This is a genomic window from Rhodocytophaga aerolata, assembly GCF_030503435.1.
Classification (GTDB): domain Bacteria; phylum Bacteroidota; class Bacteroidia; order Cytophagales; family 172606-1; genus Rhodocytophaga; species Rhodocytophaga aerolata.
The window spans coordinates 1-91,850 of record NZ_JAUKPO010000029.1 but is presented as its reverse complement, the minus strand read 5'-3'; the positions used below and the strand labels follow the sequence as shown (position 1 = coordinate 91,850).

Below are 91,850 nucleotides of genomic sequence, written 5' to 3'. Positions count from 1 at the left end.
CAAGCACGATGATCAGATTGTACTTAAATACATTCAACTTTTGACATGTACTTAGGTCGAATCTACTAAAACTCAAAGGAAAATACCGGATCAACTGAAGAAGAAATTTATACAAAACTTGTCTTATACATCCTCACTATACGTAAATAGCTGTAGATTACCTATATTATTTATTACGCAACGTATCACTATAGCTGTGATATTAGCTAATTGCTAATAAAAAAAATAGTACGCGTATGTGTGATATGACCTTGTATCAGCATATTAACACAGGTTAAAATTAATATCTTATTCCATGTGGTACTTTACAATAAAACAACAAGACCTGACTACCAAACAATACCAGTCTATGCAAAGGCTGGCTGAACTAACTGAGGTAATAGCCTTTAATGAACCTTACTACAATTTCTGCCTGTTTGACGTGAAAAAAGAAAGATACCAGCGGGTAATGGATTTTCTGGATATGGAAGGTATCAGTTATAGCCTGTCGCCTCATAAGCCATCCAGGGACGAGCTTCTGGAAAGTATGCAAACATAGCCATTCGTAGGCGCTATTTAATGAGCAGATTCAGTCGTGATACTGACAGAAGTCATCCCGGATAGGAGAAGTTATTTGTAGATTCAAGTAGATAAATGCTGCAACAGATCTGTACCTAAACAATTACTCCTATGAAAACTATTTTGGTTCCTACCGATTTTTCCAGTCATGCCACCAATGCCGTAATGTATGCAGCCTCCTTGGCTGGTTTATTAAATGCCAAAGTAATTTTATTTCATTCGTACCATGTTCCGGTAGCCATTTCAGAGTATTCGGTCATTCTTATGGCTGAACCCGCCATCGACCAGAATACGCTGGATGAATTGCAGCTGCTGGAGAAACGGGTAAAAGAAATAGCCGGAAACATACCTGTGGAAACAATAATCCGGGAAGATTTGCTGCTGGATGGAATTCGGGCGGTGGTTAAGGAGAAAGAAGTAGATTTACTGGTGTTAGGAACGTTAGGGGCTAAGGGTTTGGAGGAAGTACTAATCGGTAGTCACTCGGCCTATATTCTGGAAAATGTAGACTGCCCCGTACTCATCATCCCAGCTTGTGCATCGCAAAAGAAACTTGAAAAAATCATTTATGCTACCGATTTTCAGTTCAATGATTTTAGGTATATCAATCAATTAATTGACCTAGCCAGACCCAGCCAGGCTCAGATAATTATCACCCACATCTCTACACATAAAAAACAAGATGAAGAACTGATGGCCTGGTTCAAAGAAATTGCAGAGCCGAACATAGCTTATCCTTTTATATCATTTAAATCTTTTACCGGCGATCAGGTACTCGATGAATTATGTCATGCCATCAAATTTCTCGAAGCTGATATGGTATGTATGGCTACTGCCCGCAGAAGTTTTTTTGAAAAAATCCTTCATGGAAGCTTAACCAAAAAAATGGCATACCACTGTGAAGTTCCTTTGCTGGCTTTTCACCTGGAAGAATCCAAAAAATTATACCCCGTATAGCCTGCCATTAGCACAAAAAAGCAGGCACATATCCTACTAGTGTGCCTGCGGAAGATAAAGTAGTACTTACAACTGTAGTATAATTATCCCTATTTAGCTTCAACCGCTTCCGGTGTTTCCTCATGACTCAGGATACGGCCGAGGCATTTAAGGGTGATCAGGTAGGTTGGTTTTACGCCAACCGTACCCAGGCTTCCAGATGCCAGGGTAGCACCGGTAATGAGTGGATTATCAGAAGCATAATAGGCATAACGTACTTTAACATCTTTGCGGATACTGCCCCGGATCATTGCCTGCGATTGTATAGCTTTCTGGTAATGTGCCCCTTCCATTTCTAGCCCTACCGCTTTCCAGGAGGAATTTCTGAAATACGATAGAATATCCCGGTTTTGCAGCGAGGTACCCAATACTGTTATCATGGCTCCCTCATATACGTTTACGCCTTCCCGGGCAAACTCTTCCACGGTGAATTCATTATTTAGTGGATAGTTATCAGCCGTGCCTTCAAAAATATGGGAGGTAGGAATCATTAAATCGCCTTTTTCCCCGGTAAGAATACCTGCTTTGCCCATTACCGAAATAGAAGCCACATTCATATCAAAGCCCCTGGTAAGGTGGTCGTATGGCTTTAGTAACTCATCCATCGTTTCAAAGGCTTGCTCGCCAAAGGCATAATCCATAACCAGAATTACTGGTTTGTGTTTCTTCACATAGTCTTTATCGTATTTCAGTTGAGGATGCACTTTCTTAATATCCACTTTTGCTGTATCTACCAGTTGTACCAGGATGTTGGTCCCTGAAACATCTTCCAGCTGATGCAGCCCGTTATCTAAAGCATACTTCATCACTTTTTTCCGTAATCCATCATTTTCAGGCCGGCTTAGTTTTAACGCCATCTCATAAATATCTTCTTCTACCTGGTTTTCAGAAAGGGCAGCCGGGGCATATAAGCAATTAATTACACTATGAGGATTAGCACTGATGATATGAATGGGCCGTTCGTGGAGTTGTTTTTCTACCAGGTAATGCTTGATATGATTTGCCCACCGTTCGCCATAAAAATGATGGCCGATATGTTCACGCAAGGTAGGTGTAAAGCTTATCTCACGGTCCAGCTGCTGATCTTTTTCCAACATGGATACCTTGCCTAATTTATATACGATCTCAAACAAGCCGCTATTAGACGCGGCATTTTCGCGGAAGCGGTGGAAAGCTTTTTCCGTTTCGCCAAAAGTGCGGCCTAAGATGGTGCTTACATAGGTTATAGCCAGTTCCCGTTCATCGTCTTCTACGGTACCTCCGGAAAGGATTATTTCTTCCAGTTTCTCCCATTCCCGCGTTACCCCACCACGTTCATGAAAGGCATGCTGGCGAATCTTATCTGCTTCCATAAACATAAATGTGAGGTGTGTCATGATATCATAAATTTCTGAACGCCCGTTGGTTACTTCTATCACCATTTGCTCCTCGTCTATCAGGTAGCAATTACGGCGGCGTTTAGCAGGCACCAATACCTGAAATTTAGAATTCTCATACCCTTCCCTGGACGACAGTGTTATAAAGCGGCAGCCCTCTATTCCCTTCGGCAGGCGGTCCATCACATATACCAGGCCATCGAGTTCCACTTTTTGCGGATCGTTTACCGAACCATATATTTCCGGCCGCAAAATAAGCATGGCCCGGCGCATTTCTTCTCCGGAAACCCGGGAAGGCTTATAATAGCCTCTGTTGAATAAATGGCGCATGGTAATATAAATCCGCTCAATGGCTGCCCTGGATTCCTGAGCTCTGGTGAGAACGAGTGGCGAATGACTTTTCATAGATTTCTATTGATAATTCCGGTTACTGATGAAAGTATGAACTTCTAGGTTGCATTGTATTTCTCAACCCTACGTTCCCTACACCTGGTATGTGCCAGATAGAAAGCATATAGCTACATACTTCTAAAATTTTACAAAAATAAGGGTTAGAAGTTAGCAAACTGTTAATTCCTGGAATTACTTTTCTTATCCGTGGACTGATAATTCATAAAAGTCCTTTTATACCCGAAGCTTCACAAGGCTAAACATTTGTGGATAGGTTAACTTAGGTAAACTAAATTGACCTATACTCTTCACTTCGTTTTTGCCATTTTGGGCGCATACAACTATAGCTGCATTAGTTTGCCTTTTATACATTGTTTTTATAGCTGTATAGCCACCATTTCATCCTATCCATAGCTGATTTTTTCTAAAATTTATACAGAAATCAATATTTATGATAAAATACAGTCAGAATCGGATTAAATACAGAAAGATTTTTGGAAAATAAATTCTGATAATTGTACTACTAAAACATGGTTCATTTATATAAAACATAAAATTCAAGGCGAATTTTACTATTGAATGAAATCATCTTTAAAAGCAAGTTGATAGTTTCTATCATCGTGTAAAAGTATTGCTTCTACCTAAGAAGTTTGGGCGCATCGGGGTGTATCTTCCATAAAGTTAGTACAGTTTCTAACAACCATTCAGTAACAAAATAGCTACCTATTTGTAAGCAAAAATAGCTAGCGGGTATACTATTGCTTCTTTTTTCCTGCCTGTGAATGCCGGGCTATTCTTTTACGATTTTTAACTAGTGAACTATTACTTGAAGAGTACATTTGCATCCTTTTAAAAATATAATTTTTCTAATAAAAAATAGACCTTACAAATACAATTAAATGCTTAAATCAATCCATAAAACCAACAAACTATGAGAGGCAGTCTACGTAAACTAGGAGTCAGCATCACCAAATTGCTTGTATTTGGTATGCTGGTGCAGTGTAGCAGTGGTATGTTGTTTATTGCCCACGCAGGCAATAAATATTCATTCTCCAGGATAGCGGATTTTCAGGTATCCGGTACGGTTACAGATGATGCCGGGCAATCTCTGCCCGGTGTGAACGTGGTGCTGAAAGGCACTACCAACGGTGCCACTACAGATGTGGATGGGAAATATTCCATTACTGTTCCGGACGGAAATGGCATACTCATTTTTTCTTACATTGGCTACGTTTCACAGGAAGTGCCCATCAGTAACCGCAGCTCATTGAATGTCAGCATGGCTCCGGATATCAAATCTCTGGAAGAAGTGGTGGTAGTGGGCTACGGTACACAATCCAGAGGAACAGTAACAGGGGCGATTAGTACTATTCAATCCGAAGACTTAACCCGCACACCAGCCGTGACGACGTCTGGCGCATTGGTTGGGAAGATACAAGGTATTACCGCCCGCCAGCCAGATGCCAGGCCAGGGGGAGCTACCAATATACAAGTGCGGAATATGGGCGAACCTTTGTTTGTGATTGATGGCATTCCTTCAGATGCCAATCAATTTAATAACCTGGGTCAGAACGACATAGAGAATATTTCCATTCTAAAAGATGCGTCTGCTGCCATTTATGGGTTACGTGCTTCTAATGGCGTAATTCTAGTAACTACCAAAAAAGGAAAGAATAAGCAAAAAACAGCCATTAACATCAACGGGTATTATGGGTTACAGAATTTTACCCGGTATCCTAAACCGGCCAATGCCTATCAGCATGTGCGTGGCCTGGCCGAGTCAGACCAGAACCGGGGTATACCAACCAATATTACCCCAGATGAGTTAGCCAAGTGGCAGGCAGGCACCGAAAGAAACTTCCGTAGCTTCGACTATTACGATATGGTGATGCGTCCTAATGTGCCTCAATATTCGCTCAATGCTAATGCTTCGGGAGGCTCTGAAAACATTAATTATTTTGTATCAGTAGGTCATTTAAACCAGGATGCCTTAATCCGGGATTATAACTTTAACCGGACCAACATTCAGGCAAATATTGATGCCAAACTACTCAAAGGCTTAAGTGTAGGATCTCAGATCAGTGGCCGGATTGAAGACCGCCATCAGGTGGGCGTACCCGGGCTAGACGACTATTTCAATCCTTTCCTGAGTATTTTCACTATGTGGCCGACAGAGCGCCCCTATGCGAATGATAATCCGAACTATATTAACCAGACACACAATGTTAATGTAAATCCGGCTACGTATAAGGAAAATGTAACCGGCTATATTGATGAAATCTGGCGCACAGTTAAAGGAAATTTCACTGCCCAGTATGATTTTAACTTTGGCTTGTCGGCAAAAGGTACCTATTCGTATGGGTTCTCCAACTTCGATTTTGATGGTTTTGAATATACCTATGATGCCTATACGTATGACGAAGCTACAGACAGCTATAATGTAGTTCCGGGAGGCGGAAACCAGAACCCCTGGCGGGAAAGGCGGAAACGGAATATTATCGACCGGTTTGCACAATTTCAGCTAACCTATAATAAACAGATAGGCAACCATGGCCTATCGGCGGTGGCAGCCTATGAGCGGTCAGACCAGAATAGTAATTATATGATCGTACACACAGTACCGCCTAATAATTATATTCCTATTCAGCTATTTGCTAATCAGGACTTCTTACTGGACGAAATCCGGGTACAAGCCAGGGCAGGGTATATTGGAAGAATCAACTATAATTACCGGGAGAAATATTTAGTAGAAGTACTTGGCCGCTACGATGGTTCGTTCCTGTTTGCTCCTGGCAAACGGTATGGATTTTTCCCTGGTGCCTCCATTGGCTGGCGTATCTCCGAAGAGCCATTCCTGAAAGACAATGTAGGTTTCTTAAGTGATTTAAAGCTTAGAGCTTCTTATGGCCGTACAGGGAGTGATATAATCCGGAATGATGGATTTTTCCCGGATAACCCTACCTTTATCATTAATCCGTTCAGTTATTTACCTGGCTATACCTATCCGAGCGGAAACGCCGTATTTGATGGAAATTTAGTTACTGGCGTACAGCCCAGAGGTTTGCCCATCACGACCCTTTCCTGGATTACCAACCAGACAGCTAACGTAGGTATTGATTTTGGTTTCTTCAACAATGCCTTAACAGGTCAGTTTGATATTTTCGAAAGAAAACGCACTGGTTTGCCGGCTCCCCGCTACGATGTGTTGTTGCCAACAGAAGTAGGCTATAGCTTACCCAATGAAAACCTTAATTCTGATGCAAACCGGGGTCTGGAAGGTGCCTTAATTTACCGGGGAAAACAGGGAGATGTTAATTATTCGCTGGGCATTAATGCCACTATTTCCAGGCTCAGAAATTTAGAAACCTATAAACCCAGATTTGGAAATTCCTGGGAAGAATACCGCAACTCCATTGAAAACCGGTGGGCAAACATTAACTGGGGATATCAGGTTGTGGGCCGCTTCCAGTCGCAGCAGGAGATAGATGAGTACACCATCAATAATGATGAACAAGGCAACAAAACTCAACTTCCGGGAGATTTTAAGTTTAAAGATGTAAACGGCGATGGCCTGATCAACTTCCTGGACGAGCGGCCAATTGGCTATGCCCTGGGGGCGAATCCGTATATGAGCTTTGGTATTAACGGAAGTGTGGCCTGGAAAGGATTTACCTTACTCGTAGATTTTGCCGGTGCCAATATGCAAAGCTTCCTTCGTGACTGGGAATTGAAAATTCCTTACCAGAACAATGGTACCTCCCCTGCCTATATGCTGGAAGACCGCTGGCACCGCGAAGATCCATTTAATGCAGATAGCCCCTGGGTGGGCGGCACCTATCCGGCCATCCGCAAAGACAATGCTTCGCATGTGAACCTGAGCCGCCGTAGTGATTTCTGGATTACCAATGTCCGGTATGTACGGCTGAGGAACCTGGAACTGGGCTATGCCATCCCACAAAAACTGATTGGCAAAATTGGCTTGGAAGCCATGCGTGTCTATGTAAATGGTACCAACCTCTTTTCCATCGACAATGTGAAGAAATTTGAAATTGACCCTGAAATTTCTTCTGGAAATGGCCTGGTGTATCCCCAGCAACGGTTACTCAATGCAGGTTTCAGTGTAACTCTTTAATCCCGATCTCTATGAAAAGCTTATATAAATATTTAATCCTCAGTATTTCTTTACTCTCGCTGGGTGCTTGTGAAAAAGAATGGTTAGAACGGCAGCCACCTAATATTATTCTGGAAGAACAGGTATGGAATGACTCCAAGATGATTACTAGCTTATTGGCCAATTATTACAACCGCCTACCTTCCCACACACAATTGAATGCCGGCTGGCAGGAGTTTGCTGCGTATGACGAAGCTATGTGGTCTGGCAATGGAGACGCTTGGAACAACATTATTTCCTATCCCTTCGACCGCTGGCGGTTATGGGATTATGGCCTGATCCGCGATATAAACCTGGCTTTGGAAAATATGGAAAAATACGGCACCAAGCTTACCCCTGACCAGAAAACACAGTTTGCGGCCGAGTTCCGGTTTTTAAGAGCCTATCAGTATTTTGAACTGGTAAAACGCATGGGCGGTGTACCCTTAGTTACCAGTCAGTTGATTTATGATTTCAGCGGCGACCCAACCTCTCTGCAACTTCCACGCAACAAAGAAGAAGAAGTGTACGATTTTATTGCCAGTGAGCTGGATGCAATAAAAGATGTCTTGGGTAACAATGGCAGCAACACCAGAGCCAATAAATTTACAGCCCTTGCCTTAAAAAGCCGTGCTATGTTGTATGCCGGATCTATTGCTAAGTACAATAATCAGATGGGAGCTCCCATTACCACACAAGGTGGAGAAGTAGGAATTCCGGCAGGCAGAGCTGTAGACTACTACACCAAATCACTGGAGGCTTCTCAGGAGATTATTAACAGTGGTGAGTATTCGTTGTATCAGGGTAATCCAAACCTGGGGGAGAATTTCTTTGAGGCCGTTACTAAAAAAGCCAACAACCCAGAAGTAATTATGGCTATGGATTTTCTGGTAAGCAAAGATAAGCGGCATGGTTTCTCCTACGATAACATTGCCCGCAACATCCGGGAAGACAACCTGGCTTCCTCTGCTATTACTCCTTCGCTGAACCTGGTAGAAGATTTTGAATACCTGGATGGAACTTCGGGTGAGTTGAAAACCCGTACTGCAGACAACAGCGACTATATTTATTACGACAACCTGCAGGACATTTTCGCTAATAAAGATGCCCGCCTCTATGGAACTGTTATTTATCCTGGAACTACTTTTAAAGGGTTGGAAGTGCAGATACAAGCAGGGGTAATGGTTTGGGAAGGGGGCAGTTACCGGGCTGTAGAGTCTGATCAACTGGGCTCTACCTATACCGATGGCAAATTGCTTACCGGCGGTTCAGGGCCTCAGCGTTCACAAACCGAAGTATCCAACACTGGTTTTTATTTACGTAAATACATAGATCCGGCTCCCATGTCCAGCACCCGGGGTGTACGAAGTGATATGTGGTGGGTACGCTTCCGTTTGAGTGAAATTTTACTGAATGCTAGTGAAGCAGCCCTGGAACTTGGCCAGACAGCAGACGCTTTAACCTATATCAATCAGGTAAGAGCACGGGCAGGATTTGGTCCAAACAGCCTTACTGAGCTGACACTTCAAAAATTACAAAATGAACGCCGGGTAGAATTAGCCTTTGAAGATCACCGGGTATGGGATTTAAAACGCTGGCGCATTGCTCATGAAGTATGGAATGGCAGCACCACTAATCCCGATGCTATGATCTATGCTTTGTATCCTTACCGCATCGTACGCCCTGGTGACGCCCGCAACGACAAATATGTATTTGTAAAGATGGTAGCCCCCCGATTCCGGGCTCCACGCCTGTTCCAGTTAGGAAATTATTACTCGTCTATTGATCAGACGGTAATCAACAACAACCCAAAAATTATAAGAAACCCCTTCCATTAATCTACTGCTATGAAACTACATCAGTTATCCTATATTTTTCTAATCCTGGCAGGCATTTTATCTGCTTGTGAGAAAGACAATTTTGATCCACCCAAATCTACCTTAACCGGACGGGTAATCTACCAGAATCAAGCCCTAGGTGTACGGTCGAATGGCGTACAACTGGAATTGTGGCAGCCTGGATTTCAGTTATATTCCAAAATTCCTGTCTTTCTTAACCAGGATGGCACTTTTTCAGCTTCCTTGTTTGATGGCGACTATAAACTGGTTTTGTTAAGAGGAAACGGCCCATGGGTAGATAATTCAGATACAGTAAATGTACAAGTGCGTGGCTCCGCTGTAGTAGATGTGCCTGTTCAACCTTACTACCTGATAGCCAACGAAACATTTGGCAATAATGGCACTGAAATTACGGCCAGCTGCAGAGTAGATAAGATTTCCGGCGATAGAGCTGTTGAACGGGTAATATTATATATAGGCGCTACCCAATTTGTAGACTCCAATAACAACGTAGGCAGAGTAGAAAAGGAAGGTGCCGACCTGGTTGATCTTAGCCAGAATCTATCATTTAGTACGGCTGTTCCGGCAGCTGTGCTTGCTAAAGGATACTGCTTTGGAAGACTAGCCGTAAAAACGGTAGGCGTAGCCGAAATGTTATACACGCCAGTGCAAAAAATTCAGTTCAGATAACAGAAGAAGTTTTTTCAATACGTGATCATAGATAGTTCGACAAGGTTAACTAAGTAAAGTGGAATTGAAGAAGTATCCATACTTTTTCGGTTCCACCTTCTTTTTAAGACTAGCGGTCAATTGTGGATTTGAAGTATTCTTCTTTATACTTTAACGGATTTTTGCCGGTTATCTCTTTGAATTGTTTATTGAAGTTAGAAAGCGTATTGAAGCCACATTCATAACTAATCTGGGCAATATTCATTTCTTGTTCGTGAATGAGTTTACAGGCATTTCCTACCCGTATTTCGCTTACAAAATTAGAAAATGATTTGTTTGCCCTGGCCTTGAAATACCGGCTAAACGAAGAAGGAGTCATATTAGCTAAGGCAGCTACTTCATCCAGACTTATTTTTTGCCTGAAATTTTGCATCACATATTCATATACTTTGGTCATCCGTACGGTTTCATCTTCTTTGTACTGATTAATATACCCAGAATGCGCAATGGTGTAACACTCTGTAGAATTGGTGAGAATATCGAGTATTTTCAGTAGCTGAATGAGGCTCGGAATGCCTTGCAAATGAACCAGTTCTTTCATCATCTGGGTAATCAGCCGGTTAGTTTCACCTTTAATTTCCAGACCATACACTGACTTTTGCAGAAGAATACGGATTTTTTCCATTTCCTCCTTTTTCATCAATGATTCCCCCAAAAAATTTTCCTTGAAATAAATCACAATGCCATGAGTCCGCAAATGGTTGGCTTTATTAAAATAAGCGTCCTCGCTTCTCCACAAATGAGGAAGATTAGGGCCGGTAAATACCATATCTCCCTCTTTAAAGGGTTTAATACTGTCGCCGACAAAACGGGTACCGGTGCCTTCCAATACAACAAACAGCTGGTGCTCGGAATGGAAATGCCAGTTTGGGTCGAATGCCGGAGCCGAAAGCTCTTTTACTACAAAAAGTTTGGTGTCTGGAATAGCCGACTTATGGACCATTGCTTTCATACAACTTCCTTATTTTTATCTGATGGGATTTTCATATCTGTCATATATGACAAGATACTGTCAATAATAGACAAATTATACTAGGATTTTATATACGAAAATACTGATAATTGCATTATAAAGAGAATATAGTAGTGACTCAAAATTTTGTGCCACCTATATTTCCGGGCAGAGAGGTAGGGTCTGCTGGAGCATAACGTACTTCAAAACAATAGATGATTACTTGGAAGAAAATCCAAAAAATTCAACAAAGTAAAGCATAGAATTACATATACTTTTTAGATATTTAACCTTTACACAGCCTAGTATCTTTTAAAACTACCCATGAGTCTACAAGTAAAATTCGGAGTAAGCACCTGGCTATGGACTTCTCCCTTCAGTACGGAAACGGTATCGTTATTCCCAAAAATTAAAGAGATGGGCTATGATATGGTAGAAATTCCTGTGGAAGATCCTTCCTTACTAGATACCAAAGTGGTAAAAGCTGCTTTGATTGAAAATGGCCTGAAACCCATTATCTGTGGTGCTTTCGGTACCAGCCGCGATCTCACCCACGACGATCCCTCCTATCATAAAAACAGTTTTGACTATATACAGGCATGCTTTGAAATTTGCGAGCAATTAAATGCCGGTTTTCTGGCTGGGCCTATGTATTCGGCCGTAGGGAAAGCCAGGCTTGTTTCGCCGGAGCAGAAAAAAATTGAATGGGAACGGGCAGTTAAAAACTTACGGAAAGTTTGTACAATGGCTCAGGAAAAGGGTTTAAAAATAGCCTTGGAACCCCTAAACCGGTTTGAAACAGATTTGATTAACACAGCAGAGGATGTAATGCAACTGATCCGGGATATTGATCATCCGGCGGCAAATGTGATATTAGATGGTTTTCACATGAATATTGAAGAGCCGGACATTGAACGGGCCATCCGCCTGGCAGGTGATAAATTAATTCATGTACAGGTATCGGAAAACTACCGCGGCACACCCGGAACCGGACAAACCCGCTGGGATGCCTATAAAAGAGGCCTAGAAGCAATAAACTATACTGGTGCTGTTTCAATAGAAAGTTTTACGCCGGCAATAAAAGAATTGGCTGGCGCCGTATGTATCTGGCGGCCATTGGTGCCTAGTCAGGATGGATTTGCTAAAGAAGGGCTACAGTTTTTGAAGAAGTGGGCAGCAGAATAAGCTGTTTTACTAATTTTATAAAAAACAGGCTGAAGAAAGTGGCAGCCTGTTTTTTTATGTCCATCAATCATAAAATTCTATTAAGGAAGCAAAGTAGGTATTGTCCCATCCATCGGTTATATCCTCATAATCATTATCCGGAATATTTGTATGGCGTAGTTCGGCAGAAGTACCACTCTTGTGCGGATGCAGTTTAATAGTAACAATTGAATCTTCCGGCTGGTCGCCAAAATACCATTGCTGCACTATTTTTTTACTCTCTTCAAATTCCAGGTTCTTCCCGACAATACTTCCATCCCACAATGAAAATTCAGATCCCGGTTCGGTAGACATCTCAGCCTTTTCACCAGTCCAGAGCTGTAGGGTGAATGGATTGGTAAGTGCAATGTATACTTCTTCTGGCGTGGCAGGAATGATATAGTATTTTTTGTAATCTTTCATAAAAAGTTTGATAGGTAGTGAGAATCGGAATTAACTTCAATATTAGTAAATTAATTAGGTAGTGAAATTATATTTTACAAGCGGTAAGCTAAATACAAGCAGGAGAACTTAAATTTATAAGGTTCATTCAAGGGAACCGTAGGTTTTTATAAACATACAACACTCAGAAAAATAAAAGGTTGTGCCTTGTTTTCTTTTCTAAAGCTATGTTAGAAGTATATGTCAGCAAAACATTCTGAATTACCAACTTATACCTTATTTGCTTTAAGCGAACAAGCGATTGTAATTGAATTTGGACAGGCAATTAATGACGAAATACACAACTGTATAATGGCATTTGCGGCAACACTTCAACAGCAGCCTTTCCAGGGGTTTGTTGAATATATACCCGCCTTCACCACCCTTACCGTGTACTATGACCCCTGGATTGTTAGCGATGGAGGAAACAAAGATGCCTCTGAGTTGGTAAAAGAATATATTGATCAACTGAGTTCAACTGTTCAAGTATCTTCAAAACTAAATCCGCGCAAACTAACTATTCCGGTATGTTATGGCGGAGCCTATGGTCCAGACATTCAGTTTGTTGCCGATCAGGCAGGCTTATCACTTCAAGCGGTGATAGATATACATGCTTCAACAGATTATAAAGTATACATGATTGGTTTTGCTCCAGGTTTTCCCTATTTAGGTGGTATGGATTCCCGGATTGCCTCTCCCAGAAAAAATATACCCCGTCCGGTAATACCTGCCGGATCAGTAGGCATAGCTGGCACACAAACAGGTATTTACCCCATTGAAACGCCTGGTGGATGGCAACTGATAGGACGTACACCGCTTGCACTTTTCAATCCGGAAAAAGAGCCATATTCTTACCTACAGGCTGGTGATAGTATTAGATTTATTCCCATTTTAGAGAAGGAATTTTTGGCGTTAAAGAAAGGAACTAGCGTTGAGTAGCAAAATTTTACAACCAGGATTGCTTACCACTATGCAGGATGGAGGCAGATACGGCTTCCAGAAAGATGGCATTATCGTAAGCGGTGCAATGGACAGGCTGTCTTTACGGATGGGCAATTTACTGGTAGGAAACCAAGAAAACCAGGCAAGCATAGAAGTAATCCAGGTAGGTCCAACAATCCTGTTTCAGGAAAACTGTGTACTAGCCATTACTGGCGCTAACCTCTCCCCTGCTATTAATAGCCAACCCGTCCCTATGTGGCGGCCAGTATCCGTAGAAAAGAATAGTATTTTGTCTTTCGGCAAGTCCATTCAAGGTTGCATCGCCTATATTTCCGTTGCAGGAGGCCTGGCTATACCTACTGTTTTGGGCAGTTACTCCACTTACCTACGTGCCAAACTGGGGGGCTGGCATGGCCGGGCCTTACAAAAAAACGATTGCATCCCCTTCAATCAAACAAATGGTTTTCTTTTAAAGAGAACAAAAACAGTAAAAATGGCCGAGGGGTTTTCCTATCCTGGGTGGAGCCTGGAACCTTCATTTTATCACTTGTACCAATCCAATCCAGTGATCCGTGTGATGCCAGGTCCGGAATACGCATGGTTTACCCAGGAAAGTAAAAATACTTTCTGGCAAAATCCGTTCAGGATAACCTACTCGTCGGACAGAATGGGATACCGGTTAGAGGGGCAGCCGCTGATATTAAAGCACAAGCGGGAATTACTTTCTACGGCAGTTACCTTCGGCACCATTCAGGTTCCTCCAAAAGGAAACCCTATTTTATTAATGGCCGATCACCAAACCACAGGCGGCTATCCCCGGATTGCCCAGGTAGCCAGTGTAGACCTTCCATTAATAGCTCAAGCTTCTCCAGGAGTATGCTTGTACTTCCAGGAAATTTCTCTGAAAATGGCTCAACACTTATACTTCCTTCAGGAGCGAAAAGTAAAAGCCATAAAAAATACGCTTAATAGATATTACTTAAAAGATTTGTTACAATAATTATACTTATGTTAAGTATAATTATTTAGATGTATTCTTATTCCAGTAAATTTTCAGGTTGTTAGTAGCTCTGCCGGCTGCAATAATATCCAGTTTACCATCGCCATCTAAATCAGCCACTTGCAGGTCCTCACAAGCCATTCCATTATTGTCTATCCAAAAGTCTTTCCAGGAAGTACCCTGGGCATCGGAAGGCACAAATAGCTTAAGGCCTACTTTGTTATTTTTATCGGGATTACGCCATCCTACAAGAATTTGTCCATAGCCTAGTTGTAACAGATCTGCAAACGCCAGTCCGTGCCCCTGATTCATTTCCTCATACAAAACTTTTCTAGCCTCCGGATTATTCACCGGGTACACAGCCAGCAGATTTCCATGCATCGGTTCAATACCTGCGATGAATGGCTGTTTATTTTGCAGGTATCCGGTACGCACTTCGCCGAGTGAATAATTCTGCACGGCCCATGGTTTTTGGGCAGCAGTCCACTTCCCTTTTTCAAAAACGATTCTTTTAATTCCTTCTTTCCCACCGATAAGCAAGGTTGCAGGCGTAGTTCCCTGCGCATCCCATACATCGAAATTATGTGTCATGTGCATAGATTGATCAATCACCTGATACTTCCATGCGGCAGATTTATTTTTTGGTACATCAAACGCCAGCACTTTTACTCCTTCTCCCTGCCCGTCTTTGTTGCCTCTGCCATGCAAAGGAAGCACAATTAGTTGATAGGTGTTACTTCCGGTCCGTATCCACCGCATCCGGTGAATGGTAGGTTCATGATGAAGTTTTACCGGCTTCCAAGGTTGGGTAATATCGCCTGGCCGAACCAGATAATGTACAGAACCAGACTTTGTTGTATCAGATGTTTCGCCAGGGTTCCATTGCGCGCCTACGGCTATTTCTACTTTGCCATCCCCATCAATATCACGTGCGGCAATACATACATTATCCTGTTCGGTAAGATTTTCAGCAAGTACAAACCTTTTCCAATCGCCGTTTCGGTACCAAACAAACTGTTTTTTGTCTGCTAAAAGTATATCAGGTTTTTTGTCGCCATCTACATCTCCGATGGCTAATCCATACCCGATTTGTACATTACTATCTAGTAGTTGAGCTTCAAATTGTGGACTTTGCTGCCCCCAAGCAGGAGAACTTAGCAGCAGTATGAACAAATATTTTTTCAGAAACATAGGATATTCAGTTTTAGGGTAAGTGTTGTTTGTCCAAATATCATCATAAGCTATAGGCTTTTCTACAGATGATCTACTAAACTAAAGTAAGACTAAATATTTAATAAAATCTATAGTATTTTGAATTTTCGATCAATCAACATGACAAATAGTTCACATACAGAAATACAGGTCCTTCAGTTGAAAACACAAAAATACCGCCCTAACCCAGTGGCTTAAAGTTATTAGCATCCTTTCGCCTTATCGTAGCTGGCAGTAAGCTGAATATAAGGTGGACTACTTTCAGCAGTCTCATTGATCCAGAAAGAATATACCTTGGCAGTCAGCTGAACTTTCGTACGGTTAGTAAGTATGCATGCCCCTGTAGCTAATCTGTGCCTGGCGCGTCTCAGGGTATTTAGAGAAACAAGCAGCTTAGGAGTCAGAACTCTGTCCAACTTCATACGATGATTTAGCGCATGAAACCGGAATTTATCAGTACAGGAAATAGTCATTTTCACTATCATTTAGCAGTGTTTGTTGTCCAAATTTCAAAGTCTGGCAAAGAATACAACGATCTGAGAATTTATCTTACATCCGGCTATGGCTGCCTGTAGGCCTCAGGTTGTTACTATTATTTGGAGCTTATTAAATTGACGGAGCAATAACTAACACACGCATACATACCTGAATATTCATGAAAGTCAAAGAGAAAACAGCTGAGTCCGGCAGGATATTATTGATGCTGACTATTGGCTTCTTTACAGGTATTTTTGTAGCTACCCTGGACGTTGGTGCCAGTACGCTATTTCTGGATCGTTTCGACGAGCAGGCTTATTTGCCAAAAGCCATTGTTACCTCCGGGCTATTAGGTATTGTTTTCACCTATCTGTTTGCATATCTACAGACCAAGGTAAATTTTACCTCACTCTCTGTTTTTTTTATTCTGCTCATCATTGTTCTAACTACCGGTATCCGGCTTGGTGTGGATTATGAAGAGAGTCACGATTTGGTAATTTTTTGTGCCTTTGCCTGTATCGGCCCCTTTACAACAGTATCCTTCTTAATCTTCTGGGGACTTTTTGGGCGTATATTCAGTTTACGGGAATCAAAGAAAATGATCAGCCGCATTGACAGCGGCCAACTGCTTGCCTCCATTGTGGCATTGTTTACTATTCCCGTTGTACTGACCTTCCTACCACACACCGTAGATTTGCTTTGGATAAGTGCCACCAGCGTTACCTTAATTTTAATAACCTTACTAATTCTGAAGTGGAAGTACAAATTAAATGATACGCATATAGACCTCCCTGACGATAACCAGCCGGAAGAGTCAGTAAGTGTTAAAAATCTGATAAAAAACAGGTATGTAATTCAAATGGCCATTTTGGTAATTATTTCCACCATTGCTATCTATCTGTTAAACTATTCCTTTCTATCCGTTACTGCCGAACAATTTCCCAATACCAGGCACCTGGCCAACTTCATCAGTATTTTCACAGGAACTGTAGTTATTTTCAATTTTATCATACAAAATTTTGTAACAGATAGAATCGTTAATATGTATGGGTTGAAAGTAGCACTGCTGATTAACCCTGTCTTATTTTGTTTCTTTACCATCCTCTCCAGCATCATTGGCTCGTATATTGGCCATACACGTATTTCGGAGTCATTTATTCTATTCTTTCTGTCTGTAGCGTTGAGCAAGCTGTTTGCCGTTTCCCTGAAAGATGCCCTCGATAATCCCACCTTTAAGCTTTACCTGCTTCCGCTAGATACCTCTGCCCGTTTTAATGTACAGGCAAGAATAGAAGGAGTAGTGACCATGCTGGCGGTATGTATTGCAGGGTGCTTACTTTGGTTGTTGAAATACTTTGCTTTTTTGGATCTGATATGGTTTACCTATGCGCTAGTGCCTATTGTTATTTGCTGGTTGCTGGCCGTAACAAGGCTCTACAGCCATTACCGGTCTACACTGGAACGAAGTCTGGAGAAATCTAAAAAAGAAATTTATTCGAAAAACAAAAAAACATACTTACTGGATATACTCTTCAAAAACACAGAGTACCTCTCCCATCCATTATACCCGATTGTTTGTTTGAAACTTATTGAACGAGTGGAACCTAGTTTGCTTACTCAGGCACTTGCAACCATACAAGAAGTTGATTCAGCACCGTTGCAGGCATATATTCAAAAGAGGCAGAGAAATCTTTCGGTAGGCGTTAATATTTTCTCAAACAAGAAGTCTGATCAGGAAGGGGCGTATATGGAAATTACCAGTGCTGGCAGTAAGGTAAAATTCAATTCTTTTGGGTTATCGTCCGTACAAAAACTTGCTCGTTCAGAAAACCCATCCGAACGAATAATTAGTTTACAACTGCTCAGCAAAATTGTTAATGCTGATAATGTTTTCCTTTTAACAGAACTCCTCCGCGATACAGATACTGGTGTAAAAAAAGAAGCTATTGCAGTAGCTATGCAAGTGAAGCGGCCTGAAACATGGCCAATTCTGATAGAACTGCTTTCTGTCTCTTCCTGCACACACGCAGCAGCCAGAGCCCTCATTGAATCGGGAAACTTGGTGTTACCGGTATTAGAAATTGCTTTTCATAAAACTGGCCAGAGTACCCCTCTTCTTCAGAAAATAATTAATATCTATGGACAAATAGGCACACCTGAAGCTGCAGAATTACTCTGGGAAAAAATTGAATATCCGGATGCAAAAGTAGCTACAGAAGTTCTGTTAGCATTGAATGAATGCCATTTGCAAAGCGGAAGCAAGGTTGCTTTTGTACAATTACTGGTAGAGCAGGAAATAGGAAAAGCAGCCTGGAACCAAGCGGCTTTGCTTGAAATAGCAGAGGCCTCCTACAACCGCCACCTGCAACGGGCGCTGGAAGAGGAAATGCAATATAATTTTGAAAGAATATTCCTGCTCCTTTCACTGATTTACGACCCCAGATCTATCCAGCTGGTAAAAGAAAATATAGAAAGCGGATCAAGCGAAAGTAAAGTATATGCCCTGGAGTTGCTGGATGTCTTTATAGATAAACACTTAAAAACCATTTTATTCCCACTGCTAGATGATATACCTGCAGCTGAAGAGGTAAGTATTTATCAGGCCTATTTCCCCAGGGAAACCTTAAATTCCACAGAGGTTTTGCTGCATATTTTAAACCGGGAATTTAATGCAATTAACCGATGGACAAAAGCCTGTGCTATCTATTCGCTTGCCCATACACCGCAGGCTCCCCTAAGTAATGAACTCATTGCCCATATTTTTAATCCTGATCCCTTGCTCCGTGAAACCGCTGCTTGGGCAATTTATTGCCGTGACCAATCGCTGTATACCGCCTTGGGAATGCGCATTAAAGCCTCCTCTAAGATTGAGCTAGATATGGTATTGCTCAACAAGCCTGTACTTTCAGGTAAACTGGAAATAAGTGGAATGCTGATGCACAGAGTGCTTTTTCTCAAAAAAAATCCTTTGCTAGCTCATATGCCAAACCATATTTTGGCAGATATCGCTGAAAATATACGGATTTTTTACTTCCGCAAAGGTGAAGTCATAATTAATGCCGGACAGAAGACCAACACCCCTTTATATATTATTTTCAGCGGTACGGCCAGAAGCATAAATGAAGAATCTTATCAGGAGACGGTTTTCAAGGTACATGATTTAATTGGAGAGATAATGATCCTGGAAAACGACATCAACTCATTTGATATTATCGCATCGGAAGAGGTATATGCCTATGCCATTGAAAAAGAAATATTTTACCGGCTGATTTCATATTATCCGGAAACAGGAAACAGCTATGCCTTACTAGCCAGCAGACTAACCGCTTCCGAGCAACTCCCTATTGAAGATAGCTCACTTGTATTTTCCTAAAAAACCTATAGCCCATGAAATATAATTACCACAAAGCATCCAAAATATATCTCTACCGGAATGAATATTGAAAACCAGCCAGTTGCTACCGGACAGAAGATATATAATCCTTTTCCAGGGTTAAGACCTTTTGGTATCCACGAAAGTCATTTGTTCTTTGGGCGGGAAGAACAGACCAGAGAAGTATTGCTTAAACTGCTGCAAAGCCGTTTTGTGGCAATTGTGGGTCCATCTGGTAGTGGTAAATCTTCATTTATTTATTCTGGGTTATTACCTGGCTTACAAAACAGCCATTATAACGACCTGGACTCTCCCTGGGAATTTATTATCGCACGTCCTGGAAATGCACCTCTAGAAAATCTGGCTGCTGCTCTGCTTAAAGCAGAAGCAGGCCTGTCAGATTCAGAAAATCCTGCCTTGCGTTTTCAGTCCATTCTTACTTCTTTACAAACACAGCCTTCGGCTCTGGGAGATTTTTTTTCCCGCCAAGCCTATGCAGGAAAAAATATATTAGTACTTCTCGATCAGTTTGAGGAGTTGTTCCGTCATCAGTTTCATCTTCTGCCCTCAGAAGCAGAAAATTCTGACCTGGTTTTACCTTCAGAAATACTTATTGCGCTGCTGATACAGGCGTTAAAATCTACTCCCTCTATTTATGTAGTACTATCAATGCGGTCAGATTTTATTGGAGAATGCGCCCATTTTCCTGATTTGACCAGAAAGATCAATGAAAGCCATTACCTGATTCCTCAGATGACGCTGGAGCAAAAGCGTAAAGCCATTTTGGGTCCTGTTTCCGTAGGTGGCGGACAAATGGCTCCGCGGCTGGTAGAGCGGCTGCTGAACGATCTGGGAAACAATCCTGACCAGCTACCAATTTTGCAGCATGCGTTAATGCGTACCTGGAACTATTGGATAGCAAGCCGGGAAAACGGTGAACCTCTGGATTTTAAGCATTATGAAGCAATTGGGCGGATGGATGAAGCTTTATCCCAGCATGCGGATGAAGCTTTTGATGAGTTAACCGATGGACAGAAAAAAATATGTGAGAACTTATTTAAAGCACTTACAGATAAAGGCGGAGACATCAGTGGAATTAGGCGCCCAACTAAACTTGCAGAAATTGCTACTATTACAGATTCTACAGAAGCGGAAATCTTTGCTGTCATAGATAAATTCCGGCAGCCTGGAAGGGCACTACTTACACCACTGGCCGGCACCCCATTAGTAAGTGATACCATTGTAGATATTTCGCATGAAAGTTTGATGCGTATCTGGCTCAGATTGAAGAAATGGGTAGAAGAGGAAGAAGAAGCGGTACAGATGTATTTACGCTTAGCTGAAGCGTCTGCCAAATACCAGATTGGCCAGGCTGCTTTACTTCGCCCACCAGACCTTCAGCTGGCTCTCAATTGGCAACAGAAACAAAAACCAACCCTGGCCTGGGCGCAGCGGTATAATCCGGCTTTTGAACGGGTAATTGCTTACCTGGATTACAGTAAGGTCGCTTATGAAACAGAGCAACGGACCAAAGAAATTCTGCAGAAGAAAGCGTTACGCAGAGCCCGCCTGGTTGCGTTAATTCTGGGCCTTTTCGCCGTTATTACCGTTGGCTTTTTGATATTTGCTGTAACCCAGCAGATAAAAGCCCGGGAACAGGCAGAAATTGCCCGCTTCAATGAAAAACAAGCAAAGGAAAAGACTGCTCTGGCACTCTCCAGTGAGCGGAATGCCCGGGAACAGAAAGAAATAGCAGAACAACAAAGAGCAGAAGCCCATAGACAGGAAGCCATAGCCAAAGAAAATGAGAAACTGGCTCAACAAGAAAGATTAAAAGCGGAAGCCAGCGAAAAGGAAGCCCGCAAACAGCAGATGATCGCCTATGAGCAGCAATTTAGAGCTGAAGCAAACGAAAAGTTAGCTAAGGAGCAAAGTAACATTGCAATCAGAGAAAAAAATAATGCCTATAATGCCAGATTGCTTTCAATTGCGCAAGCTATGTCTGTTAAATCTTTACAGGTACTAGATAAGGATTTAAAATTGCTGACTGCAGGACAAGCCTATCAGTTTAACCAGACATATGGTGGAAAGGAAGATGATCCATATATATATGAGGGTTTGTATTTTGCCCTGAAAAAATCGCGGGAAGAATCATATAATAATTTGAAAGGCCACAGCGACAATGTGCGGGCGCTTGCCTCAACCAAATCAGATAAAGCTGTCTATTCTGCCGGAAGTGACGGAAAAATTATCCGCTGGAACACGTTAGAAAAAGAAAAAAGCCATGTTGTACTTGCAGATCAGAAAGGATTAATTCATCATACGCTTGCGCTAAGTAGTACCAACCAGACCCTGGCAGCAGGCGGCGATTATCCGTTCATTCATCTGTTTGACCTTCAGAAAAACGGATATCCTGTTCAAAAAGTAAAAGTGCCTGTGCAGGCTGTCTGGTTTTTGTCGTACATCAATAACAACCAGGGAATCGTCTTTGCTGACTCAGCCAATGTTTACTTTTATAATCTTCAGTCATTTTCTAAAGTATATACCACCACTTCCAAAATCAATGCGATAGCGGTTAATCCACTGGATAATCAGCTGGCCATTGGAAATGAAGCAGGCGAAATTAGATTACTAAATTTAAGTAATACAGCTTCCCAGGTTTTGCAAATAAAAGATCCGGTAACGGCTCTTAGTTTCAGCAATAAGGGCTCTCTGTTAGCAGTAGGTGATGCCAAAGGTATGATGCGGATATGGAATTTAAAAACCAAGGATTTTGAAGTTGTATTAACCGGCCACAGTGCCCGTATTATAAATATCAAGTTCAGCTGGGACGACAAGAAAATTGCCTCAGGCAGCTGGGATAAAACTGTCCGGCTCTGGAATACAGCAGCCTGGAATAATCTTCCTATTGTGCTAAAAGATCATACAGACTGGGTATGGTCTATCTCTTTCAGATCAGATGGGGAAGCAATTCTGGCTGGATGCCGTGATAGTTTTGTCAGGGTGTGGCCTACCAATGCCAAAACCATGGCTGATATCTTGTGCGACAAAACGAAAAGAAATATGTCTAAACAAGAATGGGAGCAGTTTGTGGCACCTGTAGATGACATTTCTTATGAAAAAACCTGTCCGGAGTTGTCTTCAGGAGAGGGCATGCAGAGTAAGTAACCTTCCTTCACACGCATTACCGCTATGAACGTATTTCGTATCTTTTTTCAATATCCGTTATGGATGCTTATTACCCTCGTATTGTTCTCATTAAAGGTGAAGGCACAAAACACTTGCAGCCAGACGCTGGTAAAAGCTCAATTTGCTTATTATGAAGGTCGGGCAGAAGAGGTATCCCCTATGCTGGAAGAATGCCTGAAAGATGGCTTTACAACGGAGGAAAAACTTCAGGCTTATCGATTGCTTACACTCAGCTATTTATATTTGAATGAGTTGGGAAACGCCGAACGGGTAATGCTTTCCTTTCTTCATCTGAATCCAACCTACTCCATTAACGAAGCAGTAGACCCAGCTGAGTTTATCAATTTATATAAACAATTCAGAACCTGGCCAATATATTTGACTGGGGTAAAAGCAGGGGTTAATTCAAGTTCTGTTAATATCTTACAACCGTACAGTTTAGATAACATCCATACAACGCAGGCACTCTATACCTCAGCTTTTAGCTATCAAACCGGAGCAAGCCTGGAAGTACCTATTAAAAAAGGATTTTCTGCCATGGCAGAATTATACTTGTCTGGCAGGAAATACACCTACACGAATGATTTTTTCGGGTATCTGAAGCTGCAACTGGCAGAATCACAGAATAGATTAGACATTCCTCTCTTGGTAAACTACACCATCCAGGGAAAAAAAATAACTCCCTACCTGGGAGCCGGAATTACCAATAGTATGCTCATAAAATCGCAGGCACAGGTAAGAAGAGTAGATAATATGCCTGTCAATGATGTGCAGCGGGAAACTACCGGTCCGAACATTACGCTTAGCTCTCAGCGCAGATTATTTACTTTTTCTGGAACAATTAACTTGGGAGTTAAATATACACGTGCCCGCAACATTTTTATTGTGGAAGGCCGGTATAACATGGGTTTGACTAATCTGGTAAGGAAAGATAAACGGTACACAAACAGCGAGTTATTGTACACCTATGGGTTTATTGATAATGACATTGCCCTTAACAGTTTTGCACTATCAGTAGGATACCTGATTCCAGTATACAAGCCCCGGAAGTTAATAACAAAAAAAGACAAAGAATCCGGAGCATTTATTCAGTAGTTACTATATGTACACCAGGGTACTCATACAATCAGTCTCCTTTTTACTGGGGCTTAGTTTGTTGGCATGCCAACAGGATAGGTCTGTGAGCCCATCCCAGAGTACTACATTCATCAAACTTTTTGGAGGATTTAATACGGAGAAAGCCTATGCCGTGGAGCAAACTGCTGATGGTGGGTATGTGGGGATCGGATCTACTAACTCCTCCGGAAAGGGAGGTATGGACATGTACCTTATTAAAACAGACAAAGGTGGAAACATTGAATGGGAAAAAACCATTGGTGAAACATTGGATGATGAAGGAAAAGCTATACATATACTAGCCGACGGAAGTATTTTATGCCTGGGAGATTTCACCCACGAAGGCGGCTTTACTGATCTGTATCTGGTAAAACTAAGCAGTGCTGGTGAAATAGTATGGACAAAAACATTTGGGCAGCCCGGCCGGAATGAAAAAGCCTTTGACTTAAAAATAACTGCTACCGGAGATCTATTATTAATAGGAAATACGTTGGCCACTGCTGGAACTACCGATATGTATCTGGTAAAAACAGATGCTAACGGAACGTTGCTCTGGCAGAAAGACTATGGCCTTACCGGCCTTCAGGATGAGATTGCTGCTGTGAGAGAAACGTCAGAAGGAAATCTGCTGTGGTGCGGCACTGAGTTTAGGGAACGAACCGGAAAGATTTCTTCCGATATGCGGATGATCCTGACAAATGCTACCGGCGATGTAATCTGGGATAAAAATGTGGGCAGGGAAAATCTAGATAAAGGAGCAGATGTACTACTAAAAGATACAGGCTTTATTGGTTTAGGTACCACTTTTCATGCACAGGAGGCCGATGCAGATATTTTTCTAATCAGTTTATTTGAAAGCGGCAATACCAGATGGGAAAAGGCTGTGCTCAAACCTAAAACCAATGAAGAAGCCAGGTCAATTGCCCCAACAAAGGATGGTGGATATATTATTACCGGAAGTACTTCCCTTCCCGGCACAGGTAACGAAGACATTCTTTTACTGAAAGTAGATGGGCGGGGAAACGAACTATGGTCAAAAAGTTTTGGCGGTTTGCTGCCAGATACTGGCAATCAGGTGAAACAAACCGCTGATGGTGGCTATATCATTTTTGGAACCATCTATTTTGAAACCAACGCTATGCTTTGCCTCATTAAAACTACTGCTCAAGGAGAGCTGGATAGAAAGTAAATGATTGTCCCTCACTTCTTTTACAAGTTTCGTTTTTTATGGAAAGCAACTGTTGGAGTCGTCTTTCTTCTGAATGCGATTATACATTCTGCCTTTGCCGATACTATCGTAATTCCTGCTACAGGAGGTAATAATTTGTGTGTAGGAAGTGGATATGTTTTGCTAGGGGATATAACCGTAAAGGAGCAAGTCCATGATGATTTTAATGAACAGACATTTAAGAATTTCAAGTTAGTTGTACCTTCAGCAAACTTTGAGTTTCTTCCGGGCACAGGCAGTGTGCAACTAATTTCAGGTAGCGGATCTATTTTATCTCTACTCAATCCTATTGTAGTCACTTCTTCGTCTATCACTATTAATTTTGATCTGGTAGGCGTTAAAAATGTTTTTGATGGTTTCATTATCTCTGGTATTCAGGTTAGAGCTGTGGGTACTGCCGCTTCAGGGCAAATTCTTGTTCAAAATCCGGCACAAACCAATGATACAGATCTTAGAAAAAACCGGGCGGGCGATGCAGTAAACCACGGATGGCTGATTAGTGTTTCTCCTACTTCAAGCGTAACAACAATAACTAGTAGCGATCCGGATAATAAAATTTGCACAGGAGAATTAGTAACTTTTACAGCAAGCCCTATTCCAGGGGTTAGTTATTATGAATTTTTTATCAATGGAGTTTCTGCTTCTTTAAGTACATCTAATACCTTTTCAACATACAATCTAATCAGTGGGCAAACTGTTACTGCTAAGGGAATAACTTCTAGTGGATGTACTTCCGCTTTAAGTAATGCTATTACAACTACGGTGGTGCCCTTGCCTATTGCAAATATCTCCAGTAGTGATTTAGACAATGCTATTTGCTCTGGAGAATCTGTTATCTTCACTGCTACACCCGATGTAAGTATAAGTAATTATGAATTCTTTATTAATGGAATTTCCAAGCAAAGTGGCCCATCAAATACATTTTCTACCTCTTCTCTAACAAATGGACAAACGGTAACTGTTAAAACCACTTCGTTGAACAACTGTGTAGCAACCAGTACAGGAATTATCACCCAAGTTTACAGCAAACCGTCTGTAACACTTACCAGTAACGATGCCGATAACACCATCTGTGCTGGCCAATCAGTAACGTTTACCGCCGAATCTGTGACCGCTACAAGCTTTGAATTTTTTGTCAATACTGTTTCTAAGCAGCATAGTACCTTACCTACTTACACTAGCACTTCTCTTGCTGATGGAGATATAGTTTCAGTAGTGGCAAGAAATAATCTGGGCTGTTCGGCTACACAAACTCTTTCTCCTTTTACTGTTTATCCGGTTCCGTCCGTAACAGTATCTAGTTCAGACATTGATAATAGCATTTGTACAGGACAGAGTGTTACATTTACAGCTCTTGCTACCGGAGCCACTACATTTGAATTTTTCGTTAACGGCATTTCTGTACAAAATTTGGCATCGAGCACCTATACTACTTCCTTGCTAACGAATGGTGCAACGGTATTTGTTAAAGCAGGCAATGCGTCCAGCTGTTCTACTTCGAGCAATGTAATTACAACTGCTGTACAAAAACTGCCTGCTGTTACCTTAAGCAGTTCAGATACAGACAACACTATTTGTGCAGGAGAACCGGTAACTTTTACAGCAGCCTCAGATATTGGGATAAACTACGAGTTTATACTAGCGGGTGTTAGCGTTCAGAACGGAAACTTAAATACATATGCCACCACTTCATTAACCGATGGCCAGACTATTTTTGTAAAGGTAACCAGTGCTGAGGGATGTACAGTAAGTAGTACAGCTATAAAAACAACTGTGTTTTCTGTGCCTACCATTACACTTACCAGTTCTGACACAGATAATCAGATTTGCTTAGGGGAATCTGTTTCCTTTACGGCCACCGAAATTACATCGGCAACCTATGAGTTTATACGCAATGGCTCAGTTGTGCTTGCTGGACCTCAACGCGTATATACCACGAATCTGCTTACGGATGGAGATGAAATTACTGTGCGGGTCACTTCAGCAAATAATTGTACAGGTGTTAGCAACACTATTCGTACTAGGGTAAATTCAATACCTTCACTTACACTAAGCAGCTCTGATGCGGATAATACTATTTGCGAGGGAGAATCTGTTACTTTCACCGCCATTTCAGATATAGCTACCCGGTATGAGTTTTTGATTAATGGGACAGTGGTACAGAATTCTGCTTCCAATAGTTATTCTACCTCTACCCTTATTCATGGCCAAAGTATAGCAGTCAGGGTAGCTACACCAAGCGGTTGTACAGATTTAAGCTCAGCCATTACTTTTACAGTGAATCCTTTGCCAGTCAAACCAACGGTAAGTGTAACTGCCGGCACAGCTGTATTTTGTCAGCAAGGTACGAACCATGTTACTTTACAGTCTTCAGAATCATCCGGAAACCAATGGTTAAAAGATGGGATACTTTTGCCAGGTGAAACCAATCAGACGATCACCTTAATTGAAGTAGCACATAGTGGAAAATATGCAGTTCAGGTTACCAATTCTAATTATTGTAAAAGTCTCTTATCCAATCCGCTAACGGTCACTGTTCACTCATTGCCTGTAGCCAATTTGCCTGTCTCTGTCAATGCCGGAGTTTGTGAAGGAACATCTGCAAATGTATCTGTCTCTGGTTCTCAGACTGGTATAAATTATGAACTATATCATAATACTACGTTGATCTCCGGCCCGGTAGGAGGCACAGGAAATACCATTACTTTATCTACCGGCGTACTTTCTCCGGGTGCATATACCCTAATCGTTAAAGCAACAAATCCGGTAACAGGGTGTAGTATTGAACTTGCTAACACTGCTTCAGTGACTATCAATACAGCTCCATCAGTTTCTTTATCCAGTTCAAATGGAGGTAATTCAATATGTCCTGGTGAATCAGTAACTTTTACAGCTAATTCTGCCACAGCAGTCAATTATGAGTTCTTTGTGGATGGCCTTTCTAAGCAGAATGGGCCTTCACATCAGTTTACAACGTCTATTCTAACAAACAATCAGACGGTTAATGTAGAGGTAACTTCGGCGGAAAACTGCAAAAAACAAAGCAATAGCCTTTTAATAGATGTCAATCCGTTACTTGTTACTGTAAGCAGTTCAGATCCCAACAATAATATCTGTGCAGGAGAACCGGTAACCTTTACAGCCAGTGCCAGCATAGCCACAGTCAGCAATTATGAGTTCTTCGTTAATGGTCTTTCTCAGCAGAATGGCCCGGCTAATACTTTCACCACTTCATTGCTGACCAACGGCCAGACCGTAACGGTGAAAGCCACTACAACCACCGGCTGCTCAGCCACCAGCTCAGGGGTGACAACATTTGTAAACATACTTACTGCCACATTAAGCAGCACAGATAGTGATAACAAGATCTGTCAGGGAGAAAGCATCACCTTTACAGCTAATGCCCCAACGGCTACCACCTATGAGTTTTTTGTCAATGGACTATCGGTACAAAACTCTGCCACTAACCTGTATACCACTTCATTGCTGACTAACGGCCAAACCGTAACAGTGAAAGCTACGACGGCTACCGGCTGTTCAGCGACCAGCTCAGGCATTACTACAACGGTCAATCCGCTGCCTGCTGTCAGCCTGTCAAGCTCAGATGCGGATAACACCATTTGTCAGGGAGAACAGGTGACCTTTACAGCTAATTCGGCCACAGCGGTTAATTATGAGTTTTTTGTGGATGGTATCTCTAAGCAGAATGGCACCTCTCATCAGTTTATTACCAATTCCTTAACTTCCGGACAGGTTATTTCCGTTACAGTGAAGGATAATAATGGCTGTTCTTCAACCAGCAATTTGATCCCTTTTACCGTATCTCCTATTCCGGTAATCATACTTACTAGCCTAGATGCCGATAACACTATTTGTCCGGGAGAAGCGGTAACCTTTACAGCCAGTGCCAGTGTAGCTACAGTCAGCAGTTATGAGTTCTTCGTTAATGGTCTTTCTCAGCAGAATGGCCCGGCTAATACTTTCACCACTTCATTGCTGACCAACGGCCAGACCGTAACGGTGAAAGCCACTACAACCACCGGCTGCTCAGCCACCAGCTCAGGGGTGACAACATTTGTAAACATACTTACTGCCACATTAAGCAGCACAGATAGTGATAACAAGATCTGTCAGGGAGAAAGCATCACCTTTACAGCTAATGCCCCAACGGCTACCACCTATGAGTTTTTTGTCAATGGACTATCGGTACAAAACTCTGCCACTAACCTGTATACCACTTCATTGCTGACTAACGGCCAAACCGTAACAGTGAAAGCTACGACGGCTACCGGCTGTTCAGCGACCAGCTCAGGCATTACTACAACGGTCAATCCGCTGCCTGCTGTCAGCCTGTCAAGCTCAGATGCGGATAACACCATTTGTCAGGGAGAACAGGTGACCTTTACAGCTAATTCGGCCACAGCGGTTAATTATGAGTTTTTTGTGGATGGTATCTCTAAGCAGAATGGCACCTCTCATCAGTTTATTACCAATTCCTTAACTTCCGGACAATCTATCGCTGTGCTGGTAACTACAGCACAGGGTTGCTCAACCATGAGCAGTGCCATAAGTACAGTAGTAAAAAACTTACCGTTAATTGTTTTATCCAGCAGTGATCTAGACAACACCATTTGCCCAGGTGAGACAGTAACTTTTTCAGCTTATTCTCCAACAGGAACAAACTATATATTTTTTGTAGACGGCGTGTCTGTACAAAACTCACCTAGCAATGTTTACACTACTTCTACTCTTTCGGATGGGCAAACTTTAAAAGTTCTGGTAACTTCAGCTGACGGATGTTCTTCCACCAGTACAGGCATTACAACCACAGTTATAGACTTTACCCTGACTTTGACAAGTTCCGATGCGGATAACACTATTTGCCCGGGAGAAGCAGTTACATTTACAGCTGTTTCTTCAGCTGCCACCAGTTTTGAGTTTTTTGTCAATGGATTATCTGTACAATCTGGTACCTCTAATACTTTTACAACGAGCTCGTTAACTGATGGGCAGCTGGTATATGTAAAAGCAAACACTAGTGCTTGTTCTCTAAATAGCCAAACAATCAAAACCACTATTGAATCATTGACGGTTTCTTTAGCTAGCAGTGATAGTGATAATAAAATATGTTTGAACCAAGCTGTAGTATTTACGGCAACAGCACCCTCCACTGCTACCTATTTTGAGTTTTTCCTGGATGGTGTTACTGTTCAAGCCGGGACAGCTAAGACTTATACAACTTCAGCCTTAACGAATGGGGAAAATATTTGGGTTGTTGCGAGAACAATCAGCGGATGTACAGCTACCAGTAATTCTATAAATACAGCAATTGATGAAATAGCTATTAGTCTTACCAGCTCAGCTAGTGACAATAAGATTTGCCAGGGAGAAATGGTAACATTTACCGCCAACTCAGCCACCGCTGTCAATTATGAATTCTTCGTCAATGGGGTATCGGTGCAAAACTCTGCCACTAACCTTTATACTACCTCATCGCTTACCAACGGCCAGGTACTAACGGTGAAGGCGACTACTGCCTATGGATGTACTATCGTAAGCTCAGGCATCACGACTGCTGTCAATGCGGTCCCGGTGCTTACTCTGACAAGCTCGGATGCCGACAACATCATTTGTCAGGGCGAAACCGTAACTTTTACAGCCAGTTCAACAGTAGCCGCCAGCTTTGATTTTCTCATCAATGGCAGTGTGGTGCAAAGTGGGGCGGCGAACACCTTTACCACTACCGGCTTAACCAACGGCCAAACTGTTACGGTCAGAGCTACCACTACCAACAGTTGTGCTGCACTTAGCTCTGGTATTACCATTACGGTGAATCCTATGCCCGTTGTTAGCTTGGTTAGTTCAGATGCCGACAATGCTATTTGTCAGGGCGAAACCGTAACATTTACAGCTAACTCAGCTAGCGCTAGCAATTATAAATTCTATGTCAACGGCACACTGGTACAGGAAGGAGCTTTTCCAACGTATCTGACCTCTGGCTTAACCAACGGCCAAACCGTTACGGTCAGAGCTACCACAGCCAGTGGCTGTAGCACCCTTAGCTCTGGCATCACCACTACGGTCAATCCCCTTCCTACCGTCGTACTCACTAGTTCGGATGTAGACAACATTATTTGTCAGGGAGAGACTGTAACCTTCAAAGCTAATTCAGCTACTGCAACCACCTATGAGTTTTTTGTGGATGGATTATCGGTGCAAAACTCTGCCACCAACTTATACATCAGCTCTAGTTTAACCAATGGCCAAACAGTAACTGTGCGGGTTTCTACAGCTAATGATTGTTCTGTGCTTAGTACAGGTATTACCACTACCGTCAATGCGGTCCCGGTGCTTACTCTCACCAGTTCGGATGCTGATAACATTATTTGTCAGGGCGAAACCGTAACTTTTACAGCCAGTTCAACAGTAGCCGCCAGCTTTGATTTTCTCATCAATGGCAGTGTGGTGCAAAGTGGGGCGGCGAACACCTTTACCACTACCGGCTTAACCAACGGCCAAACCGTTATGGTCAGAGCTACCACTACCAACAGTTGTGCCGCACTTAGCTCGGGTATTACCATTACGGTGAATTCTATGCCCGTTGTTACCTTGGTTAGTTCGGATGCCGACAATGCCATTTGCCAGGGCGAAACCGTAACTTTTACAGCCAGTTCAACAGTAGCCGCCAGCTTTGATTTTCTCATCAATGGCAGTGTGGTGCAAAGTGGAACGGCGAATACCTTTACCACTACCGGCTTAACCAACGGCCAAACCGTCACGGTCAGAGCTACCACCGCTAGTGGCTGTAGCACCCTTAGCTCTGGCATCACCACTACCGTCAATGCGGTCCCGGTGCTTACTCTCACCAGTTCGGATGCGGATAACATCATTTGTCAGGGCGAAACCGTGACCTTTACAGCCAGTTCTTCGATACCAGTAAGCAACTATAAATTCTATGTAAACGGCACTCTGGTGCAGGACGGAGCTTTTCCTACGTATCTGACCTCTGGCTTAACCAACGGCCAAACCGTTACGGTCAGAGCTACCACAGCCAGTGGCTGTAGCACCCTTAGCTCTGGCATCACCACTACGGTCAATCCCCTTCCTACCGTCGTACTCACTAGTTCGGATGTAGACAACATTATTTGTCAGGGAGAGACTGTAACCTTCAAAGCTAATTCAGCTACTGCAACCACCTATGAGTTTTTTGTGGATGGATTATCGGTGCAAAACTCTGCCACCAACTTATACATCAGCTCTGCTTTAACCAATGGCCAAACAGTGACTGTGCGGGTTTCTACAGCTAATGCTTGTTCTATCCTGAGTGCTGGCATTACCACTGCTGTTAACGACTTGCCATCAGTAACTTTAACCAGTTCGGATGCGGATAACATTATCTGTCAGGGAGAAACGGTAACCTTCAAAGCTAATTCAGCCACTGCCACCACCTATGAGTTTTTTGTGGATGGGGTATCGGTGCAAAACTCTGCCACCAACTTATACATCAGCTCTGCTTTAACCAATGGCCAAACTGTTAAGGTCAGAGCCACTACAGCAAGTGGGTGCTTCATTCTTAGCTCTGGCATCACGACTACCGTCAATCCGTTACCAGTAATCACCCTGACAAGCTCGGATGCGGATAACATCATTTGTCAGGAAGAAACGGTAACTTTTACAGCTAACTCGGCTAGTGCCAGCAACTATAAATTCTATATAAACGGCACACTGGTACAGGAAGGAGCTTTTCCAACGTATCTGACCTCTGGCTTAACCAACGGCCAAACCGTTACGGTCAGAGCTACCACAGCCAGTGGCTGTAGCACCCTTAGCTCTGGCATCACCACTACGGTCAATCCCCTTCCTACCGTCGTACTCACTAGTTCAGATGCAGATAACATCATCTGTCAGGGAGAGACCGTGACGTTTACGGCAAATTCGTCTACTGCTGTAAGGTATGAGTTTTTTGTAGATGGTGCACCCGTGCAAAATTCACCTTCTAACAAGTATACAACTTCTTCTCTCGTCAATGGCCAAAGTATTCGGGTGCTAGTAACCACAGCTGCTTCCTGCCAGGCAACTAGTAATCCGATTAATTTTCAGGTTAATCCGGTGGTTACTGTAAATGCCGGTGCAGATATGGTTGTTTGTGAAGGGGAACCAATAGTGTTAACAGGTACTTCTTCTTTAGAAGGAAATCCAGTTACTGTAACTTGGAGTGGAGGCTTAGGTATTTTTAATGATATCCATTTGCCAAGTGCAACCTATACACCAGCTCCAAGCGAAATAGGCAAAACGGTGGTACTCACCTTGACAACAGTAGACCCAGATGGAGCTGGTCCTTGTTCAGAAGTAGCCGATCAGGTGAGGGTTCAGATTAATGCCTTACCAACTGTGATTTTTACTGGATTAGGTACAGCCTATTGTATAGACGCTGCTTCAAGTGAATTGACCGGATTCCCTGCTGGCGGTGTTTTTTCCGGAAAGGGCATAGATAACAGTATTGCCGGAAAGAATTTTTTCATACCTTCTTTGGCAGGTGTTGGAACTCATATCATCCGGTATACTTATACAGATGCTAATGCATGTACAAATTATTTCGAACGTTCTGTAGTCGTACATCCATTACCTTCAGTAAGTTTTACCGGTTTCAATTCTACCGGACCCGGAGGTACTGCACAATATCCCCAGGATGCGCCATCCATTGTCTTAACAGGCTCACCTGCAGGAGGCTTTTTCACCGGAAAAGGGTTATCTGCTAATGTATTCAATGCTGGAGCTGCAGGCCCGGGCACGCATGTTATCAGGTATACCTACAATGATGAAAATGGCTGTGTAAATTTTCAGGACCAAACCGTTACGGTGCTTCCGCTGCCTGAAGTTGGCATTGGAACCATGCCAGATCAGTTTTGTTCAAAAGATCCTGACTATCTGATGACAGGTACTCCTGCCGGAGGAACATTCTCAGGACCGGGTGTAATTGGTGGCACCACTGTATTCCGTCCATCAAATGCATTTATTGGCGCTAACACCATAAGATATACCTATAAAGATCCTGTTAGCGGGGGAACAAATTTTATTGAGAAAACAATCATCTTGTATAAGGTCCCAGATGTTACCTTTAGTGGACTGAATGCTTCCTATTGTGTCGATGGAGCGCATGCGGAGTTGAATGGATTCCCGGCAGATAATGATGGCCCAGGTGGTGTGCTTGGTGTTTTCAAAGGTCCGGGCGTGTATCCAGGTGCAGTTGAAGGAAGTTATCTTTTTAATCCAAGGGCAGCAGGCACTGGAACACATCGGATTACCTATGTATTTACTAATGAAAATGGTTGTACGGACTCAACTTCTAAGCAGGTAATCGTATATGATCTACCCTTGGTTACATTTAGCGGCCTGGAAAGTTTGTATTGTGTAGAAGCTCCATCTGCTAAGCTGGTAGGTTTTCCATCGGGTGGTAATTTCAGCGGCACAGGTATTAGCGGCAACAGTTTTATTCCTTCTCTTGCAGGCCCTGGTATTCATACCATAACGTACACATATACGAATTCAAATGGCTGCACTAGCACTCAACAACAGCAAGTAACCATCTATCCGATGCCTGTTGCCAACTTCCGTTTTGAAAAAGTTTGCGATAACGATGAAGTATCTTTTTCAGATTTGACTCCTACTACCGGATCGGGAGCTATTACTGCCTGGGAGTGGAATTTTGGTGACCCAGTTTCCGGGAGTTTGAATACCTCCAATGAGCAGAATCCCTTCCACCTTTTCACGGGGCCCGGAACATATTCGGTGACTTTAAAAGTAGTATCTGCGTACGGATGCGAAAATACCAAAACAATGGCTGTAACAATCGGTAGTATTCCGAAACCAGATTTTTCATGGTCCGGCATCTGTCTTGGTGAATCCGTGCAATTTACTCATCAGTCTACTGTATCGTTCAGCACTATTACCGAATGGGATTGGAATTTTGGTGATGGTACAAGCAATAAGGTATTCAGTAGTACAGAGCAAGTAGCACATCCTTACGCTAGCCCGGGAAGATACATAGTTACCCTTACTGTAAAAACAAACCTGGGTTGCACCAATTCAATAGCAAAAGAAATCTACGTTTTACCTTCAGTCAACACGTACCCCTATTTTGAAAATTTTGAAACAACAAATGGTGGATGGATTCAGGATGGTATTCAATCCAGTTGGGAACATGGCAAACCAGCCGGCAGTACCATCGCCTATGCAGCATCAGGTACAAATGCCTGGATCACTGGCTTAGCTACCTCGTACAATATCAATGAGAAATCATATGTCTACTCGCCTTGTTTCGATTTCAGCAAGTTAACAAAGCCTATGATCTCCTTAAATATTTGGAATCATACTCAGCAAGGTTTTGACGGAGCTGTACTTCAGTCATCTGTAGATGGTGGATTAACCTGGTTCAATGTAGGAACTATTGGTGAAGGCATCAATTGGTATAATCAATCGGCCATTATTGGTAACCCTGGCAACCAGGTGATCGGGCAGAATGGATGGTCTGGTATGGACGACCAGTGGCAAAGCGCCAAATTTGCTCTAGATAACTTAAAAGGATACACCTCTGTACGTTTCCGGATTGCCTTTGGCAGTAACAACGATAACCCGCCAAATCAGATTCTGGATGGCTTTGCCTTTGACGATGTATACATTGGTGAAAGGGACCGTACGGTGCTTCTGGAACATTTCACGAATTCATCCAGCACGGAAGCTCTTGAAGAAAATGCATTTATTAACCGGTTGTCAGTTGATACAGATGAAGTGGTAAGTATTCAATACCATACCAATTTTCCTGGTGCCGATCCGTTAAATGAAGTAAATCCGGCTGATCCAAGTGCCAGAGCCTTATTTTATGGTATTCCGCAAAGTCCTAGAACTGCCATTGATGGGTATACTGTAAATCAAAAGTTTTCCGGCTGGGGTTTACCCATACTTTCCAGAAGAAAACTCACTGAAACAGCTTTCAAAATTGATGTAGCGTTTCCAGTTACTGCAGACCAGTACTTAACTATTAAAACTGACCTGACTGCTTTACTTAATGTTTCCGATACGCTTACTGTACACGTAGCTGTGGTTGAAAAGCAATTAACGAATTTATATGATGGCGCCCCTGTCTTTCATAATGTTTTAAGAAAAATGCTTCCTAATGCTGCCGGAACTAAGTTTACCAGAACATGGCAACCAGGCGACACGCATTCCATGGAAGTTTCGTGGCAGCCGGTAAATATTAAAGATGCCTCTCAGTTGGCAGTAGTAGTATTTATTCAGAATGATCGGACCAAAGAAATTTACCAGGCTATATTTAAACAGCCATCTGTTATTCCTACCATTATTACTGGTATGGAACCTGCAATGGCTGAAACCAATACATTTACCCTCTATCCAAATCCGGCAACGCAGAAAACATCTATTTCATTTAACCAACCTGTTACCCAGGAATATACATGGACTATCTACGATGTTGTTGGTAGAAAAATAGCGCAAGGCGTATTGGCCAAAGGACAGAAGGAAGTTCTGATAGACGTTGCATCCTATGCTGAAGGCAGCTATGTGGTACACCTTTCCAGCCGGAACAAAAGCTCCTGGTATAAGAAATTACTCATTCTTCACAATAAATAGTCACATAAAGCTGATTTAGTAAACCAAAGCCCTCCGTTCAAAATTATATGAACGGAGGGCTTTGGGTATAAGCCAATTGAAACACTTCAAGATCTACTTTTCGCCTTTTTGCCAGGTATTTCCCACACGTAGGGCGGTTTTGCCCTCTATTTGGTTATCAAGTAACCATCCTTCCATTTCTCAAGGCACTTTATCGGCTATGATATAAGTAATATTTACTCACAAAAGTGTATTTTTTACACTATAAATAAGCATACAATTTATTTCTACATGGTAAAACCTGCCAAAGAATATATTTTCCTATATTTTTTTCTCTATCTGCTTAATAATCAAAAAATACAAGAAAACATTCTTTGAAATAGACAAAACACCAAAAAAGTATAAAAACAGTCAGGGACTAAAAATATTCTGCAAATAATTAATTAACAGAAATTTTATTCAGCACTTTTCCATGTAATAAAAATAAATTATGTTTGAAGTTTAGAATAAATTTATTTTATTAAACAAAACCAAAAACCATGATGAAAAGGATTCTACTGATTAGTTTCATCTTGTTAGCCTGCTTAACCAACCACCTAAAGGCGCAAGATCGAACAGTTACAGGGAAAGTAACATCCACGGAGGATGGATCAGCTTTACCTGGTGTAAACGTTTTAGTAAAAGGCTCCACCTCGGGTACTACAACCGGTGCTGATGGAGGCTACAGTATCAGCGTACCGACCAATGCTACGCTGATTTTTAGTTTTATTGGTCTACAAACACAGGAAGTACCTGTTGGCACCCGTTCCGTGGTGGATGTTCAATTGGCTTCTGATGTGCAAGCACTCAGTGAAGTAGTCGTAACTGCGCAGGGTATCGAAAGAACCAAAAACGAATTACCTTATGCTGCCCAGCAAGTAAGTGGCGAATCTATTGCTAAAGTCCGGGAAAACAACTTTGTGAATGCTTTATCAGGCAAAGTAGCTGGTCTGCAGATTACCAGAAACAATAACATGGGTGGATCTACCAACGTGGTTATCCGTGGTAACAAATCACTGACTGGTAATAACCAGGCACTGTTTATTGTAGATGGCGTGCCAATAGATAACTCTAACGTAAACAGTAATAATGCTGTTTCTCAGAGAGGTAGCCAGGTAACGGGCCGCGGCGGGTACGATTATGGTAACGCAGCAGCAGATATCAATCCGGACGACATTGCATCTATCAACGTGTTGAAAGGTGCTGCAGCTACTGCGTTGTACGGTTCACGGGCCGCCAATGGTGTGATTTTGATTACCACCAAAAAAGGTAGAAAAGGCTTGGGTGTAACTGTTAATTCAGGTATGACCGTAGGTATGCTTAACAAAAATACTTTTCCTACCTTCCAGAGACAATATGGAGGCGGCTACGGTGCTTACTACGGACCAAATGAAGATGCCTACTTTAATGAAGCAGACGTAAATGGAGATGGAATCACAGATTTAATTGTACCTACCACTGAAGATGCTTCTTATGGTGGTCCTTTCGATCCAAACTTGTCAGTATACCAGTGGAATGCCTTTGATCCTACTTCTCCTTTCTACAGAACCCCTACTCCTTGGGTTGCTCCTGCGAATGATCCTATCAAATTCTTTAAAAACTCTATAACCTCTTCTCACAGCATTATGGTTGATGGTGGTAGCGACAAAGGATATTTCAAATTAGGTTATGGCAGAAATACCGAACAAGGCATTTTACCAAACAGTGAACTAAAGAAAAACTTTATCAACTTCGGCGCTGGCTACAATGTAACGGATAAATTAACCGCTTCCGCCTCCATCAACTTCACCCTGACTGAGGGTCTGGGTAGATATGGTACTGGCTATGATGATAAAAACATTGCTACCAATATGCGTCAGTGGTGGCAAACAAACGTAGACATTCTAGAGCAGAAAGATGCGTATTTCCGGTCAGGCAAAAACGTAACCTGGAACTGGGCAAATCCACTGTCTGATAATCCAGTGCCGATATACTGGGATAACCCTTACTGGACTCGTTATGAAAATTATCAGAATGACGTACGTTCCAGATATTTTGGTAATGTGAGTTTAACCTACAAAATTGCCGACTGGATTGATGTATTGGGACGTATATCTTTGGACAGAAACGATTTTATGGCTGAAGAAAGATATGCTGTGGGTAGCCTCTCTCCTTCTGAGTATTCCAGATTCAACCGTACCTTCAGCGAATACAACTACGATCTGTTAGTGAACATGAATAAAGACCTTTCTGAAAGCTTTAATTTGAAAGGTGTAATTGGTACCAACATCCGGAGAACAACGATTGAATCTATTTACGCAGAAACCAATGGTGGTCTGGTTGTACCTAATTTATATTCTTTATCAAACTCGTTGAATCCAATTGAAGCGCCTGAAGAAGTTTATTCCGACCTTCAGGTAAATGGTATTTTTGCCAGTGCTACCATAGGTTTCAGAGATTTCATATTCCTGGATCTGGCAGCCAGAAGAGATGAAGCATCTTCTTTACCTGCTGGCGCAAATGTATATTATTACCCTTCTATATCTACCAGCTTCGTTTTCTCTGAATTGATGAAAAACACGCCATGGTTAACTGCCGGAAAGGTACGTTTGAACTATGCTGAAGTGGGTAATACGGCTCCTGTTCAAAGTATTCTGGATGTTTTTGATAAACCAACAGGTTTTGGCTCTACACCTCTTTTCTCCGTACCTAACATAAAAAATAACCCTGAGTTAAAGCCCGAACGTACTAAAAGTTATGAGGCTGGTGTAGAAATGGCTTTCCTGGATAACCGTTTAGGATTTGACGTTACTTATTATAAGCAAAATACAGTTGACCAGATCATCCCTGTAGGTATTTCAAGAGCTACCGGGTATACGTCCAGATATATCAATGCTGGTGATGTTGAAAACAGAGGCTGGGAGGTTACTGCTTTTGTATCCCCTATCAAAACACCATCTTTCACCTGGACTGTAAATGTGAACTGGACCCGCAACAGAAACGAAGTAAAAGCATTATATCCAGGTATTACTAACCTTCCATTGGGTAACTTCCAGGGTGGTGTATCTATCAATGCTGCTTTAGGCGAACCTTATGGAACAATCAGAGGACAGAACTTTGTCTATCATGAGAACGGGGAGAAAATAGTGTTACCAACCGGATACTATGCCCGCTCTGCTACTTCCAATGAAATCATCGGAAATATCAACCCTGACTGGATTGGCGGTATTCAAAATACGTTGAGATACAAAAATGTATCGTTGAGTTTCTTAATTGACACCAGACAAGGCGGCGATGTTTTCTCACTGGATATGTATTATGGCCTGGCTACCGGTGGTTATCCTGAAACAGCCGGCTTAAACGACCTGGGCAATCCCTTAAGAAATAGCATTGCCAACGGTGGCGGATATATTGTACCTGGCGTACTAGAAGATGGCACACCAAACGAGAGAAGAGTAAGTGCTACCAACTATGGCCTTTTCGGATATGCCAGAAATCCTGCAGCCGGATTTGTGTATGATGCCAGCTACATTAAACTGAGAGAAGCTAACTTAACCTTCTCTGTACCACAAGCTTGGGTAGACAGAATTCAGCCTTTCCGTGGTATTGATGTATCAGTTATCGGAAGAAACCTGTTCATCTTCCATAAAAAACTGCCTTATGCTGATCCTGAAGATGGCTTAAGCTCTGGTAACCTGCAAGGCTATCAGGTAGGTAGCTATCCTACTACCCGCAACCTTGGATTTAATGTTCAATTAAGATTCTAATTATTTGCCATGAAAAAACTTAGTATAGTATTTATATTTTTATTTTCTACGTTAGCCTGCCAGGATGATCTGACAGAGCTCAACACAGATCCTAAAAGTGCCACGGAAGTTCCGGCAGTTACACTGTTTTCTAATGCACAGAAAAACCTGACGGATATTATGACCAGCACTAGTGTAAACGATAATGTGTTTCGTTTACTTGCTCAACACTGGACAACTACTACTTACACCGATGAACCCAGATATGACCTGAATACCCGGAATATTCCGCAGACATTCTGGAATACATTGTATGTATCAGTCCTGAGAGACCTGAAAGAGGCCCGCACTATTTTGGAAGCAGACGAATCTGTTGTAGACGAAGCTTTGAAACAAAACCAGTTGGCTCAGATCGAAATTATGGAAGTGTATGCCTGGCAAGTGCTGGTAAATACATTTGGTGATATCCCCTATACAGAGGCCCTAGACTACACCATTCCATCACCAAAGTACGATGATGCTTCTACTGTATACAATGATTTGTTAACCAGACTGGATGCAGCTATTGCCTTATTGGATGAGTCTGCCAACAGTTTTGGCACCGGCGATTTGATTTATGGTGGCGATATAGCTAGCTGGGTAAAATTTGCCAATTCTTTAAAACTAAAGATGGCCATGGTGATTGCCGATGTAGATGCTGCGAAAGCACAAACGTTAGCTGAACAAGCCGCACCCAATGTATTTACTTCTAATGATGACAATGCCATTTTCCAATATCTTCCTGCACCACCCAATACAAACCCAATCTGGGTTGACTTGGTACAGAGCGGACGTCAGGATTTTATAGTGGCTAATACACTGGTAAATAGAATGAATGCTCTTGGCGACCCACGTTTACCTTTCTACTTTACACCAATCAATGGTGCTTATGTAGGAGGTACATATGGTACAAGTAACAACTATACGCTGTTCTCTAAACCTGCCGAAGAAATCATTGATCCTGAGTTCAGAGGCGTATTGTTAGACTATGCAGAAGTTGAATTTTTGTTAGCAGAAGCAACAGAAAGAGGTTTCAATGTAGGTGGTACAGCTATTGAACATTATAATGCAGCTGTAACAGCTTCTATCTTAGATTGGGGGGGAACAGCAATTGATGCGGCTACCTATCTATTAAAACCTGAAGTAAACTACCTGACATCTGGCGCTACTTTCCGGGAGAAAATTGGCCAACAGAAATGGATTGCCCTCTATAACCGGGGTTGGGATGCTTGGACAGAGTGGAGAAGATTAGACTCTCCGCAATTACAAGCCCCGGCCGACGCATTTGTAGCATCGGTACCTGTTCGGTTTACCTATCCAGTATTAGAACAAACGCTGAACCCAACCAACTATGCACAAGCTGTTTCAGCTATTGGCCAAGACGTGCTTACTAATAAACTTTGGTGGGATGTAAGGTAATACATCGGCCACATTTATAAGAAAAAGGCTGCTTAACTAAGCAGCCTTTTTGTATATGTTTAAGCATCATTCATAGATACTTACTCAAACGCAAACCTTTTATATTCCAGTAAATGTATTTATGAGAATAATAAGTATGATGATGGTAATTCAATTAAACAATGATTAATAAATATAAAGCCGAGGATAAATGGCTCGTTAACTCTTATATTCGCCGTTTTATTTAGGAGGATGCTGCACGGTAATTGTAAAGGTTGAATGCCCTATCTTACCATCCGGCGTTATACCTTCCAATACACCAGTATACTCCCCTTCCATATCAGATGTGTAAAACGCCAGTTGAGTCTTACCATCTTTATTGGTTTTTACTGTAGGCGACCAGAACAATAAATGTCTAAAGTCGGGCAAGCGGTTTTCCTGCTGCTGGGGAGTATCATACAAGGGTGCGTAAAATTCCCGTTGTTGTTGTAAGCCCTCAAAATCTAGAATAACTGCTCCTGGGTCTAAAGGCAAACCGGCCACTTCTCCTGTAAACGTAGCAAAACCCAACACGCCACTAAACGATTCTGGCCCCAGGTAATACTTCCTGGTAACAACATCCAGCCGCTTTACTTTAAAGGGATTGTATGACATAAGCCGGTTCATATCAAATACAGGTACTCCATCTACTACAACCAGGGGATTATCCGTAAAATTAATTTTATGAGGCAAGTCTAACACTTCCAGATAATAGTTGCCTCTCCGCTTTCTGGCTTGCACACCTGGCACATATTCTTTCAATACATCTTCAATCAGCGGAAACCGGGTGTACTCATCCAGATGGTATCTGGCATCTGGTGACCCGTAAAAAGTGGCTGTATCCGGACGAAAAGCAGTAAAATGATTTCTTTTCCCAGCAAAATATGTATTCTGGGTCTGCATGCTCAAGCTTCGGGTAAGCAAGGCATCTGTTGTCTGCGCTGCTAATGAAAAATAAGGTAGTTGCCACGAAGAACTTGTTTCAAAATAAGGTAACTTCAATTCTATCCGGTATAGACTATCCCGTTGGGAGTTTGTCTGGGCAATAAGCTGCCGTGCACCATATACCTCTTTGACAGCAAACAATAATTCCCCTGCCGAATCACTTTGAGCTATATATAATTGAGGATATCTTCCCGGAACAGACAAATATGCAGATATATTGGCGGCAGGTGTATTTTGGGTTGTATGAATTATACGGCCTTGAACCAGATGGCCTTCATATTCAGGAATATATTTTAAAGACAGGCGATCTCCTTTCATCATTTGTTGCCAGCTAAATCTCCGCCAGCCATGTGTCAGCATCAGGTTATCTAATTCCTGCTGAACGTGTGGACCATTTTCGGTAAAATAGTAGTCAGGCGACTCAACCTTTCCTGCTAAATCAGAGCTGAGCCAGAGATAACTCGGCAATGTTAGATTATCCCCGGTCAGCAGAGTATCTGTTTTGTATACGGCTACCGATAATTGGGCAGCAAGCGGATTGCCAGATGTATGCTGGGTAGAAATATCCAACACCACTTTTTTACGGGAGCTATGTATTTCCTGATCAGCTTTAGCACTAATTACCAGTTTTTGTTCCGGCCTTTTGAAATACAAACGTTCACAAACAGGCTGGTTGCTTGCATTGAAAATAGTGATGTGTGAAATACCGTCTCCCAATACTTGTTTTGAAAAAGTGAAGGTTGCAGTGTTTTGTTGTAATGCTTGCTTCTGTGCGATCTTTATTTGCTGCCTGGTATGTGCAAGTAAATAGACATGCGGCAACGGAGTGGTGGATGCAACCTGCACAGTTACGTTTATCTCTCCTGCAGCTGATTCTTCCAGTTGCATAGTATAACCCAGAGAATGTATCTCAGGCAGTTTTTGGATAAGCTCTTTTCCGTTGGCAAGCCGGAGTATAGCTTTGTATTGATTGCCAGGTAGTGGAGTAAATAAAAAATGACCTATGCCGAATTTTTGTGGCTGAAACCTGGCAACCGTGTCGTTTTCGGCAGTAAGCACTACACCTTTAAAGCCCACTCCTTTTCCATAATGATCAGTTACCCGGAAGGCCACTTTGCTGGCTATATTTTCAACAAGGTTCCCTCCTTCCGGAAAGAATTGCACCTCATAATGCAACGTATCTTTTACTGGCAAGGCACCTATCTGCCGGAAAGTATTAATAATAGTTACTGGTTTTTCAAAGAAATATGCCTTGTCAAAGTTTTTCATCCAGTTGGTATATCCCCGGATCAGATAATTCCCGGAGTTTAGGGAAGCAGGCAGAAAAAAAGAACCATTCCCACTCCCGTCAGATAAAGCCACTTTGGCTTGCAATACTGGCCGCTGATCCTGGTCAAGTACTTCCAGATAAGCTACTTTGCTTAGGTCTAGCGGTTGATGTAGGGTGCCATCTACATAGTAAACTTTAAACCAGAGCAATTCGCCGGTGAGGTAAACCGATTGATCTGTATGAATATATAATTTCTCTTGTAAAGCTTGCCGGCTATAGTTATTAAATTTCTGAACTACCTCCTCTGATGCATCCGTCTGGCTAAACAGGTTTGCAGCGCAGCTGACCATGAGAAAGAAGATTAAATGTATGCGGGTAAGGATGGTCTGGTTCATATACTTTATTAAAGGCAACTTACTGCCAGAAATCAGGTTTTATATTCGTGCCCCTGGTGCGGCAGTCTACACAACTAATGGGTGAAATAACGGCTCCTTCTGTATAGACAAACAAAGGTGCTGAAGGATCTCTTACTGGTCCTGTAATGGGTTTATAAAACCACTGCTTCTCAATAAACATATAGCCAGATGGCAAAGGAGGTATGTCCATAACATCTACGGTATCATTTCGGCAGGCTTCATAGCCGGTAGTAACCGCCCAGGCAGGCAGTTGTTCTTTGCCAATGAAGATGCGCTGCTGCTGCTCAGCTAACACATCAAAGTAGCCGATGACTATCTCGGCAGGATCACTCACACAACGCAGGTTGCCTGTCAGCTGGGAAGGCTGCGGGTCAAATAAGGTACCTAAGTTCTCTGTGTTCTTCTCTAACTTCTGCAAATACTCATAGGACTCTTTGCTCAACGCATATTGCCGGACCAAGATGCTGTAGCGGATGCCTAGCTTTTCTGAATCGGAAGGCAGAAACTGCAAAGGAAACTCTTGGATCACATCCCGGGTGAGGCGGGTAGATGACCCAATGATAATGTTGGTGGAAGGTTCTGTGCGCCAGCACCGGTAGATGTCTTCACTTCTGGGCACTAGTTGCCGGTTGACAAAGTCCATGGTAGATTCAAAAGCTGAAGTATATTGCCAGGTTTCCTCAAAGCGCCAGCGGTAGTACCAGGTGTTGTTTTGCTCATCATGGGTATTGGCATACAGCTGTAAACCGCCATTCTCTACTTTCCAGCTGATCGAATCGATGGCAGGCGTAGCTTTCACTGCTACATACTCCGATTCATACTCCTGGCCAGAGGCAGTTAGTATCTGAAGCCGGTATTTTTGTCCGCTAACTACATTTATAGCCGGCAGTGTATACACCCCATTGCCGGTTTCCATAAACTGGTATGACTCCTGTTGTTCACTTTGTACAATAACCCTGGCTCCTGTTTCAGCTATGGGATTAACAGTATCTGCCAGATTCTGCGTACGGGAAAGAACAATTGTACTGGCTTCCTGCCCGCTGTTCAGGTAACCATCTATCACCAATAACCCTTCAGGCGCTTCAATGGGTGGTGGCAGATACTCCTCTACACAGCTGCTAATAAAGAGCAGCAGTATGTATAGCCAAACATAATTTTTAGGTAGCATCCTAATATATTTAAATAGTGTATTTTCCCGAATTTCTATTGCCAGAAATCGGGTTTTATATTCGTGCCTCTGGTGCGGCAGTCTACACAGTTAGTTGTAGAAATAACGGCACCAATGGTTGGCCGGTTAATAATGTTGCCCATATCATCAAATACTTTTATATACAATCTTCTTTCTATAAACATATACCCATTTGGTATTTGAGCTTCTCCAGGACGGGGAGGACTTTCAATATCTACCGTATCATTTCGGCAGGCTTCATAGCCGGTAGTAACCGCCCAGGCAGGCAGTTGTTCTTTGCCAATGAAGATGCGCTGCTGCTGCTCAGCTAACACATCAAAGTAGCCGATGACTATCTCGGCAGGATCACTCACACAACGCAGGTTGCCTGTCAGCTGGGAAGGCTGCGGGTCAAATAAGGTACCTAAGTTCTCTGTGTTCTTCTCTAACTTCTGCAAATACTCATAGGACTCTTTGCTCAACGCATATTGCCGGACCAAGATGCTGTAGCGGATGCCTAGCTTTTCTGAATCGGAAGGCAGAAACTGCAAAGGAAACTCTTGGATCACATCCCGGGTGAGGCGGGTAGATGACCCAATGATAATGTTGGTGGAAGGTTCTGTGCGCCAGCACCGGTAGATGTCTTCACTTCTGGGCACTAGTTGCCGGTTGACAAAGTCCATGGTAGATTCAAAAGCTGAAGTATATTGCCAGGTTTCCTCAAAGCGCCAGCGGTAGTACCAGGTGTTGTTTTGCTCATCATGGGTATTGGCATACAGCTGTAAACCGCCATTCTCTACTTTCCAGCTGACCGAATCTATTGGTGGGGTAGCTTTGACTGCTACATACTCCGATTCATATTCCTGACCATTACTCGTGTTAATTTTCAGTCTGTATTTTTCACTATTCTCTAGTTGTATACTTTCGAGGGTATATAGTCCGTTCCCTTTCTCCGTCAGTGGATATTTACTTCCTTTATCTCCCTCAAAAAAGACACTTGCTGATACTTCTGCCTTTACAACGCTGGTATCTGCCAGGTTCTGGGTACGGCTCAGCCGGATCTGGCTTTCACCTATTCCACTGTTCAGGTAACCATCTATCACCAATAATCCTTCAGGCGCTTCAATAGGTGGCGGCAGATACGGCTCTACACAACTTCCCGTAAGCCAGACTAGTACTAATCCACATATATAGCTGAATAGCGGTTTTTGCATGTGCTAACTAAAATCTAAAGTTGTAGGTAACTGTTGGAATAGGCATGCCGAAAATCGAAAGCTTGTATCCTTTAATAGATCCCCTTTCTGAGGTAAAGTATACAGAGTAGGCATTTCTGCGACCAGTTACATTATAGATTGAGATTGTCCAGGAACTGTGAGCCAGTTTTTTTATTTTGTGACTTCCTTCAATATTCATAGCTACATCTGCCCGGTAATAATCCGGTATGCGATACTGGTTCCGATCAGAGTAATAAATACGTTGTGCACCTCCCTGACTATATTTGGCAAGAGGCAATGTAATAGGCCTTCCGGTGCTATAGGTAAAATTCAGGGATACATTGATGCGCCTGTTGAATTTATAATTGCCAATGAAGGTAAAATCGTGGGGCTTGTCGAAATTGCTAGGGTAATATTCGCCCTGGTTAATTACCTCTGCATTTACTGGATCATTTGCCCGCAACAAAGACCGTGAGTATGTATAGCTCATCCACCCATTCAGTTTTCCAGCCGGCTTTTTAACCATTACTTCCACTCCATAGGCTTTGCCTTCCGCATTGATAATATCCGTTTCTATATGATGATTTAATATCAGGAGTGCCCCACTTTTATAATCCAGGAAATTAGCCATGGTTTTATAGTACGTTTCTACAGATGTTTCAATGGCTCCAGAGAAAAAGTTCTTATATAAGCCTACTGACACTTGGTCGCCAATCTGAGGCTTGACATGTACATCACTCAATTTCCATATATCGGTGGGTGAAATAGCCGTCGTATTGGAGAGCATATGCATATACTGGCGCATTTTATTATAGCTGGCTTTAAGCGAAGTACTCTGGTTTAATGCATACCTGGCAGAAAGCCGGTATTCTGGCCCATGATAGGTTTTAATGAAATCTCCGCGGGTATAGGCAATGGTATCTATGCTGTTTCCTTCTTCCTTAGGTATACCTATGGGATAATACGCCACATTTTTCGGACCCAGGTAATTAAACAACGAATACCGCAAACCAATATTTACCGAGAGTTTAGGAGAAACTTCAAATTCATCGCTAACATAGAGGGCACTTTCCAGGGCTTGTTCCGGCTCTACGATATTTGGGGAAATAAACGATTCACTGCCTTTGGGTAAATAACTTCCTGGGAACAGTTTGTAATACAGGGTACTTACGCCAAAATCAATATTATGCCTTTCGGCCAGGAAATAACTAAAATCAGCTTTCAGACTGGATTGATTTACTTCAAAAGAGAGATCGTACGCATTTACAGGATTTTTGTCACTCGATACATCATACTGATACCGGCTGAATCCACCTGTAAATTCACTGCTTAATCGGTTATTGAAAATATGCGCCCATCGAAGAGTAGCATTCTGATTCCGGTACCCATATAAGGTATCATTGCCAAGCTGAAACCGGTCGCGGCTCAAATACCCGGTAAAATGCAAGTTATTATTCTTATTTACTTCATGACTGATGTGCAGGTTTACATCATAAAAAGAAGCTGACCCTCTGTTGAAACTGGCATTTTGCAGCTGTTTTAGCAACCAGTCAGAATACGTTGAGCGTGCCCCAACTATAAAAGAAGTTTTATCTTTAATAATAGGCCCTTCTAAAGTTAGCCGGCCCGTAATCAATCCAATACCTCCTGAACCGGCAAATTTTTTCTTGTCTCCATCCCGGCTGTTTATTTCTAAAACAGACGATAAGCGGCCTCCATACTTTGCCGGAATGCCACTTTTATATAATTCTACATTTTTAATAATATCGGGGTTGAAGGCAGAAAAAAAGCCAAATAGATGAGAGGGGTTATAAATGGTAGCTTCATTAAACAAAATCAAATTCTGGTCGGTAGCCCCACCACGTACATTGAATCCATTGCTGCCCTCTCCCACTGTTTTTACGCCAGGTAATGTAAGAACCACCTTCAAAACATCGGCTTCCCCAAAAACGGTGGGTACTTGTTTAATCGTTTTAATATCCAGCCGTTCTACGCCCATCTGTACGCTCGTTACATTTCTATCTTTCTCTGCCTGCACCACAACTTCATTCAGGGCAACCACCTCATTTTGTAGTTCAATATCCAGTTTTCCGTCAGCATAGAGCATTATTTGCCGGCGGGTATCTTTCATTCCCACATTCTTTATTTTCAGTTCATGGCGTCCTTTAGGCAAAGTAATAGAATAATTTCCCAGTTGATCAGTAGCCACACCAATACGTGGCTGCTCAATAAAAAGCAAAGCCCCAATAACTGGCTCTCCGGATTCTGCACTCCGTATCTGCCCTGAAATAGTAGCTCTCCCTTCCTGAATGGAGGCTGTTTTTTTACCAATTTCATATAACTTGTTTGCCAGAGAAGCCTGTACCTTTGATTTTTCTTTATCTTCCAGGTAATCCAGGGCTGCTACATCATAGGTAGTCGAAGCTGGTTCCGTATTTTCAAAAAAGCCAATGGGTAATTCTGTCCGGATAACATTGCCTTTGCTAATGTATACCCGGTTTTGAGCATCTATCGCAAAATACAGCTCTTTTCCGTTAAATAACTGCCTGAGTACGGTATTCAGCGGTTTTTCCTGCACGCGGATAGTTACGCGCAAGGTGTCGGTATGTGCAGAGTCGTAATAAAAAAAGTAAGGTGTTTTGGATTCTACTTCGTCTACAAATTGCCTGAAGGATACATCAACAAAATCGCCGCTGATGAGCGGAGTATTGGTAGTTTGACACAAGGCAGCGTTACAGAAAAGAAATAAACTAACCAGCAACAGAACTAGGCGGTTGAAATAATTCATAAAGGTTTTACTAATTGGCTATACTGTTCGGCAAGCTTGGCCATGGCATACTCCGGATCTTGCTTGAACTTCATGTGGGTTTCTCTTAAATATTGTTGCAGGGCTTTTTTTTGATCGTTGAACACCCGCAGTACGGATGACTTATTCTTTACCGGATAAAACTGGTTGTCTTTTTCTATGAAATAACTGTTTTTTTGAAGATATTCTTTGCTTACGCCCCTGGTGGCCTGCTGCGCTATCTTCACTCGCCTGGCATACAAGGTAACGTGGCCTGCGTAAAGTCTGTCGTAAAAACCGGGCCGGATAGTGGAAGTTGCTGTGTTGTTAGGTTGAATCCGGACAAAGGTATGGCCACCCAATGAGAAATGCTGTATTTTCTGGCTATGCAGTTTAATTTTATGCCCGTTATCCATGTGTTCCACCACTACTTCATCTTTGAAAATATCGTACTGGAGGGGCACCTGAGCATATACAATGTTGTCGTAAGAAATAGTGCCTTCTTCTGCTACATCTGAGTTAAAATAGGGGTGCCCTTTTACATAGCCTTCAGTGCCTGTAATATATTCCACCCCGTTGTATAAATGCAGTTGGTTTTGAGTTTTTTGTAGATAAAACTGCTTGGCGCTAGATATTGCCTGTGGTAAACTGGTACTATCTGCTTGACTTGGTTGAGCCACTGTTCGGATTACAGCAATGAGGCAAAACCATGCGCTGACTAAACAAAATTTATACATATTCCGGATCTTAACTTAGACAGCAGGCCTATCCGCTTCTGTCTCTTGATTGGTGCAAAAAGCTGCAAGTTGAACATAAAACCATGCAGCATGGAACCCAAACTGCTATAAAATATAAGCAATAATATCAAATCTATGAAATTGTCTGATCTTTGTTTCATGGCTATGAAAGAAAAATACCCCGCACCAGAATATGCTTACCTTAGAGAATTTATCTGACTTCAAAATTTCTCCACCCTTGCTGAAAAAAATTTGGCAAAATTGTATTTTATAAAAATAAAATTGCTTAATTTTTATATATTTAAAGCAAATATGTGGTTACTGTGCTTTTATGCTCGTCTGGAGCAATCATTCATATAGGTAAATACAAGACTTAGTAGAATCCTTATATCACTAAATGGGCTGCAAACTTTGCAGCTCTTTTGTTTAATACACCTTCCTGCTATGTACTTAGACAGGCATTACTTTCTGCATGTTTTACAAAATCCGGTAATTTGTAATATTCAGCCATCTTTTGTTAAACTATATCTACAAATAGCTAATATTTTGCATAATAAGGAAGCATCACAAAATAGCTTGATAAATTCTTTAGAAGTAGGATTTAGATAGCTAGCTATAGATTGCATTACCTTAAAGCCAGCTTACAGGAGTTTATACACAATTGATAGTTAGACCACTACTCATAAACTCTGATTGATTCAAACAAGACTACGACTATTCAGCCATGAAAAAATGGAGGCTAACCAGCCTTTCCTGAAGCCTATTTCCACTATTCTAATCTATTTTCATGAAAGGCAAAATTTTCCTTGTGAGTTTCCTTCTTGTTTTGTCCTTCGGTGGTCTGCTGGCAATCTTCTGGTATCAGGAAAGCCAGTACTTGCTTCCTACACCCGTTCCAAACGATTACCATGCAGTAAATACAGGACAAGCAGTGGAGTTAATTTCATTGCCAGGTATGATACCAGGGAAACCCATTCTTCTGCATTTCTTCAATCCTGACTGTCCATGCTCCAGATTCAACATGGAACATGTCCGGAGGTTAATTAGCCAGTACCAAGATCAGCTTCAAGTTTATGCGGTTATTCATACCGAGGATGAGGATATCACCACTGCTGCTAGTTCTTTTCAGGATCACTATGACTTGCCAGTACCTGTAATTGTAGACAGAGATCATACCCTGGCTAATGCCTGCGGAGTTTATTCTACGCCTCAGGCAGCCCTGATTGATACAAAAGGAAAGCTATACTACCGTGGAAACTATAATAGATCGCGGTATTGCACAGCTGCCAATTCCAACTTTGCCCAAATGGCTATCGACTCCTTACTAGCCCGAAAACCCTCTCCGGTGTTTATGGAACTAGCTACCAGATCTTATGGCTGTGAGTTGCCGGCTAAACTTGTTTTACAGAAATAATTTTTGAGAAAAATCTACTTTATAGACTCATACAAATCTCATGAACAACACTCGTACAAATAAAACAACTTCTATCAACTCGTTTATTCAGGAAATTGACATTAACGCAGACCGGACCATCCAGTACTTTATGGCAGGTTATTATGTTTTTGGTTTTATCCTTGCTTTCTTTTACGATACCTGGCTCATAGCTGCGGCTTCCGGCAGCATCTGCCTATTCATCTATCTGGCAACAAAAACACTCTTACCAGACTCCTATTTACATAGATATGTTGCCAGTGCCGTGCTGGCCGTATTTATGGCACAATTCATATACCAGATGCATGGCCTGTTTGAAATGCACTTTTTTGCTTTTCTGGGTGCCATTCTGTTGGTCGTGTATCAGAACTGGAAGCTACAACTCCCGCTCATTCTATTAGTAATACTGCATCATAGTAGTTTTGCCTACTTGCAATACCTGGGATACAAAGAGATCTATTTTACACAAATGGATTATATGAGTATGCAAGCTTTTATTTTTCATGCTCTGTTAGCTTCGGCCATTGTCTTTGTATGCGGACTTTGGGCTTACCAGTTACGCATACAAACGGTAAACAATGCAAAGAATATGTTATTGCTTCAGGAACAGGTGGAAAATACGCATCGAAGCATTGCTTTTGCCGAAACCATAAGCTTAGGCAATCTGGATACAGAGTATCATTTTTCCACATCCGATGAACTGGGCACTTCTTTGCAGAAAATGAGAAACAGTTTACTGGCTGCCCGGGTAAAAGAGGAAGAAGACAAATTTATTAATATAGGAATGGCTGAAATCGGCCAGCTGCTCCGGATAGCTAACCAACCGCTGGAAGAACTTTCCATACAACTGATCAAGAATATTGTAAAATACTTGCAGGTAAACCAAGGTGGGTTGTTTGTAGTAGAAGGGGATGAAGATCCTCAATTGGTACTAAAAGGCTGCTATGCCTTCGACCGGATTAAGCATCAGCAAAAATCATTCAAAATAGGGGAAGGACTCCTTGGGCAAGTATTGCTGGAGAAAGATAGTTTATACCTTACCGATTTACCACAGAACTATATTCAGATTACCTCCGGCCTGGGTAAAGCAAATCCTACCTGTCTGCTGATTGTTGCTTTAAAGAATAATGAACAGTTGATTGGAGCCATAGAACTGGCCTCGTTTGAAGACATACCTGCTTATAAAAGAAACTTTATGGAAAAGATTGGGGAAACCATAGCAGCTGCCTTATCTACTGCCAGGAACAATCAGCAAACAGCTTCATTGCTGGTAGAAGTTCAGTTAATTAATGAGCAAATGAGATCCCAGGAAGAGGAGATGCGTCAGAATATGGAAGAACTGCAATCCACGCAAGAAGAACTGGAACGTAAAGTATCCGCCTACGAAAATAAACTTCAGGATAAAGATGAACTCATCCGGAATCTGGAATCCAGGCTAACGCAGTTTCCTGGTCAGGAGAACAGATAGACGCTGTTTTGATACAAGTGTAAGAAATATTAAAGGTATGTTTCCTTACCCGCTTCCTGTTTCCGGCACTGATTGCTTCTGCCCTGTCTGGTTGACGTTTACTACCTCAAAAACCATCAATTCTGGTAAGTAGGCCGTATTCTAACCAGTTAAGTTTACTTGATTTATAGAGCAAGCGGATATGGCTAAGGAAAGTTTTTAGGTGGTACAATGTCAGTTTTCAATCCGATTTATGTGTTTACGGTTGAAATACTAAAAGATTAAAACAGGCTTTGAACCCACTGACTCAGGTGGCGGATGGTGTTCTAGGAAGAACTAGTATATTGAAGCGTATTTCCTGTAAAGGAGTTTTTTTACCTGATTTTATACCCTGTCAACTTTACATTTTACAGAAAAAATATGCGTATTACGAATTATCAATTCCGTATCAGTCAAAAAATAATGGGAGGTTTTCTGGCTCTTATCTTTATTTTTATGATAAATGCCACTCTAGGTTTACTCACGTTAAATAAAAGTGCAAATATCATCCGCGAAACCTCCGATATTGTAGACCCATCCAAAGACGCGTTGAATGAGTTTAACCTGTTGGTTTCCAAGTCCAGAATGTATATAACTAACTGGGTATATCTGCGTGCCAACACTGAAGACAAAGAAGCCTTAACGAAACTACACAAAACGGACTATCCGGAATTGAAAGAAAAGATTCAGGAGTTAAAACCCCACTGGACCGCCGAACAACAAAGACAGATAGATTCTGTATTCGCAAACTTTGATCTGCTACTTAACATAGAAAGTGGCATTATGGCTGATCTGAATTCTTTCGACGATTACGAAGATGAAGCAAAAAAATTCAGCAACCAAATGATGATCGACGATGATATTTTACCCAGAACCAGGCAAATATCATCTATGCTGAACAAAATTATTGTAAGTAAGAATGAAGAAAAAAGCCAGACAAAAATAGCTTTATTAAGCTCATTCTCAAACTTGCGTATGGTAAGCTTAACTGCCGGTATTTTATCTGTGGTCATTGGCTTAATTGCCGCCTTTGTCCTGACAAAAACGATTGTGTCGCCGATCAATTATATCCGCAACATCATTCAGAAGCTTAGTAACGGAGAACTTCCGGAAAGCACGAATAAAAGTTTTGCTACCGATGAAATTGGCGATATGGCACAAGCCGTGGACAAGTTAGTGGTAGGTTTGCGTTCTACTTCATTATTTGCCGAAAATATCGGAAACGGGAATTACCAGGCATCCTTTACTCCCTTAAGTGAACATGATGTGTTAGGAAATGCACTGATCAATATGCGGAATAACCTGGAGAAAGTAGCTGAAGACGATAAACGCAGAAACTGGGCTACTGAAGGAGTAGCTAAATTCAGCGAAATCCTCAGACGGAACAATGATAACATTAATAAACTAGGCGACGAGCTTATTTCCAATCTGGTAAAATACATGAAGGCCAATCAGGGAGGCTTCTTTATTGTGAATGATACGGAAAGTGAGCCCTACCTGGAGTTAACCTCATGTTATGCCTGGGACAAAAAGAAATACATAGAGCAGCATATTTATGAAGGCGAAGGGCTCACTGGCCAGGTATGGCAGGAAAAAGAAACCATTTACCTCACAGAAGTACCCCAGAACTATATTACTATTACATCCGGACTAGGAGAAGCCAATCCAAAGAGCATTCTGATTGTACCTTTAAAAGTGAATGATGAAATATACGGGGTTATTGAAATGGCTTCTTTCAATGAGTTTGCTACGTATGAAATAGAATTTATCGAAAAAATTGCCGAAAGCATTGCCTCCACCGTTTCCTCAGTGAAGATCAATGAACGTACCCAGAGGTTGTTAGAAGATTCTACAATACTTACCGAGCAAATGCGGGCTCAGGAGGAAGAAATGCGTCAGAATATGGAGGAACTGCAGGCCACACAAGAGGAGATGCAACGGGCACAAAAAGATGCAAAAGCCAGGGAAAACATTTTTGACCGCACACAATTTATCATTGAATTTGATAACCGGTATAAAATTACCTATGCAAATCATATGGTGCAGTCCTATCTTCAATTTGATACAAAAGAAGTGATAGGCAACTCCATAGAAAATGTATTCAAGCTGCATAACAAGATGGATCAAATAAAGACCAAGCTGAACTTAAATAATCTCTGGTCTGATGTAATAACTGTTAAAAACAGAAAAGGAGAGCATTTGCAGGTGAAAGCGTCAGCAGGGGTAGTAGCCTCCGATAATATCACCGATGGACGTTACCTGATGATTCTGGATGGAATGGAAATAGCGAGCTAACAACAATAGGCTATATCCCCTATTTTCTGCATAAAACTTTTTCAATGGCTGCTCATAAAGAGCAGCCATTTGTATTATATACCTTTTCGGGTAGGTAAGCAATACAACTGTATATTTGAGAAACCCGTACAATAGAATAACACCCTAAAAACCTGTAAAATTATGTCAAATCAACAAAACCCTAATAGGCAATATAAATCCATCAGCGGCGATTTTTATGATGAACTTGAGGCTGCAGCTACGCTCGGTCAGAATTGTGAGATAACCTTCCGCGACCAGGACGGCAGTGAACAAAAGATAATCAGTCCCATCAAGGATTTGTTTACAGAAAGCGGAGTTGAATATGCACGTCTGGAAAACCGGATAATCCCATTAAACAGCATTCTCAGCCTGAACGGCAAACTAGTAGGTGGCGGACCAGTACATACCGAGATACTGGAACAAGACAGAATGCCTGCAGATGCAGACTACATCTCACCGGTAGATGGCCAGCCGCCACACGACCAAACATCTACGTATGATCAGGCTATAGCCAATACAGACATAAAACAAGACACACACGATAATTCCTTCAAAGGAAATATAGGCGACATTGGTAAAACAGGTATTTATAGTGTTGACAATGGGCTGATTGATACCTCTGGGCATGGCTCGGTAGAATCTATACGTCCAGAGACCACTCTTCCGGCAGAACCTATAGAAAGTACCAGTAGGTTACATCAACCGGAAGTAGCAGAAGATACGCTACTGGGGATGACAGAACCCTCTACCCATACACCCACACATCAAGCAGTAATTATTGATACGCCCGATGAGCAGTCAACATCCCCTGTAACGGAGGCAAATGCAGATCAACCTACGAAAGTCTATCATACAGATTCTGATGATTTTGTACATCAATTTACTACTTCTACCTCAGCTTACCTGGTGGCAGAGAATGAGCTGTACCAATTGCAGGCGCATCGGCTACTAAACAGAGTCGACTTGGTTGTGAAACAAGAATGGTATAACCTGCGCGGGAACAGCACACTTGGAGAACATATTTCCAGAATTGCTCCGTTGATGTCGGAAGGTTTTACAATGCTTATTGACTTATCGTCACTTACCCCAGATGCCGATGGGACACTTATGTCTCCGGCGATTGCTAACAAAAATCTGCTGTTCAATGCAGGTCTTGCAAAAGTTGCCGAACTGGTTCCTTACACTTGCGATACACTGGTACATGGTCAGGATTCTATATCAGTAAACTCGGTAAGGCTCCGGTATTTCAAAGACAGAGTACAAGCTGAAAATTGGCTTTCAAGTGACCCTGTCCAGGTTGGAACACCAGATGATATAAGTCTGAACTAATTTAACCTACATACATTACTAAAAAAGGCAGGAAAATACCTGCCTTTTTTTGTTCAAGCTATTGAATTATTAAGGCTTCAATACAACCTTAACACAGTTATCTTGCTTCTTGTTAAAAATATCATACATTTTTGATGCTTGTGCCAGGGGTACGGTATGGGTAATAATGTCATCTAATACAACCTTACCATCTCGTACCAGGCCAATCAAGTGGTCGATGTAGCGTTGTACCCAAGCCTGGCCACCCATCATCCGGATACCTTTATCGAACCACCGGTGCAGCGGAAAATTATCATAGGGTGTTCCATACACCCCCACGACTGTTACAGCCCCTCCCCTTCTAACGGCTTCCAGGCAGTGCTCCAGAATTTTCATAGTTCCTTTTTCTAACTGAACAACGTTTAATGCTTTTTCGGCAAAACTTCTGTCTGCTTCCATGCCTACCGCATCTACACATACATCGGCGCCATAGCCCCCAGTCATATCCCGGATTACCTCTACAGCATTTACCTCCTTTGCATTAATGGTTTCCACCTTAGCAGATTTGCGGGCCATCTCTAATCTGTAGGGCTGAATGTCGATACCAATGACCCGTTTTGCTCCTTGCAGCCAGGCAGACTTCATGGCCATAATACCTACCGGGCCACAGCCAAACACAGCTACTGTTTCCCCTCCCTTCAAACCGGCCCAGTCTATAGCAGCCCAGCCTGTAGGAAAAATATCAGTCAAAAATAAAACTTGTTCATCGGTTAGGTTATCCGGCACTTTCCGTGGTCCATAATCGGCATAAGGAACCCGGACGTATTCTGCCTGTCCCCCGGAATATCCGCCATATAAATCGGTATAGCCGAATAAGGCTGCTCCCTTGCCTGACATTAAATCGCCCTCCGGACCATAATTTTCAATATTTGAGTTTTCGCAATGGGTGGGCAACTCCATGGCACAAAAGTTACATTTGCCACAGGCAATAGGAAAAGGCACCACTACCCGGTCTCCTTTTTTAAGATTTCCCACGCCTTTACCTACTTCCTCCACTATACCCATAAACTCATGACCTAATATCATATTTCTGGGTTGTGGAAACATACCATTGTAAATGTGCAGATCTGAGCCGCAAATAGCTGTAGAAGTTACCCGGATAATGGCATCCCTGGACTCTTCGATCCGTGGGTCTTCTACAGTCTCTACCCGGACGTCTTTGGGTTTGTGAAATACAAGTGCTTTCATAGATGGTTTGACTAAGGAGTGGAACGACTCCTCTGGTTTAAAAGGTGATTGAATTAACTTTGGCTTCCGATGCTTATAGAAGCACAATGAAATTCTCAACGGGGATGTTTGCTATAAGTTGCAATTGCAACTTTGTGGCAAAAAAGCAATGCAGCTGTAGGTTACTGCTTTTCACGTATAGTAGACCGTAATAAGAATTAAACACAATTTCATTGGAAATATTTTTGTTAGTAAAAAGAATCCTGTACTTTTGCTTCCGCATTGGACACGTAGCTCAATTGGATAGAGCATCTGACTACGGATCAGAAGGTTTGGGGTTCGACTCCCTACGCGTCCACTTAAAAGCCCTTAATTTTAGTAATTAAGGGCTTTTTTATTATTAGGTTCCGTTATAGGTTCCGTAAAGTGGAATCAAACTAGCATCAAATAAAGGTAAGCTAATATAGAAATCTTAAGATGGTATTAGCATATTCAAAGCGTTTAAATGATGCTAACTCTATAGATATACTATCTCCTATACATAAAGTTTAATTTAAAACCCAAGTACTTCTTTCAGTACTTGGACATGGTAGGTATTAACCGTTCCATATCTAGCATCATAAACTTTAACAATAGGAATATTTTTGCTGCGGCTGAGTTTACCACATTTTCTACCCAAGGCCTGTGCCTGATCTGTGCGGATATAACGGCTATGGAGTTTATGGTAGCCATTCACCGTGTAGTATTCTTTTTCTGTGATGTCTACCTTAGCCATAATCTCCCGCACATCTTTCTGCAGCGAACCTATCTCCTGTGAATGTTTGGTCAGCTCTTTTTTCTGCTCTACCATCAGTTTTACGGCCTCCAGCAAGAGTTCTTCCTGTGTAGAAGGCAGGTTTAGGGAAGCTGATTTCTTTGCTAGCTGGGTGCGCTGCCGGAAATAGGTCTCTACCAGGAGTTGATAAGAATCCCATGCTTCTTCGGTGCCCAGGCTCTTGACATGGTTGAAGCAGCCTTTTTCCGTCCAAAGAAACAAATTTCGGATTCTGCCGGAAATCTTCAATTCGGGGTACTGGTTTCTGAAATCTTTCAGGGCATCACCCGTCAGCTTGTAGTAATGCACCCCTTCCAGGTAACGTTCTGCATTGTTGTTAAAATTCTGCATCAGGTTATTGATGTTAATGCCAAGCTTTTCGGCCAGTAACTCTGTCGTGATCACAGCCTGCCTGTGATGAGAAATACGATTGTCTGTCATTGTAGTAAATAGAGGATAGAGCTTTAGAATTAATGAAGAGATAAATGAAATATGCCATAGAAAGCCTGCTGCCTGATTTTAAAAAAGCTTTTCAGGCACATTGGCAGTATGGTAGTTGTTCTGTTTTAGTGGGTATATTTTAGTAATGCTATCTATCGATTGATGTAGCAAATTTATACTATACACATGGCAGCTATAGTAGCTTACATGGGCGATATGGGCCTGTTGATGCAGGTATAGCTATTTTATACCTGCAAAAGAGCAGAAATGCATCAGTAATCTGCTCAGACAGGGCAGTATTATCAAAAGAGAAATGCGTGTGGTTGAGGGGCAAAAAGAACCATCTCTGCAATGACAAGCGATTTAGAGGGATTTACCAAGCAAATCTATCTCACTGCTTAAAGTGCAAAAGAATACCCTGATAGTGCAAATAGGAAGTGTGCAAATTTGCCCTAAAAAGCCACTCTTTCCCAGCTTAAGGAGGGAAGACCAAAAAGATGAAATTAAGAGATAATGATCGGATGAAAAGGATCCAATGAAGGAGTTACTACTTTAGCTGTTTGCCTTTAGCCTTATAACCTCGCCTGGCTTTTTTGGGCATCAGCTCAAGATTGAGTGTTTTAAGCAGGTGCCATACACCTGCCTGTGTATATCCTACCTGATACTTTTTTAGCAAGAACTCCTGTACCTGCTTGAGGCTACGGAAATAGCCACTTGTTACTCTTGCTTCAATATGTAATGCAGCACTTGTCAACTTCAGGCGGCTATTTTTCCCCGGTTTGAGGCAAATAAGGGCTATATCCAGACCAAAACGTTTATACTCTCTCCACAGGCGCCTAGCCTGGACTGCACTGATGCCAACGAGGGTGGCGGCTTCTTCCATGTTTTTCGCCTGTCCGCTTTTTAGCAGTCGCAGTACTTGCAGACGCTTAAGCAGCACTACCTCTTTCTGCTTTTGCTCCAGTTGCCTGAGTTCCTCTACGGATTGGGAAATAAGTTCCTGATAATTGACATACATAATTACTGATCAAAGTTATTTAATACACAAAATACAACTGATCATAATTACTTAAAAAATTAAGGTTTCAGCCTATCTGATTTAGGTAAGAAACAACGTTTTAAGCCTCTCTCTTTCTCTTAATCTGTTACAAAATTTTTACTATGATCCTGGTAAAAGAATGTCCAACATTTCGAATCGATTTATAAAAGAAGAAGCAGATTTTTTATTTTTTGGACTCGTACGACAGACAGAAAACATGACCGGTTTTCCTATACTTAGCATAGGGGGGTATAGCTTCCTATTCCCTTTTCTCTATAGCATATAAAAAATTTTTTGGGAGATATAAAAATTTTTTTCTACTAAGAAAGCTCTTACACTATCCTGAGGTTTATTCCTTACATATATGATTCTCATTATACTCTACCCGAACAGTATCGGTAAGGAAGGAAAAAACCGAAGGAGAGGGAAGAGCCACAATAGGGATAGTATTAGCAAATACTTTTCTTATAAGTAATTGATAATCTTTTTACTAAAAGCTCTACCAGTCTATTAGACTCACTACAGGAGTGAAAATATTCACGGCAGGAGTGTACATTTTTATGCGTGAAAAAATTATAAATAGAATAAGCAAATAATTAAACCAATTATTTGCTGCTAAATATTACAGATAAAGCACAATTATTATTTATCCTAATAATTAGTATATCAGCATTTAACAATTAACCTATATTGGTTAAGTTATTAGTACTCTATATAAATAAATCTAAGCACACTCAAACAACTTTTAACAGGTAAGTTCTTTTCAAGTAGCATTATTTTCTAACTTCAGACCACTTTGTGCAGCTTAAATACCTTTCATATTAGCTATAACTCTCATGATCATCTAAGCTCCTAGTTGCATTCAATAATATTTTGCTATTTTCTTTTACTATCTCCGTATCCTGTCTGATTTGTAGCATAATATCATTCATAATTTGGATGTTATGATCCTGCTTTTTGGATATTTCAGCAATAAGTTCAAATATTTTCGCTTCGTTCATCATATGATAGTATGTGTTATTTGAGGTAAAAAAGAATTTTTTTACGTATCAGGAGCACCCTTGAGTATAAAATCATTAGCTATCTTATTTCATTCTAATTTAATTATACTATTCAATTTTAAAAAATTATAACAATCAGCTATCAAATACAGTGCTTTCCAATAATTTATATTTTTTCAATAGATTACTTAAGGTTTTTTCTGTGCAATCTAGAGCAAAGGCTGTCTGCCGCTTGTTTCCTTTTTTCAGGTGAAGCACTTTTATAATATGCTCTTTTTCTACATCTTCTAATTTTAATGAGTACTCACTTTTAGGCTGACGAATCCTGTGGGGCAAATCTACATACTCCACTTCGCGCTCATTGAATACATACAATGTATCTACTAAATTTTCCAGCTCACGAACATTACCGGGAAATGGGTACGACAGTATATGCTCTTTAGCCTTTTTGCTTAGCTTAAGCGTATGCGCCCGGCCATACAGACTTCTTTTTACGCTGATAAAATGATCTAATAATTGCTCTACTTCTTGTGGGCCTCTTTCCTGCAAAGAGGGCAATTCCAGTTCTGCTACAGCCAAACGGTAGAACAGGTCCCACCGGAAATCACCTTCTGTACACATTTTTTCGAGATTACAGTTGGTGGCAGCTATCACCCGCACGTTCACCTTTTTTGGTGTACCTCCAATAGGTGTAATGGTTTTGTTTTGCAGTACGCGTAATAATGATTGTTGCATGAAGGAAGAGATATCTCCTATTTCATCCAAGAATACGGTGCCACCACTAGCTTGCTCAAAAATGCCGGCATGCTTGGCAACAGCCCCAGTAAAGCTGCCTTTTTCATGGCCAAACAATTCAGAACCCAGTAGTTCATCAGAATAAGCCGCACAGTTAACAGACAAGTAAATATTATTCTTCCGTGGAGAATGCTTATGTATAAACTCAGCCAAATGCTCCTTGCCGGTACCAGTAGCCCCTCTGATGAGGGTAGTTACATGGTCAGTTTGAGAAATAAGTAAGGCATTTCTATAGACTGGCTTAATGCTGGGCGCTAAAACATAGTCTCCATCATAATCTGACTTTCCTTTCTCTCTTTGCAGTATCGTATCTTCTTTTATCACTGCACTAACAGGTGTAGCAGATCTATCCACCTGAATTTCCAACAATTCAGGCATATTATCTTTTTTACTGGAGAAACGGCCGGGTCGGGTCTGAAGAAGCCTGGTTTTAAGATTCAGAGACTGATGGCATAGAAACCAGCTAACCTGAATCATAGAAGCTCCGGGAGAGAAGAATATATCAATATCCCTATCTTTCTTGCTTAACAGATAAGATTCTATCTTGCCTTTTACCTCATGCAGATTTATGGGATCATTAATATTTAAGCAACAACTCTCAATACTCCTATTAGGAAAAGTTGTGAGCAACTTGTTCAGTAACAACACCGCCCAGTTTTCATCTTTCTGAGCAGTATATAAAATTATATGCTCATCATAATTCTCATTAGAATAAAAATATTGATGAAATGTATAGTTAGGCCCTAATTCTGATACCTCTTTTAAGCTATTGCCTTTTTCGTCTTTAACAAAATCATTTATATATCCCATCCAGGATAGAAGAAGCTTTGCCATGTCTGTAGATTTACAGCCAATATAGTAAAAACCACTATATCATAGAATATTTTACTATATCAAACTATCAAATTTTCAAATATAGAGCCTTTTTCTTATTGGCCTGTTTTTGGCATAAGAGAAATCAACTATGTTTTAATAAACTCTACCCCTATGCTTAATTCAAAAGAAAAGTCCTCTATTAGAATCATTCACACTGCTGATAACCACATCGGTAAAAAGTTTTCCGGAAGATACTACTCCCCTTCCCATCAGGAAAGATTAATTCAGGAAAGGTTCGAAGCCTTGGAACGAGTAGTGGAGAGTGGAAATGAAAGGCAGGCCCACTTTCTTGTAGTATCCGGTGATTTGTTTGAGAGTTTGCATGTAAAAGTTTCGGATATCAACGCCACTGTGGCTATTCTCAATAAATTCAAAGGAGAAGCCATACTAGTATTGCCTGGCAATCATGATTTCTATGAGAGCAGTTCCGATGGCCTCTGGGGAAGGTTTATAAGTAAATTGTCAGACGACAAAATTGTTGTACTGAAAAATTATGAGCCACTAGAGTGTGAAATAGAAGGAAATAAGGTTGTTTTTTATCCTGCTCCTTGCAGAAGTAAACATAGCTCTACACACACTATTGACTGGATTATTGCAGCCGAAAAAGATACTGATGCCATCAATATTGGTATAGCACATGGAAATGTAGAAGGCAGAGGTTTTCCGGGGGACAAATACTTTAATATGACCTGTGAAGAACTTGCGAGTGCTAATATGGATTTATGGCTGCTTGGGCATATTCACGTACCTTACCCGCTTAAAGCACAAACTGCCAACCCAGGTTTTTTCTATGCTGCTACCCATACTCCCGATGGATTTGATTGCCGCCATGGTGGATGCAGCTGGTATATAGAAATCAATAAGGAAAAAGCCATCTATATGGAGCAGGTTAATACCGGTCAACTACGCTTCCATACCTTATCTTTTACTCTCAACAATCATACGGATATTGACAGCTTCATTCATACCATGGAGCAGCTGAACCCGAAAGGTTCTCTGGTAAAACTCTCCTTGAGTGGAAGAATGAGCCAGGATGATATAGTCTATTTGCGGGAGGTAATTCATAAGTTAGAAAAAGAGATTTTTTATCTGGAAATAGATAACCGGGTAGACCTGAACATTGATGAGGCTTACATCAATACCTATTATTGCTCAGGTACCCTCCCCTTCCAGCTTTTACACAAGCTTTCAGCAAATACTCAGAATGGTCTGGCTCTGCAACTTGCTAACCAACTGATTGAGCAACTGAAAAAATAAATTAATCTATTTCAAACTCTTACTACTCCATACTATGATCATCAAGAAAATTACTACTGCTCCTTTTGCTGGAATTGTAAATTGTAGCCTCAGCTTTACCTCTTCTCTGAATGTAGTTTTAGGGCCCAATGAGGCTGGTAAAAGTACTTTCCAGAAAGCCCTCTGGTTTGCTCTGTTTGTACCGACTAATCTTAAAGCGAAAGAGTTTCAGAAAATCAAGTCTAAAATGATACCTGCACGAGGTGGCGACTATGCAGAAGTTGAAGTAGTTTTTGAAGTTAATAATCAGGAGTATATTTTGAAAAAACGTTGGGGAGCTGCACATGAATCCTTGCTGCAGATGCCTGATGGAAATAAACTGAAAGATGAGGATGGAGTATCTGCAAAATTGGCACAATTGACTGGATTGAATAAAGCCACTTACAGCAACGTATTTTTCACCTTTCAATCTAAGCTGGGGCAGACAGTAGATGAATTGAAGGCATCTGCAGAAGTGCAGCACGACTTATCCAATGTACTCCGGAATGCCATTATAGCACAGGGAGGAGTAAATATAGATCATCTGACTAATGAGGTTGATCAGCTTATATATGACTATGAACTTAACTGGGATTTCAAGCTCAATAGGCCGATGAATGGAAAAGACGTAGATAATCCCTATAAGCGGGATGTTGGTAAAATTTTACAATCATACTATAAGTACCGGAGCCTTGAGTTGCAACTGAGTAAAACTATTGCTTATGAGAAAAAGATGGATGCTCTTATATCTGCTACAGAGGGAATTGCTAGTAATTTAAAAGGAACAGACGAGTTTCTGAAAATGAATGCAGGAGCATTGGCAGACGCCAAAGTCATAGATAAGCTTAACCATGAAATAGAAAAAGCCATATTTACCAGAGACACTTTGCGAATAGTGCTCAAAAAGTGGCCTGAGTTATTGGCGAAGCAAACTTTTGAGAAGGAAAGCATTAAACGCTTAACAGCCGATATTGATCAACTAACCGCTGAGCAAAAAAACGCCCGTCAAAGAGAAGGAGCCGCTGCATTGCTTGAGAAGCACCAGTTGGCTGCAGCAAAAATGGAAGATCTACAGCAAGCTACTACCCTACTTAAACAGTTGCCTGCCATCACTGAAGATGTGTGCCAGAAAGCAAGGGAGCTGGAATCTCATATACAGCACATACGCATTGAACTGGAAGCCCAGAAGTTGCATATAGGGATAGAGGCAAAAGCTGCTGTTGAAGGCAGCTGGAAATCTGGCGGTGAACCAGAAAATTCCTTTCAGTTACAGCTAGGACAAATTATACAAAAAGAGGCTGTTGGTGCTTTTTCAATAGATACAGACACTTTGTCACTATGGGTAAAATCCACGGCTATTGGCACAGAACAGTTAATGGCTGATCTGGATAAGGCAAACTCAGCATTGTCTCAGTTACTTTTTTCTTACCAGGTGAAATCCGTTACGGATTTACTAGTTTGTGCCAAAGAATATAGTCAAGCCAGGGAAAAAGTTGCAAATACTCAACACGTGTTAAAGGCTATTCTGAATGGCAGCACCTTTGAGGAGATAAGCGCCAGAGTTGCCCAAATAAATACCCTGCCACATACTAGAAGTTCACAAGATATACAAAAACAACTGGACCGATGCAACAGGGAACTGGGATCTGCCAGAAAGTCGGTTATGGAGATAGAAGACAATTTAAAGATGTACGAAAAAGAACATGGTAACCAGAATGAGGTATTGGAGAAAGGCTTAGCCAATAAGCAAAAACTAGATGAACTGCATAAAGCCCAACAGCAGATTACTCCCCTACCGGCTGGCTACTCCAGACCGGAAGCGTTAATTGCCGAATATGAAAGGATAGAAAAGCTGCAAAAGGAACTCCGGATGCATTACAATGGGCAGCTTATAGCTAGAAAGGAACAGGAAAAGGAAGAACCGGCTTTTAGCAGCGCAGAATTGGTGGCAGATCTGGAACTTGCCAAAGCGGAATATGCACGAGTGGTAGACGAACACAAAGCTTATTGTACAATCCGCCAAGAATTAAAAACAATTCTAGACTCTATCCATTCCCAGACTTTCAATCCCCTGTATGACCGCACCAAAGTGTATCTAAGTGAACTGACCTGCGAGAAATACACCGAACTTGCAATGGAGGAAACCATACCGGTAAGTATTGGAAGTAATGGCTCCGCACTCCCCACAGACCTGCTTTCCAAAGGAACCACCGATTGCCTGGCTCTAGCATTACGCTTAGCCATGGCTGAACACCACTTGGCTGGCCGGAAAGGTTTTCTGATACTGGATGATCCGTTGGTAGATATGGATGCCCAGAGGCAAGGGGCAGCAGCTTCTGCGCTGAATAAATATGCTCAAAGCCAGCAAGTGATTATTTTTACTTGTCATTCTGTAAATGCTGAAGAGTTAAAAGGAAATACTATCAAAATTTAGAGGTTATCATAATATAAAATTTCATTTCAAAGAAGATAGATTATTTATAAATAGCATTTTGCTTAATCAAGATTCTTTGATCAGAGAATATATAACTTGAAAATAACAAATTATTTTAAAAATGACATTACACGAAGCTATAGTAGAAGTCCTGGAAGATCTTGGCCATCCTTTGTCAACAAGACATATTGCTGATGAAGTTAATAGAAGAAGATTGTATCAGCGTGGAGATGGGGAACCTGTTCCTTCTTCACAAATATCCGCTCGTGTTAGGAATTACCCTAATCTTTTTTTGATTGAAAATAATAGGATTCGTCTGGTTAAAGAATCAGTGAATAAAAAATCAACGGACTATGAGAAGATGTTTACGCAACTTGCAGATTTCTCTAGAAATTTGGGATATTCTGTTAGAAATCTTGTACCCGCATTCATTTTTGCTGCTAGGATAAGTCATCTAAACAACCAACCAATTTCCGTTGATAGTAAATTATCATACATAGAAATAACTCATCTATTAAATGATATAAATATTAGTAAAGTTTTTAAAGGTTCTCTATCATCAATTATTAACGAAATTAAAAATCTAGATGAAAATACATCTCAAAAGATTATTGATATTATCAATAATTATGATTTAAGTATAAAGAGTGTAAATCAAGATAATTTTGGACCTTACTTTGAAAACTTTATATATAGTTTTCAAAATCCAAATTTAGCTAAAAGTCAATATAGCAGTCCTAAAGTTTTAAAAATATTAATAGCTAAACTCATAGATAACTTTGATGGTGTTGTATATGATCCAGCTTTAGGATTAGGTGGTTTTTTTACTGCTATTCTAAATGAACTTCAAAATAAAAATCAACTAGGCACAGCTAATAATTTAGAGTTAATTGGCCAGGAAATAGATGAAACAGTACGCGCTTGTGCAATTATGAACTTACACATGCATGGATATTTTCAAGCAGAGATTTTTGGAGGTAATTCAATTGATGAACCAGCAATTGGATATAATGCTGCTGATCTGATTGTTTCGGACTTGCCATTTGGTAATAGAATATTTGATAATCAGATAGTATCAAAGGGCCGCAATTCAAGTTTATATGGCTCTCAAAAAGTAGAAGTAATCTTCTTGGAAATGATTATATCAAGGTTAGCTAACCGAGGAAAAGCTATCATAGTTATTCCTGATGGCATTCTGTTTTCAAAAGATACAAATAGTAAAAGAGTTAGAGAGCTACTGGTTAAGCAGGATATGTTGGAGGCTGTAATTTCCTTACCTGCTGGAATAAAACTTCCTTTCACAGGGGTAAAGACGTCTCTTCTTATATTTAGAAATGGTAAAAATATGAACCATGAAAAAGTTTTATTTATCAATTCTGATAGTAATGAAAATAAATACCAAGGTTTATCAAAAAAGGAGTTTGGAAGAGAAACCATCAATTTTGATACAATTCAAAAAATCTACTTTGAATTCAGAGAAGAGGAAAATATTTCTAGGGTTGTTGAAAAAGATGAAATTATCACAAATGATTTCGATCTATCAGTACAGAAATATGTAAGCAAAGCAGGTAAAATTATTAGAAATCTAAAAATTCATGGGGAAAACATAAAACAAGTAAAAGAAACAGTAAAAAAAAACTATAGAAAAATAGTAGAAGCAAGTACCTCTATTCCATTTGTCCGGATCAATGATTTATCGGAATCTGTCATTGACTGTCAGTTAGCTATCAATAAACTCACATTTAATCCTAAGCAAAAGGGAATACTAATAGACAATGACGCTATACTTATTAGTACAAGAGGTTCAAAATTAAAACCTACATATTTCCATTATAAAGGTATACCCATTATAGTAGAACGTGGGATCATAGCTTTTTCAATTAACGACAAAATAATTATTCCGGAACATTTAATATATGAGCTTTACTCAGATCTAGTAGTTGAACAGTTAAAAAGTATAAGAGGAGGAGGTAGGATTATTCCTGCTTTATTCAGATCAGATTTTTTTGAGCTATATATTAGGGTTCCTGATATACAGGAACAATATCGCCGTCTATTAGATAAAAAAGAATTATATCTTGAAGTAAAAAAAGAGGAGGAGGAATTATTAAAAGTAGAGGATTATATTCAAAAACTAGAATATAATTCCCTTTCTAATTTTAAACATAATTTCATGCAAAAACTGGAAAGAGTATCAAGTGGAATAAAAGTTATTGAAAATTATTTAGAAGATAAAGTTTACGATAAAACTTCAATCAATTGGTTTGAGCCAGTTACAAAACCTCTGAATGAGACATATCATCTAAAAATAGATTCCCTACAACAAGTATTTAACAGATTAAAGTTGAATATTAATGATGCAATAAATTCATTAGAAATCGAAATAAGATGGCTTGAAAAAGAAAATAGGCCGCTTAATAGAAAAGTAATTAATTTATATCAATTTTTTAAAAATGAAATAATTCCTCTATACATTCAAAAAGGAAATTACAAAATTCATCTTACTAAAGACGAAAGTTTATCCCAAAATTTTGATTTTAAATCTAATGTTGATAAAGCGCTGATAAAAGATGCTATCTCAAATCTTATTGTGAATGCTGAAAAGTACGGGTTTAGAGAACAAAGAGTTGAGCCATATAACATTCTTTTTGAATTTTCTAAAGTGGAAGAAGCAGGTCAGAATTACGTAAATATTATCTATAAAAACGATGGGGCACCATTCCCCTATGGATTTACTTTTAAAGATTTGATACAGAGAGGGAGAAGAGCAGGAGAAAACTCAAATACTGGAATTGGGGGTAGTTTTATAAACACTATCATTCAAAAACATGGAGGTATTTTTAGGGAGTTTAAGCCGAATTATGAATCTCAATTTTCTCCATTCAATATTCAATTTGAAATTTTATTACCACTAATCATAGAATAGTATGCCAAAACATGGACGCCCCATTAATGTGTTATTCATTGATGATGAAAAAGATGATATGCAAGATTTTATGCTCGCTGCAAATCAAGCCAGAGTTATAATTGAACCTTACAGTAATATTGAAGAAGGTTTTGCAGCCTTAGAAGATAAGCTATATAAATTCGATGCTGTAATTCTTGATGCTCAAGGTTTTATTGATGACTCCCAAACTAAAGGTACTGAGAATTTTAAATCATTGCTAAAAGGACAAAAAAAGCTTAAAGAAATATCTAGTAAAATAATAGATATATCCCTTATTGTATATATACCGGGCAAATTGATAAAGGAAGCGATCGGGTAGAAGACGGTGTAGAGATATTTGTAAAAGGTCGAGACAGAGATAAGATGTTCGATTATCTTCATTTAGAGGTCATAAAGCTTCCTGAAAGTAAAATAAAAAATGATTATCCTGATATTTTTGAATTGTTTGATAAGGCATATTTACCTAATCAACAGCAAGCAGACTTAATTAACATAATTAAATGTTTGAGTAAGATAGAAAATTCTGAAATAAAGAAAACCCTTGGATTGATGCGTCAATTTCTAGAAGCAATTTTTAGACGGATAAATGAAGTCCACGCTAGAATAGTACCTGATTATTTGGTCGCCGGTGATGAAGTACAAGTAGGTAAAATTTATAAGGTCGTTAGCAGGAGAACCTACATTTAATCATACTTTAGGATACGAAGAGTTTAAATCGCCTGAAACTGCATATATGCCTGTACATATTTATTATCTTGCCCGCTGTTTACAAAAAACTACAAGTAAAGCTGGAGTGCATCATTACATGGGAACTGCTTCTCATTACGCATTAAAAAGCCAGTTTAATGCCTTACTTGAAATCTTACTTTGGTTCAAAGATTTAATGCAAAAACAAAAAATTAAATAATTTTTCATGCTTACAGGAGAATTACGCTCAAAAATAGACCGGCTGTGGGAAGCTTTCTGGTCCGGAGGAGTTGCCAACCCACTAACGGTAATTGAACAAATTACTTATCTTTTATTTATTAAGCGGCTGGACGAACTGCATACGCTGAAGGAAAACAAAGCCAATATTACTGGCAAACCCATTGAAGATCCTATATTCACACCCGAACAATACCCCTTACGCTGGAGCCGGTTCAAGAACCTGGATGCCGAAGAAATGTACCGCCTGATGATACAGGACAAAGGGGTGTTTAACTTTATGAAGGAGCTGGCAGCTCATGAAAATAGCACATATGCCCGGTACATGAAAGGGGCTACCTTTATGATTCCTACGCCTAACCTGCTGGAGCGGGTGGTGAGCATGATTTCAGCTATACCTATGGAAGATCGAGATACCAAAGGTGATTTGTATGAATACTTGCTTTCTAAAATAGCCTCTGCGGGACAAAACGGGCAGTTCCGTACCCCCAATTATTAAGTTTATAGTGGATATGATGCAGCCAAAGCCGGAAGATACCATTTGCGATCCTTCCTTTGGCTCGGCAGGCTTCCTGGTAGCAGCCGGGGAATATGTGCGGGAGCATTACCCGGAGATGTTCCACAAAGCAGAACTGAAGGTACACTTCAATAGCCGTATGTTCAATGGTTTTGAGTTTGATGCTACCATGATCCGGATTGGGGCCATGAATATGACCTTGCATGGCATTGAAAACCCGAACTTGGTAGACAAGGATGCCCTTTCCAAAGTCAGTGCAGATGTAATAGAAAGGTTCACTCTGATTCTGGCCAACCCTCCATTTAAGGGTTCCCTGGATTACGACTCGGTAGATGATAAACTGCTGCGGGTGGTAAAGACCAAAAAGACTGAGTTGTTGTTTTTAGCCCTGATGCTGCGGCTTCTGAAAACTGGTGGAAGGGCAGCCGTGATTGTGCCTGATGGCGTGCTGTTTGGCTCTTCTACCGCTCATGTGGCTATCCGCAAAGAAATTATTGAGAAGCAGAAGCTAGAAGCAGTGATTTCTATGCCTTCTGGTGTGTTTAAGCCCTATGCCGGGGTAAGTACGGCTATCCTCATTTTTACCAAAACCAGTTCCGGTGGTACCAACAAAGTTTGGTTCTATGATATGCAGGCCGATGGTTTGTCTCTGGATGATAAACGCCAGCCGATAACCCAAAATGATATACCTGATATCCTGCAACGCTGGCAAAACCTGGAGGCTGAAAAGGAAAGGCTGCGGACAGATAAATCTTTCTTTGTACCAGTTGCAGATATTCAAGCCAATACTTATGATTTGTCTATTAACCGCTACAAAGAAACAGTTTATACAGTTCAAAGCTATGATAAGCCACATCAAATCATAGCAGACATTAAAAATTTGGATGAAAAAAGAAGAAGAGAACTTATAGATTTGGAGGAGCTTTTAGGATGAAATATCAATTAGTTAAGTTATCTGATTGCTGTGAAATCATTTCTGGATCAACGCCTAGTAGACCTGTCTCTGAATACTGGAATGGTACTATTCCTTGGGTAACTCCTAAAGATTTAACTGATTTGGATACACCTTATATCCATGATGCACCTGAAAAAATCACTAAGGCAGGCTATGATAGTTGCTCTACTGTACTACTGCCAAAGAATTCTGTCTTACTAAGTTCTAGGGCTCCTATTGGACATTTAGCAATAAATACAGTAGAGATGTGTACAAATCAAGGATTTAAATCTTTGATACCCAACGATTCTGTTGATTCTCTTTATTTATTCTTTTGCCTTAAATGGATGAAAGGGTATCTTGTTTCTTTAGGAACAGGATCAACATTTAAAGAAATTTCAAAAGCAATTTTGTCTAAGGTTGAAATCCCCCTCCCTTCCCTCCAAGAGCAGAAGCGCATTGCAGCCGTACTGGACAAAGCCGACCGTATCCGTCAGCTAAACCGCCAGCTGGTTGCCAAGTACGAAGCACTTACCCAATCTGTGTTTTTGGAGATATTTGGTGATCCTGCCAGGAATGAGAAGTGTTGGCCGATATACCGAATTGAAGAAGTTGCTTCTAAAGATAAATACAGTATCAAAGCTGGCCCTTTTGGTTCTGCCTTGAAGAAAGAATTTTATGTTGCTAAAGGGTACAAAATTTATGGACAAGAACAAGTCATTAGAGATGACTTAAGTTTTGGAGAATATTACATAGATGAGGCTAAATATAGAAGTTTAGAAAGTTGTAGGATACAAGCCGGAGACATTTTAATAAGTTTAGTAGGTACTTATGGGAAAATTAGTATAGTTCCAGAAAATTTTGAACCCGGTATTATTAATCCTCGTCTCATGAAAATTACTCTAAATACAAATTTGGTTTTACCTGTATTTTTAAAAAAACTACTTCAATCTCAGGGTGTCCGAAATCAGATAGAAAATGTTTCTAGAGGTGGAACTATGGATATTGTCAATGTTGGAATCATGAAAAACATTGAAATACCATTACCACCTATCGAATTACAAAAAAACTTTGTCCAAACCTTAAAGAATATAGAAAGCCAGAAAACAAAAGCAGAGCAAAGCTTGAAGAAATCAGAAGATCTATTCAATACATTATTACAAAAAGCCTTTCGTGGAGAATTGTTTGAGAAGGAGTTAGTGGAAGCAGAAATTGGTGTTGTAGAGGAATCAGTTTTATCTAAGTCCATGCAATTAAATTTGTTTTAACTCATGGGGCAATTCTGGGCCGAACTATTAACTGCACTCCTGCTCCTGCTTTTACCACTACTGTTTCCGCACAAGTCGGAGGAGAGCTTCCGCAAGTTTACCCCTGGCGAAATGGAGCTGCTAAAACCGCAGCTCAACCGCTACAACTGGATAGCTGCCCTAGTGATAGTTCCAGTTCTCACTGGCTGTGTATTTCTGGCAACTGATTTTCTTTACCGATTAACTAAACTTATTCCTTTCCCCAGGCAGCAATTTGAGCAGGCATTTCCTTTTATGGAACTCTGCCTGATCTGGCCCGGCATGGCCTTTGGCTTTTCCTTATCGCTGTACTTTATTTCAGCCATGATGAGGCGCATTATGGGCCGTAAATATGCCCTGCTCTACGAAGCCAGTAGCCAGCAATATGGTATGGATGGCAAGCGAGTAATGAATGGCCTGGTGCTATTTGGCCTCTTTGCAGGCATTATCACCCTTCTCATCGGCTACGACTGGTATGCCGGCATCAAAGGAGATACCTTGGTGATTAATCCCCTACTGGATGTCCGTGAAAAGCACTATTCCTTGCAAGATATTACCAGGCTTTCCTATATAGACCACCGACGCACCACACAAAGCCGCACCGATACCTTACCTTACTACGAGATTGCTTTCAAAGATGGCTATGTATGGGATACCAAAGAAAGTCTCCGCTACCACATGCAGAACAAGGATAGGCCAGTAATGGAGTATATTTCTCAACAAATACACCTTAAAATAGATACCACTACAATAGTAGAATAAAAAGTACTTCAAAGGATACAACAGGCAATAATTTAGTATTCATATAAGCAATACTTTTTTCATTTTTTATTTTATGCCTTATCAGCCTGGTAGCTATGTTGCACCCTTTTGGGCGCAAAGCAGTGATACTAAAAAAGGGAGAGATCCTTTGGGTATTCAGAATAGTTCCGTCGTAGTCTTTAGTAAACTTTTACCTGGGTTAACCAATCTTACTCAGCGCATCCGGTATTACGGGTTTTACCTTTGGGTGCTGGAAGAGTATCATAACCAGGCAGGCTTTAAAGACAGTGCTACCGCTCAGTACAACTACATCCGGAGAGCAGAACTTCTGTTAGCATTTATCATGTCCCTGAATGAACCCAAAGAACAGAATGTCAGTGGAAGTACGTTTGCCAAGAAAGCTATACAAAACGGAACCGGTGACAATGGTTATTATGATATAGCAAAAGGGGCTGACACAGTAAAAGGCAACAATGATACATACTGGCAATCTGATTCAGGTGCTTTTGGGCAATATTTTTTTGGTTCTCTCCATAATTTAGGATTAGTAGAAACATATGAGAGGAGCAAGTTCATAAGGAGAAGTGAAAAAGGCAAACACCTTGCCGATGCCTATAATAAAAGTATATCTCCCCATGAGAGATCATTGTTCCTTTCTATTGTAAAAGAAGGTAAGCTTAATTCTAATCAGGCAGAAGAACTTACTGGCTTCTCCTTATCCAAGGAGATTACAGGCACAGAAGAATGGCATTTTTACTTTACTATGTTCCTGGGCGAAGATAATGATTTTACATTATCAGGCAAACCACTCTCCTTGCGTAAGCAGAGCATTAAGCTTTTCTTAGATCATTTAAATAATCCACAAAGGCAAGTTTATATGCCTTATTACCTTTATCATACCAAAGGTTCAACAGAAAAGAGTTTATGCAGTGAAGCAGCATATGGATGGTATTATTACGAACTAAATGAATTTACACATTATGCTTTAGAATCCATTCTATGGGCAATGTTACTCAAATTAGAAGCTATTTCTGTGCCCATCCGGGTAAATGAGTATATCCAGGAAACACAGGCGGAAGTGCTTGATGTGTTAAGAAATAAATACAAGCTTGATACACAAACTACTATTACAGTTCAGGATTCAATTGTGCTATGTCAGAGAAAGGGATATACGGTAGATTATTTATATGCTTTAACTGAAGAAGTATCAGATATGGACTTAGCAGATATAAACTTAGCAGATATCATTGCTTTAAATATCCTAACTCTTATTTCTCTGTTTCAGGAGAATGAAAAGGACTTAACACCTTTACAGGAGTATGCTCAAGATCTGGATCTGATAAGAACAGGTAATGCTGTGGTAGCTCTACGAGAATTAGTCGGTCAAAACAAATACCTTGAAATAGCAACTTTTATTGAAAAAGTGTATTACTGGATTATAAACCGCCATTTATTTGTCGCCTATGAAAAGATGGGTTCAGGAGAGGACAATGTTTTGAAGCTAATGCTAGAGGATAATCATCTTCTCTGGTTAGAAAATATAGGGCCTGCACTTACCTCACCGAGACTTTCTACTCTCAGAAAATTTATGACTGACTTACGTCTAATTAATTCCGATGGGCAGCTTACAAAAAATGGATATAAAATTTTAAATCAGGAATAAGCTATGGAGCAGAGAAAATTATTCAATGAAATTCCAAATGGAAAATTTCATTCCTGTATTCTGACCAGCTATTCTATAGATTTTTATTTCCTGGAAGAGCAAGCAGTACGTACGCTTCGGTCTAAAGGGATCTACAACATATCTGTCCTGGTAGATGAGCAGATGCTGGATAATAATTTAGGTGCGTTTACAAGTAACCTAAGGCAACTGGCAAGTACGTACGCAATCAATGGAATAAGTTGCAAGGGTGTATTTCACCCAAAAATCAACTTGTTTCTAGGATATGAAGAAGCTTTGTTCCTGATTGGTTCAGGTAATTTAACCAGTTCCGGACACGGAAAGAACTATGAACTATGGGGAGCTTACTACATCAACATCAAAGATCATTCGCTACTTCCTCTGCTGCATCAGGTCTGGCATTATATTGAAAGATTATACAAGCCAATTGAAGGTATTTCCAGGCAGAAACTCAACTGGATGAAAAAGAACTGCTCTTTGCTAGAGCATGCGAAAAATCAGAGCGAACCTAATTTTTTTAAACTGGACGAGAAAACAGATGTGGCTTTCTTAGGTAGTGCTCCAAATCTTTCCATTCTGAAAGGTTTATATACGCTGCTTCCCAAAAAAGAGGTTACAGAGATTACTGTATTAGCCCCTTTTTATGACAGCAATGGGAAGGCGTTGTTAATGTTATCCCAGTTATTTCCAAATGCCAATGTCCGGGTTATTTTGCAGGATAACTATGGTAATCCACCAGTTGATATTGATGAAAAATCTAATATTAATTTTTATCTGTGGAAAGATGCTTTCAAGGCTATAGGAGAGAAAGAAAAAAAAGTGCAGCATGCCAAGTTGTTTCATTTCTTCACAACTGATTATGAATATTGTTTAGTTGGAAGCTCGAATGCTACTATAGCTGCTTTGGGAGACCTGGAAAAACCAGGTGCAAATGAGGAAGCTTCCTATCTTCTAAAAAGGAGCAGAAGTAAGCGAAGCTACTTGGATGAACTAGGTATACAGCTTAAAAGTAAACCTATAGATATAAGAGATCTGAAGCTTAACGAACACTTTTTCAAAGACAACTCAGAAAAAGAAAGAGTTAATAAATTAACCTGTTTGCTTACTGTAGACCGAATGGGCCGGTCAGTAGAAATTCATTTATCTAAAGCCATCTACTTAAAGGAGTTTGTAATTGGCATCTTTAATAAAGCAGGAAATGAGCTCTCTAAAGTAACTCAGCTAACCACTAGTGAGAAGCTTATTAACATTGTAATCGATAAAAAAATAGATATTAGCTTATTAGCTTATGTGCAGTTGTTTGATACTACTGGCAAGCCTATTTCAAATAAACAAGTGGTGCATGATGTTGAGCAACTGCATAAAACTAATCCATCCCCAGAAAACCAACGGTTAATCAGATTGATCAGCAGCATTGAGAATGGCTGGAGCAACCCTTTTGAGTTAATAGAATATTATCACTCTATTCAAGCTTACAATAGTAATACTCAAATATCAGTTGATGAGAAGAATTATACTAGTAAAATCACCTTTTTGAAGGATAATGAAAATGAGGAGAATATTTCTTCTCTCACATATGATGAATTTAACCAACTCCTTTCCTCTGAAGCTTCACCAGATATAAAAAAATTGATCAGCCAACATCATTCAATTAGAATTGCAGATGCCATACTGAAGTTGTTTAATGAAGTAAAAGAAAAAGAAGCCTACCAAGACGAGGAAGAAGAGCAAGCGACTTTTGAACTCCAGAACCTATCCACTGAAAGAGAAAATATCAGGGAGTTTGGCTCTAAGTGGGATGAAAAAATGATTAGCAGACAAAAGAAACGCAACATAGATTTCTTCTCGAATTATGGCTATACTTTAATCAACCATGATGCAAAGAAAGAATATCAATTGAGCATTGCCGATCTTTCTATGTATTTGATTGTGCTGCATGTGCTCCTGGATCTTGTAGATCAGGAAATCAATAAAAGTACTGATGCAGAAAATATTAAAAACAATAAAAAAGAAGTGTGGCTTTCCAAGAGCGGTAAATATGAGAATTACGATAGCTTTGCCCCTTTAGCTCTTGATGTAATAGGTAAATTCATGCTTTATTGTGCAGGTTCTAAAGGGTTTGTTAAACTAGAGGATCCGTACTTAAGTAGGAAGCAGGAATTATACAAACAAATAGCACTGACAAAAACGCTTATCAGCTTATCGGTGGTATACCAGAGCACTTCGTACACCAGACAACTTAGCGATTGGGTAGAGATACTTCATTACAATGCACGAAATTATTTAGGAGAATATCAGCCAAACTTCTCGAAAGAGTTTAGAAAACTTAAAAGCAAACAGATTCAAAATTTTTTAATTGAAAAAGCATTGAATGTGGTGAAAGGATGTGAAACCAGATACAAGAAAATGTTATATTCAAAAGTCAATCAGCCACAGCTTTCTAAAGGTTCCTTTTATTTTTCATCTACCAAAGGATATGGTATTATAGCTGATGTACTATCACCAAAGGATCCAACGAAAGAAATAAGATTTATAAAATTGGTGCATCCAGGGCATGAGTACAATTGCGAAGCTAAGGAATTCTTAATGGATGGATGGTACAATATAGCTGATGGCTCGGTTTTACCTAGCAAAAAAGAATTTAAGAAAATTCAATATTCATGAGTTCAAACTTTGACTTTTTACAGGCGGAATGGCAGGAGCTTTATACACATGCGCGGGAGGCAGAGAAACATGCTAAAACTGCTCCCCGCACTTCCTCTTTTTATAGCCGCATCAGCCTTGAAACAAGCGTAAAATGGCTTTACGATAACGACAGCAGCCTGAAGCGGCCTTATGAAAACAGTCTCAGTAACCTGCTCTTCGAGCAGAGTTTCAAAAATAACCTACTTCCGGCCATGTTTGATAACCTCAACTACATCCGCCGAGTGGGAAATAGCGCCGCACACAAAACAGCTCCTACCGAACAGGAAGCATTGGCAGCAGTTAAATACCTGTATGCTTTTCTCTCCTTTGTTGCCTACGCCTACAGCAAAGTGCGTCCGGCAATCCCCAAGTTCGATGAAAGTTTAATTCCTGTCTATGGCGCTGTTGACAAAACACTGGATGAATTGCAAGCCTTGGAAAAACGGCTGGCATTACAGCAGGAAGAACTGAAAAGAAAGGAAGAATTGCTTAAAAATAGTGAAGCTGAGTTGGAAAAACTGCAAAAGCAATTAGAAGAGATTCAAGTGCGTAAAGCAGAAAATCAGCAGGTTCCTTTTACAGCAGAGCTGCCTTACAGTGAAGCAGAAACCCGCCGCCTGTTTATTAATCTGTTGCTACGTGAATCTGGCTGGGATCCTAAAGGTCCTAACACACATGAATATCCGGTAAAAGGAATGCCTGTAAGCACCAATCCTTCTGGAAACGGCTATGTAGATTATGTATTATGGGGAGACGACGGCCTTCCACTGGCCCTGGTAGAAGCCAAACGTACCCTGAAAGATCCTAGGGAAGGTCAGCACCAAGCCAAACTCTATGCCGACTGCCTGGAAAAAATGACCGGACAGCGGCCGGTAATCTTCTATACAAATGGCTTTCAGACTTACCTATGGGACGATACTTTTTACCCTCCCCGAACAGTCCAGGGTTTTTATACCAAAGATGAATTGCAATGGATAGTCAACAGCCGAAAGGAGCGGAAAGATCTATCCAAAATGACGATAAATAAAGCCATTGCAGACAGGTATTACCAGCAGGAAGGTATCCGTAGAGTGACAGAAGCTTTTGCAAATAAAGCCCGCTACGCCTTACTGGTAATGGCGACTGGTTCAGGTAAAACCAGAACAGCCGCTGCCCTGGTAGACCTGCTAATGAAAGCCGGCTGGGTGCGACGAGTACTTTTCCTTGCTGACCGCAATGCTCTTGTCAGACAAGCCAAAAATTCATTCAGCCAATATCTCCCTCATCTGTCCCTGGTTGATTTGACCAAAGAAAAAGAAGTGAGTACCAGCCGGATGGTATTTTCCACCTACCCTACCATCATGAACCGTATTGATGGGGTACGAACAGGAGATAGCCGCTTCTATAGCGTAGGTCATTTTGATCTAATTATTATAGATGAAGCCCACCGTTCGGTGTATATGAAGTACAAGGCCATTTTTGATTATTTCGATGCCTTACTAATTGGTCTCACGGCTACACCTAAAGCAGAGGTAGATAAGAATACATATGAACTTTTTGAACTAAGAGATGGAGATCCTACCTATGCTTATGAAGTTGGCCAGGCTGTAGCAGATAAATACCTGGTGCCCCCAAAGGCCATATCCGTTCCTATCCGGTTCCCAAGAGAGGGTATTCGATATAATCAATTAAGTGAGAAAGAAAAAGCAGAATATGAATTAACATTCCGGGATGAAGAAACCGGAGAATTACCTGAAGAAATAGATTCGTCTGCTTTGAACAATTGGTTATTTAATAAGGATACGGTTGATAAAGCCTTAGCCTATCTAATGGAGAATGGCCTGAAAGTAGAAGGTGGCGATAAGTTAGGTAAGACCATCATCTTTGCCCGTAATCACAAGCATGCCCTATTTATTGCTGTAAGGTTTGATAAGATGTACCCGAAGTACAATGGGCATTTCCTGAAAGTAATAGATAATTATGACACCTACCAGGATACCAAAGCACTGGATTTATTAGATAACTTTTCAGAGAAAAATAAATATCCACAAATAGCTGTGTCAGTAGATATGCTTGATACTGGTGTGGATGTGCCGGAAGTTGTGAATCTAGTATTCTTCAAGCCGGTAAAATCTAAATCCAAATTTTGGCAAATGGTAGGCAGGGGCACCAGGCTCAGCAAAGATTTATTTGGTCCAGGTTTGGATAAGCAATTCTTCTACATCTTTGATCTGTGCGAAAACTTTGAATTTTTTGATAGCTTCCCCGAAGGTGTAGAACTAGCTCAACAAGAATCGCTTACCCAACGAATGTTTAGAGCACGGCTGCAATTGGCAGAAATGCTCAGGGAAGATATTTACCAGGAGGAGAACCACCAGAAAGTAAGAAAAGAATTATTAGATTCTTTATACAAAAGTATTGCAAGTTTATCTGAAGAAAACTTTGTTGTACGTCAGCACTGGCAATATGTACGGGAGTATAAAAACCGTTCTCGCTGGGATAATCTTTCTAAAACAGATCTACTGGATATCAATCGGGAGCTTTCTTTCTTGCCACAAGCAGAAGAAGAGGATGAAGGGGCCAAACGTTTTGATATTCTCCTAATTAATTTGCAACTGGCCATTAATACTAGTAATGCCAGGCAGCAGAACTACATTGATCGCATCCAAAATATTGCAAATGGGCTAAGCAAAAAAAATAACATACCTGTAATTGCCACACAGATGCCTCTGATCAGGCAAATCCGCAAAGACGATTTCTGGCAAGGAGTAAGCATTCCACAACTAGAGCAAATCCGTCAAAAGCTTCGGGAACTGGTAAAATTTATAGATCCAAAAGAGCAGCCTATCTTATACACCAATTTCACCGATACTATTTCGCAGGTGACAGAAAGGGATATTATCCCACTAAAATCAGGCCTACCTCACTATAGGCTACGGGTAGAACGTTTTGTGCAGGAAAATTTTAACCATATTACTATTAGCCGCTTACGTACCAATCAGGCCATTACGCTTCAGGAACTAGAGGAACTAGAGCGTATATTATTCGATGGAGTTGAGCGAGGTACCAAAGAAGACTTTCAGAAAGAGTTCGGTACAGATAAACCTATCAGTGTCTTCATCCGCAATTTGGTAGGCTTGGATGTGAATGCAGCAAAAAATGCTTTTTCTGAATTTTTAAGTGCCGGCAATCTCCGCGCTGACCAGATAAAATTTATTGATACTATTATTTCTCACCTATCAGTTAATGGTATTATAGATAGGAGTATGCTCTTTGAGCCACCCTTCACAGATATCAATTCTAATGGAGTACAAGGGGTGTTTCCTCAAGATGACGTGCAGCGGCTACTTAAAATCATAGATACTATTAATGGAAATGCTGTAGTGGCTTAATATTTTTTCTATTGCACACATACACTTCTAGAGCCTAACACATGAAAAAAACTATTGAAAATAGTTTGAATAATATTTAATTGAATATATGTATCAGACTTCTAACAAATTTATAACTCCCGCACATTGGTTTAGTAAATTTTTATTGCACAGAAAGATCGAGTTTCCAGATGGCAGGCCTTTGTATCAATACCGTGTTAATAACACTGAATACGATCAATTACAGAATCTTCTAAAACAGAATAAGCCAAATCATACTAACTATCAACGATGGGATGCTTGTTTTGTGTTATATGCTACTGAATGGTGGCGGAGAAATTACAAAGAAGGCCACTGGACATGGGATCCTATTTTTGAATCCATCCGGTTGAAGATAGATGCCCTTCAAAGAAATCAACTGGTGATGAGTGGTTCGAGAAGCTGGCGCCGCAGCATATATAAGGATGCAAATGGCCATCATGATTATTTAGCCACTATTATCATTGAATGTGGTTTACCTGCGCAAGTACTACAACACGAAAACCATCGGCTCAAGCAACTAATAATTAGGGCTTATTCTGAACTATCTCTTACTGCTTTATCTGAGAATGAATCTTACAAAATTGTAGAGCAAATAGCTGAAGAGCTAAATCTTCCTCCGAGTATAAGTAAAAAAGGATTGTATGTATTGGTGGCACAAATGGTTGAAGAGGCAGTTAAGTTAAAGAAGGAATATAACTTAGGTCAGGAAAAATCACCCACTACATTTCTGGATCAGAACAAACCAGATTGGAGGGAATCTTTCCCTATACAAATTGATAGTTCGGCAGGTCAGGCATTTCTAAATGAACTTTTAACAGAAGTGGCTTCTAGCCCTGAGCCTGAACCGTATAAGATCAGCTTATCAAGAACACTTAAACAGGTAAATGACGCATGGAAGATCAGAACAACATTGCATATACCTACAGGTATATATGATGAAACTGACTTAAGGCTTAATAAAGGTACTCTTGAGAAGCTTTCATCTAAAGTAGACATTGAATTAATAAGTTCTTCCGGCGAAAAAAAGCAAATAGGTATAGCTTATAAAACACAAACCTCTACTAAGACAGGATTTAAAATATATGATGTGCAATACCCTTTGGGATCAGAAGCAATTTACAGCAGCTGGAAATTGTTTCTGGGACAGCCGGAGAGTGAATTTTCTGTTGAACTACCCTTGCCAGGAGGAGAAAAAATAGATCAAGAATCTCCATGGATATTTGTAGAGAAAAATGAAACATGGTATTTGAAAGCTCAGGCTAGCTTCCGCACCCATGCTAGTACAGCTATGATCGTCGCCAACAAAAACTGGTCAAGATCTGGTGATATAGCTATCATAGCACATCTGGATGAGCAAAGGGACATTTATTCTTTGAGAGGATCATGCGTTCTTTCTTCTCAGGAAGAAAATTTCAGGATTACTACTAGTTCTGACTCAGAAGAGAATTATTCATACCTACTGTACGGTAATACCTATCAATTCTCTTCTGCAAACACTGAAGTATACTTAGGTTTTCCTACACTCTATAAAATCAATAATACTACTCTGAGCAAAGCTAAATGCTATAAAAACATTCAGGTTAAACAAATAAATGGTATCTGGCAGGAGTATTCAAAAGCAAAGCCAGGAATAGTTTTCTTGAGGCTATTAGGTGAAGAAGACGAAGTATTATTTAGCAGGAAAATAGCGGTGTTACCCAAAGATTTTGCTATAACTCCTGAAAGTGAAACCACTACTGAAGGAAGAGTTCTGCTGAAAAACTCCTCAGTATTTCAGGTGAGTATATTGGGAAAAGGTATCAGTGGAAACATAAATAAAACGGAAGATGGCCATAACATATATGTAAGGTCAGAGCAGTCAACACCTCCAAAGTTGATAACTATTGCTTTAGATGAGCTTCAAAATAGCAGAATAAACCTGGAGATTCCCTTTCCATCCAGCGGTGTAAAGTTGTTCGATAATCGCGGGAATCAACTGGACAGCAGAACCACAAGGTTTTTGGATCAGATCCATGGTTTACGAATAGCTTTATTCAATCCAACCAGTATACAAAAAGTATTTACACTGGTATTTCAATTGGAAATTGAAGCTTCCAGATATATAAGAATAGTAAAAACTATTAAGGTTGATACATTTTATCATGAAGTACCAGTTATTAATTTTCTCAGTGTAATTAAGAAATTGTTCGCAGTATCAGATCATCTGGATGCGGAGGTAAAAATAACGATAGAACAAGGGCCCTCCTTGTGCATTAAAAGATATTCTTCTACCCTTAATATTGATTATTTCAATAAGATTGTATCGTTTAGTGGCAACCCAGAGAATCTATCAAAAGCCACTGTTCATACATTTAGACTGGATGAAGAAATAGCTCAGCAAGATATACAGACACTAGAGCCAGTACTTGAGGATGGGCAGTATGGTAAATGGCAGATTGGTTTTGACAAACCGGACGGTAAATGGATCATATTTCCAGGCGAGGATTCATCTGTCATGTTCAGGCCGAAGCTGTTCATCCAAATGAACAGAGAAGTAAGCCAGAATCAGGAAGAACTTACAGAGATACATTATATAAAGGATTCAGCTGAACTGAGTGACAGAAATAAGAGAATAGCCAAGCTTACTGGATTGTCCAGGAAGATAGCAACTGATTTTGGTAACTCTAACTGGAGCGAGTTGACATTGCTTTGGAAACATACCAAGCATCTTCCCTTAAATACATTTGATGTATGGACAGCTTTTAGTAGAAGTGAGCGCGCCCTTACCGCTTTATTCTTCATTCAGGAAAATGAGTTAATAGAACGGATAGGCAGCGAATATCCTATATTATGGGAAGCAATTCCTATTCATAAATGGATTGATACTGCCAGATTTTACTATAATTATTTAACAGGCATCACTCCAGCGTTTGCTCAAACCGTTATCGAAAACAAACTACAATACATGGTTAGTGCCTGGGGATTAGATTGTTTGACATATATTATCAGAAACCAGGTATTTGGCAAGGAGATAGAAAATTCAGATGCAGTTTCTACCAATCAGTTTATAAAGTACCAGATAAATTTTTTATTGTTTGGTGAACAGGGCATTCCAGGCTTACTAAGCCGAAGAAAAGATGAAAGGTGGCCTGATTATTTATCAACACAAATGACAGAAATATTTAAAGTACTGCCGTCAGATTTACAGAATTTATTTCCAGTAGATCTGAATCGCTATACAAAATCAGTGATATATCTTCCGGTTTTGCTGGCAGTTAAAACTATTAAACCTGAACTTATCCCAATCGCTGATAATAACGCCCTTGAAGTGTACTACATCAGAGAAATACAAGATTTTGACAGGGAGTGGTTTAATGCCACTTATGACATCATTCAAATTTATTACTGGATCAATTATAGAACTTTTTAAATAATGACGAACAACTATTATAAATCAATCATACACCAGCTGAGAGAAAGGTCTGTTGAAGCTACTTTAGGAGTTTTGGGTTTAAAATCGCAGCCCCTGAGAAAGCACTTAAGGGAAAGCCTGACAGTAGACAAAGATTTTACTACTAACATTCTGGCAAATCCTGTTTTTGAAGCGGTATTTCCCTGGACGCCAGCCAATGAAACAATAGAGGAATTATCAGGTGATCTTCTGCACCCATCACTTGTAAAAGCCATGGATAGCCCACCAGAAAAGTTTAAAAAACAAGCTTTTAAAAAGCATAATAACCCATACACTCATCAGCTAAAAGCATGGAGGATACTAAATGAGCCAAAACCAAAGTCATTAGTAGTAACCAGCGGAACAGGATCAGGTAAAACAGAGTGTTTCATGGTGCCTATTCTGAATGATCTGATAAATCAACAAACCCAACTAAGTGCAAAACTTGAAGGTGTACAGGCACTTTTTATTTATCCCTTAAACGCTTTAATTAATAGCCAGCGGGAGCGCCTATCAGCCTGGACCCACGCATTTCAGGGACAGGTCAGATTTTGTTTATACAATGGAAATACACCAGAAAGTATACAGGCAGCTATAGCCAATCAAACGCCTAATGAGGTGGTATCCAGGCAAAACCTTCGTAACTCCCCTCCCCCTATTCTGATTACTAACCCAACTATGCTTGAGTACATGCTAATCAGAAACCAGGATAAACCAATTATAGAAAAGTCTGCAGGAAAATTAAAGTGGATTGTCTTAGATGAGGCACATACATATATTGGTTCCCAGGCAGCAGAACTATCTCTATTGATCAGGCGCACACTACATACATTTGAAGTAGAGCCTGAAAATGTGCGGTTCATTGCCACATCGGCTACTATTGGCACAGACCAATCAGCCCAGGATGCATTAAAAAAATACTTGGCTGACTTGGCAGGTATAGATATAGCCAATATTGAAATCATAGATGGAAAAAGATATATTCCTGTGCTACCTGATATTCATACACCCTATAAGGGTACTCCACTAGATATTCTGGCAATTGATGATGAGCAGGCGAGATATCAGGCGCTAAATTCAAGCTCTATAGCCAGAAAACTAAGAGATGCTTTAAAAGTAAAGCCACGGACCTTACAGGAGTTAACCTCTAGTATATTTCCCCAGGGTGCAGCCTCCATTGCAGAACAGCAAACAGCAACTTTAGAGTGGATAGACCTTTGCTCCAATCCCTCTATCAATGGGATCTATGGTAGCTTTTTACCTTTGAGAGGCCACTTATTTCATCGTGTATTACATGGACTATGGGCTTGCATTGATCCTGCATGCAGCAAGAAAAAGGAGACTCCGCTTAGTGACCACTCTTGGAAATTTGGGAATGTATATACTCATCAGCGAATAAACTGTGACTGTGGAGCTCCTGTGTATGAAGTGATTTTTTGTAATGAGTGTAACACAGTTCATCTGCAAGCATATAGAAATACAGCAGGTAGAATTATTCAATCAGTTAGGGAACAAATAGATGAATTCAGCTTAGATGTGGAAGCAGAGGATGGAGAGGATAGCGCGGGAAACAATGGTGGAAGCAATCCAAATAAAGTGATTATTGCACCTTCTATAGGTGCAAATGCTAGAGTTGATTCAATAAATAAGCATGGAGAATTGAGAGGAAGAGGCGGCGACGGAATAGCAGTTCATTTGATTGAAGGAGACATTGCTTGTGCTAATTGTAATTTCAATGAAACAGAAAACAGATCAGTCTTCAGGCAAGCTTATCTGGGTACACCTTTCTACATCAGTAATATTGTGCCTACCTTATTAGAGTTTTGCCCCGATGGCAAAAATGAGCCGTTAAGCAGACCCATGCGAGGGCGCTCTTTGATCACTTTTACAGATAGTAGACAGGGAACTGCACGTATATCTGCTAAAATGCAGCAAGATTCCGAGCGCAACAGGATCCGGGGACTGGTATATCAGACAATTATCGGAAAAGACAATTCACAAGAAATTTTAGAGAAGGAAAATCAAATAAAAGAGTTGGAACGTGTTGCTAATGGAATCCCTGCCTTGCTAGATCTAATTAAACAAAATCATAATGACATATATAAACTCAAAAATACACTAATCTCATGGGAAGAGCTTATCGAACAATTACGAAGAGAAGAGGATGTTCGTACACATATGCTGGACTACTATTCTAGCTTGAATCTTGTTTTATTTAAAGATGCAGATGTTCTTATAAAGGTTCTTTTAGTACGTGAGTTTAGCAGAAGGCCTAAACGTGCTAACTCACCAGAAACTCTTGGAATGGTGGCTATATATTACCAAGGTCTTAACCGAGTGAATTCATCGCCCAAACAATGGTTACAGAAAGGACTTCAACATTCTGATTGGATAGATTTTCTTAAAATCATACTTGATTTTTATGTGAGGGATGGAATATTTATATATTTTCATAAAGAATGGTTAAACTGGTTAGGAGGAAGATTCACACCAAAATACCTATTAGCACCTCATAGTATAGATGCCCAGGATAACAGACACAAAAGATGGCCACAGTTTGAAAATCATAGAGGTATCCGGCAGCACAGATTAATTCGGCTTCTTGCTCATGTATTAGGTTACAATGTAGATGTAATTACCAAGGAAGAAGTTGACATTATAAACAATTTGATGTCACAAGCATGGACAGCACTTACCACAACATCTGGCCTCTTAAGCAATGTTGATCAAAAGGGAAACTTCCAGTTAGAGCTTAATAAATTTCAGTTTAAAACTGTACGTAACGCTTGGTTATGTCCGGTAACACTACGCGTGCTCGATACTACACTCTGTGGCTATACTCCTTATCTACCTGTAGGAGCAAAACTACAAGATTATAAATGTGAAGATCTTGAGTTTCCTCAAAAACCTGTAATTACTACTCAAACTTATGAACACATAATTAATGAAATAAGAGACTGGGTAGCTGGAAATGGACAGATTAAAATCCTGAGAGAAAAAGGGATATGGAACAACCTGAACGATCGTATTGCAGAAGGAGGCATGTATTTTCGCTCTGCCGAACATTCTGCACAACAACCTGCTGAAAGGCTGGGTAAGTATGAGCGTATGTTTAACGAAGGCAGATTGAATGTGCTTAGTTGCTCTACCACCATGGAGATGGGGGTTGATATAGGTGGTTTATCTATGGTGTGTAATAACAATGTACCTCCTCATCCATCCAATTACCTGCAAAGAGCTGGAAGAGCCGGCCGGAGAAATGAAACCCGCTCACTCTCGCTAACCATATGTAAGGATAACCCGCATGATCAGGCCGTATTCAGAAATCCACTCTGGCCTTTTACAACTAGATTGAAACAGCCAAACATTACCCTAAGTAGTGAGCGGATAGTTCAGCGACATATTAATGCTTTGCTGTTAAGCTATATGCTTAAGGAAGAACTGGTAAATCTACAGAAAAATGCTATTCATCTGCAGTGCGGCTGGTTTTTTTCCAGGGAGGAAAACCAGCCAAGTATTTGCGACAGAATGCTTCATTGGATGGAGGAAATGCAACAAAATACGATAAATGTTAAAATAAGAGAGGGTATCAAATCCATAGTAGCAAGAAGTGTGCTTGAGGGAAACGCAATTTCTCATTTACTCACTAAAAGTGCAGATACACTTAGGAAAATAAGCGAAAGCTGGCTAGAAGAATTTACTCTTTTACAGGAAGAATTAAACCAGGTAGCTGGAGTAGATGATAAAGATCCTTACAAGAAACGTATTATTCGGGATATCGATAGGCATGAAAAGGAGTATTTACTCAGCGAATTAGTAGCAGGAGGTTTCCTTCCAGGATATGGATTTCCTACAGGTATTGCCTCATTTAATCCTTACAACATAAATGATTATCAGTTGCAGCAGCATGCCCATCTACAAACAAATGAACAAAGAGAAGATAATTTAGTAAGACACAAGGCAAAGCCAACCCGCAATCTGGCTATGGCTCTGCGGGAATATGCTCCAGGATCAGACATAGTTTTAGATGGATTAGTGTATAAGTCAGAAGGCTTATCTCTTAACTGGCATATACCTGATGATAATGCAGGAATAGTTGAAAACCAGAAAATTAGAAAGGCCTGGCATTGTGGTCACTGTGGCAGTTCAGGTACGGCCTCAAGTTCCTTCCAGAATAAGTGTAATAATTGTGGAGCATATATTATTGCAGATAATAAATTTGAATATATTCAGCCTGTAGGTTTCTCAACAGGCTTCTATAGCGCTCCAACCAATGATGTATCTGTACAGAGATATGTTCCCTCTGAAGAGCCATGGATAGATGCTGGTGGCCCTCTTAAACCATTACCGAATGTTTCTTTAGGCTATTATAAATCTCATACGGAAGGTAATATCTTGTACTATAGCTCGGGCGAGTCGGGAAAGGGTTATGCTTTATGTCTCAAGTGCGGAAAAGCTGAATCTATGAAAGCAGATGGCACTGACCCTAACATGGTTGAGGGACATGATATATTGAGAGGAAAAATTAACGGCCAGGTGAGCAAAAGATGTGATGCCACATCAAATAAAATAAAGAGAAATCTATATCTGGGATATGAGGATAAGACAGATGTGTTTGAATTATATTTAAAATATCCTCACACCAATGAGTTTATATATGATGACAATCATTTACGAGAAAATAATCTTACCTTATGCTGGACATTAGCTGTAGCACTACGAAACGGATTGGCCGCGAGTTTGGGTATTAATTCTGAGGAGCTTGGTGTAAAGGTAAAACCTGCTTTAATTGAAAGAGAAGCACGGCCTGTTTACTCCATATGTATTTATGATACCAACGGAGGTGGGTCAGGCTTTGCTTCATCAGCTCCCCAATACCTTAGAGAAATCTTTACATGGGCTAAAGATTATCTGATTTGTAAAGCACACTGCAGTGGTGCATGTGAACACTGCTTGATACAGCATGACACAAAAAGGATATCCCAATACCTTGATAGAAATATTGCTCTTGCATATTTAAACGACGACTTTCTTAAGATGATTGAGTTGCCTGAGGAAGATAAACTACTTGGTGATCAATCTATCTTTTGTACTGAAAACTTTTTTACTGAGTTAGACTTGGCCTCAAAAAGATTAAAAGGTGAATTGTCAATTTATCTTAATGGGCCTATACATGAATGGAATATTGCAGGGTCATCATTAAAAACAAGATTAATGTCCTATGGCATAAGTTTTAATAAAGTTAAACTGATCATTGATAGCAAGGAGCTTGTAAAACTACAAGACGACCAGAAACAAGATCTATTTGGATTGCTATCCATCAGTGATACTTGTGAACTTCATACGAGTGATCATATGCCTATGATTAAAAATGGGGTAATTTTAGCTCATATACATTCTGCTACTCATCATCTCACATTTGCTTCAAAGGCAAACCAGGCGTCAACTCTAACTGAAAACTGGGGAGAAACAGATGAACATCTTCTAGTAAAATCATCAGCCTTAAATTTAGTTGTACCCTCTACTATAGTTAATAAAAGAACGCTACTACCAGTACAAAAAACAGGAGATCGAGAAGTAGCTATCTTAAATGAACTCAATGGTGATATCAGATCCTTTGGAAACCACTTCTGGGAGTTGTTAGAAACAAAAATACCAGGTTTGAAAGAAGAACTTGCTTCACAAAAAATTGAGAAAATTTCGTATACAGATCCTTACCTAGTTTCTCCTCTCGCAGTACTTCTTTTTTCAAGAATAGCAACTTCAATTATTGATAGATCTGGAAATAAAGAGCAAAATCCAACACTTGAAGTGATCACTTTAAAGTCAGATAAATTAAAAATTAATAACCCAAGAATAAGGGCCATATTCAAAAACTGGTGTATTGAGGAAGAAACACAGCAAGAAGCAATTATGCTACGATTATTTTCTGAAAGATTTAGTAACTGTAATGTAAATCTTCTTGCCGATAGGTCAGTCATCAGCCATGCAAGAATATTAAAAATACATTTTGCTAATGAGAAACAACTTATTTTCAGGTTTGACCAAGGTGTTGGTTATTGGAGTAAAGTTATAGAATATGCTAACTATCCTTTTGATGAAACAATTGATAATCAAATTAAATGGATCCACGATGAAGGACTATCTAGATCGGTAAGAAATGATAAAGATACTCCTACATATATTTTTAAAACAACTAATAATATGCAGTAGTCAAGAACTGAGGGAGTGTAAATTAGACTGTGTCAGTTATTGTCGTTAGGCTGTGGGTATGTGGT

Annotated in this window: 48 protein-coding genes and 1 tRNA gene; 35 read left to right on the top strand and 14 right to left on the bottom strand. The window is 40.6% G+C overall.

Going from position 1 to position 91,850, the window contains the following annotated elements; all coding sequences use genetic code 11:
- Nucleotides 1–295: 295 nt before the first annotated feature.
- Together Q0590_RS29215 and Q0590_RS29210 are read left to right on the top strand one after the other, a co-directional pair.
- Nucleotides 296–538, top strand: a complete 243-nt coding sequence (locus Q0590_RS29215; RefSeq protein WP_302041190.1) for a hypothetical protein — start codon at nucleotides 296–298, stop codon at nucleotides 536–538.
- Nucleotides 539–669: 131 nt separating this feature from the next.
- On the top strand, nucleotides 670–1,515 hold the full coding sequence (locus Q0590_RS29210; RefSeq protein WP_302041189.1) for a universal stress protein: 846 nt from the start codon (nucleotides 670–672) through the stop codon (nucleotides 1,513–1,515).
- 89 nt (nucleotides 1,516–1,604) lie between these two features.
- Here the strand turns inward: Q0590_RS29210 and Q0590_RS29205 are convergent, their stop codons facing one another.
- A complete protein-coding gene (locus tag Q0590_RS29205) occupies nucleotides 1,605–3,335 on the bottom strand; it encodes a DUF6909 family protein (RefSeq protein ID WP_302041188.1) in 1,731 nt (576 codons plus the stop codon).
- A gap of 997 nt (nucleotides 3,336–4,332) precedes the next feature.
- On the opposite strand from Q0590_RS29205, the gene Q0590_RS29200 reads away from it, so the two are divergent.
- The 3 genes from Q0590_RS29200 to Q0590_RS29190 are packed head-to-tail and all read left to right on the top strand — an operon-like array spanning nucleotide 4,333 to nucleotide 9,998.
- On the top strand, nucleotides 4,333–7,452 hold the full coding sequence (locus Q0590_RS29200) for a SusC/RagA family TonB-linked outer membrane protein (protein ID WP_302041192.1): 3,120 nt from the start codon (nucleotides 4,333–4,335) through the stop codon (nucleotides 7,450–7,452).
- 11 nt (nucleotides 7,453–7,463) lie between these two features.
- Nucleotides 7,464–9,308, top strand: coding sequence for a RagB/SusD family nutrient uptake outer membrane protein (locus Q0590_RS29195; RefSeq protein ID WP_302041187.1), 1,845 nt, complete (start codon nucleotides 7,464–7,466; stop codon nucleotides 9,306–9,308).
- Between the two features lie 9 nt (nucleotides 9,309–9,317).
- A complete protein-coding gene (locus Q0590_RS29190) occupies nucleotides 9,318–9,998 on the top strand; it encodes a DUF3823 domain-containing protein (protein WP_302041186.1) in 681 nt (226 codons plus the stop codon).
- Between the two features lie 109 nt (nucleotides 9,999–10,107).
- On the opposite strand, the gene Q0590_RS29185 is transcribed toward Q0590_RS29190, so the two are convergent.
- Entirely contained in the window at nucleotides 10,108–10,989 is an 882-nt protein-coding gene (locus Q0590_RS29185; protein WP_302041185.1) for an AraC family transcriptional regulator, read from the bottom strand.
- Nucleotides 10,990–11,313: 324 nt separating this feature from the next.
- On the opposite strand from Q0590_RS29185, the gene Q0590_RS29180 reads away from it, so the two are divergent.
- Nucleotides 11,314–12,174 carry a sugar phosphate isomerase/epimerase family protein gene (locus tag Q0590_RS29180; RefSeq protein WP_302041184.1) on the top strand — a complete coding sequence of 287 codons (861 nt, stop codon included), beginning with the start codon at nucleotides 11,314–11,316 and terminating at the stop codon, nucleotides 12,172–12,174.
- 63 nt (nucleotides 12,175–12,237) lie between these two features.
- On the opposite strand, the gene Q0590_RS29175 is transcribed toward Q0590_RS29180, so the two are convergent.
- Complete coding sequence (locus Q0590_RS29175) at nucleotides 12,238–12,615, bottom strand: SRPBCC domain-containing protein (protein WP_302041183.1); 378 nt, start codon at nucleotides 12,613–12,615, stop codon at nucleotides 12,238–12,240.
- Between the two features lie 219 nt (nucleotides 12,616–12,834).
- On the opposite strand from Q0590_RS29175, the gene pxpB reads away from it, so the two are divergent.
- Together pxpB and Q0590_RS29165 are read left to right on the top strand one after the other, a co-directional pair.
- Nucleotides 12,835–13,572: a 5-oxoprolinase subunit PxpB gene (pxpB, locus tag Q0590_RS29170; protein WP_302041182.1), complete on the top strand. Its 738-nt coding sequence runs from the start codon at nucleotides 12,835–12,837 to the stop codon at nucleotides 13,570–13,572.
- Nucleotides 13,565–14,575 (top strand): 5-oxoprolinase subunit C family protein, encoded by a 1,011-nt coding sequence (locus tag Q0590_RS29165; RefSeq protein ID WP_302041181.1) that lies wholly within the window; start codon nucleotides 13,565–13,567, stop codon nucleotides 14,573–14,575. Before pxpB ends, Q0590_RS29165 begins: the two co-directional genes overlap by 8 nt.
- A 21-nt stretch (nucleotides 14,576–14,596) precedes the next feature.
- Here the strand turns inward: Q0590_RS29165 and Q0590_RS29160 are convergent, their stop codons facing one another.
- Together Q0590_RS29160 and Q0590_RS29155 are read right to left on the bottom strand one after the other, a co-directional pair.
- Nucleotides 14,597–15,766 (bottom strand): FG-GAP-like repeat-containing protein, encoded by a 1,170-nt coding sequence (locus tag Q0590_RS29160; protein WP_302041180.1) that lies wholly within the window; start codon nucleotides 15,764–15,766, stop codon nucleotides 14,597–14,599.
- A 224-nt stretch (nucleotides 15,767–15,990) separates the two neighbouring features.
- The gene (locus tag Q0590_RS29155; protein WP_302041179.1) at nucleotides 15,991–16,209 is read right to left on the bottom strand and encodes a hypothetical protein; all 219 of its coding nucleotides are present in this window, start codon (nucleotides 16,207–16,209) and stop codon (nucleotides 15,991–15,993) included.
- Nucleotides 16,210–16,442: 233 nt separating this feature from the next.
- On the opposite strand from Q0590_RS29155, the gene Q0590_RS29150 reads away from it, so the two are divergent.
- From Q0590_RS29150 to Q0590_RS29120, 7 genes are all read left to right on the top strand, one after another.
- Entirely contained in the window at nucleotides 16,443–19,637 is a 3,195-nt protein-coding gene (locus Q0590_RS29150; RefSeq protein WP_302041178.1) for an Npt1/Npt2 family nucleotide transporter, read from the top strand.
- Nucleotides 19,638–19,697: 60 nt separating this feature from the next.
- Nucleotides 19,698–22,805 carry an nSTAND1 domain-containing NTPase gene (locus Q0590_RS29145; RefSeq protein ID WP_302041177.1) on the top strand — a complete coding sequence of 1,036 codons (3,108 nt, stop codon included), beginning with the start codon at nucleotides 19,698–19,700 and terminating at the stop codon, nucleotides 22,803–22,805.
- 24 nt (nucleotides 22,806–22,829) lie between these two features.
- Nucleotides 22,830–23,921, top strand: a complete 1,092-nt coding sequence (locus tag Q0590_RS29140) for an outer membrane beta-barrel protein (RefSeq protein WP_302041176.1) — start codon at nucleotides 22,830–22,832, stop codon at nucleotides 23,919–23,921.
- Between the two features lie 85 nt (nucleotides 23,922–24,006).
- Nucleotides 24,007–25,131 (top strand): outer membrane protein assembly factor BamB family protein, encoded by a 1,125-nt coding sequence (locus Q0590_RS29135; RefSeq protein WP_302041175.1) that lies wholly within the window; start codon nucleotides 24,007–24,009, stop codon nucleotides 25,129–25,131.
- Nucleotides 25,132–36,816, top strand: a complete 11,685-nt coding sequence (locus tag Q0590_RS29130; RefSeq protein WP_302041174.1) for an Ig-like domain-containing protein — start codon at nucleotides 25,132–25,134, stop codon at nucleotides 36,814–36,816.
- A 518-nt stretch (nucleotides 36,817–37,334) separates the two neighbouring features.
- Nucleotides 37,335–40,580 carry a SusC/RagA family TonB-linked outer membrane protein gene (locus tag Q0590_RS29125; RefSeq protein ID WP_366970535.1) on the top strand — a complete coding sequence of 1,082 codons (3,246 nt, stop codon included), beginning with the start codon at nucleotides 37,335–37,337 and terminating at the stop codon, nucleotides 40,578–40,580.
- 9 nt (nucleotides 40,581–40,589) lie between these two features.
- A complete protein-coding gene (locus Q0590_RS29120) occupies nucleotides 40,590–42,017 on the top strand; it encodes a SusD/RagB family nutrient-binding outer membrane lipoprotein (RefSeq protein ID WP_302041173.1) in 1,428 nt (475 codons plus the stop codon).
- A 219-nt stretch (nucleotides 42,018–42,236) separates the two neighbouring features.
- Here Q0590_RS29120 and Q0590_RS29115 read toward each other — a convergent pair whose 3' ends face one another.
- From Q0590_RS29115 to Q0590_RS29095, 5 genes are read right to left on the bottom strand one after another with little or no spacing between them, the layout of a single operon-like run.
- Nucleotides 42,237–44,645, bottom strand: coding sequence for a hypothetical protein (locus Q0590_RS29115; RefSeq protein ID WP_302041172.1), 2,409 nt, complete (start codon nucleotides 44,643–44,645; stop codon nucleotides 42,237–42,239).
- 19 nt (nucleotides 44,646–44,664) lie between these two features.
- The gene (locus tag Q0590_RS29110) at nucleotides 44,665–45,834 is read right to left on the bottom strand and encodes a DUF4249 domain-containing protein (RefSeq protein ID WP_302041171.1); all 1,170 of its coding nucleotides are present in this window, start codon (nucleotides 45,832–45,834) and stop codon (nucleotides 44,665–44,667) included.
- A 35-nt stretch (nucleotides 45,835–45,869) separates the two neighbouring features.
- Nucleotides 45,870–47,048, bottom strand: a complete 1,179-nt coding sequence (locus tag Q0590_RS29105; RefSeq protein ID WP_302041170.1) for a DUF4249 domain-containing protein — start codon at nucleotides 47,046–47,048, stop codon at nucleotides 45,870–45,872.
- Nucleotides 47,049–47,055: 7 nt separating this feature from the next.
- The gene (locus Q0590_RS29100; protein WP_302041169.1) at nucleotides 47,056–49,836 is read right to left on the bottom strand and encodes a TonB-dependent receptor; all 2,781 of its coding nucleotides are present in this window, start codon (nucleotides 49,834–49,836) and stop codon (nucleotides 47,056–47,058) included.
- Nucleotides 49,833–50,570 (bottom strand): hypothetical protein, encoded by a 738-nt coding sequence (locus tag Q0590_RS29095; RefSeq protein ID WP_302041168.1) that lies wholly within the window; start codon nucleotides 50,568–50,570, stop codon nucleotides 49,833–49,835. Before Q0590_RS29095 ends, Q0590_RS29100 begins: the two co-directional genes overlap by 4 nt.
- Before the next feature lie 787 nt (nucleotides 50,571–51,357).
- Here Q0590_RS29095 and Q0590_RS29090 point away from each other — a divergent pair.
- The 4 genes from Q0590_RS29090 (at nucleotide 51,358) to Q0590_RS29075 (ending at nucleotide 57,133) form a co-directional block, all read left to right on the top strand.
- Nucleotides 51,358–51,984 (top strand): DUF6436 domain-containing protein, encoded by a 627-nt coding sequence (locus Q0590_RS29090; protein WP_302041167.1) that lies wholly within the window; start codon nucleotides 51,358–51,360, stop codon nucleotides 51,982–51,984.
- A 40-nt stretch (nucleotides 51,985–52,024) separates the two neighbouring features.
- Nucleotides 52,025–53,470, top strand: coding sequence for a GAF domain-containing protein (locus Q0590_RS29085; RefSeq protein ID WP_302041166.1), 1,446 nt, complete (start codon nucleotides 52,025–52,027; stop codon nucleotides 53,468–53,470).
- A gap of 399 nt (nucleotides 53,471–53,869) precedes the next feature.
- Entirely contained in the window at nucleotides 53,870–55,783 is a 1,914-nt protein-coding gene (locus Q0590_RS29080; protein WP_302041165.1) for a GAF domain-containing protein, read from the top strand.
- A gap of 162 nt (nucleotides 55,784–55,945) precedes the next feature.
- Entirely contained in the window at nucleotides 55,946–57,133 is a 1,188-nt protein-coding gene (locus tag Q0590_RS29075; protein ID WP_302041164.1) for a hypothetical protein, read from the top strand.
- A 69-nt stretch (nucleotides 57,134–57,202) separates the two neighbouring features.
- Here Q0590_RS29075 and Q0590_RS29070 read toward each other — a convergent pair whose 3' ends face one another.
- On the bottom strand, nucleotides 57,203–58,360 hold the full coding sequence (locus Q0590_RS29070) for a zinc-dependent alcohol dehydrogenase (RefSeq protein WP_302041163.1): 1,158 nt from the start codon (nucleotides 58,358–58,360) through the stop codon (nucleotides 57,203–57,205).
- Nucleotides 58,361–58,623: 263 nt separating this feature from the next.
- Here Q0590_RS29070 and Q0590_RS29065 point away from each other — a divergent pair.
- Nucleotides 58,624–58,697: transfer RNA gene (locus Q0590_RS29065), tRNA-Arg, on the top strand.
- 195 nt (nucleotides 58,698–58,892) lie between these two features.
- On the opposite strand, the gene Q0590_RS29060 is transcribed toward Q0590_RS29065, so the two are convergent.
- The 3 genes from Q0590_RS29060 to Q0590_RS29050 form a co-directional block, all read right to left on the bottom strand.
- On the bottom strand, nucleotides 58,893–59,594 hold the full coding sequence (locus Q0590_RS29060; protein ID WP_302041162.1) for an ORF6N domain-containing protein: 702 nt from the start codon (nucleotides 59,592–59,594) through the stop codon (nucleotides 58,893–58,895).
- A gap of 547 nt (nucleotides 59,595–60,141) precedes the next feature.
- On the bottom strand, nucleotides 60,142–60,612 hold the full coding sequence (locus Q0590_RS29055; RefSeq protein ID WP_302041161.1) for a helix-turn-helix domain-containing protein: 471 nt from the start codon (nucleotides 60,610–60,612) through the stop codon (nucleotides 60,142–60,144).
- A gap of 1,157 nt (nucleotides 60,613–61,769) precedes the next feature.
- On the bottom strand, nucleotides 61,770–63,263 hold the full coding sequence (locus tag Q0590_RS29050) for an RNA repair transcriptional activator RtcR family protein (RefSeq protein WP_302041160.1): 1,494 nt from the start codon (nucleotides 63,261–63,263) through the stop codon (nucleotides 61,770–61,772).
- A 153-nt stretch (nucleotides 63,264–63,416) separates the two neighbouring features.
- Between Q0590_RS29050 and Q0590_RS29045 the strand changes: the two genes are divergently transcribed.
- The 15 genes from Q0590_RS29045 to Q0590_RS28975 all read left to right on the top strand — a co-directional run bounded on the left by Q0590_RS29045 (nucleotide 63,417) and on the right by Q0590_RS28975 (nucleotide 91,785).
- Nucleotides 63,417–64,562, top strand: coding sequence for a metallophosphoesterase family protein (locus Q0590_RS29045; protein WP_302041159.1), 1,146 nt, complete (start codon nucleotides 63,417–63,419; stop codon nucleotides 64,560–64,562).
- Between the two features lie 34 nt (nucleotides 64,563–64,596).
- Nucleotides 64,597–67,014: an AAA family ATPase gene (locus Q0590_RS29040; protein WP_302041158.1), complete on the top strand. Its 2,418-nt coding sequence runs from the start codon at nucleotides 64,597–64,599 to the stop codon at nucleotides 67,012–67,014.
- Nucleotides 67,015–67,135: 121 nt separating this feature from the next.
- A complete protein-coding gene (locus tag Q0590_RS29035; protein ID WP_302041157.1) occupies nucleotides 67,136–69,940 on the top strand; it encodes an N-6 DNA methylase in 2,805 nt (934 codons plus the stop codon).
- A 1-nt stretch (nucleotide 69,941) separates the two neighbouring features.
- Nucleotides 69,942–70,280, top strand: coding sequence for a hypothetical protein (locus tag Q0590_RS29030; RefSeq protein WP_302041156.1), 339 nt, complete (start codon nucleotides 69,942–69,944; stop codon nucleotides 70,278–70,280).
- A gap of 44 nt (nucleotides 70,281–70,324) precedes the next feature.
- The gene (locus Q0590_RS29025) at nucleotides 70,325–70,648 is read left to right on the top strand and encodes a hypothetical protein (RefSeq protein ID WP_302041155.1); all 324 of its coding nucleotides are present in this window, start codon (nucleotides 70,325–70,327) and stop codon (nucleotides 70,646–70,648) included.
- 46 nt (nucleotides 70,649–70,694) lie between these two features.
- Nucleotides 70,695–70,868, top strand: coding sequence for a hypothetical protein (locus tag Q0590_RS29020; protein WP_302041154.1), 174 nt, complete (start codon nucleotides 70,695–70,697; stop codon nucleotides 70,866–70,868).
- A gap of 6 nt (nucleotides 70,869–70,874) precedes the next feature.
- Entirely contained in the window at nucleotides 70,875–71,384 is a 510-nt protein-coding gene (locus Q0590_RS29015; protein ID WP_302041153.1) for a type I restriction-modification system subunit M N-terminal domain-containing protein, read from the top strand.
- A 13-nt stretch (nucleotides 71,385–71,397) separates the two neighbouring features.
- A complete protein-coding gene (locus Q0590_RS29010) occupies nucleotides 71,398–72,336 on the top strand; it encodes an HsdM family class I SAM-dependent methyltransferase (RefSeq protein ID WP_302041152.1) in 939 nt (312 codons plus the stop codon).
- Nucleotides 72,333–73,604 (top strand): restriction endonuclease subunit S, encoded by a 1,272-nt coding sequence (locus Q0590_RS29005; protein ID WP_302041151.1) that lies wholly within the window; start codon nucleotides 72,333–72,335, stop codon nucleotides 73,602–73,604. Before Q0590_RS29010 ends, Q0590_RS29005 begins: the two co-directional genes overlap by 4 nt.
- A 3-nt stretch (nucleotides 73,605–73,607) precedes the next feature.
- Entirely contained in the window at nucleotides 73,608–74,384 is a 777-nt protein-coding gene (locus tag Q0590_RS29000; protein WP_302041150.1) for a hypothetical protein, read from the top strand.
- A gap of 343 nt (nucleotides 74,385–74,727) precedes the next feature.
- The gene (locus tag Q0590_RS28995) at nucleotides 74,728–76,047 is read left to right on the top strand and encodes a hypothetical protein (RefSeq protein ID WP_302041149.1); all 1,320 of its coding nucleotides are present in this window, start codon (nucleotides 74,728–74,730) and stop codon (nucleotides 76,045–76,047) included.
- Between the two features lie 3 nt (nucleotides 76,048–76,050).
- Nucleotides 76,051–78,729, top strand: a complete 2,679-nt coding sequence (locus tag Q0590_RS28990; protein ID WP_302041148.1) for a phospholipase D-like domain-containing protein — start codon at nucleotides 76,051–76,053, stop codon at nucleotides 78,727–78,729.
- Entirely contained in the window at nucleotides 78,726–82,121 is a 3,396-nt protein-coding gene (locus tag Q0590_RS28985) for a DEAD/DEAH box helicase family protein (RefSeq protein WP_302041147.1), read from the top strand. The genes Q0590_RS28990 and Q0590_RS28985 overlap by 4 nt, the downstream gene beginning before the upstream one ends.
- A gap of 88 nt (nucleotides 82,122–82,209) precedes the next feature.
- On the top strand, nucleotides 82,210–85,551 hold the full coding sequence (locus Q0590_RS28980; protein ID WP_302041146.1) for an STY4851/ECs_5259 family protein: 3,342 nt from the start codon (nucleotides 82,210–82,212) through the stop codon (nucleotides 85,549–85,551).
- A 3-nt stretch (nucleotides 85,552–85,554) separates the two neighbouring features.
- Nucleotides 85,555–91,785 (top strand): DEAD/DEAH box helicase, encoded by a 6,231-nt coding sequence (locus Q0590_RS28975; protein WP_302041145.1) that lies wholly within the window; start codon nucleotides 85,555–85,557, stop codon nucleotides 91,783–91,785.
- Nucleotides 91,786–91,850: the final 65 nt, after the last annotated feature.

What these genes read in the sequence shown, in the direction of transcription:
- Q0590_RS29215 (WP_302041190.1), top strand. Translation starts at nt 296, where the DNA reads ATGTGGTACTTTACAATAAAACAACAAGACCTGACTACCAAACAATAC.
- Q0590_RS29210 (WP_302041189.1), top strand. Translation starts at nt 670, where the DNA reads ATGAAAACTATTTTGGTTCCTACCGATTTTTCCAGTCATGCCACCAAT.
- Q0590_RS29205 (WP_302041188.1), bottom strand. Translation starts at nt 3,335, where the DNA reads ATGAAAAGTCATTCGCCACTCGTTCTCACCAGAGCTCAGGAATCCAGG.
- Q0590_RS29200 (WP_302041192.1), top strand. Translation starts at nt 4,333, where the DNA reads ATGTTGTTTATTGCCCACGCAGGCAATAAATATTCATTCTCCAGGATA.
- Q0590_RS29195 (WP_302041187.1), top strand. Translation starts at nt 7,464, where the DNA reads ATGAAAAGCTTATATAAATATTTAATCCTCAGTATTTCTTTACTCTCG.
- Q0590_RS29190 (WP_302041186.1), top strand. Translation starts at nt 9,318, where the DNA reads ATGAAACTACATCAGTTATCCTATATTTTTCTAATCCTGGCAGGCATT.
- Q0590_RS29185 (WP_302041185.1), bottom strand. Translation starts at nt 10,989, where the DNA reads ATGAAAGCAATGGTCCATAAGTCGGCTATTCCAGACACCAAACTTTTT.
- Q0590_RS29180 (WP_302041184.1), top strand. Translation starts at nt 11,314, where the DNA reads ATGAGTCTACAAGTAAAATTCGGAGTAAGCACCTGGCTATGGACTTCT.
- Q0590_RS29175 (WP_302041183.1), bottom strand. Translation starts at nt 12,615, where the DNA reads ATGAAAGATTACAAAAAATACTATATCATTCCTGCCACGCCAGAAGAA.
- pxpB (WP_302041182.1), top strand. Translation starts at nt 12,835, where the DNA reads ATGTCAGCAAAACATTCTGAATTACCAACTTATACCTTATTTGCTTTA.
- Q0590_RS29160 (WP_302041180.1), bottom strand. Translation starts at nt 15,766, where the DNA reads ATGTTTCTGAAAAAATATTTGTTCATACTGCTGCTAAGTTCTCCTGCT.
- Q0590_RS29155 (WP_302041179.1), bottom strand. Translation starts at nt 16,209, where the DNA reads ATGAAGTTGGACAGAGTTCTGACTCCTAAGCTGCTTGTTTCTCTAAAT.
- Q0590_RS29150 (WP_302041178.1), top strand. Translation starts at nt 16,443, where the DNA reads ATGAAAGTCAAAGAGAAAACAGCTGAGTCCGGCAGGATATTATTGATG.
- Q0590_RS29145 (WP_302041177.1), top strand. Translation starts at nt 19,698, where the DNA reads ATGAATATTGAAAACCAGCCAGTTGCTACCGGACAGAAGATATATAAT.
- Q0590_RS29140 (WP_302041176.1), top strand. Translation starts at nt 22,830, where the DNA reads ATGAACGTATTTCGTATCTTTTTTCAATATCCGTTATGGATGCTTATT.
- Q0590_RS29130 (WP_302041174.1), top strand. Translation starts at nt 25,132, where the DNA reads ATGATTGTCCCTCACTTCTTTTACAAGTTTCGTTTTTTATGGAAAGCA.
- Q0590_RS29125 (WP_366970535.1), top strand. Translation starts at nt 37,335, where the DNA reads ATGATGAAAAGGATTCTACTGATTAGTTTCATCTTGTTAGCCTGCTTA.
- Q0590_RS29120 (WP_302041173.1), top strand. Translation starts at nt 40,590, where the DNA reads ATGAAAAAACTTAGTATAGTATTTATATTTTTATTTTCTACGTTAGCC.
- Q0590_RS29115 (WP_302041172.1), bottom strand. Translation starts at nt 44,645, where the DNA reads ATGAACCAGACCATCCTTACCCGCATACATTTAATCTTCTTTCTCATG.
- Q0590_RS29110 (WP_302041171.1), bottom strand. Translation starts at nt 45,834, where the DNA reads ATGCTACCTAAAAATTATGTTTGGCTATACATACTGCTGCTCTTTATT.
- Q0590_RS29105 (WP_302041170.1), bottom strand. Translation starts at nt 47,048, where the DNA reads ATGCAAAAACCGCTATTCAGCTATATATGTGGATTAGTACTAGTCTGG.
- Q0590_RS29100 (WP_302041169.1), bottom strand. Translation starts at nt 49,836, where the DNA reads ATGAATTATTTCAACCGCCTAGTTCTGTTGCTGGTTAGTTTATTTCTT.
- Q0590_RS29095 (WP_302041168.1), bottom strand. Translation starts at nt 50,570, where the DNA reads ATGTATAAATTTTGTTTAGTCAGCGCATGGTTTTGCCTCATTGCTGTA.
- Q0590_RS29090 (WP_302041167.1), top strand. Translation starts at nt 51,358, where the DNA reads ATGAAAGGCAAAATTTTCCTTGTGAGTTTCCTTCTTGTTTTGTCCTTC.
- Q0590_RS29085 (WP_302041166.1), top strand. Translation starts at nt 52,025, where the DNA reads ATGAACAACACTCGTACAAATAAAACAACTTCTATCAACTCGTTTATT.
- Q0590_RS29080 (WP_302041165.1), top strand. Translation starts at nt 53,870, where the DNA reads ATGCGTATTACGAATTATCAATTCCGTATCAGTCAAAAAATAATGGGA.
- Q0590_RS29075 (WP_302041164.1), top strand. Translation starts at nt 55,946, where the DNA reads ATGTCAAATCAACAAAACCCTAATAGGCAATATAAATCCATCAGCGGC.
- Q0590_RS29070 (WP_302041163.1), bottom strand. Translation starts at nt 58,360, where the DNA reads ATGAAAGCACTTGTATTTCACAAACCCAAAGACGTCCGGGTAGAGACT.
- Q0590_RS29060 (WP_302041162.1), bottom strand. Translation starts at nt 59,594, where the DNA reads ATGACAGACAATCGTATTTCTCATCACAGGCAGGCTGTGATCACGACA.
- Q0590_RS29055 (WP_302041161.1), bottom strand. Translation starts at nt 60,612, where the DNA reads ATGTATGTCAATTATCAGGAACTTATTTCCCAATCCGTAGAGGAACTC.
- Q0590_RS29050 (WP_302041160.1), bottom strand. Translation starts at nt 63,263, where the DNA reads ATGGCAAAGCTTCTTCTATCCTGGATGGGATATATAAATGATTTTGTT.
- Q0590_RS29045 (WP_302041159.1), top strand. Translation starts at nt 63,417, where the DNA reads ATGCTTAATTCAAAAGAAAAGTCCTCTATTAGAATCATTCACACTGCT.
- Q0590_RS29040 (WP_302041158.1), top strand. Translation starts at nt 64,597, where the DNA reads ATGATCATCAAGAAAATTACTACTGCTCCTTTTGCTGGAATTGTAAAT.
- Q0590_RS29035 (WP_302041157.1), top strand. Translation starts at nt 67,136, where the DNA reads ATGACATTACACGAAGCTATAGTAGAAGTCCTGGAAGATCTTGGCCAT.
- Q0590_RS29030 (WP_302041156.1), top strand. Translation starts at nt 69,942, where the DNA reads ATGCCAAAACATGGACGCCCCATTAATGTGTTATTCATTGATGATGAA.
- Q0590_RS29025 (WP_302041155.1), top strand. Translation starts at nt 70,325, where the DNA reads ATGTTCGATTATCTTCATTTAGAGGTCATAAAGCTTCCTGAAAGTAAA.
- Q0590_RS29020 (WP_302041154.1), top strand. Translation starts at nt 70,695, where the DNA reads ATGCCTGTACATATTTATTATCTTGCCCGCTGTTTACAAAAAACTACA.
- Q0590_RS29015 (WP_302041153.1), top strand. Translation starts at nt 70,875, where the DNA reads ATGCTTACAGGAGAATTACGCTCAAAAATAGACCGGCTGTGGGAAGCT.
- Q0590_RS29010 (WP_302041152.1), top strand. Translation starts at nt 71,398, where the DNA reads ATGATGCAGCCAAAGCCGGAAGATACCATTTGCGATCCTTCCTTTGGC.
- Q0590_RS29005 (WP_302041151.1), top strand. Translation starts at nt 72,333, where the DNA reads ATGAAATATCAATTAGTTAAGTTATCTGATTGCTGTGAAATCATTTCT.
- Q0590_RS29000 (WP_302041150.1), top strand. Translation starts at nt 73,608, where the DNA reads ATGGGGCAATTCTGGGCCGAACTATTAACTGCACTCCTGCTCCTGCTT.
- Q0590_RS28995 (WP_302041149.1), top strand. Translation starts at nt 74,728, where the DNA reads ATGTCCCTGAATGAACCCAAAGAACAGAATGTCAGTGGAAGTACGTTT.
- Q0590_RS28990 (WP_302041148.1), top strand. Translation starts at nt 76,051, where the DNA reads ATGGAGCAGAGAAAATTATTCAATGAAATTCCAAATGGAAAATTTCAT.
- Q0590_RS28985 (WP_302041147.1), top strand. Translation starts at nt 78,726, where the DNA reads ATGAGTTCAAACTTTGACTTTTTACAGGCGGAATGGCAGGAGCTTTAT.
- Q0590_RS28980 (WP_302041146.1), top strand. Translation starts at nt 82,210, where the DNA reads ATGTATCAGACTTCTAACAAATTTATAACTCCCGCACATTGGTTTAGT.
- Q0590_RS28975 (WP_302041145.1), top strand. Translation starts at nt 85,555, where the DNA reads ATGACGAACAACTATTATAAATCAATCATACACCAGCTGAGAGAAAGG.